General features: G+C 71.1%; 100 protein-coding genes and 3 pseudogenes (1 of these 103 only partly in view). 60 read left to right on the plus strand and 43 right to left on the minus strand.

The features are described from left to right. Positions 1-107: 107 nt before the first annotated feature. Complete coding sequence (gene serC, locus ACIREI_RS12190) at positions 108-1226, minus strand: phosphoserine transaminase (protein WP_403330940.1); 1119 nt, start codon at positions 1224-1226, stop codon at positions 108-110. A 182-nt stretch (positions 1227-1408) separates the two neighbouring features. Here serC and ACIREI_RS12195 point away from each other — a divergent pair, with 182 nt between their 5' ends. From ACIREI_RS12195 to ACIREI_RS12215, 5 genes are all read left to right on the plus strand, one after another. Then, positions 1409-4300, plus strand: coding sequence for an FAD-binding and (Fe-S)-binding domain-containing protein (locus ACIREI_RS12195; protein ID WP_403330943.1), 2892 nt, complete (start codon positions 1409-1411; stop codon positions 4298-4300). Between the two features lie 129 nt (positions 4301-4429). Continuing rightward, a complete protein-coding gene (locus ACIREI_RS12200; RefSeq protein ID WP_403330946.1) occupies positions 4430-5563 on the plus strand; it encodes a lipid II:glycine glycyltransferase FemX in 1134 nt (377 codons plus the stop codon). A gap of 170 nt (positions 5564-5733) precedes the next feature. Continuing rightward, on the plus strand, positions 5734-5859 hold the full coding sequence (locus ACIREI_RS12205) for a hypothetical protein (protein ID WP_403330949.1): 126 nt from the start codon (positions 5734-5736) through the stop codon (positions 5857-5859). A gap of 82 nt (positions 5860-5941) precedes the next feature. After that, entirely contained in the window at positions 5942-7948 is a 2007-nt protein-coding gene (locus ACIREI_RS12210) for an ABC transporter ATP-binding protein (RefSeq protein ID WP_403330951.1), read from the plus strand. Positions 7949-8068: 120 nt separating this feature from the next. Then, entirely contained in the window at positions 8069-9010 is a 942-nt protein-coding gene (locus ACIREI_RS12215) for an EamA family transporter (RefSeq protein WP_403330954.1), read from the plus strand. Between the two features lie 109 nt (positions 9011-9119). On the opposite strand, the gene ACIREI_RS12220 is transcribed toward ACIREI_RS12215, so the two are convergent. After that, positions 9120-9533 (minus strand): cytochrome P450, encoded by a 414-nt coding sequence (locus ACIREI_RS12220; RefSeq protein WP_403330956.1) that lies wholly within the window; start codon positions 9531-9533, stop codon positions 9120-9122. A 73-nt stretch (positions 9534-9606) separates the two neighbouring features. Next, positions 9607-10743, minus strand: a pseudogene (locus tag ACIREI_RS12225) (cytochrome P450); the annotation flags it as partial. Between the two features lie 69 nt (positions 10744-10812). Here ACIREI_RS12225 and ACIREI_RS12230 point away from each other — a divergent pair. The 8 genes from ACIREI_RS12230 to ACIREI_RS12265 are packed head-to-tail and all read left to right on the plus strand — an operon-like array spanning position 10813 to position 20868. Further along, entirely contained in the window at positions 10813-11607 is a 795-nt protein-coding gene (locus ACIREI_RS12230) for a TIGR03084 family metal-binding protein (protein WP_403330959.1), read from the plus strand. Further along, positions 11604-13289, plus strand: coding sequence for an acyclic terpene utilization AtuA family protein (locus ACIREI_RS12235; RefSeq protein ID WP_403330962.1), 1686 nt, complete (start codon positions 11604-11606; stop codon positions 13287-13289). The genes ACIREI_RS12230 and ACIREI_RS12235 overlap by 4 nt, the downstream gene beginning before the upstream one ends. Beyond that, positions 13286-14884, plus strand: coding sequence for an acyl-CoA carboxylase subunit beta (locus ACIREI_RS12240; protein ID WP_403330965.1), 1599 nt, complete (start codon positions 13286-13288; stop codon positions 14882-14884). Before ACIREI_RS12235 ends, ACIREI_RS12240 begins: the two co-directional genes overlap by 4 nt. A gap of 10 nt (positions 14885-14894) precedes the next feature. Beyond that, on the plus strand, positions 14895-16739 hold the full coding sequence (locus ACIREI_RS12245; protein ID WP_403330968.1) for a biotin carboxylase N-terminal domain-containing protein: 1845 nt from the start codon (positions 14895-14897) through the stop codon (positions 16737-16739). 5 nt (positions 16740-16744) lie between these two features. Beyond that, positions 16745-17896 carry an acyl-CoA dehydrogenase family protein gene (locus ACIREI_RS12250; protein WP_403331952.1) on the plus strand — a complete coding sequence of 384 codons (1152 nt, stop codon included), beginning with the start codon at positions 16745-16747 and terminating at the stop codon, positions 17894-17896. 37 nt (positions 17897-17933) lie between these two features. After that, entirely contained in the window at positions 17934-19526 is a 1593-nt protein-coding gene (locus ACIREI_RS12255; protein ID WP_403330971.1) for a 4-coumarate--CoA ligase family protein, read from the plus strand. After that, positions 19523-20257 (plus strand): enoyl-CoA hydratase family protein, encoded by a 735-nt coding sequence (locus ACIREI_RS12260; RefSeq protein WP_403330975.1) that lies wholly within the window; start codon positions 19523-19525, stop codon positions 20255-20257. Before ACIREI_RS12255 ends, ACIREI_RS12260 begins: the two co-directional genes overlap by 4 nt. Continuing rightward, positions 20245-20868: a TetR/AcrR family transcriptional regulator gene (locus ACIREI_RS12265; protein ID WP_403330978.1), complete on the plus strand. Its 624-nt coding sequence runs from the start codon at positions 20245-20247 to the stop codon at positions 20866-20868. Before ACIREI_RS12260 ends, ACIREI_RS12265 begins: the two co-directional genes overlap by 13 nt. 37 nt (positions 20869-20905) lie before the next feature. Here ACIREI_RS12265 and ACIREI_RS12270 read toward each other — a convergent pair whose 3' ends face one another. Further along, positions 20906-22189, minus strand: coding sequence for a serine/threonine-protein kinase (locus tag ACIREI_RS12270; protein ID WP_403331955.1), 1284 nt, complete (start codon positions 22187-22189; stop codon positions 20906-20908). Between the two features lie 290 nt (positions 22190-22479). Then, the gene (locus ACIREI_RS12275; protein ID WP_301999798.1) at positions 22480-23580 is read right to left on the minus strand and encodes a citrate synthase 2; all 1101 of its coding nucleotides are present in this window, start codon (positions 23578-23580) and stop codon (positions 22480-22482) included. Between the two features lie 306 nt (positions 23581-23886). Between ACIREI_RS12275 and pdxH the strand changes: the two genes are divergently transcribed. Further along, positions 23887-24576 carry a pyridoxamine 5'-phosphate oxidase gene (gene pdxH / locus ACIREI_RS12280; protein WP_403330981.1) on the plus strand — a complete coding sequence of 230 codons (690 nt, stop codon included), beginning with the start codon at positions 23887-23889 and terminating at the stop codon, positions 24574-24576. A 272-nt stretch (positions 24577-24848) separates the two neighbouring features. On the opposite strand, the gene ACIREI_RS12285 is transcribed toward pdxH, so the two are convergent. Both ACIREI_RS12285 and ACIREI_RS12290 read right to left on the minus strand, forming a co-directional pair. Further along, positions 24849-25370: a hypothetical protein gene (locus ACIREI_RS12285; protein WP_403332013.1), complete on the minus strand. Its 522-nt coding sequence runs from the start codon at positions 25368-25370 to the stop codon at positions 24849-24851. Between the two features lie 102 nt (positions 25371-25472). Next, positions 25473-25886: pseudogene (locus ACIREI_RS12290) on the minus strand (HNH endonuclease); the annotation flags it as partial. A 106-nt stretch (positions 25887-25992) separates the two neighbouring features. Between ACIREI_RS12290 and ACIREI_RS12295 the strand changes: the two are divergent. From ACIREI_RS12295 to ACIREI_RS12305, 3 genes are all read left to right on the plus strand, one after another. Continuing rightward, entirely contained in the window at positions 25993-26403 is a 411-nt protein-coding gene (locus ACIREI_RS12295; protein WP_403330984.1) for a RidA family protein, read from the plus strand. Positions 26404-26494: 91 nt separating this feature from the next. Further along, on the plus strand, positions 26495-26854 hold the full coding sequence (locus tag ACIREI_RS12300; RefSeq protein ID WP_403331958.1) for a GNAT family N-acetyltransferase: 360 nt from the start codon (positions 26495-26497) through the stop codon (positions 26852-26854). Positions 26855-26916: 62 nt separating this feature from the next. Further along, complete coding sequence (locus ACIREI_RS12305; protein ID WP_403330987.1) at positions 26917-28404, plus strand: PAS domain-containing protein; 1488 nt, start codon at positions 26917-26919, stop codon at positions 28402-28404. A 10-nt stretch (positions 28405-28414) separates the two neighbouring features. Here ACIREI_RS12305 and ACIREI_RS12310 read toward each other — a convergent pair whose 3' ends face one another. Beyond that, positions 28415-29170: an SIS domain-containing protein gene (locus tag ACIREI_RS12310; RefSeq protein WP_403330990.1), complete on the minus strand. Its 756-nt coding sequence runs from the start codon at positions 29168-29170 to the stop codon at positions 28415-28417. Between the two features lie 460 nt (positions 29171-29630). Here ACIREI_RS12310 and ACIREI_RS12315 point away from each other — a divergent pair, with 460 nt between their 5' ends. Both ACIREI_RS12315 and ACIREI_RS12320 read left to right on the plus strand, forming a co-directional pair. Then, positions 29631-30323, plus strand: a complete 693-nt coding sequence (locus tag ACIREI_RS12315; protein ID WP_062703554.1) for a metal-dependent transcriptional regulator — start codon at positions 29631-29633, stop codon at positions 30321-30323. A gap of 658 nt (positions 30324-30981) precedes the next feature. Then, positions 30982-31863 carry an alpha/beta fold hydrolase gene (locus tag ACIREI_RS12320; RefSeq protein ID WP_403330993.1) on the plus strand — a complete coding sequence of 294 codons (882 nt, stop codon included), beginning with the start codon at positions 30982-30984 and terminating at the stop codon, positions 31861-31863. Between the two features lie 128 nt (positions 31864-31991). Here ACIREI_RS12320 and ACIREI_RS12325 read toward each other — a convergent pair whose 3' ends face one another. From ACIREI_RS12325 to ACIREI_RS12335, 3 genes are all read right to left on the minus strand, one after another. Next, positions 31992-33584, minus strand: coding sequence for a transporter (locus tag ACIREI_RS12325; protein ID WP_403330995.1), 1593 nt, complete (start codon positions 33582-33584; stop codon positions 31992-31994). Then, positions 33581-34351, minus strand: a complete 771-nt coding sequence (locus ACIREI_RS12330) for an ABC transporter ATP-binding protein (protein WP_403330998.1) — start codon at positions 34349-34351, stop codon at positions 33581-33583. The genes ACIREI_RS12325 and ACIREI_RS12330 overlap by 4 nt, the downstream gene beginning before the upstream one ends. A 122-nt stretch (positions 34352-34473) precedes the next feature. After that, on the minus strand, positions 34474-35136 hold the full coding sequence (locus ACIREI_RS12335) for a bifunctional DNA primase/polymerase (RefSeq protein ID WP_403331001.1): 663 nt from the start codon (positions 35134-35136) through the stop codon (positions 34474-34476). A gap of 316 nt (positions 35137-35452) precedes the next feature. On the opposite strand from ACIREI_RS12335, the gene ACIREI_RS12340 reads away from it, so the two are divergent. Continuing rightward, complete coding sequence (locus ACIREI_RS12340) at positions 35453-36838, plus strand: transcriptional regulator (RefSeq protein ID WP_403331003.1); 1386 nt, start codon at positions 35453-35455, stop codon at positions 36836-36838. Between the two features lie 202 nt (positions 36839-37040). Continuing rightward, complete coding sequence (locus ACIREI_RS12345) at positions 37041-38987, plus strand: hypothetical protein (RefSeq protein WP_403331006.1); 1947 nt, start codon at positions 37041-37043, stop codon at positions 38985-38987. A gap of 14 nt (positions 38988-39001) precedes the next feature. On the opposite strand, the gene ACIREI_RS12350 is transcribed toward ACIREI_RS12345, so the two are convergent. Continuing rightward, positions 39002-40312, minus strand: a complete 1311-nt coding sequence (locus tag ACIREI_RS12350; protein ID WP_403331010.1) for an ABC transporter substrate-binding protein — start codon at positions 40310-40312, stop codon at positions 39002-39004. A 117-nt stretch (positions 40313-40429) separates the two neighbouring features. Between ACIREI_RS12350 and ACIREI_RS12355 the strand changes: the two genes are divergently transcribed. Continuing rightward, positions 40430-40930 (plus strand): hypothetical protein, encoded by a 501-nt coding sequence (locus tag ACIREI_RS12355; RefSeq protein ID WP_403331013.1) that lies wholly within the window; start codon positions 40430-40432, stop codon positions 40928-40930. Between the two features lie 60 nt (positions 40931-40990). After that, positions 40991-41872: a formyltetrahydrofolate deformylase gene (purU, locus tag ACIREI_RS12360; protein WP_403331015.1), complete on the plus strand. Its 882-nt coding sequence runs from the start codon at positions 40991-40993 to the stop codon at positions 41870-41872. A gap of 193 nt (positions 41873-42065) precedes the next feature. Here purU and ACIREI_RS12365 read toward each other — a convergent pair whose 3' ends face one another. Beyond that, entirely contained in the window at positions 42066-43343 is a 1278-nt protein-coding gene (locus tag ACIREI_RS12365; RefSeq protein WP_403331960.1) for a zf-HC2 domain-containing protein, read from the minus strand. 125 nt (positions 43344-43468) lie between these two features. Then, complete coding sequence (locus ACIREI_RS12370) at positions 43469-44053, minus strand: sigma-70 family RNA polymerase sigma factor (RefSeq protein ID WP_403331018.1); 585 nt, start codon at positions 44051-44053, stop codon at positions 43469-43471. Positions 44054-44409: 356 nt separating this feature from the next. Here ACIREI_RS12370 and ACIREI_RS12375 point away from each other — a divergent pair, with 356 nt between their 5' ends. Continuing rightward, positions 44410-44790 carry an STAS domain-containing protein gene (locus tag ACIREI_RS12375; protein ID WP_403331963.1) on the plus strand — a complete coding sequence of 127 codons (381 nt, stop codon included), beginning with the start codon at positions 44410-44412 and terminating at the stop codon, positions 44788-44790. 208 nt (positions 44791-44998) lie between these two features. Beyond that, positions 44999-45511 (plus strand): EF-hand domain-containing protein, encoded by a 513-nt coding sequence (locus ACIREI_RS12380; protein ID WP_301999813.1) that lies wholly within the window; start codon positions 44999-45001, stop codon positions 45509-45511. Positions 45512-45529: 18 nt separating this feature from the next. Here the strand turns inward: ACIREI_RS12380 and ACIREI_RS12385 are convergent, their stop codons facing one another. After that, positions 45530-47035 (minus strand): class I adenylate-forming enzyme family protein, encoded by a 1506-nt coding sequence (locus ACIREI_RS12385; RefSeq protein ID WP_403331021.1) that lies wholly within the window; start codon positions 47033-47035, stop codon positions 45530-45532. Between the two features lie 151 nt (positions 47036-47186). Between ACIREI_RS12385 and ACIREI_RS12390 the strand changes: the two genes are divergently transcribed. From ACIREI_RS12390 to ACIREI_RS12400, 3 genes are all read left to right on the plus strand, one after another. Further along, the gene (locus tag ACIREI_RS12390; protein ID WP_403331024.1) at positions 47187-48320 is read left to right on the plus strand and encodes an acyl-CoA dehydrogenase family protein; all 1134 of its coding nucleotides are present in this window, start codon (positions 47187-47189) and stop codon (positions 48318-48320) included. A gap of 3 nt (positions 48321-48323) precedes the next feature. Beyond that, on the plus strand, positions 48324-49202 hold the full coding sequence (locus ACIREI_RS12395; RefSeq protein WP_403331026.1) for an acyl-CoA dehydrogenase family protein: 879 nt from the start codon (positions 48324-48326) through the stop codon (positions 49200-49202). A 493-nt stretch (positions 49203-49695) separates the two neighbouring features. Then, a complete protein-coding gene (locus tag ACIREI_RS12400) occupies positions 49696-50172 on the plus strand; it encodes an ATP-binding protein (protein ID WP_403331029.1) in 477 nt (158 codons plus the stop codon). A gap of 367 nt (positions 50173-50539) precedes the next feature. Here the strand turns inward: ACIREI_RS12400 and ACIREI_RS12405 are convergent, their stop codons facing one another. Next, the gene (locus ACIREI_RS12405) at positions 50540-51466 is read right to left on the minus strand and encodes a cyclase family protein (protein WP_403331031.1); all 927 of its coding nucleotides are present in this window, start codon (positions 51464-51466) and stop codon (positions 50540-50542) included. Between the two features lie 95 nt (positions 51467-51561). On the opposite strand from ACIREI_RS12405, the gene ACIREI_RS12410 reads away from it, so the two are divergent. The 4 genes from ACIREI_RS12410 (at position 51562) to ACIREI_RS12425 (ending at position 56361) form a co-directional block, all read left to right on the plus strand. After that, a complete protein-coding gene (locus ACIREI_RS12410; RefSeq protein WP_403331034.1) occupies positions 51562-52473 on the plus strand; it encodes an SDR family oxidoreductase in 912 nt (303 codons plus the stop codon). Between the two features lie 117 nt (positions 52474-52590). Then, positions 52591-53742 (plus strand): acyl-CoA dehydrogenase family protein, encoded by a 1152-nt coding sequence (locus ACIREI_RS12415; RefSeq protein ID WP_403331037.1) that lies wholly within the window; start codon positions 52591-52593, stop codon positions 53740-53742. Continuing rightward, a complete protein-coding gene (locus ACIREI_RS12420) occupies positions 53742-54791 on the plus strand; it encodes an alcohol dehydrogenase catalytic domain-containing protein (protein ID WP_403331039.1) in 1050 nt (349 codons plus the stop codon). The genes ACIREI_RS12415 and ACIREI_RS12420 overlap by 1 nt, the downstream gene beginning before the upstream one ends. Before the next feature lie 316 nt (positions 54792-55107). After that, on the plus strand, positions 55108-56361 hold the full coding sequence (locus ACIREI_RS12425) for an MFS transporter (protein ID WP_403331042.1): 1254 nt from the start codon (positions 55108-55110) through the stop codon (positions 56359-56361). Here the strand turns inward: ACIREI_RS12425 and ACIREI_RS12430 are convergent. Next, entirely contained in the window at positions 56269-57447 is a 1179-nt protein-coding gene (locus ACIREI_RS12430; protein WP_403331044.1) for a GlxA family transcriptional regulator, read from the minus strand. The genes ACIREI_RS12425 and ACIREI_RS12430 overlap by 93 nt on opposite strands. A gap of 72 nt (positions 57448-57519) precedes the next feature. Between ACIREI_RS12430 and ACIREI_RS12435 the strand changes: the two genes are divergently transcribed. Continuing rightward, the gene (locus ACIREI_RS12435; RefSeq protein ID WP_403331047.1) at positions 57520-58836 is read left to right on the plus strand and encodes an MFS transporter; all 1317 of its coding nucleotides are present in this window, start codon (positions 57520-57522) and stop codon (positions 58834-58836) included. 9 nt (positions 58837-58845) lie between these two features. On the opposite strand, the pseudogene ACIREI_RS12440 reads toward ACIREI_RS12435, so the two are convergent. The 4 genes and pseudogenes from ACIREI_RS12440 to ACIREI_RS12455 form a co-directional block, all read right to left on the minus strand. Further along, positions 58846-59709 (minus strand): annotated as a pseudogene (locus ACIREI_RS12440) (IS5 family transposase). Positions 59710-60205: 496 nt separating this feature from the next. Then, positions 60206-60901: a hypothetical protein gene (locus ACIREI_RS12445; RefSeq protein ID WP_403331050.1), complete on the minus strand. Its 696-nt coding sequence runs from the start codon at positions 60899-60901 to the stop codon at positions 60206-60208. Positions 60902-60912: 11 nt separating this feature from the next. Beyond that, positions 60913-62946, minus strand: a complete 2034-nt coding sequence (locus ACIREI_RS12450) for an RNase A-like domain-containing protein (protein WP_403331053.1) — start codon at positions 62944-62946, stop codon at positions 60913-60915. 696 nt (positions 62947-63642) lie between these two features. Further along, positions 63643-64290, minus strand: a complete 648-nt coding sequence (locus ACIREI_RS12455) for a flavin reductase family protein (protein WP_403331966.1) — start codon at positions 64288-64290, stop codon at positions 63643-63645. 97 nt (positions 64291-64387) lie between these two features. On the opposite strand from ACIREI_RS12455, the gene ACIREI_RS12460 reads away from it, so the two are divergent. Continuing rightward, a complete protein-coding gene (locus ACIREI_RS12460; protein ID WP_403331055.1) occupies positions 64388-65320 on the plus strand; it encodes a hypothetical protein in 933 nt (310 codons plus the stop codon). A gap of 3 nt (positions 65321-65323) precedes the next feature. Here the strand turns inward: ACIREI_RS12460 and ACIREI_RS12465 are convergent, their stop codons facing one another. The 7 genes from ACIREI_RS12465 to ACIREI_RS12495 form a co-directional block, all read right to left on the minus strand. Continuing rightward, positions 65324-66166, minus strand: a complete 843-nt coding sequence (locus tag ACIREI_RS12465) for an enoyl-CoA hydratase/isomerase family protein (RefSeq protein WP_403331058.1) — start codon at positions 66164-66166, stop codon at positions 65324-65326. 16 nt (positions 66167-66182) lie between these two features. Further along, positions 66183-68429, minus strand: a complete 2247-nt coding sequence (locus ACIREI_RS12470) for an acetate--CoA ligase family protein (protein WP_403331060.1) — start codon at positions 68427-68429, stop codon at positions 66183-66185. Between the two features lie 143 nt (positions 68430-68572). Then, the gene (locus ACIREI_RS12475) at positions 68573-70090 is read right to left on the minus strand and encodes a flavin monoamine oxidase family protein (RefSeq protein WP_403331063.1); all 1518 of its coding nucleotides are present in this window, start codon (positions 70088-70090) and stop codon (positions 68573-68575) included. A gap of 185 nt (positions 70091-70275) precedes the next feature. Then, positions 70276-71490: a flavin-containing monooxygenase gene (locus ACIREI_RS12480; RefSeq protein ID WP_403331066.1), complete on the minus strand. Its 1215-nt coding sequence runs from the start codon at positions 71488-71490 to the stop codon at positions 70276-70278. 275 nt (positions 71491-71765) lie between these two features. Next, positions 71766-72584: an ABC transporter permease gene (locus ACIREI_RS12485; protein ID WP_403331069.1), complete on the minus strand. Its 819-nt coding sequence runs from the start codon at positions 72582-72584 to the stop codon at positions 71766-71768. Continuing rightward, positions 72581-73561 (minus strand): ATP-binding cassette domain-containing protein, encoded by a 981-nt coding sequence (locus ACIREI_RS12490; RefSeq protein ID WP_403331072.1) that lies wholly within the window; start codon positions 73559-73561, stop codon positions 72581-72583. The genes ACIREI_RS12485 and ACIREI_RS12490 overlap by 4 nt, the downstream gene beginning before the upstream one ends. A gap of 32 nt (positions 73562-73593) precedes the next feature. Further along, complete coding sequence (locus ACIREI_RS12495; protein ID WP_403331075.1) at positions 73594-74265, minus strand: DUF4097 family beta strand repeat-containing protein; 672 nt, start codon at positions 74263-74265, stop codon at positions 73594-73596. Positions 74266-74494: 229 nt separating this feature from the next. Here ACIREI_RS12495 and ACIREI_RS12500 point away from each other — a divergent pair, with 229 nt between their 5' ends. Beyond that, positions 74495-75229, plus strand: a complete 735-nt coding sequence (locus tag ACIREI_RS12500; RefSeq protein WP_403331077.1) for a helix-turn-helix domain-containing protein — start codon at positions 74495-74497, stop codon at positions 75227-75229. Between the two features lie 197 nt (positions 75230-75426). Here ACIREI_RS12500 and ACIREI_RS12505 read toward each other — a convergent pair whose 3' ends face one another. Further along, a complete protein-coding gene (locus tag ACIREI_RS12505; RefSeq protein ID WP_403331080.1) occupies positions 75427-75864 on the minus strand; it encodes a hypothetical protein in 438 nt (145 codons plus the stop codon). Positions 75865-76317: 453 nt separating this feature from the next. Between ACIREI_RS12505 and ACIREI_RS12510 the strand changes: the two genes are divergently transcribed. From ACIREI_RS12510 to ACIREI_RS12535, 6 genes are all read left to right on the plus strand, one after another. After that, complete coding sequence (locus tag ACIREI_RS12510; protein ID WP_403331083.1) at positions 76318-76764, plus strand: DoxX family protein; 447 nt, start codon at positions 76318-76320, stop codon at positions 76762-76764. 308 nt (positions 76765-77072) lie between these two features. Next, positions 77073-77450: a Zn-ribbon domain-containing OB-fold protein gene (locus ACIREI_RS12515; protein ID WP_403331969.1), complete on the plus strand. Its 378-nt coding sequence runs from the start codon at positions 77073-77075 to the stop codon at positions 77448-77450. A 23-nt stretch (positions 77451-77473) separates the two neighbouring features. Next, positions 77474-78112: a GNAT family N-acetyltransferase gene (locus tag ACIREI_RS12520; RefSeq protein WP_403331086.1), complete on the plus strand. Its 639-nt coding sequence runs from the start codon at positions 77474-77476 to the stop codon at positions 78110-78112. Positions 78113-78233: 121 nt separating this feature from the next. Further along, positions 78234-79106, plus strand: a complete 873-nt coding sequence (locus ACIREI_RS12525) for a GNAT family N-acetyltransferase (RefSeq protein WP_403331089.1) — start codon at positions 78234-78236, stop codon at positions 79104-79106. A gap of 216 nt (positions 79107-79322) precedes the next feature. Continuing rightward, entirely contained in the window at positions 79323-80915 is a 1593-nt protein-coding gene (locus ACIREI_RS12530) for an alpha/beta hydrolase (protein WP_403331092.1), read from the plus strand. 71 nt (positions 80916-80986) lie between these two features. Then, positions 80987-81196, plus strand: a complete 210-nt coding sequence (locus ACIREI_RS12535; RefSeq protein WP_403331095.1) for a hypothetical protein — start codon at positions 80987-80989, stop codon at positions 81194-81196. Between the two features lie 98 nt (positions 81197-81294). Here the strand turns inward: ACIREI_RS12535 and ACIREI_RS12540 are convergent, their stop codons facing one another. From ACIREI_RS12540 to ACIREI_RS12550, 3 genes are read right to left on the minus strand one after another with little or no spacing between them, the layout of a single operon-like run. Beyond that, positions 81295-81975, minus strand: coding sequence for a pyridoxal 5'-phosphate synthase (locus tag ACIREI_RS12540; protein ID WP_403331098.1), 681 nt, complete (start codon positions 81973-81975; stop codon positions 81295-81297). Between the two features lie 27 nt (positions 81976-82002). After that, positions 82003-82428, minus strand: coding sequence for a pyridoxamine 5'-phosphate oxidase family protein (locus ACIREI_RS12545; protein WP_403331099.1), 426 nt, complete (start codon positions 82426-82428; stop codon positions 82003-82005). A 32-nt stretch (positions 82429-82460) separates the two neighbouring features. Continuing rightward, the gene (locus tag ACIREI_RS12550; RefSeq protein WP_403331101.1) at positions 82461-83633 is read right to left on the minus strand and encodes a thiolase C-terminal domain-containing protein; all 1173 of its coding nucleotides are present in this window, start codon (positions 83631-83633) and stop codon (positions 82461-82463) included. 117 nt (positions 83634-83750) lie between these two features. On the opposite strand from ACIREI_RS12550, the gene ACIREI_RS12555 reads away from it, so the two are divergent. Together ACIREI_RS12555 and ACIREI_RS12560 are read left to right on the plus strand one after the other, a co-directional pair. Beyond that, entirely contained in the window at positions 83751-85034 is a 1284-nt protein-coding gene (locus ACIREI_RS12555; protein WP_403331103.1) for an acyl-CoA dehydrogenase family protein, read from the plus strand. Next, on the plus strand, positions 85031-85501 hold the full coding sequence (locus ACIREI_RS12560) for a nitroreductase/quinone reductase family protein (RefSeq protein ID WP_403331106.1): 471 nt from the start codon (positions 85031-85033) through the stop codon (positions 85499-85501). The genes ACIREI_RS12555 and ACIREI_RS12560 overlap by 4 nt, the downstream gene beginning before the upstream one ends. A 12-nt stretch (positions 85502-85513) precedes the next feature. Here the strand turns inward: ACIREI_RS12560 and ACIREI_RS12565 are convergent, their stop codons facing one another. Further along, positions 85514-86137: a LysE family translocator gene (locus ACIREI_RS12565; protein ID WP_403331108.1), complete on the minus strand. Its 624-nt coding sequence runs from the start codon at positions 86135-86137 to the stop codon at positions 85514-85516. An 82-nt stretch (positions 86138-86219) separates the two neighbouring features. Here ACIREI_RS12565 and ACIREI_RS12570 point away from each other — a divergent pair, with 82 nt between their 5' ends. Next, positions 86220-86672: an Lrp/AsnC family transcriptional regulator gene (locus ACIREI_RS12570; protein ID WP_403331111.1), complete on the plus strand. Its 453-nt coding sequence runs from the start codon at positions 86220-86222 to the stop codon at positions 86670-86672. A 107-nt stretch (positions 86673-86779) separates the two neighbouring features. On the opposite strand, the gene ACIREI_RS12575 is transcribed toward ACIREI_RS12570, so the two are convergent. After that, the gene (locus ACIREI_RS12575; protein ID WP_403331114.1) at positions 86780-87427 is read right to left on the minus strand and encodes a TetR family transcriptional regulator; all 648 of its coding nucleotides are present in this window, start codon (positions 87425-87427) and stop codon (positions 86780-86782) included. Positions 87428-87549: 122 nt separating this feature from the next. Between ACIREI_RS12575 and ACIREI_RS12580 the strand changes: the two genes are divergently transcribed. From ACIREI_RS12580 to ACIREI_RS12590, 3 genes are all read left to right on the plus strand, one after another. After that, on the plus strand, positions 87550-88320 hold the full coding sequence (locus tag ACIREI_RS12580) for a VOC family protein (protein WP_403331117.1): 771 nt from the start codon (positions 87550-87552) through the stop codon (positions 88318-88320). A gap of 253 nt (positions 88321-88573) precedes the next feature. Then, entirely contained in the window at positions 88574-90943 is a 2370-nt protein-coding gene (locus ACIREI_RS12585; RefSeq protein ID WP_403331120.1) for a PQQ-binding-like beta-propeller repeat protein, read from the plus strand. Between the two features lie 222 nt (positions 90944-91165). Continuing rightward, a complete protein-coding gene (locus ACIREI_RS12590) occupies positions 91166-91672 on the plus strand; it encodes a hypothetical protein (protein ID WP_403331122.1) in 507 nt (168 codons plus the stop codon). Between the two features lies 1 nt (position 91673). Here the strand turns inward: ACIREI_RS12590 and ACIREI_RS12595 are convergent, their stop codons facing one another. Genes ACIREI_RS12595 through ACIREI_RS12605 form a run of 3 tightly spaced genes read right to left on the minus strand, consistent with a single transcriptional unit; the run spans position 91674 to position 94021 of the window. After that, positions 91674-92444 (minus strand): enoyl-CoA hydratase/isomerase family protein, encoded by a 771-nt coding sequence (locus tag ACIREI_RS12595; protein WP_403331124.1) that lies wholly within the window; start codon positions 92442-92444, stop codon positions 91674-91676. After that, the gene (locus ACIREI_RS12600) at positions 92441-92857 is read right to left on the minus strand and encodes a Zn-ribbon domain-containing OB-fold protein (RefSeq protein WP_403331126.1); all 417 of its coding nucleotides are present in this window, start codon (positions 92855-92857) and stop codon (positions 92441-92443) included. Before ACIREI_RS12600 ends, ACIREI_RS12595 begins: the two co-directional genes overlap by 4 nt. 15 nt (positions 92858-92872) lie before the next feature. After that, the gene (locus tag ACIREI_RS12605; RefSeq protein ID WP_403331129.1) at positions 92873-94021 is read right to left on the minus strand and encodes a lipid-transfer protein; all 1149 of its coding nucleotides are present in this window, start codon (positions 94019-94021) and stop codon (positions 92873-92875) included. A 109-nt stretch (positions 94022-94130) separates the two neighbouring features. Here ACIREI_RS12605 and ACIREI_RS12610 point away from each other — a divergent pair, with 109 nt between their 5' ends. The 5 genes from ACIREI_RS12610 (at position 94131) to ACIREI_RS12630 (ending at position 97358) form a co-directional block, all read left to right on the plus strand. Then, positions 94131-95684 carry a FadD3 family acyl-CoA ligase gene (locus tag ACIREI_RS12610; RefSeq protein ID WP_403331132.1) on the plus strand — a complete coding sequence of 518 codons (1554 nt, stop codon included), beginning with the start codon at positions 94131-94133 and terminating at the stop codon, positions 95682-95684. 164 nt (positions 95685-95848) lie between these two features. Continuing rightward, positions 95849-96193, plus strand: a complete 345-nt coding sequence (locus tag ACIREI_RS12615; RefSeq protein ID WP_403331135.1) for a PadR family transcriptional regulator — start codon at positions 95849-95851, stop codon at positions 96191-96193. 114 nt (positions 96194-96307) lie between these two features. Further along, complete coding sequence (locus ACIREI_RS12620) at positions 96308-96517, plus strand: Rho termination factor N-terminal domain-containing protein (protein ID WP_403331138.1); 210 nt, start codon at positions 96308-96310, stop codon at positions 96515-96517. Further along, positions 96514-96981: a Rho termination factor N-terminal domain-containing protein gene (locus ACIREI_RS12625; protein WP_403331140.1), complete on the plus strand. Its 468-nt coding sequence runs from the start codon at positions 96514-96516 to the stop codon at positions 96979-96981. Before ACIREI_RS12620 ends, ACIREI_RS12625 begins: the two co-directional genes overlap by 4 nt. Next, positions 96978-97358 (plus strand): hypothetical protein, encoded by a 381-nt coding sequence (locus ACIREI_RS12630; RefSeq protein WP_403331143.1) that lies wholly within the window; start codon positions 96978-96980, stop codon positions 97356-97358. The genes ACIREI_RS12625 and ACIREI_RS12630 overlap by 4 nt, the downstream gene beginning before the upstream one ends. An 80-nt stretch (positions 97359-97438) precedes the next feature. Here the strand turns inward: ACIREI_RS12630 and ACIREI_RS12635 are convergent, their stop codons facing one another. The 3 genes from ACIREI_RS12635 to ACIREI_RS12645 form a co-directional block, all read right to left on the minus strand. Next, positions 97439-98152: an endonuclease domain-containing protein gene (locus ACIREI_RS12635; RefSeq protein WP_403331146.1), complete on the minus strand. Its 714-nt coding sequence runs from the start codon at positions 98150-98152 to the stop codon at positions 97439-97441. Between the two features lie 438 nt (positions 98153-98590). After that, positions 98591-98791 carry a hypothetical protein gene (locus tag ACIREI_RS12640; protein WP_403331149.1) on the minus strand — a complete coding sequence of 67 codons (201 nt, stop codon included), beginning with the start codon at positions 98789-98791 and terminating at the stop codon, positions 98591-98593. 225 nt (positions 98792-99016) lie between these two features. After that, positions 99017-101983 carry an AfsR/SARP family transcriptional regulator gene (locus ACIREI_RS12645; RefSeq protein ID WP_403331152.1) on the minus strand — a complete coding sequence of 989 codons (2967 nt, stop codon included), beginning with the start codon at positions 101981-101983 and terminating at the stop codon, positions 99017-99019. Between the two features lie 187 nt (positions 101984-102170). Between ACIREI_RS12645 and ACIREI_RS12650 the strand changes: the two genes are divergently transcribed. The 3 genes from ACIREI_RS12650 (at position 102171) to ACIREI_RS12660 (ending at position 105094) form a co-directional block, all read left to right on the plus strand. After that, a complete protein-coding gene (locus tag ACIREI_RS12650; protein ID WP_403331155.1) occupies positions 102171-103412 on the plus strand; it encodes an amidohydrolase family protein in 1242 nt (413 codons plus the stop codon). Beyond that, on the plus strand, positions 103409-104329 hold the full coding sequence (locus ACIREI_RS12655) for a TIGR03619 family F420-dependent LLM class oxidoreductase (protein ID WP_403331158.1): 921 nt from the start codon (positions 103409-103411) through the stop codon (positions 104327-104329). The genes ACIREI_RS12650 and ACIREI_RS12655 overlap by 4 nt, the downstream gene beginning before the upstream one ends. A 117-nt stretch (positions 104330-104446) precedes the next feature. Continuing rightward, on the plus strand, positions 104447-105094 hold the full coding sequence (locus tag ACIREI_RS12660; RefSeq protein ID WP_403331160.1) for a LuxR C-terminal-related transcriptional regulator: 648 nt from the start codon (positions 104447-104449) through the stop codon (positions 105092-105094). A gap of 13 nt (positions 105095-105107) precedes the next feature. Here the strand turns inward: ACIREI_RS12660 and ACIREI_RS12665 are convergent, their stop codons facing one another. Both ACIREI_RS12665 and ACIREI_RS12670 read right to left on the minus strand, forming a co-directional pair. Continuing rightward, a complete protein-coding gene (locus tag ACIREI_RS12665) occupies positions 105108-105917 on the minus strand; it encodes a hypothetical protein (RefSeq protein ID WP_403331163.1) in 810 nt (269 codons plus the stop codon). Positions 105918-105944: 27 nt separating this feature from the next. Further along, positions 105945-106688 carry a hypothetical protein gene (locus tag ACIREI_RS12670; RefSeq protein WP_403331165.1) on the minus strand — a complete coding sequence of 248 codons (744 nt, stop codon included), beginning with the start codon at positions 106686-106688 and terminating at the stop codon, positions 105945-105947. Positions 106689-106866: 178 nt separating this feature from the next. Here ACIREI_RS12670 and ACIREI_RS12675 point away from each other — a divergent pair, with 178 nt between their 5' ends. The 4 genes from ACIREI_RS12675 to ACIREI_RS12690 all read left to right on the plus strand — a co-directional run bounded on the left by ACIREI_RS12675 (position 106867) and on the right by ACIREI_RS12690 (position 112195). After that, positions 106867-107637 (plus strand): SDR family NAD(P)-dependent oxidoreductase, encoded by a 771-nt coding sequence (locus tag ACIREI_RS12675; RefSeq protein ID WP_403331168.1) that lies wholly within the window; start codon positions 106867-106869, stop codon positions 107635-107637. Between the two features lie 124 nt (positions 107638-107761). After that, positions 107762-108880 carry an LLM class flavin-dependent oxidoreductase gene (locus ACIREI_RS12680; protein ID WP_403331170.1) on the plus strand — a complete coding sequence of 373 codons (1119 nt, stop codon included), beginning with the start codon at positions 107762-107764 and terminating at the stop codon, positions 108878-108880. A gap of 94 nt (positions 108881-108974) precedes the next feature. Beyond that, entirely contained in the window at positions 108975-110705 is a 1731-nt protein-coding gene (locus ACIREI_RS12685) for an amidohydrolase family protein (protein ID WP_403331173.1), read from the plus strand. After that, positions 110702-112195 (plus strand): aldehyde dehydrogenase family protein, encoded by a 1494-nt coding sequence (locus ACIREI_RS12690; RefSeq protein ID WP_403331176.1) that lies wholly within the window; start codon positions 110702-110704, stop codon positions 112193-112195. Before ACIREI_RS12685 ends, ACIREI_RS12690 begins: the two co-directional genes overlap by 4 nt. Positions 112196-112228: 33 nt before the next feature. On the opposite strand, the gene ACIREI_RS12695 is transcribed toward ACIREI_RS12690, so the two are convergent. Next, positions 112229-112624, minus strand: a complete 396-nt coding sequence (locus tag ACIREI_RS12695; protein ID WP_403331179.1) for a nitroreductase family deazaflavin-dependent oxidoreductase — start codon at positions 112622-112624, stop codon at positions 112229-112231. Between the two features lie 102 nt (positions 112625-112726). On the opposite strand from ACIREI_RS12695, the gene ACIREI_RS12700 reads away from it, so the two are divergent. After that, positions 112727-113424, plus strand: partial view of an endonuclease/exonuclease/phosphatase family protein gene (locus ACIREI_RS12700; RefSeq protein ID WP_403331182.1) — the 5' portion only. Its footprint extends 130 nt past the window's final position; the window shows 698 of its 828 coding nt (coding positions 1-698); the start codon lies at positions 112727-112729; its stop codon lies off the right edge, out of view.

Raw genomic sequence — 113424 nt, forward strand, 5'->3', positions numbered from 1 at the left:
CCTGACACGCTCGCCGAGTACCTGCGCGGCGAACTGCTCGGCTCCGGGGCGGCACGGGAAGGGACTTCGGGCCCGACGGCGGCCGGAGCGGCGTATGACCGTCGAGGTCAGAGCCTCTCGATCACGTAGTCGACGCACTTCGTCAGCGCCTCGACGTCCGCCGGGTCGATCGCCGGGAACATCGCGACGCGCAGCTGGTTGCGGCCGAGCTTGCGGTAGGGCTCGGTGTCGACGATGCCGTTGGCGCGCAGGACCTTGGCGACGGCGGCGGCGTCGATCTCGTCCGTGAAGTCGATCGTGCCGATGACCTGGGACCGCTTGGCCGGGTCGGTGACGAACGGGGTCGCGTGCTTGGACTCCTCCGCCCAGCTGTACAGACGGGTCGAGGAGTCCTTCGTACGGGCCGCCGACCACGCGAGACCGCCCTGGCCGTTGATCCACTCCAGCTGCTGGTTCAGCAGGAACAGGGTGGCGAGGGCCGGGGTGTTGTACGTCTGGTTCTTGCGGGAGTTGTCGATCGCCGTGGGCAGCGAGAAGAACTCCGGGATGTGGCGGCCGGACGCGTGGACGCGCTCGGCGCGCTCGATCGCGGCCGGGGAGAAGACGCCGATCCACAGGCCGCCGTCGGAGGCGAAGGACTTCTGCGGGGCGAAGTAGTACACGTCGGTCTCGGAGACGTCGACGGGCAGGCCGCCGGCGCCGGAGGTGGCGTCGACCAGGACCAGGGCGCCTTCGTCGGCACCGGCCACGCGCTTGATCGGCATGGCGACGCCGGTGGAGGTCTCGTTGTGCGTGAAGGCGTAGACGTCGACGCCCGCCTGGGCGACCGGCTCGGGGTGCGTGCCCGGGTCGGTGGAGATGACGTCCGGGTCGGCGAGCCACGGGGCGAGCTTGGCGGCCTTGGCGAACTTCGAGCTGAACTCACCGAACGTGAGGTGCTGCGACTTGTTCTCGATCAGACCGTGCGTCGCGATGTCCCAGAAGGCCGTCGAGCCGCCGTTGCCGAGGACGACCTCGTAGCCCTCGGGGAGCTGGAACAGCTCGCTGATGCCCTCGCGCACCTGGCCGACCAGGTTCTTGACCGGGGCCTGGCGGTGGGAGGTACCGAGGAGGGAGGTTCCGGTGGCGGCCAGCGCGTCCAGCGCTTCCGTCCGCACCTTGGAGGGGCCCGCGCCGAAACGTCCGTCGGCGGGCTTGATGTCAGCGGGAATCTGGATCTCAGCCACGGGGGGAGCGTAGCTGTTTCGGGAAACCTGGGTGAAACCTCGTCCGTCGGGTGAGACGGCGTTTCGGCGGGCGTCGGACCTGGGGGCTGCCGCCCCCAGACCCCCGCTTCGGCCCTTGAGGGGCCTCGTCCTCAAACGCCGGACGGGCTGGAAGGGCGGACGTCGGCTGGTTTGCTGGAGGGATGACGGATCTCGAAGCTGCGCTGCGTACCGTCGTCCGGGGTGAGGTGGGCTTCGACGTCACCTCCCGGGCGCTCACCACCATGGACGCCTCCAACTACCGGCGTGTCCCACTCGGTGTGGTCGCACCACATGATGCCGAGGACGTCGCAGCCGTACTGGAGGTGTGCCGGGACCACATGGTGCCGGTCGTGGCCCGTGGCGGAGGTACCTCGATCGCGGGACAGGCCACCGGCACCGGCATCGTGCTGGATTTCACCCGGCACATGAACCGGATCGTGTCCCTGGACCCGCAGACCCGCACCGCCGTCGTCCAGCCCGGTCTCGTCCTCGACCGTCTCCAGGACGCCGCGGCCCCGCACGGGCTGCGCTTCGGCCCCGACCCGTCCACCCACAGCCGGTGCACGCTCGGCGGAATGATCGGCAACAACTCGTGCGGCTCGCACTCGGTGGCATGGGGGACGACCGCCGACAGCGTGCGGGAGCTGGACGTGATCACCGCGCGGGGGGAGCGGTCGCGGCTCGGGCGGGAGTGGGCCGGTGCGCCGCAGGGGCTGCGGGACCTGGTGGAGGGGGACCTGGCGCGGCTGCGCACCGGCTTCCCCGAACTGCCCCGCCGCATCTCCGGATACGCGCTCGACGCCCTGCTGCCCGAGAAGGGCGCCGATGTCGCCCGTTCCTTCTGCGGCAGCGAGGGCACTCTCGGGATCCTCACCGAGGCGGTCGTACGGCTGGTGGAAGCGCCACGCGCGCGTGCGCTCGCCGTGCTGGCGTACGCCGACGAGAGCGCGGCGGCGGAGGCGGCCGCCGGGCTGCTGCCGTACGGGCCGTTGACGGTGGAGGGCATGGCGGCCGACCTGGTGCCCTCGTCGACCTCGCTGCCGGCGGGCGGCGCCTGGCTGTTCGTCGAGACGGGCGGGGAGTCCGAGGGTGAGGCACGCGCGCGTGCGGAGGCGGTCGTGCGGGCGGCCGACGTCGTCGACGCGCTGGTCGTGACCGATCCGGCCGGGCAGCGGGCGCTGTGGCGCATCCGGGAGGACGCGAGCGGGACGGCGACGCGGATGCCGGACGGCAGCGAGGCCTGGCCCGGCTGGGAGGACTGCGCGGTGCCGCCGCAGCGGCTGGGGGCCTACCTGCGGGACTTCCGCGCGCTGTTGACCGCCCACGGGCTGCGCGGCACGCCGTACGGGCATTTCGGCGACGGCTGCATCCACGTCCGCATCGACTTCGACCTGATGACCGAGGCGGGCATCGGCCGCTTCCGGCGGTTCTCGGAGGAACTCGCCGAGGTCGTCGTCGCGCACGGCGGTTCGCTGTCCGGGGAGCACGGGGACGGGCAGGCGCGCGCCGAGCTGCTGCCGAAGATGTACGGCACGGAGATGGTGGAGCTGTTCGAGCGGGCCAAGGGCGTCTGGGACCCCGACGACCTGCTCAACCCGGGGATGCTGGTGCGCCCGGCCCCCCTCGACTCGAACCTCCGCTTCTCCGTCCTGCCCCGCGAGCCGGTGGACGTCGCCTTCGGCTACCCGGCCGACGGCGGCGACTTCTCGGCGGCCGTACGGCGGTGCGTCGGGGTCGCCAAGTGCCGTACGACGTCGGTGGCGGGCTCCGCCGTCATGTGTCCGTCGTTCCGCGCGACCGGCGAGGAGGAGCACTCCACGCGCGGGCGTGCCCGGCTGCTGCACGAGATGCTGGCCGGGGAGCTGGTGACCGACGGATGGCGCTCGACGGAAGTGCGGGACGCGCTGGACCTGTGTCTGTCCTGCAAGGGGTGCCGGTCCGACTGCCCGGTCGAGGTCGACATGGCCACGTACAAGGCGGAGTTCCTGCACCACCACTACGAGGACCGCCGGCGCCCGGCCGCGCACTACAGCATGGGGCGACTGCCCCAGTGGCTGCGCGCGGTGACACGCACGCGTACGGCGTCCCTGGCCAATGCCCTGGCCGCCGTACGGCCGTTGGCGCGGGCGGCGAAACGGCTCGGCGGGATCGCGCCGGAGCGGGACATTCCGCGGCTGGCGACGCGGACGTTCAGCGGGTGGTGGGAGCGGCGGCGCGAGGAGGCGGCCGTCGGAGGGGACAGTGGGGGGAGTGGGGGCGGCGGCGATCTGGTCATCCTGTGGCCGGACACGTTCACCGAGCACCTCTCACCGTCCGTGGGGCAGGCGGCCGTACGGGTGCTGGAGGCGGCCGGGCTGCGGGTGGCGCTGCCGCCGACGGTGCGGCTGAAGAGGCCGCCGGAGGGCGACGGTACGACGGTGCCGCTGGACCCGGTGTCCCTCCTGCGGGGCCGGGGGCGGGTCTGCTGCGGGTTGACGTACATCTCGACGGGGCAGCTGGACCGCGCCCGTGCGGTGCTGCGGCGCACCCTCGATCTCATGGAGCCGGTGCTGGAGACGGCCGCCCCGGTGGCCGTCCTGGAGCCGAGCTGCGCGGCGGCCCTCCGCGCGGACCTGCCGGAGCTGCTGCACGACGACCCGCGCGCCCGCCTCCTGGCCGACCGCGTCCTGACCTTCGCGGAGACACTGCAGCGCCTGGCGCCCGACTGGAGGCCGCCCCGCGTGGACCGGCCGGTGGTCGGTCAGACCCACTGCCATCAGCACGCGGTACTGGGGGACACGGCCGACCGCGCACTGCGGGAGGCCGCGGGGCTCACCGGGGAGCTGAGCGGCGGGTGTTGCGGTCTCGCGGGCAACTTCGGTTTCGAGCGGGGGCACTTCGAGGTGTCGGTGGCATGCGCGGAGGAGCAGTTGCTGCCGGCGGTGCGGGGAGCGGGGGAGGGGGCTGTGGTGCTGGCGGACGGGTTCTCCTGCCGGACGCAGCTGGAGCAGCTGGCGGGGGTGAGGGGGCGGCATCTCGCGGAGGTGCTGGCGGAAGGGCTGGCGCGTCCCTGACGTCCTTACCGCGTGCCTCCCGCACGGCCACCGGGGTGAGGCACCGGAACCGGCACATCTCGGTCCACTTCAGACAGAAGGTGGCTTCGTAGGCTGGCCTCACCCGGCCACATACAAGGAGCCCCGCCCGTGTCCCAGCCGCCCCTCCGCCTCCAGCCCCTCACCCGTGACCAGCACCTCGCCTTCGTCGCGGCCCGCCCTTCCGCCAGCCATATGCAGCTCCCCTCCTGGGGCGATGTGAAGCCGGACTGGACCGCGGAGAGCGTGGGCTGGTTCGACGCGGAGGGGCGGACGGTCGGGGCGGGGCTCGTGCTGTACCGCCCGTTGCCGAAGCTGAGGAAGTACCTGGCGTATCTGCCCGAGGGGCCGCTGATCGACTGGCACGCCCCCGACCTCGCCGAGCGGTGGCTGGCGCCGATGCTCGCGTACCTCAGGGGCAAGGGCGCCTTCTCCGTGAAGATGGGCCCGCCCGTCGTCGCCCGCCGCTGGAGCCCGGAGGCGGTGAAGGCGGCCATCGCCGATCCGGCGGCCAGGCGACTGCGGGACGCGGAGCCGACGTCCTCGGAGCGGGCCGCGTCCGACATCGCCGAGCGGCTGCGGCGGTCCGGCTGGCGGCAGGCCGAGCCCGGCGGCGAGGAGGGCTTCGCCGCGGGGCAGCCGCGGTATGTCTGCCAAGTCCCCTTCGCCGGACGGTCGTTGGAAGACATCCAGCGCGGCCTCAACCAGCAGTGGCGGCGCAACATCAAGAAGGCCGAGAAGGCCGGCGTGAAGGTCGTGCGGGGCGGCTACGAGGACCTGCCCGCCTTCTACGACCTCTACGCCGAGACCGCCGAGCGGGACCGTTTCATCCCGCGCCCCCTGCCCTACTTCCAGCGCATGTGGACCGCGCTGACCGCCGAACACCCCGACCGCATGCGGCTCTACCTCGCCCACCACGACGGCGACACCCTCGCCGCCGCCACCATGATCACCGTAGGCGACCACGTCTGGTACTCCTACGGCGCCTCCACCGGCCGCAAGCGCGAGGTCCAGCCGAACAACGCCATGCAGTGGCGCATGATGTGCGACGCTCATGAACTCGGCGCCGCCGTCTACGACTTCCGTGGCATCACCGACACCCTGGAGGAGTCCAACCACCTCCTCGGCCTGCTGCGGTTCAAGGTGGGCGCCGGCGGGGAGGCCGTCGAGTACCTCGGGGAGTGGGACTTCCCGCTCAACCGGCTGCTGCACAAGGCCCTCGACCTCTACATGTCCCGCCGGTAGGCGTCGTCTTACCTATCCAACTCTCAGTCTTACCAAGGCTATTCACAGCGCCCCTTTGCCTTTCGTGGCGCTTCTCTTGGTGGGGGCCGTGTAAGTTCTTCGACACCGGGTTCCGGACGCGGAATTCGGCGAATTCAGGAATAGTGCACCCCCCCTCCCAAGGAGTCGGAATGAGCTTCAAGAAGCTTGCCCCGCTGCCCCCCAAGCCCAAGTCGAAGCAGCTTCCTCCCCCGCCGAAGCCGAAGCCGAAGCGCAAGCCGCTCCCGAAGCCGATCCCCGGCGGCCGGGACTGCTGATCCGGCACTGAAACAAAAAGGGGCCGACGGCGTACCGTCGGCCCCTTTTCCATGTAATTCGGGGAAGGGGTGGAGTGGTGCCATGAGCGTGACCGAGGAAACCGACGAGTACACGGAATCCGATGAACGCGAACGCGAATACGACGACGAACGAAACGACGAACGAAACGACGAACGCGATGACGAACACGAACACGAAACCCCCACCATTCCCGCCCGTGTCGCCTTCCGCCGTTTCTGGCCGCTGACCCGGGGCCTGCGCCGTTGGCTGGCTGTCGTCTGGCTGTGCACGGTGCTCGCCGCGCTCGCCGAGACCGAGGCCATCCTCCTGTTCGGCGACCTGACCGACCACGCCCTGCGGCAGGGCTCACTGGCCGCGTTCTGGGAACCGGCCGTGAAGTGGCTTGCCGTCGCGGCGGTCGGCGCGGTCGTGGCCTACGCCGGCAACTCCCTTGCCGCATGGACCACTGAACGCTTCGTGATGCGGCTGCGCGAGCATGTCTTCGACCACGTGCAGAAGTTGCCGCCGCACTTCTTCCAACGCCACCGCCAGGGCGACCTGTTGTCCCGCCTGACCAGTGACGTCGAGGCGATCGAGACCATGGTCGTGTCGGGGCTCGTCGGGGCGGCCTCCGCCGCCTTCAGCGCCGTCTTCTACGCGGCCGCCGCGTTCTGGCTGCGCTGGGACCTCGCCACCGCCACCTTCGTGCTGGCCCCGCTGTTCTGGCTGGCCGCCAGACGGTTCTCCGGCTCCATCAAGGACGTCGCCCGCGACGGCCGTGTCGCCGACGGCGCGATCACCTCCGTCGTCGAGGAGTCCCTCGGCAACATCGTGCTCACGCAGGCCTACGGCCGCCGGGACGCCGAACGCCGGCGGCTGAACGAGGAGGCGAACGCCTGGTTCCGCGCCTCCGTCCGCTCCACCCGCCTGAACGAGGCGTACGAGCAGCTCGTCACCGTCATCGAGACGGTCTGCGTCCTCGCCGTGATCGGGATCGGCGCCTGGGAGATCTCCACCGGCCGCATGACCCTCGGCCGGCTCCTCGCCTTCGCCGCGTTCCTCGGCTACCTGTATCCGCCCGTCCGCGGCCTCGCCCAACTCGGCCTCACCGTCACCGCGGCCACCGCGGGCGCCGAGCGGCTGATCGAGATCCTGGACGTGCGGCCCGCGGTCGCCGACCCCCGGCGCGCCACGGACACCGGCCGCCCCGACGGCACCGTCGAGGTCAGGAACGTCAGCTTCCGCTACCCCGAGGCCGACCAGCCGGCCCTCCAGGGGCTCTCCTTCGCGGTCCACCCCGGCGAGCTCGTGATCATCACCGGACCCAGCGGCGCCGGCAAGTCCACGGTGTCGAAGATGCTGCTCCGCTTCTACGACCCCGACGAGGGCGCCGTCCTCCTGGACGGCGTCCCCTTGCGCGACTTCCCGCTCGCCCGTCTGCGCGAGTACGTCACCCTCCTGCCCCAGGAGACGCTCGTCCTGCACGACACCGTGCGCGCCAACATCGCCTGCGGCCGGCCGGGCGCCAGCGACCACGCCCTGGAGGAGGCGGCGCGGGCGGCCGACGCGCACGAGTTCATCATGCGGCTCCCCGAGGGTTACGACACCAAGGTCGACCCCAACTCGGCCCGCCTGTCCGGCGGCCAGCTCCAGCGGCTCGCCATCGCCCGCGCGATCCTGCGCGACTCACCGGTCCTGGTCCTGGACGAGCCGACGACCGGACTCGACGCCCTGGCCGCCCGCCGGGTGGTGAAGCCCCTCAGGCGCCTGATGGCGGGCCGTACGACCATCATGATCACCCACGACCTCAACCTCGCTCCCGACGCCGACCGCATCCTCGTCGTCGACCGCGGCCGGATCGTGGAGGTGGGACGGCACGAGGAACTGCTGGCCTGGGACGGGGCGTACGCGCGACTGCACCGCTCGCAGAACAGTGCGGTGATGGACACGGGGGAGCTGCGACTGCCGTTGTTCGCCGATCAGCCGGCGGCCGGGAGTCACGCGGGGGCGGCCTGGAGCCACCCCGCCGCCTACCTCGAAGGAGGCCGGCCCCTCTTCCGGGACGAGGTGCGCCGACGCGGCCACTGAGCCCGGCGTCCGCCATGTGGGACAGCTGCATAATCGGTTCACACCCCTGTCTAAGTCCACTACCCTGGACCGGACAGTCCATCACGTTGGACGAACCCCGAGCTGCTCCCTGGAAGCCCCGTGACGACGCCCAGCTCCACCGCCCGCTCCACCTCCGGACCGGTCGCTCCCGCGGCGGCCGGCTCTCGGCGCGGCTCCCTCGGGCCCGTCGGCCTGGTCCTCGCCGGCGGTGTCTCCGTGCAGTTCGGCGGCGCGCTGGCCGTGACCCTGATGCCGAGGGCGGGCGCGCTCGGTGTCGTCACCCTGCGCCTCCTCGCGGCCGCCCTCGTCCTGATGCTGGTCTGCCGGCCCCGGCTGCGCGGCCACTCCCGCACCGACTGGGGCACGGTGGTCGTCTTCGGCATCACCATGGCGGCGATGAACGGCCTCTTCTACCAGTCGGTCGCCCGCATCCCGCTGGGCCCCGCGGTCACCCTCGAGGTGCTCGGCCCGCTCGCCCTGTCCGTCCTGTCCTCGCGGCGCGCGGTCAACGTCCTGTGGGCCGGACTCGCACTGGCAGGCGTCTTCCTCCTCGGCGGCGGAGACTTCGGCAGCCTCGACCCCATAGGTGTCGCTTTTGCCCTGGGGGCCGGCGCCATGTGGGCGGCCTACATCATCTTCAGTGCCCGTACGGGGCGGCGCTTCCCGCAGGCCGACGGGCTGGCCCTCGCGATGGCGGTGGGCGCCGTGCTCTTCCTCCCCCTGGGCATCGCCGAATCGGGCATGAAGCTCACCGACCCCGTGACCCTCGGCCTGGGCGCCGCCGTGGCCCTCCTCTCCTCGGTCCTCCCCTACACCCTGGAACTCCTCGCCCTGCGCCGCCTGCCCGCGGCGACCTTCGCCGTCCTGATGAGCCTCGAGCCGGCCCTCGCCGCCGCCGCAGGCTTCCTGATCCTCGACCAGGCCCTGTCCGCCGTACAGGCTCTGGCGATCGCCCTGGTCATCGCCGCGAGCATGGGCGCGGTGCGGACACAGGTGGGGCGGGGGAAGACAAAGGCCGTCCTGCAGCCCGGAGAGAGCTGAGGGCCGCAGCCCGGGCGAGGGCTGAGGGCCGCAGTTCGGGGCTTGGGGCCGCAGACCGGCGAGGGCTGAGGGCCGACCGGCTTCCGGTGGGCGGCCCCTCCGGCCCGGCTCAGTCCGCGCGCCGCTCGAGGACCAGTCGCACCCCCTGTGGCCGCATGGTCATACGCAGCTGCGGCTCGACTTTGCCGCCGGGCACCGCCCGTACCCGCCACCGGCGAAGCAGCACCGCGAGCGCGATCTGTGCCTCGGCGAGCCCGAACGCGTCGCCGATGCATCTGCGGGCGCCCGCGCCGAAGGGCATGAACGCCTCCCGCTGGCGGCGCCCGACCCGTTCGTCGAGCCAACGGTCGGGATCGAACCGCTCGGGCTCGGTGAACACCTCGGGGTCCCGGTGGAGGGCGTAGGGGCTGAACAGCACACCCGCGCCGGCAGGCAGAGGGTGACCGCCCAGTTCGGTGTCGACGAGGGCGGCGCGGCTGAGCAGCCATACGGGAGGGTGCAGCCGCAGCGACTCGTTGATCACCCGCTTCATAATGGGTCAGCCGGGGCAGATCCTGGTGGGTGACGGGGCGGTCGCCCAGCACCTCGGACAGTTCGGCCTCCAGCCGCTCGTACTCGCTCGGGTGGCGCGTCAGCAGGTGCATGGTCCAGGACAGCAGCCCCGCCATGGTCTCCGTGCCGCCGATGAAGAACGTGAGGACCTGGTCGAACACCTCCTGTTCGGTGTGGGCCACCGGCTTGTCGGGGGGTACCAGTGCCGACATCAGGTCGTGGTGGTCGGTGTGGTCGCTCATACGCCGCCGGATCATCGCGCCGACCGCCTCCCGGGTGGTCCGGGTGGCCCGTACGTAGCGCAGGTTCTCCAGGGTCGGCAGCCGGTTGCTGCCCGGCACCATCATGTGGGTCGTCAGGGCGGAGAGCATCAGCGGCACATTGCGCTGGACGGCCTCGACGGCCTGCCGGTCCTCGGGGGCGAGGAAGAGGGTCCGGGCCAGGACGGTGACCGCGAAACGCTTCATCTCCGTATACGCGTCGATGACCTGACCGGACTGCCAGGTCGAGGACACCTTCAGGGCGCAGTCGCGGAACCGCTCGGTGTGGTGGGGCAGTTGCTGACGGGCGAAGACCGGCCGCAGCAAGGCGCGCATCGGGCGGTGCGGCCCGGCGAGCGACGTGGACAGACCGTCGCCCACCAGCCGGGCGGCCTGGTCGAAGAACGGGCCGCCCTTGTCGAACTCCACTCCGTTGCCGGCCACCAGCATCCGCTGGACGAGTTCGGGAGCGCTGACCACGTGGACCGGGGTGCGCCCCAGCCGGATCAGCACGACCGGCCCCAGTGAGCGCAGGTCTTCGAGGAAGCCCAACCGGTCGCGGGCCAGTCGGCCCGCGTGGCCGATGAGGGGGAGCGCTCCAGGAGCGGCGGGCGTGGTGCCGGTCTTGATCACCGAGGACCTCTCGCAGTGCTGTAGCGGATCATTGATCGCGACCATCCCCACGGGTAGGCGGCTCAAGCAAGCGCTTGCGGGGGCACTTGAGGCATACGCGTGACAGTGGGTCACGCAGGAGTGAAGACGAGGCACTTCGCGCCCACATGCGCGCATCGCCCGGTTGGCGGTGTCGGCCCGCGCGCCTTCGCACCTCGACACGCGGTACGCGGCCCAAACCGCTCCGGCCACGCCGCCGCCCCGCCAATTAATGCAAGCACGCTTGCTTGTTTTCGTCCGCGCTGCCATGCTCCTCACCACGCCGCACGACCACGCCGCACCACCCCGCACACCGCCGTGCCCCGAGGGGAGCGCACCGTGTCCGATCCGACGCCCGTGTTCGACGATCTGCGCGAGGAGAGCGAGGAACTCGACCGGCTCGTCGCCGAGTTGAGCCCCGAGCAGTGGGCGCTCGCGACTCCCGCCCCCGGCTGGAGCGTCGCCCACCAGATCGCACACCTCGCCTGGACGGACCACTCGGCGCTGCTGGCGGTGACCGACGTGGAGGCCTTCCACGCGCTGGTGGAGAAGGCGCTGGTGACACCGAGGTCGTTCGTCGACGAGGGGGCGGAGCAGGGGGCCGGCCTCCCGCCCGCCGAACTGCTGGCGCGGTGGCGGGAAGGGCGCCTCGCCCTCGATGCGGCCCTGCGCGAGGCCCCACACGGAGTCCGCTTCCCCTGGTACGGCCCACCCATGTCCGCCGCCTCCATGGCCACGGCCCGGCTTATGGAGACCTGGGCCCATGGTCTGGATGTCGCCGACGCACTAGGTGTGGTGCGCACACCTACCGACCGGCTCAGGCATGTGGTGTGGATCGGGGTGCGGACCCGGGACTTCGCCTTCGGCGTGCACGGACTCCCCGCGCCGCTCGACGCCTTCCGGATCGAACTGGTCTCGCCCTCGGGCGAGTTGTGGACCTACGGCCCCGAAGACGCCCCGCAGCGCGTGACCGGCCCCGCCCTCGACTTCTGCCTGCTGGTCACCCAGCGGGCCCACCGCGGTGACCTCGCCCTGCGCGCCGAGGGCCCGGACGCCGACCGCTGGTTCGACATCGCCCAGGTCTTCGCGGGCCCACCCGGCAAGGGCCGCGCGCCGAAGGGGGCCGCACGGTGACAGCAGCGCCCCGTCCGCTGCGGATCGGCAACGCCTCCGGCTTCTACGGCGACCGCTTCGACGCCATGCGCGAGATGCTCACCGGTGGCGGACTCGACGTCCTCACCGGTGACTACCTCGCCGAGCTGACCATGCTGATCCTCGGCCGGGACCGGCTGAAGGACCCCGGCGCCGGATACGCCCGTACCTTCCTGCGGCAACTGGAGGAGTGCCTCGGGCTCGCGCACGAGCGGGGGGTCCGTGTCGTCACCAACGCCGGTGGGCTCAACCCGGCCGGACTCGCCGACGCCGTACGGAAGCTGGCGGACCGGCTCGGCATCCCCGTACGCGTCGCCCATGTGGAGGGCGACGACCTCAAGGCCCGGTATCCGGACAGCCTCGCCGCCCATGCCTACCTCGGCGGTTTCGGCATCGCGGCCTGTCTGCGCGAGGGCGCCGACGTGGTGGTGACCGGCCGGGTGACCGACGCAGCCCTGGTCACGGGGCCCGCCGCCGCACACTTCGGGTGGGGGCCGGGGGAGTACGACCGGCTCGCGGGCGCTGTCGTCGCCGGACATGTGCTGGAGTGCGGGGCGCAGGCGACCGGCGGCAACTACGCGTTCTTCGACGAGGCCGCCCTCCGCCCCGGCTTCCCGCTCGCCGAGCTCCACGAGGACGGCACCTGCGTCATCACCAAGCACCCCGGCACCGGCGGCCTGGTCGACGTCGGCACGGTGACGGCCCAGCTGCTGTACGAGACGGCGGGTGCCCGATACGCGGGACCGGATGTCACCGCCCGCCTGGACACCGTACGGCTCACCCAGGACGGCCCCGACCGGGTGCGGATCGACGGCGTACGGGGCGAGGCCCCGCCTCCGGCCCTCAAGGTCGGTGTGAACCGCCTCGGCGGCTTCCGGAGCGAGGTCGTCTTCGTCCTGACCGGGCTGGAGATCGAGTCCAAGGCGGCTCTCGTGCGGCGGCAGATGAGCGATGCCTTCGCCAAGTCCGGGCCCGCCGAGGTGCGTTGGGACCTGGTCCGCACCGACCGGCCCGACGCCTCGACCGAGGAGACCGCGAGCGCGCTGCTCAGACTGGTCGTGAAGGACCCCGTCCAGGAGAACGTCGGACGGGCGCTGAGCGAGGCGGCGGTGGAACTGGCGCTCGCCAGCTACCCCGGCTTCCATGTGCTCGCCCCACCCGGAAAAGGCACGCCCTATGGGGTCTTCGAGGGTGTGTACGTCCCCCATGGCGCCGTAGACCATGTGGCCGTCCTCCACGACGGACGCCGGATCACTGTGCCCCCGGCCCACGACACCGCCGTACTCGACGACCTTCCAGAGCCGCCGCTTCCGGAGCCCCTCCCGGCCGGACCCACCAAACGCGCCCCCCTCGGCCTCGTCGCCGGAGCCCGCAGCGGGGACAAGGGCGGGAACGCCAACGTCGGTGTGTGGGCGCGCACGGACGAGTCCTGGCGCTGGCTCGCGCACGAGCTGACGGTCGGCAGATTCCAGCAGCTGATCCCCGAGAGCCGCGAGCTGGACGTCACCCGGCACGTCCTGCCCCACCTGCGCGCCCTCAACTTCGTCGTCGAAGGCATCCTCGGCGAGGGCGTCGCCGCGCAGCACCGTTTCGACCCGCAGGCCAAGGCGCTCGGTGAATGGCTGCGCTCCCGCCACCTGGACATCCCGGAGGCCCTGCTGTGACCGTCCTGCCCTCCACCCTGGACACCACCGGCCCCGACCACCGGGCCAACCGCGACGCCATGCTCGCCAAGCTCGCCGAACTCGACGCCGAGCACGCCAAGGCCCTCGCGGGCGGCGGGGAGAAGTACGTCGAACGGCACCGAAAGCGCGGCAAGCTCCTCGCCCGCGAGCGCATCGAGCTGCTCCTCGACCCCGACACGCCCTTCCTGGAGCTGTCCCCGCTGGCCGGCTGGGGCAGCGACTACACCGTCGGCGCGTCCCTCGTCACCGGCATCGGGGTCGTCGCGGGCGTGGAGTGCCTGATCACCGCCAACGACCCGACCGTGCGCGGCGGCGCGAGCAACCCCTGGTCGCTGAAGAAGGCCCTGCGCGCGAACGACATCGCCCTCGCCAACCGGCTGCCCGTCGTCAACCTCGTCGAGTCGGGCGGCGCCGACCTCCCGTCCCAGAAGGAGATCTTCATCCCCGGCGGCGCCATCTTCCGCGACCTGACGCGGCTGTCGGCGGCCGGGATCCCCACCGTCGCCGTCGTCTTCGGCAACTCCACGGCCGGCGGCGCCTACGTCCCCGGCATGTCCGACCACGTGATCATGGTCAAGGAGCGCGCCAAGGTGTTCCTCGGCGGCCCGCCCCTGGTCAAGATGGCCACCGGCGAGGAGAGCGACGACGAGTCGCTCGGCGGCGCGGAGATGCACGCGCGCGTGTCGGGTCTCGCGGACTACTTCGCGGTGGACGAACCGGACGCCCTGCGCCAGGCACGCCGCGTGGTCGCCCGCCTCAACCACCGCAAGGCATACGGCGATCCGGGCCCCGCCGAACCCCCCAAGTACCCCGCCGACGAACTCCTCGGCATCGTCCCCGGCGACCTGAAGACCCCCTTCGACCCGCGCGAGGTCATCGCCCGGATCGTGGACGCCTCCGACTTCGACGAGTTCAAGCCGATGTACGGCACGAGCCTCACGACCGGCTGGGCGGCCCTGCACGGCTACCCGATCGGCGTGCTGGCGAACGCCCAAGGGGTCCTGTTCAGCGAGGAGTCCCAGAAGGCGGCCCAGTTCATCCAGCTGGCGAACCAGCGGGACATCCCCCTCCTCTTCCTGCACAACACCACCGGCTACATGGTCGGCAGCCAGTACGAGCAGGGCGGCATCATCAAGCACGGCGCCATGATGATCAACGCGGTCAGCAACAGCCGCGTGCCCCACCTGTCCGTCCTCATGGGCGCGTCCTACGGCGCCGGCCACTACGGCATGTGCGGCCGCGCCTACGACCCCCGCTTCCTGTTCGCCTGGCCCAGCGCCAAGTCGGCCGTCATGGGCCCCCAGCAACTCGCCGGCGTGCTCTCGATCGTCGCCCGGCAGTCGGCGGCCGCGAAGGGACAGCCGTACGACGAGGAGGCCGATGCCGCGCTGCGCGCGATGGTGGAGCAGCAGATCGAGTCGGAGTCACTGCCCATGTTCCTGTCCGGGCGGCTGTACGACGACGGCGTCATAGATCCGCGCGACACCCGAACCGTCCTCGGTATGTGCCTGTCCGCCATCCACACCGCGCCGTACGAGGGTGCGCGCGGTGGCTTCGGCGTCTTCCGGATGTGAGGGGTCACTGGTGATCACTTCTGTGCTCGTGGCGAACCGGGGCGAGATCGCCTGCCGCATCTTCCGCACCTGTGGTGAGTTGGGGATCCGGACGGTCGCCGTGCACTCGGACGCCGACGCGAACGCCCTCCACGCGCGCGTGGCCGACACGGCGGTACGGCTGCCGGGAGCGGCGCCCGCCGACACCTACCTGGACGCCGACCTGCTCGTGAAGGCGGCCGTCGCGTCCGGCGCGGACGCCGTCCACCCGGGCTACGGCTTCCTCTCCGAGAACGCCGGCTTCGCACGCGCCGTCCTCGACGCGGGACTCGTCTGGATCGGCCCGCCCCCGGACGCCATCGAGGCGATGGCGTCCAAGACGCGCGCCAAGCAGCTGATGGGGCTGGCACCCCTGGGCGAGGTGACCGAGGCCGACCTGCCCGTGCTGGTGAAGGCGGCCGCGGGCGGCGGCGGGCGCGGCATGCGTGTCGTGCGCCGCCTGGAGGAGCTGGGCGCCGCCCTGGAGAGCGCGCGCACCGAGGCCGCGAGCGCCTTCGGCGACGGCGAGGTGTTCGTCGAGCCGTACGTCGAGAACGGCCGCCACGTCGAGGTGCAGATCCTCGCCGACACGCACGGCACGGTCTGGGCCCTCGGCACCCGCGACTGCTCCCTGCAGCGCCGCCACCAGAAGGTCATCGAGGAAGCCCCGGCGCCCGGACTGTCCGCGGAGCTCGCACAGGAGCTGTGCGCGCTGTCCGTACGCGCCGCGCGCGCCGTGGACTACGTGGGCGCCGGCACGGTCGAGTTCCTGGTCGCCGGGGGCGAACCCCACTTCCTGGAGATGAACACCCGGCTCCAGGTCGAACACCCCGTGACCGAAGCCGTGCACGGCATCGACCTGGTCGCTCTCCAGATCCAGGTGGCCGAGGGCCACGCCCTCGAAACCGAGCCCCCACACGCGCGTGGCCACGCCATCGAGGCCCGCCTCTACGCCGAGGACCCGGCCCACGACTGGGCCCCCCAGACCGGCACCCTGCACCGTCTCGCCGTACCCGAGGGCATACGCCTGGACACCGGCTTCACCGACGGCGACGAGATCGGCGTCCACTACGACCCCATGCTCGCCAAGCTCGTCGCGCACGCCCCCACGCGCGCGGGCGCCGTCCGCAAGCTCGCGGGCGCCCTGGAACGGGCGACGCTCCACGGCCCGGTCACCAACCGCGACCTCCTCGTCCGCTCCCTGCGCCACGAGGAGTTCACGTCCGCCCGGATGGACACCGGCTTCTACGACCGTCACCTCACCGACCTGACCGAGCCGGCCCCGGACCCGCACGCCCCCCTGGCCGCCGCCCTCGCCGACGCCCACGGCCGCTCCCGCTTCGGCGGCTGGCGCAACGTACCGTCCCAGCCGCAGGTCAAGCGCTACGCGCGGGCGGGCGAGGAGATCGAGGTCCGCTACCGGCACACGCGGGAGGGCCTGGAGGCCGACGGCGTCCGGGTCGTACACGCGGACGCGCGTCTCGTCGTACTCGAAGTGGACAGCGTACGAAGGAAGTTCGAGGTCGCGAGGTACGGCGACGAGATACACGTCGACGCGACCCGCCTCACCGCGCTGCCCCGCTTCCCGGACCCGACGGCTCAGCACGCCCCGGGCTCCCTGCTCGCGCCGATGCCGGGGACCGTCGTACGGGTCGCCGAGGGCTTGACCCCAGGAGCCGCCGTACGGGCCGGAGAGCCCCTGCTGTGGCTGGAGGCGATGAAGATGCAGCACAAGATCTCGGCGCCGGTCACGGGGACGCTGAGCGCCTTGCATGCCGTGCCAGGTCAGCAGGTCGAGGTCGGCGCACTGCTGGCCGTCGTGGAGGAGGACCAGTGAGCGCCATGATCGAAACGGACGAGCACAAAGCCCTGCGTGCCGCCGTCGCCCAGCTCGGCAAGCGGTATGGACGCGACTACGTCACCAGGATCGTCAGCGAGGGCCACCACCCCGGGGAACTCTGGTCCGAAGCCGCGAAACTCGGCTACCTGGGCGTCAACCTCCCCGAGGAGTACGGAGGCGGAGGCGGAGGCATCGCGGAACTCTCCATCGTTCTCGAAGAACTGGGCGCAACAGGCTGCCCCCTCCTCATGATGATCGTCTCCCCGGCGATCTGCGGCACCGTGATCGCCCGCTTCGGCACGGAAGCCCAGAAACGCCAGTGGCTCCCCGCCCTGGCGGACGGCACCCGCACGATGGCCTTCGGCATCACCGAACCCGACGCCGGCTCCAACAGCCACCGCATCTCCACCACGGCCCGCCGCGACGGCGCCGACTGGCTCCTCAACGGCCGCAAAGTCTTCGTCTCCGGCGTCGACACCGCGGACGCGACCCTCATAGTCGGCCGCACCGAAGACGCCCGGACGGGCCGCCTCAAGCCCTGCCTGTTCATCGTCCCCCGCGACGCCGAAGGATTCTCCCGGCGCAAGATCGACATGGAACTGAACGCCCCGGAGAAGCAGTTCGAGCTCACCCTCGACGACGTACGCCTCCCCGCCGACGCCCTCGTCGGCGACGAGGACGCAGGCCTCCTCCAGCTCTTCGCCGGCCTCAACCCCGAACGCATCATGACGGCCGCCTTCGCGATCGGCATGGGCCGGTACGCCCTCGCCCGTGCCGTCGGGTACGCGCGCGAGCGGACCGTGTGGAACGCCCCCATCGGCGCCCACCAGGCCATCGCCCACCCCCTCGCCCAGGCGCACATCGACCTCGAACTGGCCCGCCTGATGATGCAGAAGGCGGCGCACCTGTACGACAGCGGAGACGACGTGGGCGCCGGCGAGGCCGCCAACATGGCGAAGTACGCGGCCGGGGAGGCCTGCGTGAAGGCGGTCGACCAGGCCGTGCACACCCTCGGCGGAAACGGCCTCACCCGCGAATTCGGACTCGCCTCGTTGATAACCGCCGCGCGCGTGTCTCGTATTGCTCCGGTGAGCCGGGAGATGATTCTCAACTACGTCTCCCACCAGACCCTTGGCCTGCCCAAGTCGTACTGACCGGCACCCGTCCGGCGCCGTGTCGCGAGGAGGAACCGTGTTCCGCAGCGAGTACGCAGACGTCCCGGCCGTAGAACTCCCCATCCACGAGGCCGTACTGGGCCGGGCCGCCGCATTCGGCGACGCGCCCGCGCTCATCGACGGCACGGACGGCACCACCCTCACCTACGAACAGCTCGACCGCTTCCACCGGCGCGTCGCCGCCGCCCTCGCCGAGGCGGGCGTCCGCAAGGGAGACGTCCTCGCCCTGCACAGCCCCAACACCGTCGCCTTCCCGACCGCCTTCTACGCGGCCACGCGCGCGGGTGCCTGCGTCACGACCGTGCACCCGCTCGCCACGCCCGAGGAGTTCGCCAAGCAGCTGAAGGACTCGGCGGCCCGCTGGATCGTCACCGTCTCGCCGCTGCTCCAGGCGGCACGCCGGGCCGCCGAACTCGCCGGCGGGGTCCGGGAGATCTTCGTCTGCGACAGCGCACCAGGCCACCGCTCACTCATCGACATGCTGGCGTCCGCGGCCCCCGAACCGCAGCCCGACATCGACCCCGTGACGGACGTCGCGGCCCTGCCGTACTCGTCGGGCACCACCGGCATACCCAAGGGCGTGATGCTCACCCACCGGCAGATCGCCACCAACCTCGCCCAGCTCGAACCCGCCATGCCGACCGGCCCCGGCGACCGCATCCTCGCCGTCCTGCCCTTCTTCCACATCTACGGCCTCACAGCCCTGATGAACGCGCCCCTGAGGCTGGGCGCCACGGTCGTCGTCCTGCCCCGCTTCGACCTGGAGACCTTCCTCGCGGCGATCCAGAACCACCGCATCACCGGCCTCTACGTGGCCCCGCCGATCGTCCTCGCCCTCGCCAAGCACCCGCTGGTCGCGCAGTACGACCTGTCGTCCCTGAAGTACATCGTCAGCGCCGCCGCGCCCCTGGACGCCAAGCTCGCCGCCGCCTGCTCACAGCGCCTGGGCCTGCCACCGGTCGGCCAGGCGTACGGCATGACGGAACTGTCCCCCGGCACCCACGTCGTCCCCCTCGGCGCCATGCACGACGCGCCCGCCGGAACCGTGGGCAGGCTCATCGCCGGCACCGAGATGCGCATCGTCTCCCTCGACGACCCCGACAAGGACCTCGGCGTCGGCGAGTCCGGCGAGATCCTCATCCGTGGCCCCCAGATCATGAAGGGCTACCTCGGCCGCCCCGACGCCACCGCCGCCATGATCGACCCCGACGGCTGGCTGCACACCGGCGACGTCGGCCATGTCGACGCCGACGGCTGGCTGTTCGTCGTCGACCGTGTCAAGGAACTCATCAAGTACAAGGGCTTCCAGGTGGCCCCCGCCGAACTGGAGGCACTCCTGCTCTCCCACCCCGGCATCGCCGACGCTGCGGTGATCGGCGTCTACAACGACGACGGCAACGAAGTCCCGCACGCGTACGTGGTCCGCCAGCCGACCGCCACCGACCTCTCCGAAGGAGAGGTCATGATGTACGTCGCCGAACGCGTCGCCCCCTACAAGCGCGTCCGCCAGGTCACCTTCATCGACGGCGTCCCGCGCGCCGCCTCCGGCAAGATCCTGCGCCGCGAACTGCGGGCACTCAAGGACAGCACGTCCAAGGAGGGCACATGACGCTGATCGGCCGCACACGCGCGCGTGCCGTGGAGACCCTCACCCTCGACTCCCCGGACAACCGCAACGCCCTCTCGGCGGCCCTGGTGCGCGAACTCGCCGACATGCTGACGGACTGCGCCAAGGACGCCGAGGTACGCGCGGTCGTCCTCACCCACACCGGCAACACCTTCTGCGCGGGCGCCGACCTGCGTGATCCGCCGCCCCCGGACGACCTGGTGGCGCTGCTGCGGCAGATCGTGGAACTGCCCAAACCGGTCGTCGCCCGCGTCACCGGCCACGTACGCGCGGGCGGCCTCGGCCTGCTCACGGCCTGCGACATCGCGGCGGCGTCGCGCGAGGCCACCTTCGCCTTCACGGAGATCCGTATCGGGGTGGCCCCGGCAGTGATCTCCCTCCCGATCCTCCCGCGCACCGACCCCCGCGCCCTCGCCCGCTACTACCTCACCGGCGAACGCTTCACCGCCCCCGAGGCGGCCCGCATCGGGCTGCTCACGGCGGAGGGCGAGGACGTGGACGCCGTACTCGAACCCGTCCTGGACGGCCTGCGCAGGGCCGCCCCCCGAGCCCTCGCCGAGACGAAGAAGCTGCTCACGGCTAAGGTGCTGGAGACCTTCGACCGGGACGCGGCCGACCTGACCGCGCTCTCGGCCCGGCTGTTCTCCTCCGCGCAGGCCCGCGAGGGAATGACGGCCTTCCTCGAACGACGGGATCCGCAATGGGCGGTGTGAGCACGGTCGGCGACCGCGTGGACCGAGCGGACCGCGTGCCCAAACAGGACCGTAGCCGCGCCACCCGGCAACGGCTCCTGGAGGCCGCCGTGGCCTGCCTCGCCGAGCACGGCTGGGCGGGCTCCACCGTCTCCGTCGTCGCCGAACGCGCCGGAGTCTCCCGCGGCGCCGCCCAGCACCACTTCCCGACCCGCGAGGACCTCTTCACCGCGGCGGTCGAGTACGTCGCCGAGGAACGCTCCCTCGCCCTGCGCGCCCTGTTCCCGCAAGGCGCCGCAGGCGACCGGCGCGCGGTCGTGTCCGCCCTCGTCGACCTCTACACGGGCCCGCTGTTCCGCGCCGCCCTGCACCTGTGGGTCGCCGCCTCGAACGAGGAGCAACTGCGCCCCAGGGTCACCGAACTGGAGGCCCGCGTGGGCCGCGAGACCCACCACATCGCGGTGGACCTCCTCGGCGCGGACGAGTCCCGCCCCGGCGTACGCGAGACGGTCCAGGGCCTGCTCGACATGGCCCGCGGCCTCGGCCTGGCGAACCTGCTCACGGACGACGCGGGGCGCCGGGAGAGGGTGGTGGCGCAGTGGGCGGGGGTGCTGGAGGAGGCGTTGGGCTGACCACCTCCCCACGGGCACGGAGGCCGGAGCCCGACCGTCAGTCGTCCTCGCCGCTGTCGTCGCCGTCGTCGTCCTGTTGCGCCTCGCGCTGCTTCTTCGGCTCCCTCGTCTCCTGATCGCGCGTTTTCTGTTCCCGCTGCGCCTCGTCCTGTCCTTCCTGACCGGCGCTCGTCTGCGCCACCGGGCTCGGGGAGGTGGTCGGCGACGGGCTCGACCCCACGGGAGATGCGGACGCGGAGGGGCTCGTGCCGGACGGCGTTTCGGACTTCGTGCCCTCCGCTGCGGTGTTGTCCGGAGAGAACCACAGCATGCCCAGAAGCATCGCGGCCACGAAGAGCACCGCTCCGGCGGCCATGGCGATCACGCGCCGTGTCCCGGCGCGGGACCTGGACCGGGCCCGGGGCCGGGAGCGACCGGCCGATGCCGCCCCCTGGGCGGAGGGCAGCATGTAAGTCGTCGGGTTGCTGGTCCCGCCCACCTGCTGGGCCCCCGGCGGGGACGCGGGGGGAGCAGTCGGCCGCCGGGACGGCGAGGCCGCGTCGGGCAGCGGCTCGGGGCGGCCCCGCCAGGCGCCCCCGGCGAACCAGTCGGCGGCCTGCTGGGCCGCCGGCCGGTGCTCGGGGTCCTTGGCGAGCAGGCCGAGGAGATAGTTCTCGAAAGCGGGCGGGAGGCCGGGGACGCCCAGCTCGCGGGGCGGTACGGGGGCGGCGTCGAGGTGCTGGTGCAGGATGGCGACGGCGGTGTCCGCGTGGAACGGCGGGCGGCCGGTGAGGAGCTGGTAGAGCACACAGCCCAGCGCGTACACGTCGGAGGCCGGGCCCGCCGGCTTCCCCAGGGCCCGCTCGGGGGCGAGGTAGAGGCTGGTGCCGACGATCTGCCCGGTGGCGGTCAGCGCGGCGCCGGGGTCGTCCACAAAGCGGGCGATGCCGAAGTCACCGATCTTGAGGGTGCCGTCGGCGTCCAGGAGCAGGTTGCCGGGCTTGATGTCCCGGTGGACGATGCCCTCCCGGTGCGCGGCGGCCAGACCCGCGGCGGCCTGGGCGGCGATACGGGCCACGCGCTCGGCGGGCAGCGCGCCGAACTGCGACACGACCCGGGCGAGGCTGTCGCCCTCGACCAGCTCCATCACCAGGAAGAGCCGGTTGTCGTGCTCGCCGAAGTCCCGGACGCCGACCACGTTCGGATGGTCGATCCGCGCCGCGGTCTGCGCCTCCAGCCGGAACCGGGAGGTGGCGGTGGGGTCGGAGTCCTGGGGCAGCAGGAGCTTGACGGCCACCGCGCGGGCGAGCGTCTCGTCGTACGCCCGCCAGACCTCCCCCATCCCACCGCGCCCGATCGACTCGCTCAGCCGGTAGCGGCCCGCTATCAGCACCTGTTCTCATCCTCATGCCGTGGGACGTCTCAGTGCCGCAGGCCGTAACTCGCCCCGTGGGGGCGGGTGATGGTGGGGGGCGCCGCAGCCGACCCAGCATACTGGCGCAATGGATCAGTCACGTTCCGTATGGCCTCTTCGCCGGCACGGGCCGGTCGCCGAGCGGTGTCACGCGGAGCTGGTCCGCCCCACGTGACACCGGCTCGTCGGAGGGGTCAGGGGTCCCGGAGCGCCCGGGATCAGTGCGCGATGTCCGCGTAGCCCTCGACATCGCGCGGGTCGCGCGGGCCCGGGCCGATGTAGCGCGCGGAGGGGCGCACGAGACGGCCGGTGCGCTTCTGCTCCAGGATGTGCGCCGACCAGCCCGCCGTACGGGCGCACGTGAACATCGACGTGAACATGTGCGCCGGAACCTCCGCGAAGTCCAGCATGATGGCGGCCCAGAACTCGACGTTCGTGGCCAGGACCCGGTCCGGGCGCCGATTGTGCAGCTCTTCCAGGGCCGCCTTCTCCAGGGCCTCGGCGACCTCGAAACGGGGGGCGCCCAGCTCCCGGGCGGTGCGGCGCAGGACGCGGGCGCGGGGGTCCTCGGCGCGGTAGACGCGGTGGCCGAAGCCCATGAGGCGCTCGCCCTTGTCGAGGGTCCGCTTCACATACGCCTCGGCGTCGCCGGTGCGCTCGATCTCCTCGATCATGTGCAGGACACGGGAGGGCGCGCCGCCGTGCAGCGGACCGGACATGGCTCCTACGGCACCGGAGAGCGCCGCGGCCACATCCGCGCCGGTGGAGGCGATGACGCGGGCCGTGAAGGTGGACGCGTTCATGCCGTGCTCGGCGGCGGACGTCCAGTACGCGTCGACGGCGGCCACGTGCTTGGGATCGGGCTCGCCCCGCCAGCGGATCATGAAGCGCTCGACGACGGACTGGGCCTTGTCGATCTCGCGCTGCGGAACCATCGGCAGGCCCTGACCACGCGCGGACTGGGCGACGTACGACAGGGCCATGACGGCGGCTCGCGCCAAGTCCTCCCGGGCCTGCTCCTCGCCGATGTCCAGAAGCGGTTTGAGGCCCCACACGGGCGCCAGCATGGCCAGCGCGGACTGGACGTCCACGCGGATGTCGCCGGAGTGCACGGGGATCGGGAAGGGCTCCGCGGGCGGCAGACCGGGCCGGAACGCGCCGTCGACGAGCAGCCCCCAGACGTTGCCGAACGAGACATGGCCGACCAGATCCTCGATGTCGACGCCCCGGTACCGAAGAGCGCCGCCCTCCTTATCCGGTTCGGCGATCTCCGTCTCGAACGCGACGACTCCCTCGAGTCCGGGTACGAAGTCGGACATCAGGCGGCTCCTCGTGATGTGTGCGACGGATGGGTTGGACGGGTGTGTTGTGGGTGGGACGACCACATGTCGGTCTGCAGAGATCGGGACGTACGCCCGGTGGATCCACGGTCACTCGTCAGACTCGCGGTCCGGCGTACGCGTATCCCTGTGATGCCCCGTGCGGCCGGCAGTCATCCAACCGCGACGACATCAGAACGATATCCCCGAGTGCCACCTTTGGGGAGGCCTTGCGGCACTCAGTGCCACGCGGTGAGGAACGACACCGTCCCGGACGCCGCCCGCCGCATACGGCAAGATGACCGCGTGACCGACCGAGACGCCGTCCCCCTCGATCCCGCCGAACCCGTCCCCGACCCCGCCGCCATGCGCAAGCATTACCGGGCCGAGGGCCTCGCCGAGACCGACCTGGCCGCCACCCCGGTGGAACAGTTCGCCCGCTGGTTCAAGCAGGCCGCGGCCGAGGCCCACCTCTTCGAGCCGAACGCGATGATCGTCTCCACCGCGGACGCCGAGGGACGGCCCAGCTCCCGCACGGTGCTGCTGAAGCAGTTCGACGAGCAGGGTTTCGTCTTCTACACCAACTACGACTCCCGCAAGGCCCGCGACCTCGCCGAGAACCCGTACGTCTCCCTCCTCTTCCCCTGGCACTCGATGGCCCGGCAGGTCATCGTGTCGGGCGTGGCGCGACGCACCGGCCGCGACGAGACGGCCGCCTACTTCCGCACCCGCCCGCACGGCTCCCAACTCGGCGCCTGGGCCAGCGCCCAGTCCTCGCTCATCGCCACCCGCGCCGACCTCGACGCCTCGTACGCCGAGCTGGCCGCGCGCTATCCCGAGGGCGAGCAGGTGCCGGTGCCGCCGAACTGGGGCGGCTTCCGGGTGGCGGCGCAGGCGGTGGAGTTCTGGCAGGGGCGGGAGAACCGGCTGCACGATCGGCTGCGGTATGTGGCGGAGCAGGACGGGAGCTGGCGGGTGGAGCGGCTGAGTCCGTGAGCGGCGGGCCGGTAGGGGCCCGCGAGAGCAGACGACCCGCGAGCCTGGTCCTCCATTGGAGGAGCCGGTCGGACGTACCGGCGGCCCGCGGGTCGGGTGACTGCGTTGGAATGGGCCGACTGCACGCGTCTCTCACGTGCTGGTCCGGCACCGCACTGCGTGTGGTGGCGAGCCGCTAGCCCGCAGCCACCTCGCTCGTCCGGGATTCATACATGTACCGGATCACCTCCTCTCGTGCGTGGGTCACACATTAGGAACCGCTCGGTCAGGGATCAACGGGTTTTTCGAGATGTTGACTGTGACGATTCCGATCGCGTGCTGTAGCCGTAGCCATCGCCCCGTTGCAGAAGCTGCAGGTTCCAGTGGGAGACATTGAACCTGCCCATCGGCGTTGTGAGGCTGTGCTGTCCTCTGGCTCGAACCGAGATGCGGCCGGTCCATCTCCCCGCCCACTTGCCGGTGGGCATCAGCGCACGTACAAGATCGCCGGTGACATATCCGAAGTGCTGCTTGGTACGGGCGCGCCGGAGGCGCGGGAATCCGTTGCGGTCTGGGGTGGTGCGGGCGTAGGAGCCGCGTCCAGTGGCCTTGGCGACGAGGACATGCTTGGGGAACCGTACGATCGCGTCGCCGCCCTCGTGATGCAGAGGTCCGACGCACAGAGCGTCCAGGGTATGCGTCTTGGTCAGCCCCATGGCGTTGCGGTTCTCCTTGGTGCCTACAGCTGTCCAGGGGTGCACCGGTCTGCGGAGGGTGCCCAGTGCCTCGATGAGCTGCCAACGGGTCGCGTTCATGGCGGCGGCGTCACGGAGGGGTGCCTTGACCTGCTGAAGGATTTTCGCGAGGCGGTCGGGTCTGTGGGCTAGGAAGATTTCGACGGGTTGGCTGCCCTTGGCCCGATTGCAGGGGGCGCAGGCGAGGACGAGGTTGGAGATACGGTTCGAGCCTCCTCGGCTGCGGGGCGTGTGGCGGCGCGCTTGGCGTGACGCCGACGGGTTCCGGTGCCGTGCCCGTCGGTCTCCCCTCGCCCATGTTCCCTGTCGGTGGCCCGCGTGGCGGCGGGGTGTCCGTGAGCCGTTTCGTGCCTGCTCCCGGGGGTGTCTGCTCTCACGGATTCCAGAGCAGGCTGCTGAGGAAGCACAGCCTGGTGGGTCTGCTCGCCTGCAGGAAACGTAGTCATCGGGGCACCTCCCTGATCCGGATGGATCGTGATGACTGAGGCTGGTCACTCGACGGCCTTGCGGTCGGGGAGCGCGTGACCTCCCTTCTCGCGTGTACGCAGCTGACGCTAGCGGCCAAGATCCGCGCACTTGGTTGCAGTTCTCAGAAGTGGCCCATTCGTGCGAATCAGTCGAATTCCCGAACGGGTGGTCGATCTACCTGCTAAATGCATACGCGTCACCTAGCGTTCCGTACATGACAGAGCAGCAGACGGTCCGCCAGGCGATACTCAGCGGCTCCCTCTTCGAGGAGCAGATCGGCTACGCGCGTGCCGTGGTCGACGGGGACTGGGTGCATGTGTCGGGGACGACCGGGTTCGACTACGCGGCGATGACCATTTCCGAGGACGTGGTGGAGCAGGCCGAGCAGTGTCTGCGGAATGTGGGGGCCGCGTTGGAGGAGGCGGGCTGTTCGTTCGCCGATGTGGTGCGGGTGCGGTATCTGCTGCCGGAGCGGGCGGACTTCGAGCCGTGCTGGCCGGTGCTGCGGCGGTACTTCGGGGAGGTGCGGCCGGCGGCGACGATGATGATGTGCGGGCTCGCCGACCCTCGTATGAAGATCGAGATCGAGGTCTACGCCCGGCGGGGGAGCGGCGCCCGTGTGTGACGTTCCCGGGCTTCGTGTCGTGCCGGTCGACGGCGAGGCCATGCTTCAGGAGTGGCGGCATGTCCACAATGTGATCGTTCCGCCCGCGGCCATGGGCCTCGCCCTCCGGCGGGCGCACGGTCGAACAGCCCACGAGGACGCGGTGGCGACAGTCATCGCGCGCGTGCTGCCCGGGTACCGGCGGCGCGGGTATGGCACGCGGTTGTACGAGGACGGGCTCGCCCACGCGCGCGTGCTGGGTGCCCAGGTGATCGAGACGTGTGTGCTGGCGGTCAACGAGGATGGGCTGCGGTTTGCGGAGGGGCGTGGGTTCGTCGAGATCGATCGGTTGTGCCGGACGGTGAGACGGACCTGTGGGTGGACCTGCGGTTGGAGTAGGTCCGCAGCGGTTCGTACAACGATTCTTTCAATCTTGGGGAACACGGTGTGTGCTGCGTCACGTTCGAGTTAGATGATTGCAAGTGAGCGAACCGACGCGTCGTACGTGCGGACGCAGCTTGGCAGGGGGTCCAGGTGAGTGCTTCCCGGCGTAGTGGGACCACCGACGAGCTGGGGCCGGACGAACCCGAGCGGGACGGTCCGGACGGTTCGGCAGGTGGTTCGGAGGGTTCCGCAGGCGGCTCGGATCTGCTGGCCGCGCTGCTGGACGGCATGGACGCGGCCTTGTGCGCCTTCGACGCGGACGGGGTCGTCACCCATTGGAACCGTGAGGCGGAGCGGATCCTCGGGTGGAGTGCGGCCGAGGCCGTGGGGCGGCACGGGTTCGCCGGGTGGGCCGTGCGTGAGGCCGATGCCCAGGACGTCGAGGGGCGGCTGATGGCCGCCATGCAGGCTCCCGGGCGGCAGGTGCATGAGTTCGCCCTGCTGACCAAGGACGGCGGTCGGGTCCTCGTACGGACGCAGTCGGCGGCCGTGCGGGGGCCGGACGGGAAGCCCGCGGGGCTGTACTGCGCCTTCAGCGAGGTGCATGTGCAGATCGATCTGGAGCGGTCGATCGCGTTGAGCGAGGCGCTGTTCGAGGACGCGTCGTGGGGCGTGGTGCTCGTCGACGCGGATCTGCGGCCGGCGGTGGTGAACGCTCATGCGGCTCGCGCGCTGGGTATCGGGCGTACGTCCGTGCTCGGGCGGCCGCTCGGGGAGTTGCTCGCCCAGGGGGTCGAGGAGCTGGAGAGCGCGCTCACGCATGTGCTGGCGGAGGGAGCGCCGCCCGCGCCGGCCGAGATCTGGGTGAGCGTGCGGACGCCGGAGGGCGAGCGGCGGCGGTGCTGGCGGTGTGGCTTCGTACGGCTGGCCTCGCCGCTCGCGGAGGAACCGGTGCCGTTGGGGGTGGGCTGGCTCTTCCAGGACATGACCGAGGCCAAGCAGGCGGAGCAGGAGGCGGCGCAGCTGCGGTTCCGGGCCAATCAGCTGCATCGGGCGGCTCGGGCCGCCGCGGAGTGCGAGGACCCCGCGGAGGCGGCGACCGTCCATCTGGACTTCGCGCTGGCCGGGTTCGCCGATCACGCGCTGATCGACCGGGTCGCGGGTGGGGCGGTCCTGGACGCGGACACGGCGGGGCCGGTGCGGCTGGTTCGGATCGCGGTGACGCCCTCCGGTGCGCCGGGGGCGAGTCTGCTCGGCGGGGAGGCCGGGTTGCCGGTGCGGTACGGCGAGGGTCATCCGGCGTTGCGGTGTGTGGCGCGGGCGGGGTCCGTGCGGGCCGATGCGGGTGATGTGCCGGCGGAGCAGGCGCGTGCGTGGGCAGTGGGCCGGCAGTGGCCGGCGGATACGGTGCACGCGCTGTGTGCGGTGTTGCGGAGCCGGGGGCGCACGCTCGGGGTCGTGACGTTTCTGCGGGGCGGCGGGCGGAGTGCGTTCGAGCGGAGTGATGCGGTGTACGCGGAGGGGGTGGCGGTGCGGATCGCTGCCGCGTTGGATTTGGCGGGGGTCCTGGGCTCGGGCTCGGAGGGGTCGAGCGGTTCGGAGGGGGCGGGGGCGAGCGGTTCGGAGGGCTTTGCGTAGCTCTGTCGGGTCAGTGCCGGTAGAAGATCCGGTCGCCGTACTTCTCGAACACCCGGCGGTTCCAGTCGTGGCCGCCGTCCACGTTGCCGGAGCGCAGGAGTGGGGGCTCGGTGCCGCGGGCGGCCAGGGTGGCGGCTGTGGTGGCCATGACGGCCTGGAGGAGTGCGCTGGTGACGACCGTGGAGGCGGGGGCGAAGGGGGCCGGGATCGTGTCGAGGGTGAGCTCGGCGTCACCGATCGCGATCTTCGAGTCGAGGACGATGTCGCAGTGGTCCTTGAGGTAGGTGCCCGACGCGTGGCGGGACTCCGTCTCCGTGGCGTACGCCACTGATGTCACGCCGATGACCCTGACGCCGAGGGCGCGTGCGCTCATGGCCATCTCCACGGGGAGGGCGTTGCGGCCCGAGAGGGAGATGATCACGAGGGCGTCGCCGTCGCGGAGGGGGGAGCTGTCCAGGACGGCGCTCGCGAGGCCGTCCACGCGTTCCAGGGCTGAGCCGAGGGTGGCGGGCATGACGTCGACGCCTACGACGCCGGGGACCGTGAGCAGGTTCATCAGGGCGAGGCCGCCGGCGCGGTAGACGATGTCCTGGGCGGCGAGGGAGGAGTGGCCGGCGCCGAAGGCGAAGAGGCGGCCGCCGCTTTCGACGGTGTCGGCGAGCAGGGTGCCGGCTGCCTCGATGGTCTCGGCCTCCTCGGCTCGGACTCGCTGGAGCAGGCCGATCGCGGCGTCGATGAACTGGTCGGCCGGCTTGCTGTCGCTCATGCGGGCTCCTCCGGGGTGTGTTGCGGATCACCGTGCGGTCTGGACCAGTGTGGTGTCAATACGGCGTGGATGCGTCGTGCCTCCGGCGGTTGGGCGGGGGTGCCTGCGGCGGCCTGTTGGTGTTCGGTGGGGGTTCGCGTTGCGCCTGCGGGTGGGGGGTGGGTCGGGGACGGGCCGGGGGGTGTCCGTCCTCGGTCGGGCGGTGGGCGTTGGGCTGGAGGTGCTGTTTCTTGACGCCCGACTCTGCGGGCGGACACCTCCCGGCCCGTCCCCTTGCCGCCGTACGCGGGTGCAGGTGCGTGGGGGTACGCGCCCAGGCGCACTCAGAAAGCCGCTCGTTTCGGCGGCGCGGCACGGTTGTCAGTGGTATCCGGCAGAATTGAGTGCAGGGCCAGCGCACGCGCCGTGGAGCTGTCTCGCTTCCGGCTGAGCTAATCGCAGAGCTAATCGAGGGGCACGTATGTCCGGACTGATCGACACCACGGAGATGTATCTCCGCACCATCCTCGAGCTGGAGGAGGAAGGTGTGGTCCCCATGCGCGCCCGGATCGCCGAGCGGCTGGACCAGAGCGGGCCGACCGTCAGCCAGACGGTGGCGCGGATGGAGCGTGACGGACTGGTGTCCGTGGCGACCGACCGGCACCTGGAGCTCACGGACGAGGGGCGGCGGCTCGCCACCCGTGTCATGCGCAAGCATCGGCTGGCCGAGTGTCTGCTCGTCGACGTGATCGGGCTGGAGTGGGAGCAGGTGCACGCCGAGGCGTGTCGCTGGGAGCACGTGATGAGTGAGGCCGTGGAGCGGCGGGTGCTGGAGCTGCTGCGGCACCCGACCGAGTCGCCGTACGGCAACCCCATCCCCGGCCTGGAGGAGCTCGGCGAGAAGGACGGTGCCGATCCGTTCCTGGACGAGGGCATGGTCTCGCTGGCCGATCTGGACCCGGGCGTCGAGGGCAAGACGGTCGTCGTGCGCCGTATCGGTGAGCCGATCCAGACCGACGCGCAGCTGATGTACACGTTGCGCCGGGCGGGCGTGCAGCCGGGGTCGGTGGTGAGTGTGACCGAGTCCGCGGGTGGTGTGCTCGTGGGCAGCGGTGGTGAGGCGGCCGAGCTGGAGGCGGACGTCGCCTCCCATGTCTTCGTCGCGAAGCGCTGATCCGGCGGTAGCGGTCGGGTTCGGGTTTCTGCTGTGTAATTCCCGGTGCTGGAGCGGGAGTTGTGGCGATCCGTCGATCTCGTCGATTCCAAGATTCAGTGCGCTGAATCGGAGCGCTCGGGCGTTTCGCGTGCCAGGCTGTCGTGAGGCGATGCATCCGGCCGGGGAGGGGGCGGGAGGATGTGCCGTGAGTGTGGAGAGGGCCCCGACGCCGTGCGGCGCCGGGGCCTGTCCTCCCCTGTGCTGACCCGGAGCCCCGAGCTCCCAGGGTCATTCCCCTCGGACCGTTTTCCCCGAGCGGTCCGCCTCCCGGTGAAGATCTCCCCTCGGCGATGCCGATCAATCCTGGAGAGGGGTCACTCGAATGAGGGGTGTTGCCCGCAGAGACCGCATTTTCGAATAGGGGTTCGATAGTCTGCGGGTGACGGGTCATGCGGAACGTGCGCTTCATGAATGTGCGCATAAGATCACGTCAGACACACAGGACATGCACATCGCGTGCGAAGGCATCTACGCTGCGTGCGACGCGGGTGGCACGCGGTGCTCGCGTGAGCGACGGCAGATACGGCAGGCGCAGCAGGCAGGACGCGGTTCACAGGATCGGCCGACTCGAGCGGGAGCGAGCGGTCCGAGCGGAGCTAGGGGGGTGCCAGGATCAATGGCGCGGCGCATCGACGTGACCGGTACAGGCGGCGTACGTCTCGCGGCCTGGGAGTTCGGCGACCCACCCAAGACCGATCCCGCCAAGGAGCACGACCGTATGCCCGGCGTGCTGTTACTGCACGGCCTGATGGGCCGCGCCTCGCACTGGGCCTCCACCGCCCGCTGGCTCTCCGAGCGGCACCGCGCTGTCGCCCTGGACCAGCGCGGCCACGGGCGTAGCGCCCAGCCCGCGCAGGCCGCCTTCACGCGCGAGGCGTACGTCGACGACGTGGAGGCCGCCCTCGAACAGCTCGACCTCGCCCCGGCCGTCGTCATCGGCCACGCCATGGGCGCGCTGACCGCCTGGCAGCTCGCCGCCAAGCGACCCGATCTGGTGCGCGGCGTGATCATCTGCGACATGCGGGCCTCCGCGCTGGGCTCGGCCTCGCAGCGGGAGTGGGCGGACTGGTTCAAGGCCTGGCCCGTTCCCTTCGCCACGCTCGCCGATGTGCGCAAGTGGTTCGGCGAGGACGACCCGTGGGTCGAGCGGCCCAATCCCGCGCGCGGGGAGTTCTACGCCGAGGTGATGCGGGAGTACGAGGACGGGTGGCGGCCGGTGTTCGAGCCGGACCAGATGCTCGCGTCCCGGGAGACATGGGTGTACGACGCGCACTGGGAGGAACTGGCGCAGGTGCAGTGCCCGGCGCTCGTTGTTCGTGGGTTGGACGGGGAGTTGGGGCGGGCCGAGGCGCAGGAGATGGTGCGGGTGTTGCCTCGGGGGGAGTACGCGGAGGTGGCTGACGCCGGGCATCTGGTGCATTACGACCAGCCCGAGGGCTGGCGCGCCGCTATCGAGCCGTTTCTCGAAGCGGTGCGGAGTGATGCCGGGCGCCTATGAGCTCGGGTCTCCTGTGTGACGGTGGCGGCTGCGGGTTGTTCGTGGTTGATCGCACCCGCGCGGGGGAGCCGCGTATCGAAACAGCTCCGCGCCTCTTGGGGGGCGGCGCCGTGCGCCACGAGAACCCGTCACCCTTTGCTCACTGCCGTCAAGATCTCCGGCAGACGCGCCGCCGTGCGAGGTGCGGCCAGCCGCAGCCCCAGCCACGTGACCGTCGCCCCGTAGGCCGCGCCCACCGGCAGCAGCAGCCGGCTCCACGCGTCCCCGCCCTCACTGACGTTCAGCCAGATCGTCACCGCGATGACCGGCGCGCACAGCAGGGCCGCCGCGATCATGCCGCCGAAGACGGAGATCCAGGCCAGGCCCGTCTGCCCGGGAGCGACGTTCTTGTGGCCCTCCTGCGGGATGGAGTACGGGAAACGGGCCGAGGTCCAGGCGCCCGTCGCCAGCATCGCGCCGAGGAGGGCGAAGGACAGGCCGAGGACCTCGGGGAGCTTGGCCCAGTCGCCGAGGAGTGCTGTCGTCAGGACGGTGACGAGGGTGGCGTACGGCACGGTGATCAGCAGGAGGGCCAGGGCTCGGCCGCGCAGCTCGACATAGGCGTCCCGGGGGGAGGAGATGGTCAGCGCGACCATCCAGAACGCGGACGTGTCCTGCCCGAACTGGTTGTACATCTGGATGCCGAGCATCCCGGCGGCGAAGCAGGCGAAGTAGATCGAGCCGGTGTCCTGAAGGGCGTTGAACAGCGGCACGATCAGGCCGATGGCGAGCGAGGTCACCCAGGCCGCCTTGGTCTTCGGGTCGCGCCAGACGTAGCGCAGACTGCGCTGCATGACGGTGCCGGTGCGGCCGGCCGGCAGCAGGCGGGCGAGTCCGGTCGAGGTCCGTTCCCGTACGGCGGCCTCGGTGACAGCCTGGAGCGTGGAGCCGTCGGGGGAGGTCATCAGCCGGGTGAGGTGCCGTGACCATACGGCGATCAGCGCCACCAACGCGCATGCGGTCAGGGTGAGTTGGAGGACGCCGACGCCGTAGGACCCCTCGCTCACCGACTCCACCGCCGCGATCGCGGACGCCGGCGGCACCCAGCGCAACACGTCCGCCACCGGATCGAGCCGGCCGAGCCCCGACGAACCCAGCTGCTGCGCCCCGAAGTTCACGACCTGCGCCCCGACCGCGATGACCAGCCCGCTCAGCACCGCCAGATCGCGCCCCTTACGGCTGGTCAGCAGCCGGGTGTTGGCCGCGGCGACGGCCCGTGCGAGCGCCACGCACACCAGCAGAGCCAGCACGACGCCGACAACCCCGACGACGTACGCCACCCCGCCCCGCGCGACCGCGATCACCGAACCGGTGAAGAGGCACAGCGTGAACAGCGGACCTATGCCGACCAGTGAGGCCGCGAGCAGCGCCCGCACCAGTGGCCGCGGTCGCAGCGGCAGCATGACGAGCCGCGTCGGGTCCAGGGTCTCGTCGCCACCGGGGAAGAACAGCGGCATCACGGCCCAGCCGAGCGCGAGCACCGCGACGAGCAGGACGGCCACGGAGCCCGCGTGCGCGTTGCCGCGCAGCATGATCAGGCCGAGGAGTTGCAGCGCGGCGAAGAGGAGAACGAGGACGGCCGAGGCGACGTAGGCCGCCCGGCGCCCACCGGACTGCCGCAGCCCGTTCCTGAGCAGCGACAGCTTCAGCCGTACGACGACCCCCGTCACGTCGGTGCTCATCGCGCCCCGCCGCCCAGCCAGTCGAGGTCGGATCCGGCGTCGCGGCCGTTCGCGCCGACGAGTTCGAGGAACGCCTGCTGCAGCGAGGCCGCCTCTCCGCGCACCTCGGCGAGGGGGCCGTGGGCGCGGATGCGTCCGGCTGCCATGACGGCGACCCAGTCGCACAGCGACTCGACGAGCTCCATGACATGGGAGGAGAAGACGACGGTCGCGCCGGAGGCGGTGTAGCGCTCCAGGACGCCCCGGATGGTCTGGGCGGAGACGGGGTCGACGCCCTCGAACGGCTCGTCCAGGAACAGCACTTCGGGATTGTGCAGCAGCGCGGCCGCCAGCCCGATCTTCTTGCGCATGCCGGTCGAGTAGTCGACGACCAGCTTGTGCTGGGCCCCCGCCAGATCGAGTACGTCGAGCAACTGGGTGGCCCGCTTGTCGACCTCGGCCCCGGGAAGCCCGCGCAACCGCCCCGAGTACGCGAGCAGTTCCCGTCCGGAGAGCCGCTCGAAGAGCCGAAGCCCTTCCGGCAGCACCCCGATTCGCGCCTTCACCTCGACGGGGTCGCGCCACACGTCGTGCCCGACGACTTCAACGGACCCCTGATCGGGCCGCAGCAGTCCGGTCACCATGGAGAGGGTGGTGGTCTTCCCGGCTCCGTTCGGGCCGACAAGCCCGATGAACTTGCCTGCAGGCAACTCCAGATCGATCCCAGCAACAGCAACCTGCTGCCCGAACCGCTTCCAAACCCCGCGCACAACTACGGCCGACGTCATGGATGCCAACCCTAAGGGGCGCGGGGCTGTATCCAATATGCGGCTCCGCCGCGTGGGCGCGACCAGCCACGAACAAGCCCGCAGCCGCCGATCAACCGAACCCGGCAGACGAGAAGGCGCCCTTAACGATCCCTGCCGCAGGCATACGCGAGCGGCGAGATCAACTCCTCCGCATCCGGCAACCACCGATTGGCCGGCGTAGGCCGACAGGCCCACTGCACAGCCCCCCGCGACCCGAACCGCGTAGGAGGCCCGGCGACATACGCCCCCTCCCCGAGCGCGACCATGTCCAGCGACCCGATCGACCAGCCCAGCTTGCGCACCAGCTCGGGAACCTTCACCGACGCACCCGGCAACACGAAGAAGTGCATCCGCCGGTCCGGCGTCAACGTCACCGGCCCCAGCGTCAGTTCCATCCGCTCCATACGGGCCAGCGCGAGAAACCCGGCCGTCTCCGGGACGGAAATCGCATCGAAGGTCCGCCCCGTCGGCAGCAGGATCGACGCGTTCGGCTGCTTCTGCCACATCCGTCGCGCTACCGTCGCGCTTCCCGTCGCCTGTGTCGCCCAGTCGGGGCGTGCGGCGTGCGCGCCGGGCGCGGGGCACGCGCTGTCGCCACAGGAGCACAGCTGCACACCCTCGACGGCTTCCAGCCAGGTCCCCGGGAACACGTCCCAGTGGCGCTCCTCGGCGTAGCGAACGGCGGTCTCCAGCAGCGTTTCGCCGCGCTGCTTGGGAATCTGTGCGGCTTCGGTGGCCGGGATCGTCTCTTCCACGCTGAACACAACTCCCGCGCCCACCTCGGGTTACGGCCGGAGCGCGCGCGGGGGAGGAGCATCGATTCCTCATCTGGGGCGCATGGGTGCACGTGTGGGGGCGCGTGGGAGGAACGGTGGTCCGAGCTGGGTAACCACCTGTGGGGTCGGCTTCCGCCTTTACCCCGGCAATCCTCGCAAGCCTCGCATTTTCGGTATGCCGACGGGGCATTGATCTTCACGGCCGGAACCGTGCGGTGCACATCCAGTGAACCGGGCCGGATCCGGCGGTGGAAGAACGTCAACTCGGTGCGTGGGCAGGCACCGCAGCCACAGGGGGTACGCCATGGCCGCAAGGCCTCTCGTAGCGCGACAGCCGAACGAACGGCTGCAGGCACTCATTCAGGAAGCGGGCTGCTCGAACGCAGGGCTGGCCCGCCGGGTCAACATGTGCGGCGCCGAACACGGCCTCGATCTGCGCTACGACAAGACGTCCGTGGCGCGTTGGCTACGCGGACAGCAGCCGCGGGGGCGGGCGCCGGCGATCATCGCGGAGGCGCTCGGCCGCAAGCTGGGCCGTACGGTCACGATCGACGAGATCGGCATGGCCAACGGCAAGAATCTCGCGTCCGGCGTCGGTCTCCAGTTCTCGCCGACTGTACTGGGGGCCATCGAGCAGGTCTGCGAGCTGTGGCGCAGCGACGTCGGGCGGCGGGACTTCCTGTCCGGCTCGTCCGTCGCCGCGTCCGCGCTGGTCGAGCCCAGCCGCGACTGGCTGATCTCGTCGCCCGACTCGCAGGTGGCGCGCTCGGCGGGGCCGCGGGTGGGGCAGTCCGACGTGGCGGCCGTGCGCGCGATGACGCAGGCGCTCGTAGACCTTGATCACCAGTACGGCAGCGGGCATGTGCGCCCGGTCGTCGTGCACTACCTGAACAGTGTCGTCTCCGGGCTGCTGGCCGGGTCGTACCGGGAGGCGGTCGGGCGGGAACTCTTCGCGGCCGTCGCGCGGTTGACCGAGCTCGCCGGGTACATGGCGATCGACACCGGGCAGCCGGGGCTCGCGCAGCGGTACTACATCCAGGCGCTGCGGCTCGCGCAGGCGGCGGGAGACCGGGGCTACGGCGGGTATGTGCTGGCCGCCTCCATGAGCCACCTCGCCGCGCAGCTCGGGAACCCGCGGGAGATCGCGCAGTTGGCCCGGGCGGCGCAGGAGGGGGCGCGTGGGCGCGTGACCCCGCGCGCGGAGTCGATGTTCTACGCGGCCGAGGCGCGCGGGCACGCGTTGATGGGCGACGCGCGGGCCGCGCAGGTGGCGTCGGGGCGGGCCGTGACCGCGCTGGAGACGGCGGATCCGGAGTCCGGGGACGACCCGGCGTGGATCGCGCACTTCGACGAGGCCTATCTGGCCGACGAGTTGGCGCACTGCCACCGCGACCTCGGCCAGGCCGAGGCGGCGGCGCGGCGGGCGGAGGAGTCGCTCGCCGGGCTCCCCGAGACGAAGGCGCGACGCCGGGCGATCGGTTATGTGCTGCTCGCCACAGCGCAGGTGCAGCAGCGTGAGATCGAACAGGCCTGCCACACCGGGCTGAAGGCCGTGGAACTCCTGGAGACCCTGCGTTCCAACCGGGGCGCCGAGTATCTGGAGGACTTCCAGCAGCGGCTGGAGCCGTACCGGGAGGAGCCGGTGGTAAGGGACTTCGGGGCGCGGCTGGACCTGCAGGCGGCGGCGTGAAACCACGGGGTACGAGGGCGTGAACGACAGGGAAATGAAGGCGCCGGTGGGCCAAGGAGGGCGTATATAGCGGATGGGGGACCGGGACTGTTACGGCGGTCACAGGGACGCAGGTCACGTCCCGGGCTGCGTAGCACGGGGATCGGCGGAGCCGGTAGCGTGAGCCGACGATTCACAAGGTCCCCCATTAGTAGGAGTCCCGGTGACGCAGAGTGGACAGGGCGAGGAGCCCTCGGCGCGGCCCGCGCGCGAAGGCATCGTGCTGCCCTCCGACGGTGGTGAGCCGCTGCTGCCGGGCATGACGGGCGGGCAGGGCGGCCGGCCGACCTCGGTACCGGCCACGCCGCCGACCCAGCCCGCGCCCTCGGCACCGCCGGGCGGCCAGGCCTGGGGCACCCCCTGGGGGCCCGACCAGAACCAGTACCAGCCCCCGACCCCGCCGCCGGCCGCGCCGGGCCAGCCCTGGGGGACGCCGCCCGGCCAGTCCTGGGGCGGGCAGGAACAGCCCCACCAGTCGCCGTCGGCCCAGTGGGGCGCGGCACCGGACGCCGCCGCGGGCGCGCCGTCCCAGCCGCTGCCGCCGGCGGGCGAGTCGTACGGCGGGGGCACGCACCCCGCGCCGGGCACTCCGTCGTACGGCCATGGCGCGCCGGCCGGTTCACCGATGCCCGCGCCGCAGCCGCCGTACGGGCAGGGCGGTCAGCCGTCGACGCCGCTGCCGCCGGCCGGTGGGCAGACGTACGGCACGTCTGGCCCGGGTGGCGCCTTGCCGCCCGCCGGTGGGGCGTACGGCGCTCCTGGCGCCGATGGTGCGGTGCCGTCCGCCGGTCAGGGGGGCCCGGGGGCGCCGCTGCCGCCCGCCCGCGCCGAGGAGTACGGTGCCCCGGGCGCCGGCGCGCCCTTGCCGCCCGCCGCGCCCCACGCACCCGGCGCGCCCCTCCCGCACGCGGGTGCCGGTGGCTTCGGTGCCCCGCTGCCTCCGGCCGACGAGGGCGCCACTCAGTACATGCCGCCGGTCGGCGGCGCCCCCGCGGGCGCGGACGACCAGGCGACCCGTTACATACCGCCCGTCGCCGCACCCCCCGCTCCCGCGGCCGCCGAGGGGGCGACGCAGTACCTCCCACCGGTGGGGCCGGGGGCCTTGCCGCCCGAGGTGGCCGGTGAGAACACACAGTTTTTGGGGCGCGTCCGGCAGACAGGCGCCGCCGCTCCTCAGAGCGGTGCCGGACCGCGGCCGCCGGCTTCCGGGGCCGACGCCGAGGCCACGCAGTACATCCCGCCCGTGCCCGGCCGGCCGGGCGGCCCGTCGCCCGACGGGGCGGAGCGGCAGCCGCTCTCCGACTTCGACAGTCTCTTCCGCAGTGAGCCGGGCGGCGGTGAGCCCCCGGCCGCGGCCACCCAGCAGCTGCCCCGCTTCCAGCAGCCGCAACCGCAGGGCCGGCCCGAGACGGCGTACTTCCCGCCCGGCCCGGGCGGCGACGACGGCGGCCGCGGAGGCCGCGGTGGCGGTCGTACGGGCTCTCGGCTGCCGCTCATCGCCGCCGTCGGCGTCGGTATCGCCGTGCTCGGCATCGGTGCGGGCGCGCTGCTCGCCGGTGGCGGCAAGGACGACGACAGCGGCGAGGACAACACTCCCGTCTCCGCCACGGCACCGGCGACCGAGGGTTCTCCCTCCCCGTCGGCCGATCCGGCCGAGGAGCAGGCGATCGCCCTGGACAAGCTGCTGGCCGACAGCGGGGACAGCCGTACCGCCGTGATCAACGCGGTGGCCGACGTGAAGTCCTGCGGCAACCTCGCCCAGGCCGCCACGGACCTGCGCGGCGCGGCCAAGCAGCGCAACCAGCTGGTCACCGACCTGTCCAAGCTCACTGTCGACCAGCTCCCGAACCACACCGCCCTGACCACCGCGCTGACCAAGGCGTGGCAGGCGTCGGCGTCCGCCGACAACCACTACGCGGCGTGGGCGGACCAGGTGGCGGCCAAGAAGGGGCAGCTCTGCAAGAAGGGCCAGGCCCGCTCCACCGGCCAGACCCAGGCCGGTAACCGTGCCAGCGGCACCGCCAGCGCGCAGAAGAAGACGGCCGCGCAGCTGTGGAACACCATCGCCAAGAAGTACGGCCTGACGGAACGCCAGCCGACCCAGCTGTAGTCCGGGCCGGGCGGTCAGTTCACGTCGACGCTCTGCAGCGTCCTCGTCACGTTGGTGAAGCCCTTGCGGGCCGCCACCAGCCGCCCGTCCCGTACGACCTGGAGGGTCACCTCGCGGTTGACCAGCCGGGGGAAGCCGACGGCGGCCAGGACGTCCTGGAACTTCCACTGGAGGGTCGGCGTGAGGCCGCCCGTGGAGACCTTCAGGCCGTCGTCCAGAGCCTCCCGCACGGAAGCGGCGGTCACCTCGTCGTCGCCCAGCGACTCGACGACCTTCTTGAACACCGTGTACGCGATCCAGGTCGTCTGCACTCCGGCGTCCGCGGGGTCGATGCGGTTGTCGCCGAAGGCCTGCTCGCTGATCACCTTCTTCATCGAGTCCCAGCGCGGATCGCTCGCGACCGGATACCAGCCGGTGATGTACGACCCCTCGTAGGGTCCCGACGCCCCGCCGCCCGCGTTGATCACGGTCTGGTCGACGCTGCCGAGGACGGTGGCGGTGCGCACGTCGGGATAGTCCTCGCGGGAGCGCCGGAAGGAGTCCATGAAGGTGGTGGTGCGGTCGCCGAGCGCAGGCACTACGCAGCCGGTATCCGTCGGGTCGTCGGTGGCGTACTCGAGCGCCCGCGTCGACTGGCTGCCGTACTCCGTGGCGTCCTCCTCGGCCAGCTGGTCGCCCGCGGCCCGGTGCCCGCCCGCCTTCAGGCCCGAGTCGAGCAGGGGCGGCAGCTCGTCGCCCGCGATGTTGTCGGGGCGCACCAGCGCGACGGGGCCGCAGGTGCGGGCCAGTTCCTTGCCGAGGCCCGCCAGGAGGGTGGGCTGGCCGCCGTTGACGGGGTAGGAGAGCGGGCTGGTGAACTCGGCGTTGGTGATGCCGTAGCCGCCGATGTAGGGGATGCCGGCGCCCTCCAGTGAGGGCAGGAAGGTGTCGCCGTACTGGCTGTAGGAGCCGATGACCGCGACGACGTTCTCCTCGACGGCGCGGTCGGCGCACTTCGCCGCGGACACGCTGTCGTTGTGGTCGTTGCAGGTGAGGACCTTCAGCTCGCGGCCGCCGAGGCCGCCGTGGGCGTTGACCCAGCGGGCGTACGCCTGTGCGAAGGCCGGCATGCCGGGCTTGTTGGTCGCCTTGGTGTTCTCCGGCGCCCAGGTCATGACGGTGATCGAGTCGTCCCCGGAACCCCCCGCGGTACCGGGGACGACCCCGCATCCGACGGCGAGCGACGCACACGCCACCACTGCCGCCGCCGAACGAGCGGTTGCTTTGCCGAACGGCTTGGTGGTCATGGGGAGGACGGTGCTGGGGGTGCGTCGCCTGCCGGTCATGGTTCCGCACGATTCCGCCACACAACAAACCGTGGCGCGCCCCTTGGTTATCACACGGTGACGAGAAGGTGAATTGCGGGGGTTGGCGGGGTGTGTGTGACCGGGAACGTACGATCGATGACCGTGCAAGGTTCGGAGAACTCTTCCCGTCGCGGCCGTCGCTCCTCCACCATGGGCGGCATGCCACTGAACGACATGCCGTGGTGGCGCTGGCGCAGCAATGTGCGCTCCGCGCTGCACATGCTCTCCGACCAGACGTTCCAGCGGGACGTCTGGCTCGCCGGTGTCGACGGATACGGCGACGTCACCGACGCCGTGTACCGCCTCGTCGAGGACACCTGGCTGGACAACTGGTCCGCCGAGAAGTACGTCGGCACGATATTCCGGGACTCGCAGGAGGCGGCTCTCGTCGACACCGCCGTGCTGCGGGTGCTGCGGATCATGCACCAGGTCGGCCCGGACGCGCCGGTCTCCGCGTACATGGAGCACCAGGGCTGGCCGGAGGCGGTGCGGGCGGCGCGGGACGCGCACGTCCGGATGGCCATGGCCGACGGCGAGGACCCGGACGCCGCGCCCCGCACGCTCGAGGTGCTGCGGATCATGACGCGGTCCGCGTAAGCGGTCCGGGTAACGGGACGACCGTCCACGGCGGGCCCCGGATATGGGACCCTGTGCTGCATGAACGAGCAGTCCACCCGAGCCGCGGTCCCCGCCGAGCAGTACGTCCTCATCCTGTCCTGCCCCGACAAGCAGGGCATCGTGCACGCCGTGTCGAGCTACCTCTTCATGACCGGCTGCAACATCGAGGACAGCCAGCAGTTCGGTGACCACGACACGGGACTGTTCTTCATGCGCGTCCACTTCTCGGCGGAGGCGCCGGTGACGGTGGACAAGCTGCGGGCGAGCTTCGCGGCGATCGGGGACTCCTTCCAGATGGACTGGCAGATCCATCGGGCCGAGGAGAAGATGCGGGTCGTGCTGATGGTCAGCAAGTTCGGGCACTGCCTGAACGACCTGTTGTTCCGCGCCAGGATCGGGGCGCTTCCCGTGGAGATCGCCGCCGTGGTGTCCAACCACACCGACTTCGCCGAGCTTGTGGGGTCGTACGACATCCCCTTCCACCACATTCCGGTGACCAGGGACAACAAGCCCGAGGCGGAGGCCCAGCTGCTGGAGATCGTCCGGGAGCAGGGCGTGGAGCTGGTCGTTCTCGCGCGGTACATGCAGGTGCTCTCCGACGATCTGTGCAAGGCGCTCAGCGGGCGGATCATCAACATCCACCACTCGTTCCTACCGAGCTTCAAGGGTGCGAAGCCGTATCACCAGGCGCATACGCGCGGTGTGAAGCTGATCGGGGCGACGGCGCACTATGTGACGGCGGACCTGGACGAGGGGCCGATCATCGAGCAGGAGGTCGAGCGGGTCGGGCATGACGTCACGCCGGACCAGCTGGTCGCGATCGGACGCGATGTGGAGTGCCAGGCGCTGGCTCGCGCGGTGAAGTGGCATGCAGAGCGGCGGATTCTGCTGAACGGGCGGCGGACGGTCGTGTTCGCCTAGCAGCTCGGGTCCATCTGTTTGAGGGCGGCTGCGGCGGCTGGCTCGTGGTCGCTCGCGCCCACGCGGCGGAGCCGCAAATCGATACAGTCCCGCGCCCCTGAAGGTGCGTCCGGCGCACGTACTCAAGGGGCGCGGGGAACTGCGCGAACGGCCCCCACCCACCCGCAGCCGCCCGCGAACCCTCAACCCGCCCCTACATCCGGCTCAAGCTCGCCGCAGCGAACAGCACATCCCTGATCGCCTCCCGGTCACCCACCTGCCCCGCCGCGGCCTCCGCAGGAGACACGTGGCCCGCGGCCAGCCGGCAGAACTCCGCGCCGTCCAGGGCGACATGGGCCACCTCATGCTCGGCGGAGCCCATGGCCGCCGGGGAGTCGAGGGGAATCAGCCACTCCCCACCGCCCGAGCCCTCGATCTCCAGGCGCAGGCTGCGCCCCGGCTCGCCGGCAGGCACAAGACGGCGGTGCGGGCCGGGAGGCGGCGGCGCCGCCAGGCCGGCGCGGCGACGGGCCGCCAGGACCGTGGGGAGCATGCGGGCCGCCAGGTCGACCATGGGGTGCAGATCACGGCCGGACGGCGGCTCGTACGGGTAGTCCACCGCCTCGGCGATGTCCTCGGCGTGCACCCAGCACTCGAAGGCGCGGTCCAGCATCGCGTCGCGCAGCGCCAGCTCGAAGTCGCCGTACGGGACGGACAGCCGACCCGTGCCGCCGCCCGTGAAGGACACCGTGCGGACCAGGTCGTGGGTCTGTTCCCGCCAGGGGGCCCGCACGGCCCGCGTCGGCGGGAAGTGCGAGGCGCGCCAGTACGCCTCGGTGCGCGCGGACGGGGTCGGCCGGTCCGCGGCCACGTCGCCCAGCGGGTCCTGAAGGCCCAGCGCCACCGCCACCAGCCCGTCGACCGTCAGCAGGTGGGCGATGACCCCGGCGACGGTCGTACGACGGCTCGTCGGCTCGTCCTTGCGGAACCACCGCAGCCGCACGGGCGCGTGCCACTCGGCGTCCCCGAAGTCCTGCAGCAGGGCGTCGAGGCGGGCCGTCTCGGCGTCGTACGGCGTCGCCCACTCGGGCACCGGGATGCGCGGCGGGCGCCGCTCCAGGCAGCCCTCGATGACGCGGGCGCGCAGGGAGGGGTCCGGGTCGAGGGACTCGGCGGGGTGCAGCAGGCCCACGGCCTCGCGCAGCCGCCGCGCCTCGTCCGCGCAGGAGCCGCAGTCGCCGAGGTGCTCCTCGACGGCCGCCGTCTCCTCCGCCGAGCAGGCGGCCAGCGCCCACGCTCCGAGGAGCGACTTCAGGACACGGTGTTCGAGGACGAGCGGGGCCGGGCGCGGTGCCAGGTCGCCGAGGGCCTCCAGGGCGGGCAGGGGGCGTCCGGTGTCCTCGACGGAGGCGCGGGGGAGCGGTATGCGGGGCGGCTGGTCCGGGCTCGGCTCGGGGGTGGGGTGCTGGTCGTCGCCGTTGCCGCTGTTCATGCCGCCGGCCGCGCGGGTGGTGTCCGCGGAGCCGCTCTCCTCCTTGTTCCGGGCGTGCTCGTCCTGGGCCTGGGCCGGGTCGTGATCCTGGTCATGGTCCTCGTGGGGGTACCGCTCCGCCTCGTTCACACCGCACCCCCGTAGCCGGGCGGTGCCCCCGGGGCGGCTCCCGCGTCGTGGGCCGTGGACAGCAGCTGCAGGCCCAGGCGGAGGCGGCGGCGGGCCTCGTCCTCGGTGACGCCGAGGTCGGCGGCGGTCTGGCGGTAGTCACGGCGCTGGAAGTAGGCCAGCTCCAGTGCGGCGCGCAGCGGGACGGGCATGGACTGGACGATGTAGTCGGCGCGGGCGGCGACCGAGGCGTGGCGCACCTTGCGCTCCAGCTCGGCGGTGCAGCCCTGGCCGGCCCGGACGAGGGCGGCGGTCTCGGTGTCGCGCAGCCGCTGCACGGCGAGGCGGTGGGTCAGCGTGGCGACCCAGGAACGCAGCGGCTCCTGCTTGGGGTCGTAGGTGTCCGAGTGCTCCCAGACGTGCGCGAAGACGTCGCGGGTGACGCGGTCGGCAGCGCGCTCGTCGCCCAGCACGGTGTGGGCGAGGCCGTGCACGAGCGAGGCGAACCGGTCGTAGAGCTCGCCGAGGGCGGCCGCCTCGCCACGGGCGAGCCGCTGCTGCATCTTGCGGTCCCAGCGGGGCGGTGCGTCCTTCTTCGCCATGCGGCCCCCCTCACCGGTCCGTCCGTCCCTGTCCAGCGTGCGTCCACCTTCTCCCCGAATGTAGTCGGCACGTCTGACAGCGCACGCCCCTTTGTCGCATTGTGCGCCCCTCGGCGAGCAGTGGGTGGTAGTGGACGTTGTTCTGTCTGTTCTGTCCGTCCCGTCCGGTCGGCCTTGCAGTCGCTCGGTTACCCGGCCATCGTGCGATCGGAACCGATCGAACAGGATCGAATGCGATTGAAACAAGCCTCTTCTGATCGGTGACCGTTTTCGGGAGGGTGTTTCAGGGAACAGCCGCTGGGCAGCCGCGCTGCAAGGAAGCGTAGGTGTCGCTTCCGTTTCGGCCGGCGAGGGGCGTGGTGGTGACGTTGAAAGTGACCGGTGGCGAGCGAGGCGACTGGGCTGTGCTCCAGGTGTCCGGCGAGCTGGATCTGGTGACCTCGCCGGTGATGCGCCAGCACATCCATGACGTGGTGGCCGAGGGGCGCCACAGCCTCGTGCTCGACCTCTCCGAGGTCATGTTCTGCGACTCCAGCGGCGTCGGCGTCCTCATCGCCGCCCGCCGCCTGATCCGCTCCTGCCAGGGCAGCCTGCGGCTGATACTGCCGGCGCAGGGCGCGGCGGACGGGTCGCACGTCAACCGGGTCCTGGGCGCACTGGGCGTGCGCAGGCTCTTCGAGGTCTACCCGGACGTCACGGCGGCGGTCGCGGACGACGCCCGGCCGCTGTCGGCCTGACGGTTCCGGTCCGGCCGTTCGGCCTGACGGCTCCCGATCCCGACCGCGGCGACACCACACGCGAAGTGCCCCACCGAAGTGCCACACCGTTGTCCCGAAATTCCCCCGGTCTTGGCACAACCGCCGCTTTCGGGCGCCCGGACGCCCCCCGGCGTCGTACGCTCCGTGCGAGATGCACCCCACGTGACGTAAGGCGGCCCGATAAGACATGGTCAGCAGCGAGTACGAGCGCAGGATCGCCGCCCGGTTCGCCACCTTCGACCAGGACGGCAACGGCTACATCGACCGGGAGGACTTCAGCGCGGCGGCCAAGGCGCTGCTCGCGGAGTTCGGCACCACGGCCCGCTCCGACAAGGGCCAGGCCCTGTACATCGGCGCGGAGGCGTTCTGGCAGGGCATGGCCGGGATCGCGGACCGGGACGGCGACCAGCGCATCACCCGCGAGGAGTTCGTGAACGGCGCGGTCAAGCGGCTGCGTGACAACCCGGACCGGTTCGCCGAGATCGCCCGCCCCTTCCTGCACGCCGCCCTCGCCGTGGCCGACCCCGACGGCGACGGATCCGCCACCGTCGCCGACACCGCGCGCGTGCTCGTCTGCCTCGGCGTACAGCGGGACGTCGCCCAGGCGGCCGCCGGCACGCTCGACGCGGACAGCGACGGCAAGGTGGCCGAGAGCGAGATCGTCACCGCGTTCGCCCGCTACTTCACCGTGCCCGAGTGAGACCGGCACCCCGGCCCCCTACGCCCCCGAGAAGCGCTCCCTGAGCTTGTACTTGAGCACCTTCCGCAGGGTGTCGTTGCGCGGAAGGGCGTCCACCACCTCCAGCTGCTCGGGCAGCTTGTGCGTCGACAGCCCTTCCCCGCGCAGATACGACGTCAGCGCCGCCAGGGTCGGCTCCTCCGCGCCCGCCGGCAGTTCCACGACCGCGCAGACCCGCTCCCCGCGCTCCGCGTCCGGCAGCCCGATCACCGCCACGTCGCCGACCGCGGGATGCCGGTGCAGCAGGTCCTCGATCTCCTTCGCCGAGATGTTCTCGCCCTTGCGGATGATCACGTCCTTCAGGCGGCCGGTCAGCACCAGATGCCCGCTGTCCGTCAGATGGCCGAGGTCACCGGTCCGCAGGAACCCGTCCTCGTCGAAGGCCCGCGCCGTCTGCGCCGGATCCAGATAGCCCCGGCACACCGCCTCCCCGCGCAGCCGCACCTCCCCGTCCACGATCCGGATCTCCATCTCCTCGGGCGGCCGTCCCTCGGTCGTCGCCAGGTTCTCCGCTGTGTCGTCCGGCGCCCCCATCGTGATCATCGGCACCTCGGTCATGCCGTATCCGTGGGTGAGCTGCACCCCCATCTCGCGGACCACGGCGTGATACAGCTCCGGCGGCTTCGGAGCCCCGCCCCCCGCCAGCAGCCGCAGCGAGGGGACGACCTTCCCGCCGCCCGGCTCCTTGCGCTGCTCGGCCAGGAACATCGAGTAGAAGGCCGTCGACCCGCCGGCGATCGTCACCCCGTGCTCGCGGTACGCCGCCAGCGCGTCCGGCAGCGCGAACTGCTCGAACATCACCGCCGGGAAGCCGTACAGCAGCAGCATCACCATGTAGTCCGGGCCGCCTATGTGGGCGTAGGGGAAGGCGATCGACCCCACGTCGTCGGCGGTCGGGCGCAGCGCATGTGCCAGGCAGGAGCCGCCCGCGATCAGTGAGCGGTCGGTGTGCAGGACGCCCTTGGGGTCGGACGTCGTCCCCGAGGTCCAGTAGATCCAGCGCACCGAGGTGCCCTCGGAGGGCGGTGGGGGCAGGACCGACGGATCGCCGTCGGGCAGGCTGTCGTACGCCTCGAAGACCCCCTTCGCACCCAGTCGCCGCGCCATCTCCGCGTGGTCGAAGCCCCGCCACTCGCCCGGCACCGCGAAGTACTCCGCCTTCGACTCGCGCAGCGCGAAGCCGACTTCGCGGTCCCGGTAGAACGGGATGACCGGCGACTGCACGGCGCCCAGGCGGGCCAGCGCGAAGGACAGCAGGGCTGTCTCGATGCGGGTGGGCAGCTGCCAGGCGACGACCGTCCCGGGGCGTACGCCCATGTCGTACAGGCCGGCCGCCACGCGCTCGGCACGCGCGCGTAGGTCGCCGAAGGACAGGGAGCGCTCGTTCTGGAGGAGGACGGGACGGTCGGGGGTCCGGTCGGCCCGGCCGGCGACCAGGTCCCAGAGGGTGCGCGCGGAACTCAGGGCGTGAGCGGTGTCGTTCATGACGGCCCCCTGCCACCGAAGAGACATAGCTGACGGTCTGTCAGATCGTGGGCAGAGCGTAGGCCTCGCCGCCTTGTCGGTCCAGGGGTGCGGGACTTAGCCTTCCCGCAGAGCGGTATCTGACGGCACATCAGATATGGAGTGGCCGCACATGGACCTCGCCCACACACCGGAAGAGGACGAGTTCCGCGCCCGGCTGAGGAAGTGGCTGGCCGAGGTGCTGCCCACGCTCCCGCCGAAGCCCTCCCCGGACGACTGGCCGGGGCGCCGCGCCTACGACCTCGGCTGGCAGCGCAGGCTGTACGACGCCGGGTACGCCGACGTCCACTGGGACGCCTCCCCGACCATGCGGCTGATCTTCCTGGAGGAGACCGAGAAAGCGGGCGCGCCCTATGTGGGCGCGGGCTTCGTCGGACTGCTCCACGCGGGGCCGACCATCGCAGCCGAGGGAAGCGCCGAGCAGCGGGCGCGCTGGCTGCCGCCGATCCTGCGCGGGGAGGAGGTCTGGTGCCAGGGCTTCAGCGAACCGGACGCCGGATCCGACCTCGCGGCACTGCGCACGCGCGCGCGTAGGGACGGCGACGACTATGTGGTGAGCGGGTCCAAGATCTGGACCTCCCATGCCGAAGTGGCCGACTGGTGCGAGCTGTTGGTGCGGACGGATCCGGCGGCGGCGAAACACCGGGGCATCACCTGGCTCGCGATGCCCATGGACGCGCCGGGCATCACCGTACGGCCGCTGAAGACCCTTGCCGGGTCCGCCGAGTTCGCCGAGGTGTTCCTCGACGAGGTGCGGGTGCCGGTCGCCAACCGGGTCGGGGACGAGAACGACGGTTGGCGCGTGACGATGGTGACCCTGTCCTTCGAGCGCGGTACGGCCTTCGTGGGCGAGGTCGTCGCCTGCCGGCGCGTGCTGCGCGAACTCGCCGCTGCGGCGCGCGAGAACGGGCGCTGGGACGATCCGGTGCTGCGGCGACGGCTGGGACGGCTGAACGCCGAGTTCCGGGCGCTGTGGCGGCTGACGCAGTGGAACGTGAGCGAGGCGGAGCGGTCGGGCGGGGTGCCGGGGGTCGGGGGTTCGGTTTTCAAACTGAGGTATTCGCACGCCCGCCAGGAGCTCTACGACGCCGCAGCCGACGTACTGGGGCCGGCGGCGCTGGACCTGGACCGGCCGTGGGTGCTCGACCGGCTGTCCTCGCTGTCGTACACCATCGCGGCCGGCACCTCGCAGATCCAGCGGAACATCGTGGCCGAGCGGATCCTCGGGCTGCCGAAGGGGCGGTGACGGATGCGTTTCCAACTGACCGAGGACCAGCGGGCGTTGCGGGACGGAGTGCGGAAGCTGCTGGCGCGGCGCTTCGGCCGGGACGCCCTGCGGGCAGCCGTCGACGAGCCCGGCCGCCTGGACCGGGCGCTGTGGCGGGAGCTCGGCACGGCAGGGTTCTTCGCGCTACGGCTGCCGGAGGCGCAGGGTGGGGTCGGACTCGGGCTGCCCGAGGCGGTGTTGGCCTTCGAGGAGGCGGGGCGCGTGCTGCTGCCCGGGCCCTTGGTGGCCACCCATCTCGCGGCGGGGGAGGTGCCGGGCGCGGCCACCGGGGAGGCGGTCGTGGCGGACGTCGGCGGATACGGCCTGGTGGAGTGGCTCACCGAGGCGGACGTCGTACGGGGGGACGCGGCGGCGGCCGTACCGCTGCGGTCGGTCGATCCGCTGACGCCCCTCCATCGGGTTCCCGCGGCCCGTGACGTGGACCCCGTGGCCGTACTCCTGACCGCCGCCGAGCAACTCGGCAGCGCCACGCGCGCGTGCGAGCTGGCCGTGCAACACGCCCGGGCCCGCGAGCAGTTCGGGCAGCCGATCGGCGGTTTCCAGGCGGTGAAACATCTGTGCGCGGACATGCTGGTGCGGACCGAGACGGCCCGCGCCGCCGTCTACGCCGCGGCCGTCACCGCCGGTCAGGCCGACATCGACACCGCCCGGCTGCTCGCCGACGAGGCCGCCGTGCGGGGCGCCCGCGACTGTCTTCAGGTGCACGGCGGCATGGGATTCACCTGGGAGTTCGAGGTTCATCTGCATCTCAAGCGCGCATGGGTGCGGACGTACCGTGCGGGTGGCGCTACGGAGAGTGAGGAGTGTCTGGCCGCCGAGCTGCTCGCACAGTCGAGCTAAGACGGCCTGGTCTGCGGCATCGCCGAGGGTGCCGGTATGGATGTCGCGGATTGTGGCATACCGGAATTACGGAGCGTTGATATCGGGTTGTGTCCTACGCGTGACTCGTCACGGCCTGGAGTCGACTGCCCGCTCCGGTACCTTGTGTGAGATGCGAGTGGTTCCGAGCACGAGCCATGCCGGAGTTGCCCTTGAGGCGGCGCCGGATCCGGCGGTGCGCGCCAGTGCTCGCAGGGCGGGAGGGCTCTCCGCCCCCGCCTGTTCGACTCCCCGCAACAAGCGTCGCACAGTATGCCGCAGGGGTACTCCTTCGCGCTGGAATATGCCCGAAGCGCTTGTTGGGGTGACTGTACGTCAACCATGCTGTCAGCTAAGGGATTCACGTTCCGTGACCCTGGCTTTGGCCATTGTTCTGGCCATGAAAAGAATGGCTAGGATCGTGGCCCTCGTGAGGCGCGGGGTCAAGTGTCCGCCGGTTCGGATGGTGTGAGCGGTGCAGGTGCTTCAAGTGCAGCTGGAGATCCGGCCCGACCCCGCTGAAGTGGGGCGGGCCCGGCGGTGGGCCCGCTCGCGGCTTGCCGGGTCGGGGATAGAGGCCGACGAACCGCTCGCCGAGACGCTGATCCTGCTCGTCTCCGAACTGGTCACCAACGCCGTGGTGCACACCGGTTGCCCGGCCGTGCTGCGTCTGTCCCTGCCGGGCGTGGCCCAGGAGTCCGCCACCGTACGGCTGGAGGTGGCCGACCGCAGCGACCGCGCGCCCGTGCCCCGGTGCGCCGACGGCGACGCGACCGGGGGGCGGGGCCTCGCGCTCGTCGACGGTCTCGCGGACCGGTGGGGCTGGAGCTGTGAGGGCGCCGGCAAGCGGATCTGGTGTGAACTGGACCGCGAAGCGGAGTCCAGGGGTCCCTCTTCCGCCTACGGGAGCGGGGCGTCGGCGTATGAGGGGCTCGCGTACGAAGCGGTGTGACGGGCGCACGCCCTGCCAACTGCGCGGGGTTCGGTGCATGGTTGCAGAAAGCGCTGTCGCCCCTGTCCTCGTGGGTGTTGGTGCGCCCGGGCGTGCTTCCGTGCGCGGCTTCTGTAAATGGGGCGTAAGTAACAAATCCCCGAGTGGGTGTTGACGCCGAGTGTCCGGTTGATCACGCTTGTGGTCAGCGATTCGCCGCGAGGGGACGACGAGGGTTTCGGTGACGGAGGCCCTCGCCGAGTGTGGGTCGTGATTCGGCGTCGGTTCTCTCAGGGCCCGGAGAGCTGGGGCGGGTACGCCGGAGTCGGATGGCGGCGCGCGGTGCCGTGCTCGGGGCGATCACTGCCGCGCCGCCAGCCGACCTCGTTCAGAGCACGGCCACGGGTGCCACGGGAGTTCCCGTAGCGCCGACGAAGGGCTCGGGCATCGCCGACAGCAGGAACGTGTAGCGACCCTCTTGTCCACAGGCTGTGGACAACTCTTCGAGATTCCAGTTCTGGCCCTGGAGCATCCCCATCTCCACCAGGTGGAGCGCGTGCACGGGCAGCCACAGGTCCTCGACCTCGGGCGGAAAGATCTCAAATGTGAGGGTGTCGTTCGCGACGGCCGCCACATCGCGCGCGTGGAACCACTCCGGCGTACGGATCGACAGACCCGGCGAGGGATAGCCGTACCCGTGCTTGTCGCCGGCGAGACAGACCTGCATCTGCCCCGTCCGTACGAGCACGATGTCGCCGGCACGCACGCGTGTGCCCGCGAGTTCCTCCGCCGCCTCCAGGTCCTCCGGGGTGACCGCGTGCCCGCCGTCGAGCCGGGCCACGCCACGCGCGCGTGCCACGTCCAGCAGCACGCCCCGCGAGACGATGTGCCGCGCCTTGTCGATGCCGCTGAACTCGGCGCCGCCGTGCGGGGTGATGGTGCCGGCGGGGCGGCCGTTGTAGATCCGGCCCGAGTGGGAGACATGGATGAGCGCGTCCCAGTGGGTCGCGGCCTGCAGCCCCATGGTCACGGCGTCGTCGCTGCACGCGACGGTTCCCGGGCCGAAGATCTCCTGGTTGATCTGCACCATGGCGTGCAGCGGGTTGACGCGGCCCGGGATCATGCCGGTCTGTATGCCGTCCTGTCGCAGGGGAAGGGCGAGGGGGATCCGGCGGCCGGTGCGGACGCAGGCGGCCGCCTCGCGGACCACCTCGTCGGTGATGAGGTTGAGGGTGCCGATCTCGTCGTCGGCTCCCCAACGCCCCCAGTTGTTCACGCGCTTGGCGATCTCGTGGAACTCCTCCGGCAGTGACATGAGTCCTCCCCGGGGCTTGTCTCCGCGTATCTGACGGGTCGTAGAATCGAGTCGAATCTAACGGACCGTCAGAAACTGCGGGAAGGGGCCGGGGCATGGGGAACTTCTTGGCAGGCAAGGTCGTCGCCGTGACGGGCGCTGGGCGGGGCATCGGGCGGGCGGTGGCCCTGGCGGCCGCGGCCGAGGGAGCGCGGGTGGTCGTCAACGACTACGGGGTGTCCGTGGACGGGGTCTCGCCCACGAGTGAGGTCGCCGAAGGTGTCGTCAAGGAGATCGAGGCGGCGGGCGGGGAGGCCGTTGCCGTGGCCGACGACGTGTCCACCATGGCCGGTGGACAGCGGGTCGTGGACACGGCGATGTCGGCCTACGGGCGGCTCGACGGGGCCGTGTGCGTCGCCGGGATCCTGCGCGAGCGGATGCTGTTCAACATGACCGAGGAGGAGTGGGACCCGGTCGTCGCCACGCATCTGAAGGGAACCTTCACGGTGTTCCGGGCCGCGTCGGCGGTGATGCGCGAGCAGCGGGCGGGGACCTTGATCGGGTTCACCAGCGGCAATCACCAGGGGTCGGTGTCGCAGGCGAACTACAGCGCGGCGAAGGGCGGGGTCATCTCGCTGGTGCGCAGCGCCGCGCTGGGCCTGCACCGGTACGGGGTGACCGCCAACGCGGTGGCGCCCGTCGCCCGTACGCGGATGTCGGCGGGGGTTCCCACGGAGTTGGCGGAGATGGGGGAGCCGGAGGACGTCGCCGCCTTGGTGGTCTACCTGCTGTCGGATCCCGCTCGGGAGCAGGGGGTCACGGGGCAGGTGTACACGGTCGCGGGGGCGAGGATCGCGGTGTGGGCGCAGCCGCGGGAGCTGCGCTCGGCGTACGCCTCCGGCGGGTGGACGCCGGAGCGGATCGCGGAGGTGCTGCCGGGGTCGGTGGGGGTGGATCCGATGCCGATGCTGGAGCGGGTGGAGGCGATGCGGAGGGCTGCCGCCGAGAGGGCGCGGCCTAACGCCTAAGAGCTCGGGGGCGGGGATTGGCTGGCGGCTGCGGGTTGTCTGTGGCTGGTCCCGCAGTTCCTCGCGCCCCTTGAAAACAGGGCGTTGTCCATGCTCGGAGATTATGAGGAGATCCGTATGGACTTCGGGTTTGCGCCTGAGGACGAGGCGTTTCGTGTGGAAGCTCGGGCGTGGCTTGATGGGCATGCCAAGGACGCGCAGGATCGGCGCACGTGGGAACGCACCCTTGGCAAGGCCGGGTGGATCGGGCTTGGTTGGGGTGAGCCCGGTTACGGCAATCGGACCGCCACGCTCACCCAGCAGGTCGCCTGGGCCGAGGAGTACGCCCGGTCGGCCGCGCCTGCGCGATCGGGGCACATCGGGGAGAACCTTCTGGCGCCTACCCTCATCGCCCACGGCACCGAGGAGCAGAAGAGCCGGTTCCTTCCGCCGATCGCCGCTGGGGACGAGCTCTGGTGCCAGGGGTACAGCGAACCCGGTGCGGGGTCCGACCTCGCAGGGGTTCGTACCAGAGCCGAACGCGCCCCGGACGGGACGTACCGCGTCACCGGGCAGAAGATCTGGACCTCTCTCGCCCACGAGGCCGACTGGTGCTTCGTGCTGGCCCGTACCGAGCCGGACTCCCGGCGCCATCACGGCCTCAGCCTTCTGCTCGTCCCCATGGACCAGCCGGGTCGCGTCGAAGTCCGGCCCATCCGTCAGATGACCGGCACGAGCGACTTCAACGAGGTCTTCTTCGACGGTGCGCACGCGCGCGTGGAGCACGTCGTCGGAGGTGAGGGCGCGGGATGGAAGGTGGCGATGAGCCTGCTCGGGTTCGAGCGGGGCGTGTCGACGCTCGCCCAGCAGGTCGGGTTCGCCGCTGAGCTGGGGCGGGTGGTGCGGGCGGCCGTCGAGTCGGGGGCGGTCGGGGATCCCGTCGTGCGGGAGCGGCTGGTGCGGCAGTGGGCCGAGCTGCGGGTGATGCGCTGGAACGCGTTGCGCACGCTCGGCAGGGCCGGGGACGCGGGGGCGCCCAGTGTGGCCAAATTGCTCTGGGGCGGTTGGCATCAGCGGCTCGGGGAGCTGGCGATGCAGGTGCGGGGGGCGGCGGCGGGAGTCGGGCCCGGGGCATGGTCGCCTTCGACGCCGTACGAACTCGACGAGGCGCAGCATCTGTTCCTGTTCTCCCGCGCCGACACCATCTACGGCGGGTCGGACGAGGTCCAGCGCACGATCATCGCCGAGCGGGTGCTCGGGCTGCCAAGGGAACCCAAGGGGGTTGCGTGATGCGCGGCGTGGTGTTCGACGGCAAGCGGGTCGAGGTCTTGTACGACCTCGAGGTGCGGGACCCGGGGCCGGGCGAGGTGCTGGTCGCGGTCTCGGCCGCGGGGCTGTGCCACAGCGATCTGTCCGTGGTGGACGGGACCATACCTTTTCCCGTTCCTGTGGTGCTGGGCCATGAAGGGGCCGGCGTGGTGGAAGCGGTGGGTGTGGGGGTCACCCATGTCGTGCCGGGAGACCATGTGGCCCTGTCCACACTCGCCAACTGCGGGACGTGCGCCGAGTGCGACCGAGGCCGGCCGACCATGTGCCGGCACGCCATAGGGCGGCCCGGCCGGCCGTTCGAGCGCGGAGGGCGGCCCCTCTTCCAGTTCGCGTCCAACTCCGCCTTCGCGGAACGGACCGTGGTGAAGGCCGTGCAGGCGGTGCGCATTCCGAAGGACATTCCCCTGACCTCGGCCGCGCTCATCGGGTGCGGGGTGCTGACCGGGGTGGGCGCCGTGCTCAACCGGGCGAAGGTGGACCGTGGGGACAGCGTGGTCGTGATCGGTGCCGGCGGTATCGGTCTCAACGTCGTTCAGGGGGCCCGGATCGCGGGGGCGCTGCGGATCGTCGCCGTGGACGCGAACCCGGCGAAGGAGGCGGTGGCGCGGCAGTTCGGGGCGACCGACTTCCTGACGTCGGTGGAGGGGGTGCGGGAACTGTTGCCCGCGGGGGCGGACCACGCCTTCGAGTGCGTGGGGCGGGTGGAGTTGATCCGGGCGGCCGTGGATCTGCTCGACCGGCATGGGCAGGCGGTTCTGCTGGGGGTTCCGCCGGCCGGTGCCGAGGCCTCGTTCGTCGTGTCCTCCATGTACCTGGACAAGTCGATCCTGGGGTGCCGGTACGGGTCGTCGAGGCCACAGCGGGACATCGCGCTGTACGCCGAGTTGTATCGGGGCGGGCGGCTGCTGCTGGACGAGCTGGTGACGCAGACGTATCCGGTCGAGGAGTTCGAGAGGGCGGCGGCGGACGCGGAGGCGGGGAAGGTGGCTCGGGCGGTGCTCACCTTTTGAGGGCGCCCTTGGGTTGCGCGGGCTTTGGCGGCAGCGGTGGCTCGGCTTCTGCGGGGTTTTGGCGGTAGCGGTGGCTCGGCTTCTGCGGGGTTTTGGCGGTAGAGGTAGCTCGGCTTCTGCGGGTTCTCGGCCTCAGAGATCCCTCGGCTTCGTGGGGGTCCTCGGCTTCCGAGGTTTCTCGGCCTTTGAGGCTCCGCGGCATTTGAGACTCCGCGGACGCTGAGGCTCCGCGGGCTCCGAGGCTCCTCCTGGCCGTTTTCCACAGGCCCGGAAATGTGCTGCCGTGGTGTCAGTGGCGGCGCCTACCGTCGTCTCCATGACCTATCGAGACGTCGCCTCCAGGCAGGTCCTGATCTGGGCCTGCACCGCCGTCGCCTCTCGTATGCCGGTCGCCATGGCGCCGTTGGCCCTGGTGTTCCTGGTGCGGGAGCGGCCCGGTGGCTACACCCTGGGTGCGACGCTCGCGGCGGCCTATGTGCTGGGCGAGATCATCGCCGCCCCGGTCCTCGGGATGCGGCTGGACCCGGCGCGCGGCCGGCGTCATCTGGCCGTCGGGCTCGTGGGCGGGACGGTGGGGTTCGCGGGACTCGGGGTGCTGGCCGGGGCGCACCCCGTGGTGCTGGGGGCGTTCGCCTTCCTGGCCGGTGGGGCGCCGGCCGCGGCCGCCGGCGGTCAGCGGGCGTTGCTGACCTCGCTGGTCCCGGAGCGTGCCGTGGCGCAGGCGCTGTCCGCCGAGTCGATGCTGATGTCGGGCGTGTGGGCCGTCTCGCCGGTCGCGGTCGCGGGCCTCGCCCTCGGGGTGGCGCCACGGGTGCCGTTGCTCCTCGCGGCCGCCCTGATGGCGTCGTCGATCGCGGGCCACTGGCTGCTGCCCGCCGGCTGGGGCAAGGGGGACCAGGACGGGGAGGCGGGCCGGGCGAGGATCCGCGTGCTGATACACGCCTGGCCGGTGTACGTCACGGGCGCTGCCAGCCTCACCCTGCTCGGCCTCGCCGAACTCACCCTGCCCGCCCTGCTCGAGCAGCGCGGCATCGGCGTGGGCTGGTCCGGCCCGATGCTGGCGGGCATGGCGACGGGGGCTGGGCTCGGGGCGTTCCTGTACGGCCTCCGGTCGTGGCCGGGGCGGCTCCGCGCGCGCAGTGTGGTGCTGATGTGCGGCATGTCGGCGTTCGTGACCCTCGCCGCGCTGATACCGGGGGCGGCCGGGATCGCGGGCACGCTCGTCCTGGCGGGCACGCTGCAGGCGGGCGCGCTGATCACCCGCAACCTCTCCCTGCGCGAGGCCCTGCCGCCGGGAGCCCTGGCCGCCGGTTACTCCGTGATGTACGCCGCCGCGGGGGCGGGCTACGCGGCGACGGGTTCCCTCGCGGGCGGCCTGCTCCAGGTGGTCGCGCCGTCCACGGCGATCCTGGCCGGCGTGGCGGTGACCTTGCTGCTGACGGCGCTCGGCTGGTGGGGAGAGGCTCGCCGGGACGTCTCAAGTGCCGTTGAAGACAGCGGCGTTGGGGCTGCCGCCCGCACGGAAGGTGCGCCGATAGCTGGTGGGTGTGACGCCCAGCGCGGCCTGTAGGTGCTGTCGCATCGACTGGGCGGTGCCGAAGCCGGCGTCCCGGGCGACCTGGTCGACGGACAGGTCGGTGGACTCCAGCAGGTGCCGGGCGCGTTCGACGCGCTGCTGGGTGAGCCACTGGCCGGGGCTGACGCCGACCTCCTCGCGGAAGCGGCGCGTGAAGGTCCGCACGGACATGGCCTCCTGCTCGGCCATGTCCCGCAACTGGATCGGCTCGTGGAGCCGGCCCAGGGCCCACGCGCGGGCCGACGTCGTGGACGCCTGCTGGGGGTCGGGGACCGGGCGGTGGATGTACTGGGCCTGGCCGCCGTCCCGGTGGGGCGGTACGACCGTGCGGCGGGCCACCTCGTTGGCGATCGCCGTCCCGTGGTCGCGGCGGACCATGTGCAGGCACAGGTCGATCCCGGCCGCGACCCCGGCCGAGGTCAGTATGTCGCCGTCGTCGATGAACAGGACGTCCGCGTCGACCTTGGTCCTCGGGAACAGCCGTTGGAAGCGCTCGGCGTCCGCCCAGTGAGTGGTGGCCGGGCGGCCGTCGAGGAGGCCGGCGGCGGCCAGGACGTATACGCCGGTGCAGATCGAGGCGAGCCGGGTCCCGGGGCGGATGTGGGCGAGTGCGGCGGCCAGTTGGTCGGTGAGGACGCCCTCCTCGAAGACCGGGCCGAGTTCGTACGACGCCGGGATGATCACGGTGTCGGCGGTGGCGAGGGCCTCCGGCCCGTGTTCGACCTGGATGGCGAAGTCGGCGTCGGTCTGCACGGGGCCCGGCGGCCGGATGGAACAGGTGATGACCTCGTACAGATGCCGTCCCTGGGCATCCTTGGGCCGGCCGAAGATGCGGTGCGGGATGCCCAGCTCGAAGGGGAGGGCGCCGTCGAGGGCGAGGACGACCGTGCGGTGCGGCCGGAAGTGGCGGTCCTTGGCCGCCGTGCCCTCGGTCTGCGTGTCCGGGGCCGCCGTGCCCTGTGTCGGCGTGTCCTGCGTCGGCGTGTCCGTAGCCGCCGGGCCTTGCGCCCGTGTGTTCGGGTTCGCCGCGTGCCCCGTCTTCGTGGCCGGGGCTTCCGTGTACTCGGTCTCCGCCTCCATGGCCCGATCCTAACGAATACTGTCCTTCGGGCCACTCGTTTCGGGCCGATCACAGGCCCGAAGCTCTATGTCGTGACCCAGACAACGAAGGCGGCAGCCACCGCAGAGGACATCCGGCCGATCAAGGGCTCCCGCATCCATCGGGCGTGGTTCGTCGCCGCCGTAGCCTTCGTGACGATCATCGGCGCCGCCGCGTTCCGTTCCGTGCCGGGGTTGCTCATCGACCCGCTGCACCAGGAGTTCGGCTGGTCCCGCGGCACCATCGGTGCCGCTGTCTCGATCAATCTGGCGCTGTACGGGCTCACCGCCCCCTTCGCCGCCGCCCTGATGGACCGCTTCGGCATCCGGCGCGTGGTCGCGGTCGCGCTCGTCATGATCGCGCTCGGCTCGGGCCTGACGGTGTGGATGACGGCGGCCTGGCAACTGCTGCTGTGCTGGGGCCTGTTGGTGGGCCTCGGCACCGGATCGATGGCGCTGGCCTTCGCCGCGACGGTCACCAACCGCTGGTTCACCGAGCGGCGTGGTCTGGTCACCGGCATCCTCACCGCCGCCTCGGCCTCCGGCCAGCTGATCTTCCTGCCCGTACTGGCCCTGATGGTCGATGCGGGCAACTGGCGCCCGGCCGCCGTCACGGTCGCCCTCGCGGCCCTCGTGGTGGTCCCGTTCGTCTGGCTGCTGCTGCGCGACCACCCGGCCGACGTGGGTGTGGCGCCGTACGGTGCGAAGGAGTTCGTGCCGAAGCCCGCCCCCATGCCGGGCGCCGCGCGCCGGGCGGTGACGGTGCTCTTCTCGGCGGCTCGCACCGGCCCCTTCTGGCTGCTGGCCGGCACCTTCGCGATCTGCGGTGCCTCCACCAACGGCCTCATCCAGACCCACTTCGTGCCCGCCGCCCACGACCACGGCATGCCCGTCCCGGCCGCCGCCTCACTGCTCGCGGTCATCGGCGTGTTCGACGTGATCGGCACGATCGCCTCCGGCTGGCTCACCGACCGCTTCGAGCCGCGCCGCCTGCTCGCGGTCTACTACGCCCTGCGCGGTGTCTCGCTGCTGTTCCTGCCGATGTTGCTCGTGACGGCGGGCGGGCAGTCGTTCCACCCGCCGATGATCTTCTTCATCGTCTTCTACGGCCTCGACTGGGTCGCCACCGTCCCGCCCACCGTCGCCCTGTGCCGGGAGCAGTACGGCGACGACAGCGCGATCGTCTTCGGCTGGGTCCTCGCCTCCCACCAGGTCGGCGCCGCGCTGGTGGCCTTCCTCGGCGGGGTCGTGCGGGACGTCTTCGGTGAGTACGACATGGTCTGGTACGCGTCGGGGGCCCTGTGCGCGGCGGCGGCGCTGATGGCACTGGTGATCCGGCGGCGGACGGCTCCTGTCGCGATGGCGTCCTAGGGTCCGTCTTCAAGCGGATCTTGCCCAGAGCAGGAACGACGCGAGTGTGACCGCCGCTTCGTAGGAGGTAGCGGTCTTTTCGTATCTGGTGGCGATGCCGCGAAAGGCTTTGAGCCGGTTGAAGCAGCGCTCGATGATGTTGCGCCGGCGGTAGGTATCCCGGTCGAATCCTGGTGGCCTGCCGCCGCGGCGGCCGCGGCCCAGCCGGTGCCGACGCTGGTCGATCTTCTCGGGGATGATGTGTGCGATGCCGCGTTTTCGCAGGTAGGCGCGGAAGCCCCGTGAGCTCTAGGCCTTGTCCGCGATGACTTGATCAGGCGTGCAGCGTGGTCGGCCCGGGCCGGTGCGAGGGACGCGGATCCGTTCCAGAAGAGGGCCTGCGCAGACGCTGTCGTGGCGTTGGCCGGGCGTCACGAGGATCGCAAGCGGGCCGCCCTTGCCGTCGCAGGCGAGGTGAATCTTGGTGGTCAGGCCTCCTCGGGATCGGCCGAGGGCGTGATCGTCCGGTTCGTCCTGCCGCTGCTGCCCCCTTTTTCTGCCGGTGCTTGCGGCGTGCTGGTGGGCGCGGACGATGGTGGAGTCGATCTGGACCAGCCAGTCGATGTCACCGGCCGCGTCAGCCTGGGCTTGGATCTGTTGCAAGGCTCGAGTGAACACGCCATCCAGCGCATACCGACGGAAGCGGGTGTAAACCGTCTTCCACGGGCCGTAGCGATCCGGCAGGTCACGCCAGGAGATGCCGGTCCGGATCTTGTAGACCATCCCATTGATGACCTGCCGGTCTTCCACACGAGGCCGGCCTGTCGCGGCCCGCGGTATCAGCGGAGCGAGTAACTCCCACTCCTGGTCAGTGAGTTCATGACGACGTCCCACCCCGCCGTGATCCACCACTCGGTGATCTTTGAAGACCGACCCTAGTGCAGCGCGCGGACCAAGCTGTTGTCTGGTTTCGCTCTCCTGATCTGCAGCATTCTCATCGTCATACTGTGCGCAATACTGGACGAGTACGAATGCAACCAGACGACCGCCGACTCCCACTGAGCTCACTGGGCCGACAGCCCCTCGGTCGCACCGCACCAGCAACCTCGAACGGCTCAACTACCGGCTCATCGCCTGACATCAGGAATGGCGCAGCAGTGTCGCTATAGGGGCCAGAGCCATGCCGGGACGGCTTGCAGACAGTCACTTGGCGGGGACCGTGGGGCTTTGCGGGACGACGAGCTGCAACCAGTCAGGGGTGAGGGCCCCGACCGGTGAGTGATCGGGGCCCTCGGATTGCCTCTCCTATCGACTGCTTCAGCTGCTCCAAGCGACCACCTCGGTCTCCAGGACCATCGGTCAGGTCCTGGAGACCCGCGTCATGCACGTCTCATTCGACGAGGTTGGCGATCTCGTCGACGACGTGGGGGCCGTAGCCGAAGGCGCTGCCAAGGGTTTCGAGGCGGGTGTAGATCTGTGGGGTCAGGGGCATCCGATAGCGCTGCATGGCGCGGAGCAGGAAGCGGAATGCCAGTTCGGAGCAGACGGTCTCGGCGCAGCGAACCAGGGCCGCTCGCATGTCGGGCAGGGGGATGGGGTCGTTGCCCTGCTGGTTGAGCAGGGCAACGAGGTCCACCACCTCTGCGGTGCGCTGCCGGTGTTCGGCTGCTGCTGGGCTGGTGCCGTCCGGTACGCACGCCGGGTAGGTGGCGCAGGAGGCGGGCGAGGCGCCGAGTGTCTGCGCGAACGGGACGACTACTGAGAGCAGCTCGTCCAGCCACGCCCGCTCCCGGCCGCGGATCTCCGGGGAGCCGCCGAGCGGCTGGTCCGTGGCACGCCACAGCACGTTGAGTTCCTCGCCTTGGAGGTGAGATTCCCGCAGCCGCAGGACGTCCTCGATGAGCAGCAGGAGGCCAGTAGGGTCACCCTCCGAGTCAGCCAGGTCACCGTCCAGGCCGTACCACCGGACGACGTGGTCCAGTTCGTTCTCGGCGTCGAGCATCCAGTCGCCGTGGTACGACGCTCCCAGAGCGGTGGCTCCGAAGTCGAAGGTCATGTCCTCGTGCTGTGCTGCGGGATCGTGCATGGTTCGGCTCCTTACTCCGGGTAGGCGGTCAGGACGTAGAAACCGCCGGGCTTGTGGCCCTTCTTCGCGACAAGGGTCACCTTGAAGCCATTACTCGTGGTCGAGCTGTAGTTGCCGAGGTGATCGACGCTGTCGCCGAGCGATCCGGTGCCGTATGTTCCTTTGAGGGTGAGTTGCTGCGGCTTGCCTGGCTTGCCCGCGTCCTGCACGAACTTCTGGATGCGGTCCTTGTTCTGGTCGACGAGCTGGTTCACGGCCTTTTGCGCGAGGTCCTGACTCGCCCACCGAGAGTTGGGGGTGGGTCGGCCGATCTTCCGCGTCTTCTCGATGGCCAGGTTGTGCATTTGCTGCCGGGTGACGTTGACGTGCTCGTCCAGGGTGTGGGCAACGCCCGGGAACATCCGCTCGGCGCGCGCCAGGTCGGTGCAGTTGTGGACCAGGACGTCCTGGTTGCCTGCGCGCACGTAGTAGCTGTCGATGCCACTGACGTCGAGGTCGTAGGTGTCCTGCCGGCCATGCGAGCGGCTGATGCCGCTGACCGTGGTCTCGGTGCCCTCGGAGGTGCGCAGCCGGTCGCCCACACGTATCTCGCCGGCCGGGACCCATGCCTGCCGTGCGGGCAGCCAGTACCGGTGGTTGTCGGTCGAGGTGACCGCGCTGTCGTGGCCATCCAATGTCAGGCGGACGAAGGTCTTGTCGGTGTACTGGGACGTGTACGGCGTGGACACCACCGGCCGGGGCAGCGTCAGTTCTGCGTCGCCCCCTGGATCGGTGGCCAGCACCTGATCACCGGCCCGCATTCCTTCGATCGGCTTGTACGAGCCGTCAGCGAGCAGCACCCGCGTGCCGGCCGGGAAGCTGTTGCACTGGAAGATGTCGTCGGTCTTGCGCGCTGCCAGGATGTCGTCCGGGAGGAGCTTGCCGCCGAGCTTGAGCCAGCGCATGACGGCCAGGGAGCCCAGCGCCCGGTCGAAGCCGCCGACGTGCTCACCGGTGGCCACGTCCTTACCCGTGACGGCCTCGACGATGCCCTTGCCGTCGCCGATGCCCGGCAGCAGGCCGAGCAGGATCGACATCCGGCGCTGCTGCTCGTCGGTGTCCAGGCCGGAGGAGCCGTCGCTCCAGGTCTTGCCGAGGTCGGAGAAGTCGAACTCGAAGGCAGGCACCTCGCGGAGTTTCTGCGCGGCCTTCTTGATATCGGGCACGGCCTTGTTCATGGCGTCCATGCCCTTGTTCGCGTCGCCGATGCCCGCATTCAGCGTGTCCATCCCCTGGTTGGCCTTGCTGATGCCGTGGTTCATTTCGCCCAGGGCCTGGTTGATGTCGTCCACCGCGGAGTTCATCTCGGCCAGTCCGCGATTCATCTGGGCGAAACCGGCGTTGATGTCGTCCAGTGCCTTGCCGATGTCGTCGAGGTCCTTGCGCAGCCCGCCGAACGCCTTCTTGAACTCCGGATCACCCACGAGCTGCGCGAGCCCGACCGTCAGCTTGATCAGGATCAGCGCGAACTCGATCATGACGAGGATGGTCTCGATGGTCTCGAGGACATCCTTGATCAGCTTGTCGATGTCGGTCTTGGCTCCGGTGGCCGCCGCGCGGATCTGCTGCTCGACCTTCTTGCGGTACTCCGGATCCGTGATCTTGGACGGATCCTCCTTGAAAGCGTCCGTGAGCTTCTTGAGCCCCGCGGCTTGCTTCTTCACCGTGCCGAAGTGCTCGACGGTGTCCTTATGCAGGTAGTGGATGCCATACGCGAACAGGCCGATACCCGCCCCGACCTTGAGCGCCTTGGTCGCGAACTCGCGGTAGCAGGCGGGCTTCTCCAGCAGCGGCTTCTTGTCGCAGCCGGACAGTGCGGCGGTTCCCTCGATGATGCCGGCGAGCCGGTCGGCATCGAGCCTGGCCTCGGCGGCACCGAGCTGTGTCTCGGCCCGGGCGAGCTGGACGCTCTGCGCAGCGAGCGCGCTGTCCTCACCCAGGCCCAGCGTGAAGGAAACGCTGAGGAGGGTGAGCAGAGTGACTATTTTCAATTTAAAGCGGTTCATAAACGCCCTGTGCCGGAGGGCACACATCCGCCGGTGGTCAGCCGACGGGCACCGCATGCCCCAATCCCCTATATTACCGATCGGTAGCATACGGGATGGGTTGAGTTTGAATCGCCACACGGGAGTGCTGACGAACCAGATGCTCAGGAATAGGGAGTTGCGGGCGGTGACCCGGCTGACCGAGGCGCTTGGAACCCGTTGCCGAGTTGCAGGCCGTTAGCCTGTCGCTAAGTCAGAGCGTGCCATGCCCGGTCGCACGGACGGCCTCATCACACTGGGTGCCACGGACGCTCTGTGGGTCGATCTGACGGCCGACAGCGCTGTGCCGACGGCTTCTGGGGCATTCACCCGCCCTCCTGCCCATGCCTGGGCGGGGTACGTCCTGCTCGGCGGCCAAGTGATGGCGACAGTGAAGACGAGCGGCAATCAGTGGAGTGTTGCGGAGGCCCGGGTGCGTCGGGGCGGCCGCGGAACTGAACGCGGTGGGGATGGATCGGCAGGACCTGGTCCGCATCGGTCCGTTCCGTGGGGCGCCGAGGCCGGAGTGCAGCGCACGAATCCGGTCAGGGTCGGCGCCCTCGGCGCCGCTCTGCCGCAAGGTCTGCACCGCCTACGAAGCGGCGGTCACACTCGCGCCGTTCCTGCTCTGGGCAAGATCCGTTTGAAGACGGACCCTAGTTGAGGTCCCGAGGACGCTTAGAGGAACCGCCCCTTGTGGAACAGCAGCGGCGCCTCGTCCCCCTCGCTCGCGCCCAGGGCTTCCACCCGGCCGACCACGATCAGATGGTCGCCCCCCGTGTGTACCGCGTGGATCGTGCAGTCGATCCACGCCAGCGTCCCCGCGAGGCGTGGGGAGCCGGTCACCGGGGCCGGGTCGTACGTGACCCCCGCGAACTTGTCCGCGCCGCTCACCGCGAAGGCGCGGCACAACTCGCCCTGGCCGGCGCTCAGGACGTTCACGCAGAAGACGCCCGCGCGGGCGATGCGCGGCCACGTCGTCGACGTACGGCCGACCATGAAGGCGACCAGGGGCGGGTCGAGGGAGAGGGAGGAGAAGGACTGGCAGGCGAAGCCGGCGGGTGCGGGGCCGGGGTCGGATGCAGGAGCGGGAGAGGGGCTGTGGGCTGGCGCTGGGGTTGGGGAGGGGGCCTGTGGCGCGTCGGTGGTGCCTGGTGACGTGACAACGGCCACGCCCGTCGCGAAGTTCCCCAGCACCCGACGGAACTCGGCCTGTCCGACCGGCGCCCGCTCGTCCTCGCCGACGCATCGCAGCGCCGGGCGCGGCAGCGCCTCCACGGGCGGTGCGTCGGCCGACCTGAGGTAGCGGACGGCGGCTGCCGCCATCCCTGCGTGTCCCATCACACCGACCATTGAAGCTGACGCTGTGTCAGATTGGAAGGGGTGTGCGGGCACGCGGAAAAGCCCTGCGTACGCTCCGCCCATGGGGTGGGGAGACATACAGCGGGAACACGGACCGGTCGGCTCGACCACGGGGTCCGCCCAGCTGATCACGGCTGCCGCGATCGCCGCCGCGCAGATGCCGGCGGCGTGGCTGTGCTGGTGGGTGATCGAGGTCACCGGCAATGACGACTACGACATCGGTTACGGCGGCGCCTTCGGCTTGGTCTGCATGCTCCTCTTCATGCCGCTGATCCTGCCGGTGCTCGGCATCCTCCACGCGGCCGCGCACATCGGACCGGCCGACGCCCTCGCCCGCCTGGCGGCCAACCGCCTTCGCGGGCCCCGCTGGGCCTGGCACCTGCTGGGCACGACGGCTGTCGGCGCGGTGTGGGCTGCACTGACCACAGCGCTGTGGAATTGGCCGTTCAGCCACACGGCCGCCGCACTGGCGGCCCTGGGCGTGCTGCCCGTACTCGGTCTCGGATACGTACGCGCACGCGCGCGTGCCACGGGCCGGCCGTGGCGGACGTGGGACGTGTGGCTCCGCTCGGCGCTGCTCTCCGTCGCGCTGTTCATGCTGGTGATCGCGGTCGCCGTACCGGCCACGGTCGCGGGACTGATCGAGGAGTACGAGCCCCCGAAGCTGTCCGCCGAGCAGATCGCCGGAGTCTGGCGTGGCGAGGACGGGGCTGTGCTCCGATTGGACACGGGCGGACGGGTCCGGGCGAGCAGACTGCCCGCCCAATCGAAGTCCGGCGACTGGTATCCGGATGCGAGTGACGTGTGCGACGGCACCGGTAGCTGGTCACCCGGTGAGCAGAGCGGTCGCCGTGCCGTGGTCGTACGACTCGACGGCGAATGCGGGCGGGACACGTACTGGACGATCGGCGGCACGGAAGACGAGCCCGAGCTCTTCGTCCTGTTCGGCGACCCGGACGCGGGTGACCTGCGGATCCTGACGCGGACCTCCTGACGGTCACCGCCCCTTGTACGCGGCCCCCCGGCGCTCCACGAAACTCGCCACCCCCTCCCGCGCGTCCTCCGTCGTCATGTTGATCTCCTGCGCGGCCGCCTCCGCCGCGAAGGCGGTGGTGCGGTCGGTGTCGAGGGAGGCGTTGACGAGCTGCTTGGTGAGGGCGAGGGCGCGGGTCGGGCCGGTGGCGAGGCGTTCGGCCCACTCGCGGGCCGTCTTGTCCAACTCCCCGTCCGGCAGGACGCGGTTGACGAGGCCCAGCCGCTCCGCGTCCGCGGCGGTGAGCGCGTCGCCGAAGAACATCAGCTCCTTCGTCCGCTGAAGGCCGATGAGGCGGGGCAGGAGATAGGCGCCGCCGCCGTCGGGGACGAGGCCGCGGCGGACGAACACCTCGATGAACTTCGCCGATTCGGCGGCCAGTACGAGGTCGCAGGCGAACGCGAGATGCGCGCCGAGACCGGCCGCGGTGCCGTTGACCGCGGCGATCACCGGCTTCTCGCAGTCCAGGACGGCGGCGATCAGCCGCTGGGCCCCGAGCCGGAGCGTGCGGGCGACGTCACCGGCGACGCGCTCCGCTCCGGCCGCCGCCCCCCGCAGGTCCGCGCCCGCGCAGAAGCCACGGCCCGTGCCGGTCAGCACGACGGCCCGCACGCCGGGGTCCGCGGAGGCGTCGGCGAGCAGGTGGATGATGCGTTCGCGCTGGTCAGGGGTGATGGCGTTGAGGGCATCGGGTCGGTTGAGGGTGATGCGGCAGACCCGATTGTCAGTGGCGTGCTGTACCAATGACTCAGCGGGAAATTCCGGCTCGGTTTCTGGTTCGACGGACTTTTCGGGGGAGGAAGTCATGGGGGTACTCCGCTTCTTACGACGGCTGTTCAGGGGCCGGCCGGCAGATGGCCAAGGCGTCCAGCGCCACGGCCCCCTGCCCCTGCGGCAGCACCATCAGCGGGTTGATGTCGAGCTCCGCGAGGTCGTCCTCCAGTTCCAGGGCCATGCGCTGCACCCGCAGGACGACTTCCACGAGCGCTTCGAGGTCCGCCGGGGGGCGCCCCCTGACCCCGTCGAGCAGGGCCCGCCCGCGCAGTTCGGCGAGCATGTCCCGCGCCTGCTCCTCACCGAAGGGCGGCACGCGTACGGCGGTGTCGCCCAGCACCTCCACGAGCACTCCGCCGAGTCCGACCGTAACGGTCGGGCCGAACAGCTCGTCGTGCGTGGCACCCACCACCATCTCGACGCCCCGCTCGACCATCTGGCAGACCAGGACGCCGTCCAGGGAGACGTCCTCGTAGCGGGCGATCTCCGTCAACTCGCGGTAGGTGTCACGTACTTGGCTGGCAGAGGTGAGCCCGATCCGCACCAGGCCCAGCTCGGTCTTGTGGGCGATCCGCGCGCCGGACGCCTTCATCACCACGGGGTAGCCCACCAGGCCCGCGGCCCGTACGGCGGCCGCCGCGCTGGTCACCAACTGCTCGCGCGGGACGCGGATCCCGTACGCCCGCAGCAACTGCTTCGCCGCGTGCTCGCTCAACTGCTGGCCGGGGCGCATCAGCGCCTGCGCCTTGCGGAAGGACGGCGAGGGGGTGCGGGGGGCCTCGTCGAAGGGGGAGCAGTAGCCGGCGACGAAGCGGTGGTGGTCGAGGTAGGCGCGGACGGCGGTGATGCAGTTCGCCACCGTGCGGAAGGTGGCCACGCGCGAGGACCCGAGCAGCACCTCGCGGTACGCCGGCTCGGTGCCGACCGGCGACCCCCACACCACGCACACCAGCTTGTCCGTCCGCTCGGCCGCGTCCACCAGGTCCTGGACGAGCCGGTCGCTGAGCGGTGGGAAGGGGCCGGTGACCGGGCAGATCAGCACCCCGACCGCGGGGTCGTCGAGGATCGCGTCGATGATCTTCCGGCCGCGCCAGTCGCCGACGGGATGGCCGCCGTTGTCGACCGGGTTGGCCACGCTCAGGTACTCGGGTATCCACTGGTGCAGCTCGGCCTGCTTGTCGGCAGAGAGGGCCGGCAGCCTCAGCCCCGCCTCGGCGGCCAGGTCGGCGAAGTGCGCGCCCGTGCCGCCCGAGATCGAATAGACGACGACGCCGTCGGCGCGGGGCGGCCGCGCGCGGGCCAACAGGGCCGCGGTGTCCTGGAGTTCGTCCAGGCCATCGACCCGGATCACCCCGTACTGCCGCATCGCCGCGTCCACCACCGCGTCGGCGCCGGTCAGCTTGCCGGTGTGTGAGGCGGCCGTGCGCGCGCCGGTCTCGGTACGGCCCACCTTGACGGCGACGACCGGCACCTTGCGGCGGGCCGCCCGGTCGGCGGCGAGCAGGAAGGACCGGCCGTCCTTGAGGCCCTCGACGTAGCAGGCGATGGCTCCGACCTCGGGCTGTTCGGCGAAGTAGGAGAGGAAGTCGGCGGTCTCCAGATCGGCCTCGTTGCCGGTGGGCGCCCAGTGGCTCAGCCGGATGCCGAGCTCCTGGAGGGCGAAGACGGGGCGGCCCTGATGGCCGGACTGGGTGATCAGGGCGATCGCGGGGCCCTCCAGGTCGTCGCGGAAGCGTTCGAAGGCGTTGAGGTTGGTGTTGGGGCCCAGCAGCCGCAAACCGGACCGCTGGACGGCGGCGGTGAGCCGGTCCTGCGCGGCGGCGCCCTCCTCGCCGGTCTCCGCGAACCCGGAGGCGAAGACGACGGCGAACTTCACCTTGGCCTCGGCCAGTTCCTCGATCACCGGAAGGGGGTCGGCGACCAGCAGTACGGCTAGATCGACCTGCTCGGGCAGGTCGGCGACGGAAGGAGAGCAAGGGATGCCGAAGACGGACGGGCGGTTCGGATGCACCGGATGGAGCCGGGCGCCGACGCGCTCGGACCAGGCGATCAGCTGGCGGGTGACACCGGTGTTCGGCCGGCCCTCGGCGTCCGAGGCGCCGATCACCGCGACCGACTCCGGCCGGAAGAAGCGGTCCAGATCGGGCACGTCGGAGTGGAGCGGACGGCCGGTGACGTCGAGATCGTCGACCTCGGCCGGGCGGCCGTGGACGGCGGGCCCGGGCTGCTCGCCACAGGCGATGACCCGGGCTCGGCGGGAGTCGGTGGTGAGGGTGCCGTGGGTTGATCCAAGCATCGGTCCGCCCGCTCCTGTGTGACAGCGATTAACTGACGCAGTGTCAGATTAAATGAACTGACACTCCGTCAGGAATGGCTGTGCACGCAAAGTTGGGCGAGCCGACGCAGGAGCCCTTGCGGCGGCACCGCGCCGGGCACGGCTCAGAGTGCCTCCAGGGCCTCCAGCACCTCCTTCGCCACCCGCTCCCCGGACCGCACCGCCCCGTCCATGAAGCCCATCCAGTAGGTGGAGGTCTCCGTCCCGGCCCAGTGGATCCCGCCGACGGGCCGGCGCAGGGCGGGGCCGTACTGGGTCAGGACGCCGGGCGCGGCGATGGAGACGGGGCCGCCGCGGGTGTAGGCCTCGTTGTTCCAGCGTTGCAGGACGAAGGAGGTGGGGGAGGCCGCTTTCTCGCCGAAGTAGGTGACGTAGTCCTTCAGCACGGCCGCCCGGACCTCCGCCTCGCTCGCGGCGTCCAGCTTGCGGGCCTCGTCGGCCTCGATGAAGCCCATCAGGGCGCCGTAGGAGGCGTCGGGCGGGGAGTTGTCGAAGGTGGAGCTGATCACGCCGGTGTCGCTGACGACCTGGCCGTTGAGGCCGTCGGCGCGCCAGAAAGGGGTGTCGTAGATCGCGATGGCCTTGCCGACCGAGGCCATCGGCAGGCGCTGGGTGAGCTGGTCGCGGGCGGCCGGGAGGAGGGGGTCGTAGGAGATGCGGGCGGCGATCGGCGGGGGTACGGCGACGACGACCTTCTTGGCGGTCACGGTGATGCCGTCGGCCGTCACGACGTGGTCGCCGCCGGAGCGGGCGATCGTGCGCACCGGGGCGTTCAGCACCACCCGGTCGCCGAGCGTGGCGGCGAGTTTGACCGGCACCAGCTGGGAGCCGCCGACGAAGCGCAGTTCCTGGGCGCCGTTCGCGGTCTCGGTGAGGCGTTCCAGGGTGCCGGGGTGGGAGGCGTCGCCGGCGGCGGCGATGTAGAAGAGGACGAACAGGAAGGAGAGTTCACGGGGTTCGGCCGAGAAGATCGACGTACAGGCCACGTCGAAGAGGAACTTGGCGGACGGGACGACGGCGTTGGCGCGCAGCCAGGTCTCGAAGGTCTGCCGGTCCCATTCGTCGGCCTTCGCGGCGGTCCAGGGCGCGGCGACCGGGATCTGCTTGGCGAGGTCGTCGAGCGTGGCCTGCACGATCGCGGCGTTGGCGAGTCCGGCCGCGTCGATGGGCGGGACCGCGCCGAGGATGCCGTCGGTGGTGTAGGGGGTCTTCTTGCCGTCCTTGTAGAGGAGGTTGTTGCCGGTGTTGTAGGTGGCGAAGGTCTGTACGCCGAGGGAGTCGGCGAGGGCCTTGATGCGGTCCTGGGTGGGGCCGATGAACTCGCCGCCGCCCTCGGTGACGCCGCCGTTCGCCAGGTTCAGACCCACCACCCGGCCGCCCACGCGGTCGCGGGCCTCCAGGACGGCGACCGACCTGCCGGCCGCGACCAGGTCGCGGGCCGCGGTGAGGCCGGCCAGGCCGGCGCCGACGATCGCGACGTCGACCGTGCGGGTCGACGCGGCCGAGGCGGTACCGGCGCCGGTGGCGGTGAGGGTCGCGGCGCCGGCCGCGGCGGCCGCGCCACCGAGAAGTGAGCGGCGGGAGAGCTGGGGGAGCCGGGGGAGCTGTCTTTCGCGTGCCACGTGCGTCCTCCGTCGTAGCGAGAGGGGGTGGAGCCGGAAAGTTGAACAGTGCTCACATTCTGGCTCCGTGCGGTGGCGCGGTACAGCTCTCGTACGCAACTTCTGACCCGCAAGTAACAACGGATTGACGGAAGGGAGTTAAGGGTGGCCAGGGCGAAAGGGAGGCCGGGTGGGCCGGGCGGGCGTCAGCCGGGCAGTCGGGAGACCTGTCGGCCGCGGTCGCCGGCGATGGCCTTCGCGATCTTCTGGGCGTCGATCGCCATCTCGCGGAGGTTGCCGCTGATGGGGTTGGTGTACCCGGTGAAGTACAGGCCGGGGGCCTTCGCGGGGGTGCGGGCGCCCTGGGCCACCGGCTTGCCGTGCGTGTCCAGTACGTCGAGATGGCCGACGAGGCCTTCGAGCCCACGGACGTATCCGGTGGCCGCGATGACGGCGTCCGGCGAGAGGCGGCTGCCGTCGGCGAGGATGACTTTCCCTTCCTCGAAACCGTCGACGGCGGCCACGATCTCGACCCGGCCCTTGCGTACGGCGTCGACGAGGCCGACGTCGAGAACCGGTATCGCGCCTTCCCTGACCCGGCTGTACAGACCGGTGTCGGGGCGAGGCAGGCCCTGGGCCGACAGGTCGGGCACGCTGAGCTTCGCCACGGGCCTGGCCAGCCGGTCGACGAGCCCGACCGGCAGCCGCCGTACGAGGATGCTCGTGAACTGGGCTGCCCACCCGGCGGTCGAGCGGCGCACGATGTGCGGAACCGTCCGCACCGCGAGCCGTACCCGCGCCGCCCCGCCCTCCACCAGGTCCACGGCGATCTCCGCACCGGTGTTGCCGACGCCGACGACCAGGACGTCGCGGCCGGCGTAGGGGGCCGGGTTGCGGTACTCGCCGGCATGCAGGAAATCGCCGCCGTAGGCGTCCCGGCCGGGCCAGTGCGGGAGGCGCGGTGTGTGGTTGTGGCCGGTGGCCACGACGACCGCGGCGCCGGTCAGTTCACGGCCGCCGGTGGCGTGCAGCAGCCAGCCGGAGCCGTCGGGCGAGGGCTCGACGCGGGAGACCTCGACGCCGGTGACGATCTCCAGGTCGTGGTGCTCGGCGTACTTCTCCAGGTAGCGCACCACGTCGTCCCGGGACACCCAGCGCCCGAAGCGGCGCGGCATCGGCAGCCCGGGCAGGCCCGACAGCCGTCGGGTGGTGTGCAGATGGAGCCGGTCGTAGTGGCGTCGCCAGGAGGCGCCGACCCGGTCCGACTTCTCCAGCACCACGGCGCGCAGTCCCCGGGCGCGCAGCGCGTACGCGACGGAGAGTCCGCCGGGGCCGCCGCCGATGACGTAGACGGGGCGGTCCGTAGGGGTCGGAGGTCCCGGTTCCGCGGGGGTGTTTGGGGACGCTGTGGAGTCGGCCATGGTCGGGAGCGTAATCACGCAGCCGGTTGATGGGTCTCGGTCAAGACCGGAATTGGTTGCGGATCGATCACGGCTGTAGGAGGGGTGGGTGGGGTCTGTGGCGTAGATCGCCTGGTTGTGGGCCTGGCCCTGCTGTTGTGGGGGTGGGGTGGGTATGGAGCGGTCCGGACATCGCCGTGCGCACACGAACGAGGCGGCGCACTCCGACGGGGTGTCGGTGTACGCCGCCCTCGGGTGGACGGGGTGCGGGAGGTGGCCCGCGTCGTCATTGGCGGTCACTTCGGGTCGTCGTTGAACCTCGCGGTCGACCAGAAGTAGCCGAGCACCGCGAGGCCGAGGCACCAGGCGACGGCGAGCCATCCGTTGTGGCCGATCCCGGTGCCCAGGAGCAGTCCGCGCAGGGTCTCGATGGCCGGGGTGAACGGCTGGTACTCGGCGATCGGCTGGAACCAGCCCGGCATCGCGTCGACCGGGACGAAGGTGCTGGAGATGAGCGGGAGGAAGATCAGGGGCATGGCGTTGTTGCTCGCGGCCTCGGCGTTGGGGCTGACCAGGCCCATGCCGACGGCGATCCAGGTGAGCGCGGTGGCGAACAGCACGAGCAGTCCGAACGCCGCCAGCCACTCCAGGGCGGTGGCGTCGGTGGAGCGGAAGCCGATGGCCACGCCGACGGCACCGACGAGGACGACGCTGACGATCGACTGCAGCACACTGCCGACGACATGCCCGACGAGCACCGAACCGCGGTGGATCGCCATCGTCCGGAAGCGGGCGATGATGCCCTCGCTCATGTCCATGGAGACGGAGACCGCGGTGCCGATCGTGGTGCTGCCGATGGTCATCAGCAACAGGCCCGGGACGAGATAGGCGACGTACTCCGAGCGATCGGCGCCACCGCCGCCGATGCCCGCGCTCATGGTGTCGCCGAAGATGTAGACGAAGAGCAGCAGCAGCATGATCGGGGTGAGCAGAAGGTTCAGCGTGAGGGACGGGTAGCGCCGGGCGTGCAGGAGGTTGCGGCGCAGCATCGTGGAGGAGTCGCGTACGGCGAGGGAGAGCCGGGTCGGGCGGGCGGGGGCCGGAGGGGTGCTCATCGGGCGGTCTCCTTGGGCTGGTTGGGGACGTTGGGCTGGTTGGGAATGGCGGTTCCGCCGGTCAGGGCGAAGAAGACGTCGTCGAGGTCGGGGGTGTGCACGGTCAGCTCGTCGGCCTCGATGCCGGCCGAGTCCAGCTGGTCGAGGAGTACGCGCAGTTCGCGCTGACTGCCGCCGCTGGGGAGCTGCAGGGTGAGCGACTCGTCGTCGCGGGTGACCTCGCGCAGGGCGGAGACCGCGGACTGGTACGCGCCGGGGTCGGTGAAGCGGAGGCGGACGTGTCCGCCGGGGACGAGCCGCTTGAGCTCCTCGGCGGTGCCCTCGGCGGCGATCTTGCCGTCGTTGAGCACGGCGATGCGGTCGGCGAGTTCGTCGGCCTCCTCCAGGTACTGGGTGGTGAGGAAGACGGTGACGCCGTCGGAGACCAGCTCCCTGATGATCTGCCACATGTTGTGCCGGGAGCGGGGGTCGAGGCCGGTGGTCGGCTCGTCGAGGAAGATGATCCGCGGGTTGCCGACCAGGGTCATGGCGATGTCGAGGCGGCGCTTCATGCCGCCGGAGTAGGTGGAGGCGGGCTTCTTCGCCGCTTCCACCAGGTCGAAGCGCTCCAGGAGTTCGGCGGTGACCTGCTGCCCCTCGCGCTTGGAGAGGTGGTGCAGGTCCGCCATGAGAAGCATGTTCTCCTCGCCGGTGATCAGGCCGTCGACGGCGGAGAACTGCCCGGTGACACCGATCGAGGCGCGTACCGCCTGGGGGTCGGCGGCCAGGTCGTGGCCGCCGACGTGGATGCCGCCGGTGCCCGGGTCGGCGGAGATCAGGGTGGAGAGGATCTTGACGGCGGTGGTCTTGCCGGCGCCGTTCGGGCCGAGCAGGGAGAAGACCGTTCCTTCCGGGACGGTCAGGTCGACGCCGTCGAGGACGGTCTTGTCGCCGTAGGACTTGCGCAGCCCGTGCGCCGCGATGGCCAAGGTGGTCATGAGGGGTGCTCCTAGGGAAAGGCTGCGGTTTCTCACAGGCTGCGGGCGGTGATGTCGCCGTGGGAGGTGGTCGCGCGGATGGTGAGGCCGGCGTCGGCGCCGTCGGCGTTCTTGAGCGAGTTGTTGATCCGGCCGTAGCCGGTGCCGGCGTCCAGGGAGGCGGACACGCCCTGGGCGGCGCCGATGGACACGTCTCCCATCTGGGTGGTCAGCACGACCGTGCCGCGCAGGGCCTCGGCGATGTGGATGTCGCCCCTTTGCGTGCTGATCTCCGCGGAGCCACCCAGGCGCCCGACCGAGACGTCACTGTCGGCGGCGGTGAGGCGAACGCTCGCGGCCTCGTCGATCTTGACCGCGCCGTGCGCGCCCTCGAAGTCGATGTCGCCGAGCCGTCCGACGCCACGCAGTTCGGCGGCGGCGGTCTTCGCCTCGACGCGGGAGCCGGCCGGCAGCTGGACCGTGACCTCGACGGATCCGAAAGAGCCGAGGATCCGGTTCTTCGCCGCCGGGGCCTCGATCCGCAGGACGCCGTCGCCGTAGGCGACCTCGATCTGCTCCGCCGCCTTGACGTCGCGGCTCTTGGAGGCGTCCGCGGGCCGGACCTCGACCGTGGTGTCGGTCCGGTCGGCGGCGATCAACTGGATGCGGCCCGCGGGGATGTCGAGGACGGCGGAGACCGGGGCGGGGGTGTCGAACTTCTGCATGGTGCTCTCCTGTGTTCGGCGTTGTTTCCGACGTTGGAAAAGCTACGTTGCGTTTCGATAGCTGGCAACAGCGTCGTTGCGTCTGACTTTAGTTGTGCCAGGTCAAGGCCGAGATTTTGTTGCAATGGTCTTCGAGAGTAATGCAACGCACCGAGTTGACTCGTTGCAATGAATTGACGCTGAACGCTATAGTCGAGGCAGAGCGCTACGCACCACGAAGGGGAACGCGATGCCGGGAGGCAGACTCACGCAGCAGGAACGCCAGCAGATCGCGCTGGGGCTGGCCGACGGCCTCGCCTACGCGGAGATCGCCAGACGTCTCGACCGGCCGACCTCGACCGTCACGCGCGAGGTCATGCGCAACGGCGGCCCGACCGCCTATCGCGCCGACCTCGCCCACCGGGCCACCGAACGCCGCGCTCACCGTCGCAGGCAGGCCGCACCCCGAGGGGCGGAGGCGCCGCCGCAGGCTTACGGGCGTGACGCCGAGGCCGTGCGCGAGTACGAGGAGACGTTGACCACCGTCTTCATGCAATCGGGCATGACCAAGATGACGGCCCGGGTGATGGCCTGTCTCACCATCAGTGACGGGGGGAGCCTCACCGCGTCCGAACTCGTCCAGCGCCTTCAGGTCAGCCCGGCGTCCATCTCCAAAGCGGTCGCGTTCCTCGAAAGCCAGGAGTTCGTCCGCCGGGAACGCGACGAACGCCGCCGCGAGCGCTACGTCCTCGACGACGACATCATGTACGACTCGATGATGGCCAGCGTCCGGTCCACCGCCCAGGTCGCCGAGACCGCACGGAAGGGCGTCGGCATCCTCGGCTCCGGCACCCCGGCAGGGGTCCGCCTCGAAAACACCGCCCGCTTCCTCGACTTCGTCTCCGAGAGCATGGCCCGCGCCGCGGACCAGGCCCGCGAGATCCTCTACGCGAATCCCGGGACGGACCAGAGCGCAGGGCGTTGAGGCAAAGGCACGACGCCGGGCCCGACATTGGTCGGGCCCGGCGTCGTGTGGGCGGTGGCCGGAGTTATGACGGGAAACCGGCACCGCGGCTTGAGGGACTGCTCCTCACATGGGGCCACTCGACCCCTCGGGTTGCGCGACCCGGTCTGCGCGGTCCGCCGGTCTACGCGGTCCTTCGGACTATGCGGTCCATCGGGCTACTTGGCCCGCTTGCCCTTGTAGCCGCTGATCTTGGCGATCCACTTGATGAAGTCGCCCGGGTCCGAGTGGGCGCCGTGGCCCTCGTCCCAGTAGTAGAGGTGGCTGACCTCGTCGCCGAGGCCGTTCGCGGCGGCGGCCAGGTTGGCGGAGACCGTGTGGGAGGTGTCGGAGTCGTTGGTGCCGAGGCGGATCCACCAGTGCTTGGTGCGCTGCGGGTTGGCCTTCTCGACGAGGAAGTGCATCGGGTTCATCAGCCGCAGCGTGGCGGGGAGGTCGCTCGCCACCCGCTTGCTGCTCAGGCCCGTGGAGTCGTTCTTGGCACTGTAGGCCGTGAAGTGACGGGCCTGGGTGGTGCCGAGGCCGAACAGGTTGTTCTCGCCCGTCGACAGGTCGAAGGCGTCGAAGGCCGGCGTGGTCTTCTTGCGGGCGCCCACGAAGGTGTTCTTGGCCAGGTACGAGGTCCTGGTACTCCACCTCGTGGTCGGTGCCGTCGGCGTAGGTGATGGTCGTCGTCAGGGTCGAGAAGGCGTCCTTGTCGAAGACCAGGGTGTCCGACGACGAGGACCCTGTCCCGCTCGTGTCGCTCGAGGCCTGCGCGGTCAGGGCGATGCCTCCGATCGCCGCGACTCCGGCGGTCGCCCCGATCCCCATGACAACGCTCCTGCGCTTGACTGCCCTGTGCTTCACGACTCGTCTCCTCGGCGTCCGTGGCTCTTGCGTTTGTGAACGTAGCCGAGTCGCCGACAAAATTGCCAACAATCTTGCCGCTTCATGGGGGACGCACAGTTTCATGGCGGGCGCACAGGTATCCCCTCATGGAACGTGAGGGATTCCCTGTGGGTCGTGGAGGCTTCCCGGGCCGCCAGATCTGACGTACCGTCAGATTCATGGACGCGATCTGGCTCACAGGTGCGGAATGGCTGGCCGTGCTCCGCATAGGCCTCGGGCTGTGGTGGCTGGAGAGCTGGCGGCACAAGGACAAGAAGAGCTGGTTCGAGGGGTCCGGGATCGCCTGGGCGGCGGACGTGGCGGCCAAGCACCGCTGGAACGCCGTACGTTCTGGCTTCGCGGCCGTCGTCACGCCACGGCCGCGCACGATGGCGTACGTCGTCCTGTACGCGGAACTGGCCCTCGGACTCGGGCTCGTTCTCGGGTTCCTGACCCCGATCGCCCTCGTCGCCGGGCTGCTGCTCAACGGCCTCTACTTCGCCCTGATGATCCACGACTGGGCCGAGCAGGGGCAGAACTCGATGATGGCGCTGATCTCGCTGGTCGCGCTGTTCGGGATGTCTTGGCAGTCGTGGTCGTTGGACAGTGCGTTGGGGTTGTTCTGATGGACGGCTCGCGCTCGGATGGCCCGCGCACCGACGGCGTGCGCTCGGATGGTTCGCGTTCCGACGGCTCGCGCCTCGACGCCTTCGCGCGCTCCGACGGCTCGCGCGACGATGCCTCGCGCTCGGATGGTCCGCGCTCCGACGGCCCGCCCTCCGGTCGCCCCCGCTCCGACAGTCCGCCCTCCGCCGGCGCGCGCCCCGACGGCCCGCGCCCCACCGGCCCGCCCTCCGGTCGCCCCCGCTCCGACAGTCCGCCCTCCGCTGGCGCGCGCTCGCACGGCCCGCGCCCCACCGCCCCGCGCCACGACATCCCGGAACCCGACGCCTTCACACGCACCTACTGGGACGCGGCGGCCGAAGGGCGGCTGTTGGTCCGTCGCTGTCGGGCCTGTGGGCGTGCTCACCACTACCCCCGTGAGTTCTGCCCGCACTGCTGGAGCGAGGACGTGACGTGGGAGTCCGCGAGCGGCCGGGCCGTCCTCTACACCTGGTCCGTCGTCCACCGCAACGACCTGCCGCCCTTCGGGGAGCGGACGCCGTACGTCGCCGCCGTCGTCGACCTCGCCGAGGGACCGCGGATGATGACCGAGGTCGTGGAGTGCGCGGACGCCGGGCGGCTGCGGGCCGGCATGGAACTGGAGGTCGTATTCCGCGACGGGAAGCCGGTGTTCCGTCCTGAGGGGTGATCGAGGCGCGTTTCAATGACCGCATGGATCGAACAGACCACGGGGAACGGACGCCCCACACCGACCTACGCCCCCTCGCCCACCCTCACCCCCACTCCGGCCCGCACGGCCACGGTCTGCGTCTGCGCCCCTGGGACGCGGAGTCCGAGGCCGACGTCGAGGTCTGGTTCCGGGGGCGCATCGACCCGGAACTCCGGCGCTGGAACACCCCGCTGAAGATCACCACGGACCTCGACAGCGCGCGGGAATCCCTGCGCGCCACGGTACGGAACAACGCGGAGGGCACGGCGGCGTCGTACTGCGTCACCGACGCGGCGACCGGCGCACCCCTCGGACACATCGGCGTCAACGTCATCGACCGGGTCATGAGCTCCGCCCGCGTCGGCTACTGGGTCCTGCCCGAGGCCCGCGGCCGCCGCGTCGCCACCCGCGCGCTCGCCCTCACCGCCCGCTGGGCCCTCGGCGAGCGGGGCCTGGGCCTGCACCGCCTCGAACTCGGCCACGCCGTCGGCCACGACTCCTCCTGTCACATCGCCGAGCGGTGCGGTTTCCGGCTTGAGGGGACCCTGCGGGACGCGATGTGGGAGGCGGAGCGGCACGACGCGTACCGGGACATGCATCTGCACGCGCGGCTCGCGACCGATCCGGACGTCAACCCGTAGGCCACGAACCGCGTGAACGCGGCGCCCCTCAACCCCCGCCTGGGAGTGGGGTCTTGTGTCGGCTTCGTGTCCACGGCGGAAAAGGGTGCACAACCACCGCCGGGGCGCGAGATCATAGGGTATGCGCCCGGACGACTGGTACTGCACCCAGGACCTCACCGGTTTCCTCTCCCACGCCGGTGGCTTCCTGCGCTCACGCCCCGACCTGCACACCGTCGCCCTGACGGTGACCGAGACGCTGCGCAGGAGCGGGGCGCACGCGTACGGCGACGAGGCACCCGTCTTCGGCGTACTGGAACTGGGCGGGCAGGTGCGGGCCGCCTACTTCCGCACCCCGCCCTTCCGGCTGAACGTCACCCCCCTCAGCCCCGAGGAGGCAGAGGCCCTCGCCGCCCACCTGCTGGCCCTCGGCCACCCGGTCCCCGGCGTCGTCGCGGCCCACGACACCGCCGAGGCCTTCGTCGCCGCCTGGCGTCGGCAGGCGGGCGCCAGGAGCGCCGTCAGCCAGCGCCAACGCCTGTACCGGCTCGGCAACCTGACCGTCCCGCAGCCCCTCCCGGCGGGCCGTGCGCGGGTCGCGGGCAAGGCGGACCGGGAGCAACTGGTGCGCTGGCACGGCGAGTTCATCGAGGCCGTGGGCGACCACGCCGCCCGTGACGCCACCGCATGGGCCGACTCACGGATCTCCTACGGAGGCGTCACCCTCTGGGAGAGCGAGGACGGCACCCCCCTCGCCATGGCCGGCGTGACCCCGGTGGTCGCCGGCCAGGTCCGGGTCGCCCCCGTCTACACCCCGGCCCACCTGCGCGGACGCGGCTACGCGGGCGCGGTCACCGCACAGGTCAGCCGGGCCGTGCTCGCCTCCGGGGTCCGTGAGGTGCTGCTCTTCACGGACCTGGCCAACCGGACGAGCAACAGCCTCTACCAGCGCATCGGGTACCGGCCGGTGGCGGACTTCACGGCGTACGACTTCCGGGGCACTCGGGGCTACTAGCGCGGCGCTGCACAAGGCGGCCGTCCGACCCCGGTCGAAGACCTTTTGAGCAAGACGTCGGGGAGCCGATTCCGGTTGTGCGACTCCGGCACCATCTGCCGGCCTCGGTGTCCATCCACGGTCGGATCGATCCTGCCTTCTCGGTGGATTCGCTCAACTCCAGTACACGAAAGGGTTGGTGCGTCTCATACGCGATAACTCGAGGACCTCCCCCACGTGCGCAGCAGTCGAATAGCTTGTTTCCTGGCGGTCAGTGCCGTCGCCACCCTGGTTCCCGCGCTTGCACCGGCTACGGCATCTGCCGCACAGGACCCCTTGCGTAAGTACGCCCAGCAGAAGCCCGCATGGCACCGCTGTGACCGAGCGACGCCGGTGGCCTTCCAGTGCGCCACGATCAAGGTGCCGCTCGACTACAGCCGCCCCGACGGCAAGAAGCTCGATCTCGCGATCTCCAGGTTGAGGACGAGCACCAAGAGCGAGCGTCGCGGTGTGCTCCTGCTCAATCCGGGTGGCCCGGGCGGTCCGGGCGTCGACCTGCCGCAGCAGCTGGCGAGCGAACTGCCGAAGTCCGTGAAGCGCACGTACGACCTCATCGGCTTCGACCCACGAGGCATCGGTCGGAGCTCTCCCGTCGGCTGCGGCCTGACGGCCGAGCAACAGAACTTCGAGCGGGCGTACAAGGCCGAGACCTTCACCGAGGACGTGAAGTGGGCACGGACCGTCGCCGAGAAGTGCGCCACCAAGCAGGGCGACAAGCTGCGCCACATCACGACCCGCAACACCGCCCGGGACATGGACGTGATCCGCGCCGTGCTCGGCGAGAAGAAGATCTCCTACCTGGGGTACTCGTACGGCACCTACCTCGGCGCGGTCTATGCGCAGATGTTCCCCAAGCGCTCCGACCGTTTCGTGCTGGACAGCGCTGTCGACCCTGCTCGCATCTGGCGCGGCATGATCCAGGTCTGGGCGGAGGGCACCGAGCCCGCTTTCACCAGGTGGACCGAGTGGACCGCCGAACGCAACTCCACGTACCAGCTGGGCGGGACTCCCCAGGCGGTCCGCAAGACCTTCTACGACCTGGTCGCCCAGGCCGACCGCGAGCCGATCGACCTCGACGGGACCGCGCTGACCGGGGATGACATCCGCGCCGGCAGCCGCGCCATGTTCTTCAGTGTGCGCGACGCCGCGGAGTCGGTCGTCGAGCTGAGGAAGGCCGCCGCGGGCAGGCCCGCGTCCGGTGACCGGGAGACCAGGACGCCCGCGCCGCTTCCGCCGTCGTTCGGCCGCGCCGTTCCCTCGGACAACGCCACCGCCGGCTTCTGGACCGTCGTCTGTGCCGACACCCGCAACTGGCCGCGCGACCCCGAGCAGTACCGCAGCGACGCGGTCCGGGACAAGGCCAAGTACCCGCTGTACGGCGACTTCGCGTCCAACATCATGCCGTGCGCGTTCTGGAAGAGGAACGGCGGTGAGCACGCCACCAAGATCGACAACAAGGTCGGCGCGCTGATCCTGCAGAACGAGTGGGATTCCCAGACGCCGTTGACCAGTGGCCAGGGTCTGCGCCGTGTCATGAAGGGCGCGAAGATGGTCACGGTGGCCGGAGGTGTCGGACACGGCATCTACGGCACCGAATCGTGCGCGGACAAGACAGCCACGGCCTACCTGACCACCGGCAGGCTGCCGGTGCGGGATGCGACCTGCCAGGCCGCTCCGGCGGCACGTGAGCGCAGTGGCGCCAACCCGCTGCCGCTGCCGACGCCTCGGGGTGTCCCGGGCTGGTCAGCAGTTTCTGAAGCCGGACGCTGACGCCGTCATAGGTGTGGGCGATGAGCAGAGCAGACGGCCGGTTCGGTCGGAGACCGAGAGGAATGGGGCATGTGGTGCGTCGGCTGACCGGCCTGATGATGGTGATCGCGGGGATGGCTCTCGCGTTCTGGTTGGCTCTCGGACCTTCAGCGGAGTGGGAAGGCGCCGTGCGGTTCGCGCGCTTCGCTCTGGTGTTGAGCTGCTTCGTGGTGATCGGCGGCGGCGTGCGGCTGATCTTCCCCGACAGCTCAACGGACGAGTCGACCGAGTCCGCCGAGTGATCACATGAGGACGGGGCCTCCTGAACAGCTCGTGGGTGTCGAATCCATGGAGCGTCAGGAGGCCCCGTCTCTGTGGGGCATCGAGGTGACCCGGCATGCTAGGGCCACAGCAGCTCCCTGGCCCAACCCGTCTCCGTGCGCCGGTAGCTGAGCCGTACATGCCGTCGCCGGGCGTCCCCCTGGAAGAACTCCACCTGTTGCGGGCGCAGGTGGTACAGAGTCCAGGTGGGCACCGGAGCGTCGGGCTCGCGCCGGGCGCGCTCCCAGGCCGTCTCCGACGTGTGCGCCAACTCCTCCAGTGAGCCGAGGACCTGGCTCTGGCGGCCGGTGAGGGCGGCCGCCAGGGCGCCGGTCGAGCGGGCGTGCAGGTCGGCTTGGGACTCGGCGGACGGAGCGTTCGTCACCGGGCCCCGCAGCCGCACCTGGCGGCCCTGTGCCGGCCAGTAGAAGCCGAGGGCCGCGTAGGGGCGGACGGCGAGCTGGCGGCCCTTGCGGCTGTCGCTGTGCGTCGCGAAGGACCAGCCGGAGACGTCGGCGCCGTGCAGCATCACCGTCCGTACATCCGGCAGGCCCTCCTCGTCGGCCGTCGCGAGGGACATCGTGTGGGGCTCCACCTGCCCCGCCGCGACCGCCTGCGCGAACCAGGCCGTGAAGAGGGCGAGTGGTTCCGCGGGGGCCGTGGCGGGGTCGAAGGCGGGCAGGTCGACGTCCCACACCCGAAGCGACCTCAGCAGCTCATGAAGATCCTGGCCTTGGTGATCCAGCTCGCGATGATCCATGCCGCGATTGTCGCGTGCGGCGCGGACTCAGACCTGTCCGAGGTCGGACGACACCCACCGTTCGGGCCGCATGTGGACGACGACCTGCTCGCCGTGGTTCTTCCAGGCGAAGTCGACATAGCCGTCGACCTTCTCGGCCGGGAGGTAGCGGGCGGAGATCTCGCGGAGCTGTTCGAGGGTGGCGGGCGTCGTCCTGACGACCGGCCCCTCGACGGACGCGTACCTGATGGTGGGTTCGAGCCGGTCGATCATGAGGGAGAAGCGGCCCGCCGCCTGGATCAACTGGTTCTTGCGGGAATCCAGCCCGGTCATGATCCATACGTCGCCGCCGGGCTCGTACTGGTACCAGATCGGCACGGTCAGCGGAGCGCGCCCCGCGCCCGCGTCCACCGCCAGCGCGGCGACATGGGGTTCGGCCAGGAACTGTTCACGCTCTTCACGGGTCAGGGCCATGCCTGTTTCCTCCTGATGTGCTCTCGACAGTCTCACTCCCTGCCCAGCACCAACGTTCCCGACGAGCAGAACCATCCCCCGGTCGCCGAAGCCACCCCCAGCCGGGGCAACTCACCCCCGCGCACCCGCACTTGACGCTCGCCACCCTCCCCCCGCAACTGCCGCACCGCCTCCACCAGAAGGAACAGGCCCCGCATCCCGGGATGTTGGGCCGACAGCCCGCCCCCGTCCGTGTTGACCGGCAGCTCCCCGCCCCGCACCAGCAGCCGCCCCTTCTCCACGAACGCCCCGCCCTCGCCCTTCCCGCAGAAGCCGAGGTCCTCCAGGGTCACCAGGGTCATGTAGGTGAAGGCGTCGTAGATCTCCGCGAAGTCGATCTCCTGCGGCCGCACCCCGGCCCGCTCGAAGGCGAGCCGCCCGCTGACCGCCGCCGGGCCCGTCGTGAAGTCCGGCCACTCGGACATGGCGGAGTGCGAGACGTGCTCACCCGCCCCGAGCACCCACACCGGTGCCGTACGGCAGTCCCGTACGAACTCCTCCGCGGCCAGCAGCACCGCCGCCCCGCCGTCGGAGCGGATGCAGCAGTGCAGCTTGGTGAAGGGGTCCGCGATCATCGGGCCGGACAGCACGTCGTCGACCGTGATCGGGTCACGGAACATGGCCTCGGGGTTCAGGGCCGCGTTGGCCCGTGCCTGGACCGCGACGGACGCCAACTGCTCGATCGTCGTGCCGTGTTCGATCATGTGGCGGCGGGCGGCCATGGCGTACTTGGCGATGAGCGTGTGGCCGTACGGGACCTCGAACTGAAGGGGGCCTCGGGAGCCGAAGGAGAGGTTCCCTGTGCGCCGCCCCGCCTTGATGTCCGCGCGGGCCGTGGAGCCGTAGACCAGGAGTACGGCGTTCGCGTGCCCCCTCGCTATCGCGTCCGCCGCGTGGGCCGCCATGACCTCCCAGGCCGAGCCGCCGACGGAGGTCGAGTCGACCCAGGTGGGGCGCAGGCCCAGGTACTCGGCCACCTCGACGGGGGCGAGGGTGCCGAGCCCGGCGGACGCGAGGCCGTCCACCACCTCCCGGCCCAGCCCCGCGTCGGCCAGGGCGCGGCGGGCCGCCTGGGCGTGCAGGGCGTACGGGGTCGCGTCGTCCACCCGACCGCAGTCGGAGAGAGCCACGCCGACCACGGCGACTTTCCGGTTCCCGGCAGTCATGAGAGGCCTCCACCCCTGTGCGTCCAACCCCTGTGTCCAACCTCTGTGCATCTCGTTGCGACCCTCCTAATATGACGGACCGTCAGATCTGGCGGGAAGAGCCGGAGGGAAGAGCCCATGGACGCCAGCCTCACCCCCGAGCAGGACGAGATCCGCCGCACCCTGCGCGAACTGCTCCGCAGCCGCGGCGGCCCCCGGGAGCTGCGCGCGGCCCTCGACACCCCCGCCGGTCACGACCCCGCCCTGTGGACGGCCCTCGCCGAACAGCTCGGCCTGCCCGGGCTCGCCCTGCCCGAGGCGTACGGCGGGGTCGGCTGCTCGGCGACCGAACTCGCCCTCGCCTGCGAGGAGACAGGGCGGACGCTCTCCCCCTCCCCGCTGCTGGCCACCGCCGTCCTCGCCGCACCGCTGATCACCGCCCTCGGCACGGAGACCCAGCGCGCCGAACTGCTGCCCCGCATCGCCGCCGGCACCCTCACCGCCGCCCTCGCCGTCCCCGGCACCGCCCTCGCCACCGCCCTCGCCCTCACCGGCACGGGAGGCGGCGACTGGGCCGGCGGCGGGCGCGCCGGGGGCGTGCAGGCGCGGCGGGCGGAGGGCGGCTGGCGGCTGTACGGGCAGGTCGACCAGGTGCTGGACGGGCACAGCGCGGGCCTCCTGGTGGTCGCCGCGCACGCCGGGGGGTTCGCCCGGTCACGGACGCTGCTGTTCCTGGTGGCGGGGGACGCGGCCGGGGTCGTACGGGTACGGCAGACCGCGCTGGACGCGACGCGGCCGCAGGGGCGGGTGCAACTGCGGGATGTGGAGGCCGAGTTGCTGGGGGAGGACGGCGCGGATGTGCCGGGTGCCCTCGCCGGGGTGGGGGATACGGTCGCCGCCGTCCTCGCCTGCGAGGCCGTGGGGGCCGCCGACCGGGCGTTGGAGGCGACCGTGGAGTACGTCAGGCAGCGGGAGCAGTTCGGGCGCCCGATCGGCTCCTTCCAGGCAGTGAAGCACCGGCTGGCGGATGTGTACGTGGCGGTGCAGGCGGCACGCTCGGCGGCGTACTACGCGGCCTGGGCTGCAACGCCCCTCAGGGGCGCGGGCCGTGTCGATATGCGGCTCCGCCGCGTGGGCGCGACCAGCCACGACGGCGCTGCAGACGCCCACCGGCGTATCGCGGCACCCCCCGCGGCGCACCTCGCCCTCGCACAAGCCCTGGAAGCACTCCGAACCGCCTCCGCCGAAGGCATCCAGCTGCACGGCGGCATCGGTTTCACCTGGGAGCACGAGGCTCACCTGTACTTCAAACGCGCCGCCGGCGACGAACTCCTCTTCGGCCCCGTCCACCGCCTACGGGCGCACGCCGCCGACACGGCCCGGCTCTTCGAGACGTCCGCGGAGCGGGAGGTGACGGTGTGATCGCCGCACGCATGGTGCAGAAGGTGTCCTCGACGCGGGGCTTCGCCAAGGTCGCCCCCCACGTCATCCCCGCGCTCGACCGGGCCGTCCACCGGCTCACCCGCGGAAAAGTGCTGCTCAGCGCCCAGATGCTCCCCGGCGTGATCCTGACCTCGACCGGCGCGCGCAGCGGGCTGCCCCGCCGTACGCCGCTCGCCTGCATGCCCGAGGAGGACGGCCGCAGCTGGATCCTCGTCGGCTCCAACTTCGGCCGCACCGGCCACCCCGCCTGGACCGCGAACCTGCTGGCCCACCCGGACGCCGAGGTCAGCTGGAAGGGCCGGGACATCCCCGTCACGGCCCGGCTGCTGGAGGGGGAGGAGCGGGCGGCCGTATGGCGGGCGGTGCTGGCCTTCTGGCCGCCGTATGCGACGTATCAGGCCCGGGTGGAGCGGGAGATCCGGCTCTTCAGGATCGTGGGCAGGTAAGGGCGGCGCCGGTCACAGCGTCGCCAGGCGCTGTACGAGGAGGAACGCGCCGATGCCCAGCATGGCCGCCCCGGACGTGCGGGTGACCGCCCGTGCCGCCGCCGGGCGGGCGCCGAGGACCGCGCGGGCCGCGAGGCCCACCGTCAGATAGACGGCGGCGCAGCACGCCATGTGGAGCAGGCCGAGTACGGCGGTCTGGGCGGGGACCGGCAGGTGGTCGCCCTTGGTCACCAGGAACTGCGGCAGCACGGACAGGTAGAGCAGCAGGCCCTTGGGGTTCAGGCCGCTGATCGTGGCGCCGCGCAGGAAGACCCGGGCCGGGCCGGCGGCCACGGTCTCCTCGGCCGCCCCCGGCGTGCCCGGTCGCCGCAGCACGCTCCAGCCCAGCCACACCAGGTACGCGGCACCGGCCACCGTCAGCGCGGTCAGCAGCCCCGGCTCGCCCGCCACCAGCACCGCCAGACCCGCCACCGCGAGCACCGTGTGCAGCGCGTACCCGCTGACCAGGCCCGCCACCGCCATCACCGGCGAGCGGTCGCGCAGCCCGGCGGAGATCGCGTACGCCCAGTCGGCGCCCGGCACGCAGACGAGCAGTAGGTCGATGGCGAGGAAGGAAATGAGCAGTCCGGAATCCATGGTGGCGAGATTAGGCGGGGATGGCCCGAAAGTGTTGTCGAAGTTTTCCCGTAACCAGCGGTTATGAGGGAAGATCTGCCTCATGGACGACGTGGACAGAAAGATTCTTGCCGAGCTCCAGCAGGACGGGCGGCTGACCGTGACGGAGCTGGCGGCGCGGGTGCGGCTCAGCGTCTCGCCGTGCCACCGGCGGCTGCGGGAGCTGGAGCGGGCCGGCGCCATCAGCGGCTACCGGGCCGTCGTGGACCCGGCCGCCGTCGGGCTGACCTTCGAGGCGCTGGTCTTCGTCTCCATGCGCCAGGAGGACCGGGACACCGTCGCCGGGTTCGAACGGGCCGTCGGCGAGGTGGAGGAGGTGCTGGAGGCGCAGCGGCTGTTCGGGGAGCCGGACTATCTGCTGCGCGTCGTCGCCGCCGACCTCGCCGCCTACCAGCGGCTGTACGACGAGCGGCTGGCGACGCTGCCGGGTGTGCAGCGGCTGACGTCGACGCTGGTGATGAAGCACGTCGTGCGGGACCGGCCGCTGCCCGCCTGAACACCGGGCGCGCCGGAAAGCGCAGCAGGCGGTGGTCCACGGGTGTGTGAACCACCGCCTGCGAGACAGGACTTGAGGTGGGGAAAAGGAGCGTCGGCCGTCCGGCGTTACTTGGTCGGCTTCTTGCCGGTCACGCCCAGGTGGACCAACAACGCAAGGTTCGGCTTGAGTTCAGCCTGCTTGACGCCCCAGGTCTGGAAGCCCTTCTGGTGCGAGGCCACCGCCGCGAGCATCGCGACGAGCGAACCCGCGACCGCGGCCGGGTTGACGTCCTTGTCGATCCTGCCCTTGGCCTGCAGCTGAGTCACCGCCTCCGCCAGGGAGTTGTTGACGGAGTTCAGGATCTTCATGCGGATCTTGTAGAAGCGTTTGTCGCCCTCGGACGCGCCGAGGTCGACGACGCGGAGGATCGCGTCGTTCTTGCGCCAGAACTCCAGGAACCCGTCGACGAGTTCCTGGGCGGTCTGCCAGCCGGCCTTGCCGACCCAGCTGCGGCCCTCCACGAGCTCGGTCAACGCCGCGCCCTCGGTGGCCATTTGCTCGGCGATCTCCAGGACGGCGCCCTCGACGTCCGGGAAGTACTGGTAGAAGGTCGCGGGTGAAGTCCCCGCCTTCCGGGCGACATCGATGACTTTGACGTCCCGGTAGGGGGAGGAGCTGAGCATCTCGCTGAGGCAGTCGAGCAGCTTCTGCCGGGTCGCCTGCCCACGCCGACCGGCCACGCGGCCGTCGACGGTACGCACTTGTCCTGTCATGTCGTCAGCTTACCGAGGCGTGATCGGGGCGCGATTCGGCCGACTGCAAATGGGGTGCACGGGGATGCGGAGGCTGGTGTGCCTGGTCTGCGCGGTGCGTAAGACGCCGTTACTTTGGCCGCATGGCCGAAAACAGGGCATCCGCAGACGGAACGGAATACTCCGAGGGCGTTCCGTGCTGGGTGGACGCGCAGCTTCCTGATGTGGAGGCGGGCAAGCGGTTCTACGGTGAGCTCTTCGGGTGGGACTTCGAGGAGGCCTTCGACTCCACCGTGCTCGCCCGGCTGGACGGCGAGCCCGTCGCCTCGCTCTCGCGCAAGACGGACGGGCGGATGCCCACCGTGTGGACGGTGTACTTCGCGACCCCGGACGCCCAGGCGCTGGCCCGCCGGGTCCGCGCGGCCGGGGGGCAGGTCATCACCGCGCCCGTGGAGGTGGGGGAGGGGCTCGGGACGGTCGCGCTGGTCACCGACCCCGAGGGCGCCGTCTTCGGGCTGTGGCAGGCGGGCGAGCACACGGGCTTCGGGCGCCGGCACGAGGTCGGCAGCTTCGCCTGGGCCGAGCTGTACGCCCGGGACACCGAGATCGCCAACGACTTCTACGGAGGGCTCTTCGCCGACGCCCTGTTCGGACCGAATGCCGAGCCGGACTTCGGGCGGGCGGCCGTCGAGGAGGTCTTCCCGGCGATGATGCCGCCCCACTTCGTCGTCCACTTCCGGGTGGAGAACTGCGAGGCCGTCCTCGCCGAGGTGACCGGGCTCGGCGGGCGGGTGCAGATTCCACCCTTCGAGACGTCGTACGGGACGGCCGCCGTGGTCACCGACAATCAGGGGGCGTCCTTCGCGCTGCTGGAACGCGCGCCGCTGCAGCGCCGAGGAGCGCCGGAAGCCTGACCACCTGATTTCCGGGCTCGTTTCTGACCTCACTCTTACCTCCGGCGTCCCAATATGCGAACCGGCGCTTTCCGTCAGGTGCCGGAGTGTGGTTTTGTCCCAAGACACCCCGTTCCGCCCTTGGGTTCGCAACCACGCCCCAGGACAGGAAGAATCAGGGTGCGTGCCGCCAAGGCGGTGCGGTGGTGAGACGCTGCACGGGGTCGCGTAAACATGTCGGTGGCGCGGCTCGTACGGGGAGGTGGCAGGCAGAGTGGTGGATCAGCTGACGCAGCACGATCCGCGCAGGATCGGGCCGTTCGAGGTGCTCGGACGGCTGGGCGCCGGCGGCATGGGGCTGGTCTATCTCGCGCGCTCGGCGTCCGGCCGGCGCGTGGCGATCAAGACGGTCCGGACCGAGCTCGCCGAGGACCAGCTGTTCCGCGTCCGCTTCACCCGTGAGGTGGAGGCGGCCCGGGCGGTCTCCGGCTTCTACACGGCCGCGGTCGTCGACGCCGACCCGCGCGCCGCCGTGCCGTGGCTGGCCACCGCGTACGTCCCCGCGCCCTCCCTCGAAGAGATAGTGAACGAGTGCGGGCCGCTCCCGGCCCAGGCGGTGCGCTGGCTGGCGGCGGGTGTGGCGGAAGCCCTGCAGTCCATCCACGGCGCCGGTCTCGTCCACCGCGACCTCAAGCCCTCCAACGTGCTCGTCGTCGAGGACGGTCCCCGGGTCATCGACTTCGGTATCGCGTCCGGCGTCTCGAACACACGTTTGACGATGACGAACGTCGCGGTCGGCACGCCCGCCTACATGTCGCCCGAACAGGCGAAGGACTCCCGCAGCGTGACCGGCGCGAGCGACGTCTTCTCGCTCGGCTCGATGCTCGTCTTCGCCGCCACCGGACACCCCCCCTTCCACGGCGCCAACCCGGTCGAGACCGTCTTCATGCTGCTCCGCGAGGGCCCCGACCTCGAAGGCCTCCCGGACGAGCTGCGCCCGCTGATCGAGTCCTGCATGCAGATGGAGGCCACGGCCCGGCCCAACCCGGCCGACCTCCAGGCCCAGCTGGCCCCCCACCTCTTCGGCTCCGGCTCCGACGACAGCGGTACGGCGTCGGCCTGGCTGCCCGAGCGGGCGGTGAGCCTGATCGAGTCGCGGCGCGGTGGCCGCCCGGCGGCGAAGCCCTCCTCGCCCTCCGGCCGCGGCGCCGGACGTCCCGCCCCCGCGCCCGTCCCGCCCCCGCCCTCGCACGACCCGGTGGTCCCGGGCCCGCAGCCCGCGCCCGTCCCGGTCGGCGCCCCCGACACCGGCCCCGTACGCCTGGCCGGCGCCGCGGTGCCCATCGGCCCCGGCCCCCGCGTCGCCGACGCCCGCGCCGCCGCCGTCAAGGCGCCCCCTCCGGAGGCCGGCCTCGTCGCCTCCTGGGCCCGGCCCCACCCCGGCGTCAACGGCACGGACCCCGCCGTGGGCCCTGCCGTACCGGCATCGCCGCCCGTGCCCCCGGAGCCGGCGGCCGGCTGGCGCCCCTGGCGTTTCCGCATGTCGAACGATGTCTGGGGCACCCCCTCCGTCGCCGACGACCTCGTCTACGTCACCTCCTTCGAGGTGCACGCCCTCGACGTGGCCACCGGCCGCCGCCGCTTCAAGACGCGGGACGTGGCCTGGTCGATGGCGGTCGCCGACGGCCGTATCCACGCCTCCGACGGCCCCACCCTGTTCGCCCTGGAATGCCGCGAGGGCGCGGACCTGTGGCGTCTGCAGACGGACGCGTGGGTCTACTCGCTCAAGGCCGAGCGGGGCACGGTCGTCACCGGCACCCGGGGCGGCGGAGTCCAGGCCTGGGAGGCCTCCAACGGCCAGAAGCTGTGGGAGATCACCGGCGCCCAGACCGACTTCGAGTCCCCGGAGGCGGGCCCCGCGCTGTACGACGGCACGGTGTACGTCTGGAAGGACGCCCGCCTGCGGGCCTTGGACGCCCGCACCGGCGACGAGCGCTGGTCGTACCCCATCGGCGACGCCGCCTCCTGCGGCGGAGTGCCGGTACGGGTGGCGCAGGCCCAGGACGGCCATGTGTACGTGTCGGCCGGCACCCGCGTGCTCGCCATCGACGCGGCGAGCGGTCACGTCCGCTGGCACTTCGAGGCCCCGGCGGTGTTCCTGTGCCCGCCGGCCTTCGTGCCGGGCCCGGCGGTGACCGGCGGCGGCGTCTACCTGGCCGACTACCTCGGCACGGTCTACGCCCTCGACGCCACCGACGGCCGCGACCGCTGGCGCATCGCCACCGAGGCCCGCTCCTCGATCGAACCGGTCCTGGTGGCCGCCGGCCATGTCCACGTCGGCAGCGGCAAGGGCCTGTACACGCTGGACGCGGTCACCGGGACGCCGAAGTGGCGCTTCCAGGCGGGCGGCGACATCGTGGGCGCACCGGCGGTCGCGGAGGGCCGTATCCACTTCGGCTCCACCGACCACCTGCTCTACACCCTCAAGGCCGACGACGGCCGCCTGAGATGGAAGCTCGCCACCGGCGGCGAGATCACCGGCTCGCCCGTCGTGAAGGACGGCGTCGTGTACGCGTGCAGCAAGGACCGGTGCGTGTACGCGCTGGACGCGGAGAAGGGCACGGGGACGGCGCGCACGGCGTAGGCGGGGCGGGCAGGTGTGACACGCGGGCGTGTGCGGTGACGGCCGTCGTGCCGGCGCACGGAAGGGGTCCGGACGGCGGCCGTCCCGTTGGGAGCGGTCATCTTCACTGCTCTTACACGAGACGCTACGCCGGGTGAGCGCTTACCGCCATGTGACCGCTGCTAACGTGACGTGCTCACGATCAACACCACGGGGTTGCAAGACATACGGGGGTCGCACCACATGAAGCTTCGCCATGTCCGCGCTGTCGCCGTCGCCGTCGGCGTGGTGGTCGCACTGACGGGCGCAAAGCGCTCCAGCGGCGGCGGCTGCGACGACAGCTCGAGCTCCAGCAGTTCGTCGAGCAGTTCGGGCGGCACGCACTACGACGACGATGACGACGACTACGCGTCCTCGGGCGGCGTCTCCGGCGGCAGCAGCGCGACCGCCACCGCCGAGGCCACCCGGGACGTGCGGATCCGCAGCTGCGTGTACGACGCGACCCGGGGCATCGTCGCCCGGGTCGAGGCCACCAACACCAGCGGCATCACGACGTACACCTACGAGTTCGGCGTCACCTTCAAGGACCCGAGCGGCACGCCCGTACGCACCAGCGCGTCCACCATCCCGTACGTCTCGCCCGACTCCACGGAGACCCTGGACGTGACCGCCACGTACGTGCCAGGTGCCGGTGACAGCACGAGCGGCGTGACCTGCGCGCTGGGCGACGTGACCCGTACGGCGGAGTAGCTCACCGCACCCGATGGTCGCGGCGCCGCGCCCTGAACAGCTCCTCCTGCCGCTCACCCGGCAGGTTCCCCAGCGCGATCAGGTGCGGCGCCTGCGCGAAGGCGTGGGCGAGCGCGGCCTCCCTGGCCGCCCACAACGCCCGCACGGTCCCCTGCACACCCTCCGCCGGATGTCCGGCGATGACGGTGGCGCAGTCGACGGCGGCCGCCAACGCCTCGCCGGGCTCGGTGAGTTCCGAGACCAGCCCGATCTCATGGGCCCGCCGGGCCGACAGCCTCTCCGCGCTTCCCATGAGCATCATCCGCGAGACCTCGCCGTACGGCATCCGCAGCGCCATGAGGGCGGACTCGTAGGCGCTGACCATGCCGTACGTCGTGTGCGGGTCGAAGAAGGTGGCGGTCGGGTCGGCGACGACGAAGTCCGCCTCGCCGAGGAGATAGAAGGCACCCCCGCAGGCCATGCCCCGCACGGCGGCGACGACCGGCTTCCACAGATCGTTGGACTTCGGCCCGATCCGCAGCAGCGGATCGTCCGTCATGAACGGCGAGTCCGGCTGCGGTACCCCGACCTCCCGGTCCAGCCCCGTGCAGAACGCCCGCTCCCCGGCACCGGCGAGTACGACGGCCCGTACGGTGTCGTCGAACCGCAACGCCCGCCACGCGGCGACCAGTCGGTCCCTCAGGTCGAGGTCGATGGCGTTGAGGCGCTCGGGCCGGTCGAGGGTGACGACGGCGACGCCGGTGTCCTTGTCGGTCGTGACGGTGAGGCTCACGGTCGCTCCAGGACCCACTGGGGCAGACCGCTGCCGCTGAACACGGCATGGACCTTGGCGCCGATGCGGATCCGGTCCGGGGCAAGGGAGTCGAGGGGCGCGTCGGGGCCGGTGACGAGGTTGCCGACGAGGCGTATGCGGGGGAGGTCGGTGAGTTCGACGACGACCACGTTGTACGGCGCCTGCTCGGCGTAGTCGGGCAGGAGGGGTGGGTGCGGGACGACGTACGACCAGATACGGCCGTGTCCGCCGGCCTGCCGCCACTCGCTCGCGAAGGACTGGCAGTGCGGGCAGCACGGGCGGGGCGGGAACCGTGGCTCACCGCAGTCGGCGCAGGCCTGGACGCGCAGCTCGCCCTGGGCGGCGTACCGCCAGAAGGGGGCGCCGTCGGGGTCGGTGACGGGGGAGAGCATCCTGGGATCAACTCCTCAGTTCCGTAGGAGCAGCGCGGAGGTGGGGACGCCTTCGCCGGCGGTGACGAGACAGGTGGCGGCGCCCGGGACTTGGGCGGTGCTGGTGCCGCGGAGCTGTTTGACGCCTTCGTTGATGAGGTTGAACCCGTGGACGTACGCCTCACTCAGTCCCCCGCCACCGGTGTTGAGGGGCAGCCGCCCGCCGATCTCCAGGGCCCCCTGCTCGGTGAACGCCCCTCCCTCACCCCGCCCGCAGAACCCGTACCCCTCCAGCGACAGCGGTATGAGGGCGGTGAACGCGTCGTAGATCTGGGCGACGTCCACATCCTGTGGAGTGAAGTCGGCGTGCTTCCACAGATGCCGGGCGGCGGTCCAGGCGGGCCCGGTGAGCGGGTCGTCGTTCCAGTAGTTGACCATGCCGTGGTGCTGGGCGGGCAGGCCCTGGGCGGCGGAGTGGACGTAGACGGGCGTGTGCCGGCAGTCGCGGGCCCGCTCCCGGCTGACGACGACGCACGCCAACGCCCCGTCCGTCTCCAGGCAGTTGTCGAAGAGGCAGAGGGGCTCGCTGATCCACCGGGATGTCATGTACATCTCGCGGGTCAGAGGTCGTTCGTACATGACGGCCGCCGGATTCTGATTGGCCCGGTTCCGGCAGGCGAGGGCGACATTGAAGAGATGATCCCGCGTCGCGCCGTACTCGTGCATGTAGCGGCGGGCGAGCATGGCTATTTCATCGACCGGCCGCAGAAGGCCGTACGGCCGGGTCCACTGGGCGGGTGTGGGCAGTTGGGCGGCGGTGTTCCGCCACGGCCGGGGCCCGCTGCCCCGCTTCCGGGACCGCCAGGCGACGCCGACCGTCGCCTGCCCGGTGGCGATGGCACCGGCGAGATGCGCGACGGTGGCACACGAACCGCCGCCCCCGTACCCCACCTTGCTGAAGAAGGTGAGGTCACCGAACCCGACGGCCTTCGCCAGCTCGACCTCGTCCGTCTCCTCCATGGTGTAACTGGCGAGCGCGTCGACCTCGCCCGGGGCGATGCCGGCGTCGTCGAGGGCGGCGAGGACGGCCCGGCAGGCGAGGGTTCTCTCGTCCTCCGGGAGGTGTTTGGCGAAGGGCGTCTGCCCGATGCCGACGACGGCGGTCGCGTCCTTGAGTCCGGCCATGTGCACACCTCCGCGCTACGGACGGGCTGCTGACAGGGCGTCAGGTTACAGCTAATCTGACGGGCAGTCAGCTACTGGATCCGCGGTTCGGAGTTCGGGGAGGCCCATCGTGGAGTGGCAGAGCATCCCGGAGCTGGTCCGCCGAGCGGCCGAGCGGTACGCGGACGTCGAGGCGGTGGTCGAGGGCCGCACCCGGATCTCGTACGGCGAACTCGGCGCCCGCGTCGAACGGTCGACCGCGGCCTGCATCGCGAACGGCATCACGCCGGGCGACCGCGTCGCCATCTGGGCCCCGAACACCCTGGACTGGATCGTGGCGGCGCTGGGCGCGGTGTCGGCCGGGGCGGTGCTGGTGCCGGTGAACACCCGCTTCAAGGGCACGGAGGCCGCGGACGTACTGCGCCGCAGCGGAGCCCGGCTGCTCTTCGTGACCGGCACCTTCCTGGGCACCTCGTACGTGGCGTCGCTGCGCCGGGCGGTCGCGCAGGGGCCGGGGCTGCCGGAGCTGGAGCAGGTGGTCGTGCTGTCGGACGACGCCCCGGCGGACTACCGCACCTGGAAGGACTTCCTGGCGAGCGGCGACGGGGTGGACGAGGCGCGGGTACGGGCACGCGCGGCGGCCGTGGACGGCTCCTGGCCGTCGGACATCGTCTACACGTCCGGCACGACGGGCCGCCCGAAGGGCGCGGTGATCACCCACGCCCAGACGCTGCGGGCGTATGAGGTGTGGAGCGACTTGGCCGGCCTCCGGCAGGGCGACCGCTACCTGATCGTGAACCCCTTCTTCCACACCTTCGGCTACAAGGCCGGCGTGATCGCCTGCCTGATGCGCGGCGCGACGATGATCCCCCAGCCCGTCTTCAACGTCGGTACGGCCCTGGCGAACATCGCGGCGGAACGGGTCTCGGTCCTCCCGGGCCCACCCACCCTCCACCAGTCGTTGCTGGACCACCCGGCGAGGGACGCGCACGACCTCTCCGCGCTCCGGCTGGTGGTGACCGGCGCGGCGGTGGTGCCGTTGCGCCTGGTGGAACGCCTGCGCGGGGAACTGGGCGTGGAGACGGTCCTGACGGCGTACGGCCTCTCGGAGGCCAGCGGCATCGTGACGATGTGCCGGCGCGGCGACGACCCGACGGTCATCGCGTCGACGTCCGGACGGGCGATACCGGGCACGGAGCTCCGCGTCGAGGCCCCGCCCGGCGAGCCCGGCGAGGTCCTGGTGCGGGGCTTCAACGTCATGCGGGGCTACTACGACGACGAGGCGGCCACGGCGGAGGTACTGACGCCGGACGGCTGGCTGCGGACGGGCGACCTGGGCGTCCTGGACGAAGCGGGCAACCTGCGCATCACCGACCGGCTCAAGGACATGTTCATCGTCGGCGGCTTCAACGCCTACCCCGCGGAGATCGAGCAGCTGCTGGGCCTCCACCCCGAGGTCGCGGACGTCGCGGTGATCGGCGTACCGGACGCCCGGCTGGGGGAGGTCGGCAAGGCGTACGTGGTGCGCCGACCGGCCTCGGTACTCACCGGCGACGACCTGATCGCATGGGCACGGCGGGAGATGGCGAACTACAAGGTGCCGCGGTGGGTGGAGTTCGTGGGGGACCTCCCGCGAAACGCGAGCGGCAAGATCCTCAAGGGCGAGCTCCGGGCCAGGGGTTGACGTAGCGGAGGAAAGGGCTGGCAGGTCTGGGTCATGGGCGGCACTCAAATGCCCAGGTCACGGTTGCCGCGCCGTGCCCGAACCTGCCACTCACCTTCCCCTGCGCCGCCAAGTCGCCGTGGTTTGGGGTGGGTTGCTGGTCGGGGCCATACTAGAGTTCTTGTATGGCTAAGTCGCCTCGCATGACGCTGCAGACCCAATTAGTCCTACGTACGCTTCTGGAAACTCCGGCCAAGGCCCGTTACGGCCTCGAACTCTCCCATGCCGCGGGGTTGCCCACGGGGACCATCCACCCCATCCTGGCCCGGCTCGAAGCCGCCGGGTGGCTCGAGTCGTTCTGGGAGGACCAGAGCCAGATCGAGAAGACCGACCCGCCGCGGCCACGGCGGCGCTACTACCGCTTCACCACCAGCGGCGCCGAATCCGCCCGCCTGGCACTCGCGGCCGCCTACAGGGGAGGCGCCACGTCCGCGCTACTCGGCCCTGTCGCGGACGGGTTGGGGAGCTGAAGCCGCGAGATGCACGAGACCGAATACGGCTGTCCAGGCGGCGACACTCCCTCGCCCTCTCCCGCTCCCTCTCCCCGTCGTGCTCGGCGGCGCCGAGGAACTGGGCTTGAGGGCATGGTCGTGGCCGAGCTCCAGCAGATCGCTGCCGCCCTCGGAATCAAGGGCGCTGCACGCATGCGTAAAGCGCAGTTGATCGAGCTGATTCGCGACGCCCAGGACGGCGCGCCGCCCCCAGGCCACGCGGGCTCCCCACTTCCCCCGCTTCACCCACCGTCCCCACGTCCCCCGCTCCTGGCACTCCTGCCTGGCGCCAAGAGATCATGAAGATGGCGGAGGATCCGTCGACCCGGTGGGTCAAGCCGCTCGGCAGCATGACGCTGGCCGAGCTCCAAAAGCTCGCCTCGGATCTCGGGATCAAGGGCGCCGCACGCATGCCCAAGGGCCAGTTGATCGAGGTCATCCGAGAGGCCCAGGCTGGGGCGGGCAGCGTCGCCGCCGGGGCACCGGACGAGGAACCAGCGGCGCCGGCCGTGGCCGAGGGACGAACCAAACCGCGCTTTGCCAGGCGTGTTCGCCTGAACTCCTTCGGCGTTCAGGCGATCGCCTTCGGAACGCAGCTGCTGCCCGCCGGCGCCCGTGAGCGATGGCAGGAGGAGTGGAGGGCGGAGTGGACCGACCTCACGGAGCTGTCGCGCCGTAAACGCCTGCTGTATCTCCTCCGCCTCACCCTGCACGCCGCTCCCCGGCTCGCGTGGAGTCTGCGCCGTGCTCAGCGGGAGATCGCATGAGCACGCTCGAAGCCGCCGCCGCACAGCGGCGGATCCAGTACCCGCCGCCTCCATCCCGGCCTAGGAACCGTGGAAGCGGCGGGCGCCACCAGATCGGAGATCATCTGATGTCGTTCCAGGATCCCACGCCAGCCCCGCAACCGGACCCCGTACCACCGGCGTTGTCGTCGCCGCCGTCGCCGGGCCGGTCCCTGACCATCCCCCTGCGCTATATCCCAGGAACCGGTTTCGCCCTCGCCACCGCCATCACCGCGGGCATCACATGGGATTACGTCCCGCAGGACGGCACATGGCCCCTCGCCTTGCTGGGCGCCACCGCCATGCTCTGCGACGCGATCGTCATGGCGAGCCGGAACGCCGGGCGCAGGCCCACCTGAGCGAACGGGGACCACGGGTCTGGCACGCTCGCGTGCCAGACCCGTGGTCCCTCGTGGTCCCTCGTGGTCCCCCGCGTTCCCTAGGTCGCTGTGGCTGCCAGGGTCGTGCGGATCTCCGTGATCATCCGGTCCGGCCGGTGGAAGACGTCCTCGGCGCTGTAGCGCAGGAGGGTTCGGACCTCGGGGCACTGGAGGATCTGGTTGAAGCGGGTGACATCGCGTCGGTGGGCATCGCGGCTGCCGTGATAGGCGTAGCCCTCGATCTCGACCGCGAGCCCTTCCTTCCGGAAGAGGAAGTCGAGGACGAACCGGCGACCGTACGGCGTGTGCAGTTCGACCTGGCTCTCGGGCCTGAGGCCGGCGTCGTACATGCGCAGGCGGGCGATGGTCTCAGCCGGCGAACCGGACTGCGGGTCGGACAGTCGCAGCCAGGTGCGGGCCCTGGCCGTGCCCTGTGCGTTGGTCTTCAGAGCGGCGGCGAGTGACCTGGTGTCGGTGAGCGGAGGGCGGCGGTTGCCCATGACCCTGCGGTAGGTGAGGGCCGAGTCCACCGCGACGAGCGCCTCGTCTCTCGGCCCGGCACGGAGCAGATCGGCGAGGGTGCGGCGCACGCCCGTGACCCGGAGCCCCTGCCACACCACGGCGTCCCCTTGGGCGAGGGGCATGCGGTGGACGCGTAGGTCCTTGCTCTCGTGGCGGAGGGTGAGGTGGGGGTCGATGAACTCGAGGGGCTCCTTGGCGGCAGGGGTGAGCGTTTCGATCCGCCAGAGGCCGGCCGCCGAACGGTGGCTCACAACGAGCCGCGGTTTGAGGAGCTGAACGGCCCGAACCCGCACCGCGAGATCGGCCCCCAACCCAGGCTCGGCCCAGGCCCCCGCCCTGACCCGCGTCCACCCTTCACCCCGCAGAGCCCGCGTAAGACTCCGCCCGGGCCACCCGCCCCGGAGCGCACGGGAGGTGAGAAGGACACCCCCCGAAGCCAACTCCCTCAACTCTCTTCTCTCCACACCCCCAAGATCCCACCCCCCACCCCCCAACGGGCGGCCTGTGGATAACTCGCCGTGGTCGGCTGGGGATTGGCAGGTCCGGGCCGGAGGAGGCGCGCGTGAGCTGGGGTTTTGCGGTGGGTGAGTGGCCTGGATCTGCCAATCCATCCTCCCGCCGGGGGCATGCGGCGGCCGCGGCGGCTCCCCTCCGCGCCGCCGCGGCCTATCCCCGTGTGGGAAGGAGGGCTAGCTGGGGTCGGACGTTACGTGTGTGTTGTCCGTGGTGAGGTCGGTGCCGGCCTCGGTGGTGGTGACGTGGGTGTTCAGCGGCTTGATCGGGCTGCTGGTGACGTGCGTGTTGAGCGGCTTGATCTCTTCGCCGGTGGGCTCGTCGGTGACGTGCGTGTTGTCCGGCGTGGCGACCGTGGTCTTCTCGGTGTCGCTCATGTGCTGCCTCCCCTGGTTGGAGCAAGTCATTACGGGTCCGCCCGGTCACTCCCCCGAGGGCGACCGGGCGGACGCTCAGGACGCCCACCCTAGAACGTGGGCGCGGCGGCCTGACCTGCGGTCCGTCTGCCCCCCGACGCGACGGATCGACAACGAAGAGAGTGCCGGGCGGCGATAAACGAACGATGAACGCCCTTCGCTGCCCGGCGCGGTCACCGGTGGGCCCTACGCAGCGGCCACCGGCGCGAGGAGCGACTGCACCTCCGTGGCCTCGGGGGAGTCCAACTTCTCGTAGATCTCGAGAGCCTCGCGCCAGCACACCTGGGCCCTTCCGGAGTGCCCGATGCCGTTCAACGCCTTGCCGAGCACGGTGAGGACGTGGCCGCGGCGCCACTCGCCTCCGATGCCCCGCAGCACCGTGAGCGCCATCTCGGCGTTGCCGGCGGCTCGCCCCGGCTTACGGGCGTCCAGGTCGACCTCCGCGAGGCGGAAGAGCGTCATCCCTTCCCACAGGCGCTGGCGACTGTCACGGAAGACGCGCAGTGCCTCTTCCAGCTGCTGGGTGGCGTCCGCGTGCTGCCCGGTCTTGGCCAGCGCCATGCCGAGGGCGTAGCGCCCGTTCGCTCCGCGGAGCGTGTGGCCCAACGTCTGGTAGATGTCGGTGCCCTGACGGGCGAGCGCCACGGCGGTGTCCGCGCGTCCGGTCGCCAGATGGAGACGCGACAGGTTGCACAGCGGGCTCGCGGATCCGGCGAGGTCGCCGCAGCTACGGAACTTCTCGATGGCCTGGCTGAAGTAGTCCTCGGCGTCCGCGTGCCGGTTCTGGTAGAACGCGATGCTCCCGAGGATGTTCGCGGCCCAGCAGGAGGGCAGCGGATCGTCGGCGGCCTCGGCGAGCTGGAAGGCCTCCCGCGCCTCGCGGTAGGCCCGGTCGAACACCCCGGAGAACAGCCGCGCGTTGCTCAGCACGACCGAGGACCGGCCTTCGGCGCGTACGTCGCCGACGGCGTGAGCGGCCTCGCGCAGCACCGTGGCCGCCGCCTCGTACTCCCTCGAGTTGGCGCCGGACTCGGCCAGGTCGACCGAGGCCCACAGGAGGTCGATGGCGCGCCGGAGCGTCCTTTCGCCGGCGGCCGACTGCCGTACGCAGGCGAGGAGCGGTGCGGCCTCGGAGTAGAGCCAGTCCCATGCGGCCTGACGGTTCGTGAACGTCAGACCGACGGCACCGGTCGGCTCCAGATGGTCCACCAGCCGGTCTCCCGGCCGCTCGATCGCGTACACGCCCGCTGCCGTGGCCAGATAGAAGTCCAGCAACCGCGACAGCGCCGCGTCCCGCTCGCTGGGCGGCCACTCGTCCCGCTCGGCGCACGCACGCGCGTAGAGCCGTACCAGGTCGTGGTACCGGTAGCGGCCGGGCGCCGCCGACTCCAGCAGGGACGTGTCGACGAGGGACTCCAGCAGGTCCTCCGTGTCCTCCGGCGGCAGATCCAGTACGGCCGCGGCCGCCGCCAGGGAGATGTCCGGGCCGTCGGCCAGGCCGAGGAGGCGGAACGCGCGGGCCTGGGCCGCGTCCAGGGCGCCGTAGCCCAGTTCGAAGGTGGCCTTCACGGCCAGGTCGCCGGCCTGGAGTTCGTCCAGGCGGCGCCGTTCGTCGGCGAGCTTGGCCGCCAGGACCGAGACCGTCCAGGTGCGGCGGGCGGCCAGGCGGGACGCCGCGATGCGGATCGCCAGCGGCAGGAAGCCGCAGGCCGCGACCACGTCGAGGGCGGCCTCGCGCTCGGACGCCACCCGTTCCTCGCCCACGATCTTCGTGAACAGCTGCAACGCCTCGTCCGGGGACATCACGTCCAGGTCGACCAGGTGGGCCCCCGCCAGGTCGACCATGCGGACCCGGGACGTCACCAGCGCCGCGCAGCCCTCCATGCCCGGCAGCAGCGGCCGGACCTGGGCGGCGTCCCGCGCGTTGTCCAGCAGGACCAGGACCCGGCGGCCGTCCAGCACGGACCGGTACAGCGCCGCCCGCTCCTCCAGCGAGTCCGGTATCGCCGAGTCGGGCGTGCCCAGGGCGCGCAGGAAGGAGCCGAGTACCGTCTCCGGCTCGGCCGCCCGCGCCCCCGCGCCCTGGAGGTCGACGTACAGCTGCCCGTCGGGAAAGGCGCCGCGCGCCTGGTGGGCCACGTGGACCGCCAGCGTCGTCTTGCCGACACCGCCGATGCCCGCGACCGCCGACACCGCCATCACCCGGCCCTCGGCCGAGGCGAGGACGTCGCTCAGCTCCGAGACGAAGGCGGCCCGGCCCGTGAAGTCGGGCACGGTGGCCGGGAGCTGGGCGGGGCGCACCGGGGCCGTCGGCGGCTCGGTGACCGGTGCCGAGGGCTCCGCGAGGCCGGGGTCGGCCCGGAGGATGCGCTGCTGGAGCTCCTTCAGGCCGGGGCGCGGGTCGACGCCCAGTTCGTCCGCCAGCAGGCGCCGCGTGTCCGCGTACACCGCCAGCGCCTCCGCCTGGCGGCCGCTGCGGTACAGCGCGAGCATCAGCAGCTCCCGCAGGCGCTCCCGCAGGGGGTGCGCCGCGGTCAGCGCCGTCAGCTCCGACACCGCCTCCGCGTGGCAGCCCTGCTCCAGGTCCATGTCCAGGCGGGATTCGAGGAGCTGGAGGCGCCACTCCTCCAGGCGGACCCGCTGGGCCTCCGCGTAGGGCCCGGGGACGCCCGCGAGCACCTCCCCGTCCCACAGGGCCAGCGCCCGCCCGAGCATCTTGCGCGCCTGACACAGATCCCCGGCGTTCCTGGCCTTCTCCCCTTCGGTGGCCAGGTCCTGCGCCGCCGCCAGGTCCAGCGCGCCCTCGGCCAGGCCCCGCACCGCGTAGCCACCCGACTCGCTCACCAGGACCCCGGGATCCAGCACCTTGCGCAGCCGGGAGGCGTACGTCCGCAGCGCCGCCAGCGCCTGCGAGGGCGGCTCCTCGCCCCACAGGGCGTCGATCAGCTCCGCCGCGGTCGCCGTACGGCCCTCGCGCAGCAGCAGGGCCGCGAGCAGGGCCCGTTGCTGGGGGGAACCGGTGGGGAGCTGCTCCTCGCCGTGCCAGGCGCGTACGGGGCCGAGCACGCTGAAGCGCAGCGCCGGCGCAGGCTCCGCCGCATCTGTCGAGGAGCCGGGACGCCTCTGCTCCGGCACTCGCGGTACCCCGTCCATCGCAGTCCCCCTAGGACCCGTTTACATCCCCGCCAGTTTGCCTTGTTCATGGCAGATGCGTCAGCTGTGGGGAGGGTGATCACAGGCAGGCGCGCGGGATATCACAAGGCCCTCACGTGGTCTTCGCACGACGGTGGCCGCTCCCACGTAGCTGACGGACCGTCAGATCGGCGCTACCGTGGCGGACATGGACACCGAGACCGCGTTTCCGCTGATCATCTCCGTCGACGACCACACGGTCGAGCCGCCCACCGTCTGGCAGGACCGGCTTCCGAAGAAGTACCTCGACACCGGGCCGCGCATCGTCCGCGCGCCACTGAAGGAAATGACGTTCCTCGGCGGCCGGTTCAAGCCCGTCATGGGCCGGCCGGGCGACGACGGGCCCATCGGCGACTGGTGGGTGTACGAGGACCTGCACCGGCCGATCACCCGCCTCGACACCGCCGTCGGCTACAGCAGGGACGAGATCAAGCTGGAGGTCATCACCTACGAGCAGATGCGGGCGGGGTCGTACGACGTCCCCGCCCGCCTCGCCGACATGGACGTCAACCACGTCCAGTCCGCCCTCTGCTTCCCGACCTTCCCCCGCTTCTGCGGCCAGACCTTCACCGAGGCGTCCGACCACGAGCTGGGCCTGCTGTGCGTCCAGGCCTACAACGACTGGATGGTGGAGGAGTGGTGCGGGCCGGACGCGCGGGGGCGGCTCATACCTCTCACCCTCATCCCGCTCTGGGACGCCGAGCTGGCCGCCGCCGAGGTCCGCCGCAACGCGGCGCGGGGCGTGCGCGCCGTCGCCTTCTCCGAGATACCCCCGCACCTCGGGCTCCCCTCCGTGCACACCGACGCCTGGGACCCCTTCCTCGCCGCCTGCGACGAGACCGGCACCGTGGTCGCCATGCACATCGGCTCCTCCAGCCGTATGCCCTCCACCTCCGCCGACGCGCCGCCCGCCGTCGGCTCCACCATCACCTTCGCCAACTGCTGCTTCTCGATGGTCGACTGGCTGATGAGCGGCAAGTTCGAGCGCTTCCCCAACCTCAAGGTCATGTACGCGGAGGGCCAGATCGGCTGGATCCCGTACATCCTGGAGCGCGCGGACGTGGTGTGGGAGGAGAACCGGGGCTGGGGCGGCGTCGCCGACAAGGTGCACCGGCCGCCGTCGGAGCTGTTCGCCGACCACGTCTACGGCTGCTTCTTCGACGACGCCTTCGGACTCAGGAACCTGGAGGCGATCGGCGTCGGCAACGTCCTGTACGAGACCGACTACCCGCACTCCGACTCCACCTGGCCCAAGTCCCGCGAGGTCGGCGAGGCGCAGATGGGGCACCTGGACGCGGACGTAGTCGAGCGGATCGTGCGGCGCAACGCCATCGAGCTGCTGGGACTGACGGACGACGGGCTGTGGCCGGGCGGCGGCGGTGCCCGGTGAGTCTCCCGTACGGCATCCAGCTCCCCGTCCAGTCGCAGAGCGCGATCTACGCCGAGTCGTGGGAGGCCGACGCCGGGCCCGAGGACCTGCTCGCCGTCGCCCGCACCGCCGACCGCGCCGGCTTCGCCTACCTCGCGAGCTGCGACCACGTCGGCATCCCGCGCCGCCTCGCCTCCGCGATGAGCACCGTCTGGTACGACCCCGTCGCCACCCTCGCCTTCCTCGCGGCGGCCACCGAGCGCATACGGCTGCTCAGCCATGTCGCGGTCGTGGGCCTGCGGCATCCCCTCCTGACCGCCAAGCAGTTCGCGACCCTCGATCACCTCAGCGGGGGGCGCCTGATCCTCGGGGTGGGCGCCGGGCATGTGCGGGAGGAGTTCGAGGCGCTGGGCGTCGACTTCGAGCGGCGCGGGTCCGTGCTGGACGAGTCGATCGACGCGCTGCGAGCCGCTCTCGGACCGGACGAGTTCCCCGAACACCACGGCAAGCTCTACGACTTCGAGGGGCTCGGGCAACGGCCGCGCCCCGCCCAGGAGCGCGTCCCGGTGTGGGTCGGCGGGTCGTCCCCGGCCGCCGTACGCCGGGCCGCCCTCAAGGGGGACGGGTGGCTGCCGCAGGGGGACCCCCGGGACCGGCTGCCCGCACAGATCGCCCGGATACGGCGGCTGCGGGAAGAGGCGGCCATCGAGGGGCCGTTCGTCGTCGGGGCCATCACCGAGCCCCTGTACGTCGGAAAGCCCGGCTGGGACGTCGGACGCCGGACCGTCGCCGGGGCCGCCGAGGAGCTGGCCGAGTCGCTGCGCGCCTACCGGGCCATGGGTGTGCACCAGATCCAGGTGCGGTTCCGGTGCCGGAGCCGATCCGAACTCACCGACCAGATCGAGGCGTTCGGGGCGGAGGTGGCGCCGCTGCTGTAGCCGGGTCGATACGGTGCGCTTCTTGAAAGCTTGAACATGTTCACGCCGACCGTCGTATGTACCGACGTACGGACGTACTGACCTTGACGTACGGCTTCGGCGGAAGGACACAACGACGTGCGCGCTTCCCGGAAACTCACCGTCGCCCTCGCCTGCCATGGGGGTGCCTGGCCGCATCCCGACTGGCCGGCCCCGGACGACCCGTACGTCGGCCGGGTGGTGCGGCTGGCCGCCCCGTCCGAAGCGCCGGAGGCGGACGCGGACGTCGTGATCCTGCGCTGCGAGGCCCCCTCGGCGGCCCTGCGGGAGAGGTGGGCCGCGGACGTCCCCGTGATCGTCATCAGTCCGCGCCGGGACACCGAGACCATCGTCGAGGCGTTCCGCGGCGGCGCGGGCTATCTGGTCGAGGGCGACTACTGCACCTGCATGCTCTCCTCGGCCGTCGTGGGCGCCACCGTCGGCCACACCTATCTCTCCCCGGCCGCCTGTGCCGCCCTGCGGGAAGGCGCCCGGCGGCTGCCCACCGGCGGGGAGGCGATGGAGCGGTTGCGCGAACTGCTCTCGCCGCGTGAGCGGCAGATCATGGAGCTGCTGTCGACCGGCCTGGGCGCGCAGGAGATCGGGTTGCGATTACGGCTGAGCGAGAAGACCGTCCGCAACAACCTCAGCAACATCTACGCCAAACTGGACGCGCGCGGCAGCACGGACGCGGTCCTGCGGTGGCTGGGCGCCGCGCCCGTGCTTCGCATCCGAGAATGCGGCTGATCCGAGAGCGCGGTTATGGCGCCACGGCCGCCGGAATCTCCGACAGCGGGATCTCGATGTCGGTGACGTTCTCGCCGCCCGCACCGAATCCGGGTTCCGACCGCAGGGCGCGGGTCGAATTCTGGATGCCGGCGGCTTCAGGGGTTCCGCACTTCACATTGCGCAGCCAGAGGCGGCCGTCGGGGGTGCCGTTCTTCAGGATCTGCGGATAGAAGACGTGGACGCCCGTGGCGCCCTCGCTCGGCGAGAAGAACACCTTCTGGCCGTCCTGCGCTTCCTTGTACGTGGCCTTCAGGAATCCGCTCACGTCGGTGCGCTTGGCGGACCACATGAAGAAGCCGAGGCTGTCCGCCTGCACGGTGTCCGTCCTGCTGAACGCCAGTGTCGTCGTCTTGTCGTCACGCGTGATGTTGATTTCCGAGGTGTTGAACTTCAGGCCGATCTCGAAGAAGGAGTTGCCGAGCTTCGTGTCGGCGGCGGCCGTGAATCCGTCCTCCAGCTGGATGGTCCGGGTCACCGACGCGCTCACGTTGAAGGTCTTCGAGGCGGTGCCCGTCGCGCCGCAGTTGTCGCTCACCGTGGAAACACGTTGGTTGGGCCCGAGGTTGTCCCTCTTGAACTGGACGTCGACGAACTCGCAGTTCTCCAGCCGGTCCGAGTCCGCCGAGCAGTCGGCGCTCACCTCGGAGGGGGTGGCGGCGCCGGCCTGGTTCATCAGCGGGACGGCCACCGCGACGGCCACCAGCGGGGACAGGGCGAGGGTGAGGCGCTTCTTCCTGCTCCGGTGACTTCTGGGGCGGGGAGTGCGGGTGTGGCGGGTCATGGCTTCTCCTGTGGGGGGTGTGCGAGGTCAGCAGTCGGTCAGTACGGGCTTGGACGAGCCGTCCACGACGCCGGGGGCGCCGGCGGCACCCGGCAGGATCACCGGTCCCTCGACGACGTCCGGGGCCACGAAGTTCTTCTCGGGGGAAGGGTTCGTGGCGAAGCCGCCGGGGTCGGCGTCGATCCGCACCCGCCATTCGCCGGTCATGCGCTGCATCTTCGGCGTGAACTCCATGTGCAGCACCTTGCCGACCGGCACCTCCCGCTGTTCCGTGTCGCCCGCCGTGGCCGACTTCACGGTCATGTCGAGGGTTCCCTTGTGCTTGAGCCAGGATCCGGTCAGTGCCCCGAAGAGCCCGCCCCCGCCGCCCTGTTGGGTGACGGTGTACTTTCCCTGTCCCTGCGCCGCCGTCGCCGACCAGGTGATCGACACCTTCGCCGGTTCGGTGGCGTTCGGTTCGCAGTTCGGGAAGTCGATCGAGGCCTTTTCGGCCGGTCCGTCGAAGGTCTCGAACTTCGTCTCGACGAAATCGCAGTTGTCGGACGCGAAACTCGGACCGGCGATCGGATGGCCGCCGAAATCGAAAATGGACTGCTGCTTGCCGTTGAGCACCTTGGCCCGCTGGCACAAGGTCATGATCTGCTCGGGGGTCTTCTCCTCGGCGGCGTTCGCCGACGGCAGCAGTACGGTGGCGAGGGCGCCGCCGGTCACCAGGGCCGATCCGATCGCCACGGCCCTGATCTTCTTGTTCTTCAGTCTCCGCTTGGACATGGCGAAGATTTTGGATTCCCTTGACGGGCGCCGACAGGGTCAAACATCCCTACTTGTGGGTCACGTGAGATTCGCCTCAGCAACGCCCGGACGGCTCCCGCCACTTGCATCTGACGCTCCGTCAGGTATGGCGCTACGATGCGGAGTCCACCGTGACCACCGTGTTGAGGGGGCCGTAATGGGAAAGCTCGACGGACGGGTCGTCATCGTCACCGGGGCGGCGCGCGGGCAGGGCGAGCAGGAGGCGCGGCTGTTCGCGGCGGAGGGCGCGAGAGTCGTGGTCGCCGACGTGCTCGACGACCAGGGCGAGGCCCTCGCCGAGGAGATGGGCGCGCTGTACGTCCACCTCGACGTGGGCCGGGAAGCCGACTGGCAGGCCGCCGTCGCCGCCGCGCGCAGGGCCTACGGCCACATCGACGGGCTGGTCAACAACGCCGGCATCCTGCGCTTCAACTCCCTCGTCGACACGCCCCTCGACGAGTTCATGCAGGTCGTACGGGTCAACCAGGTCGGCTGCTTCCTCGGCATCAAGACCGTCGCGCCGGAGATGGCCGACGGCGGCACGATCGTCAACACGGCCTCGTACACCGCGGTGACCGGCATGGCGGCCGTGGGGACGTACTCCGCCACCAAGCACGCCATCCTCGGCCTCACCCGGGTCGCCGCCCTGGAGCTGGCGCCCCGCGGCATCCGGGTCAACGCCATGTGCCCCGGCGCCATCGACACCGCGATGTCCAACCCGTCGCTGCTGGATCCGGAGGCGGACGCGGAGGAGACGTCGAGGGCGCTCGACGGGCTCTACCGCAAGCTCGTGCCGCTCGGCCGGATCGGGAAGCCGGAGGAGGTGGCGCGCCTCGCGCTGTTCCTGACCTCGGAGGACTCCTCGTACATCACCGGGCAGCCGTTCGTGATCGACGGGGGATGGCTGGCGGGCGTCTCGGTCCTCTGACCCTGGCGCGACCCGGTAGCTGACTGGCCGTCAGCTATTGACCATCCGTGCGCCCGGTGCCACAGTCGGCGGCATACCGCCGATCTGACGAATCGTCAGAAACTACTGGGGACGGTGAACCTCCTTGGAATTCGGGCTCTTTGTACAGGGATACGTGGGCAAGCGCGCCGAGACCGACCCGCTCGCCGAGCACAAGGCACTGATGGAGGAGACCGAGTACGTCATCCAGGCGGACCGGTCCGGCTTCAAGTACGCCTGGGCGTCCGAGCACCACTTCCTGGAGGAGTACTCGCACCTCTCCGCGAACGACGTCTACCTCGGGTACCTGGCCCACGCGACGGAGCGGATCCACCTGGGCTCCGGGATCTTCAACCCCCTGGCCCAGGTCAACCACCCCGTGAAGGTCGCCGAGAAGGTGGCCATGCTCGACCATCTCACCGAGAACCGCTTCGAGTTCGGCAGCGGGCGCGGGGCGGGGTCGCACGAGATCCTCGGGTTCCTCCCCGGCATCACCGACATGAACTACACGAAGGGGATCTGGGAGGAGACCATCGCCGAGTTCCCCAAGATGTGGCTCCAGGACGAGTACGAGGGGTTCCAGGGCAAGCACTGGCAGCTCCCGCCGCGCAAGGTGCTCCCCAAGCCGTACGGGAAGTCCCACCCCGCCATGTGGTACGCCGCAGGGTCGCCGCCGTCGTACGCCATGGCGGCGAAGAAGGGGCTCGGGGTGCTCGGCTTCAGCGTGCAGAAGGTCGCCGACATGGAGTGGGTGCTGGAGCAGTACAAGACGGCCGTCGTGAACGCCGAGCCCATCGGCGACTTCGTCAACGACAACGTGATGGTGACGACGACGGCGATCTGTGCGCCCACGCACGCCGAGGCGATCGAGATCGCGGTGCGGGGTGAGTTGCACTATCTGCCGTCTTTGGTGTTCCGGTACCACGACACCTTCCCGCGGCCTGAGGGGTTCCCGGTGTGGCCGGAGACGTTGCCGGAGTACACCGCCGAGTTCGTGGAGCTTCTCATCGAGGAGGAGCTGCTGATCTGTGGCGATCCGGACGAGGTGTTCCGGCAGTGCAAGCGGTGGGAGCAGGCGGGGGCCGATCAGTTGAGCTTCGGATTGCCGGTGGGGGTGCCGAAGGAGGAGACGTTGCAGACGATTCGGCTGATCGGGGAGCACGTGATTCCGAAGATCGACACGGATCCCGTTCATCGGACGTCCCGGTTCCGGGGTGCCGCGTAATCGCCGTTGCGGGGTGCGGGTGCGATGTGGCTGGTCGCGCAGTTCCCCGCGCCCCTAGGTGGGTCGTCACACCGCAAACCAGGAGGTGAGCCCCATGCTCGATCACGTCATCAAGCGGGCGACCGTCGTTGACGGGACCGGCGCGCCCGCGTACACCGCCGACGTCGGTATACGGGACGGCCGTATAGCGGCGATCGGGATCATCACCGAGGGGGCGAGGTCGGTCGAGGACGCCACCGGCCTCGTCCTCGCCCCCGGATTCGTCGACCCCCACACCCACTACGACGCCCAGCTCTTCTGGGACCCGTACGCCACCCCCTCCCTCAACCACGGCGTCACCACCGTCGCCGCCGGCAACTGCGGATTCACGCTCGCGCCCCTGAACCCGGCCCGCCCCGACGACGCCGACTACACGCGCCGCATGATGTCCAAGGTCGAGGGCATGTCGCTGGTCGCGCTGGAGGAGGGGGCGCCCTGGAGCTGGCGGACGTTCGGGGAGTATCTGGACGCCCTTGAGGGGCGGATCGCCGTCAACGCGGGGTTCATGGTGGGGCACTGTGCGCTGCGGCGGCATGTGATGGGGCCGGACGCGGTGGGCGGGCAGCCCAGTGCGGAGCAACTGGCGGAGATCGTGCGGCTGTTGCACGACGCCATGGACGCCGGTGCCTGGGGCTTCTCCACCACCCAGTCGTCGAGCCACTCCGACGGGGACGGCAAGCCGGTGGCCTCCCGGCACGCGAGGCCGGTCGAGCTGCTGGCGATGTCACGAGCGGTCGGCGAGCACGAGGGAACGCAGATCGAGGCGATCGTCGCGGGGTGCCTGGACCAGTTCAGCGACGCCGAGATCGACCTGTTCGTGGAGATGAGCGCCGCCGCCGGACGGCCGCTCAACTGGAACGTGCTGACCATCGACTCGGCCGTTCCGGAGCGGGTGCCCCGGCAGTTGCTCGCGAGTGAGCAGGCCCGGAAGGCGGGCGGCCGGGTGGTGGCCCTCACCATGCCGATCCTCACGCCGATGAACATGTCCCTGGGCACCTTCTGCGCCCTCAACCTCATCCCCGGATGGGGGCCCGTCCTCGGGCTGCCCGTGCCCGAGCGGATCGCCAGGCTGCGCGAGGCGGACGTACAGGCCGAGTTGCTCAGGCACGCCACCTCAAAGGAAGCCGGTGTCTTCCGACGGCTGACGAACTTCGCGCGGTATGTCATCGGCGACACGTACAGCGAGGCGAACGCCGGGCTGACGGGCCGGATCGTGGAGGACATCGCCCGCGAGCGCGGCCAGGAACCCTTCCAGTGCCTGGTCGAGATCTGCGCCGCCGACGATCTGCGTACGGTCCTGTGGCCCATGCCCACCGACAACGACCCCGCGTCCTGGTCCCTGCGTGCCGAGACCTGGCAGCACGAGGACGTGCTGCTGGGCGGCTCGGACGCCGGGGCGCATCTGGACCGGATGTGCGGGGCGCCGTACACGACCCGGTTCCTCGGGGACTGTCTGCGGGGGCGGAAGCTGGTGGGCCTGGAGCAGGCGGTGAAGATGCTGACCGATGATCCGGCGCGGCTGTTCGGGCTGCGTGAGCGGGGCCGGGTGGAGGAGGGCTTCCATGCGGATCTGGTGCTCTTCGACCCGGAGCGGATCGACGCCGGTACGGCCACCCTGGTGCACGACCTGCCGGGTGACAGTCCGCGGCTGGACTCCAAGGCGATCGGGGTGCGGGCCGTGTGGGTCAACGGGGTCGAGGCGATCCGGGACGACGTGGTGACCGGGGCCGTGCCGGGGCGCGTGCTGCGCTCGGGGCGGGACACGAGGACGGTGGCCACCAGGTGAGCGTCCGAGGGCCTGCTGGTTCTGCTGGTCCTGCTGCTGGTCCTGAGCGGCAGCGGTTGTTCGTCGGCGGGGCGTGGGTCGAGCCGGACGGGGGCTGTTACGCCGTGATCGACCCGGCGTCCGAGGAGACCATCGGGTGGGCTCCGGAGGCCTCGCGGGATCAGGTGTACGCGGCCTGTGCCGCGGCCCGCGAGGCCTTCGGGCCGTGGTCCCGTACGGCGCCGGAGGAGCGGGCGGCCGTGCTGGGGCGGGCCGCGGACATCATCCGCGGCCATCTCGTGCCGTACGCCGAACTGGCCCAGGCCGAGACCGGTGCGACCACGGGGACGGCCCGGGCCATGCAGGTCGGTGTCGGGGCGGCCCGCTTCCGGAGGTACGCGCGCGTGGAGCCCGCCGAGTGGGCGATTCCGCCGCAGATCAACGAGGCCGGGCCGATGGGGAAGGCCGGCGTGATGGGTGCGCTGGCCGTCCGTCAGCCCGTCGGTGTCGTCACCTGCGTCACCTCGTACAACAACCCGTGGGCCAACCCGGCCGGCAAGGTCGCCCCCGCCCTCGCCATGGGCAACACGGTGGTGGTGAAACCGGCCCCGCAGGATCCGCTCTCCGTCTACCGGATGGCGGAGGCGCTGGAGGCGGCCGGGGCGCCGGCGGGTGTCGTGAACGTCGTCTCCGGGCGCGCCGTCGAGGTCGGTGAGGCGGCCGTGTCGTCCCCGGACGTCGACATGGTGAGCTTCACCGGCTCCACGGCGGTCGGGCAGCGCATCGCCGAGGTGTGCGGGCGGGACATGAAACGCCAGTTGATGGAGCTCGGCGGGAAGGGCGCGGCGCTCGTCTTCGACGACTCGGACCTCGCCTCGGCGGTGGCCGGGATCGGGACGACGTTCTCCTTCTACAGCGGGCAGATCTGCACGGCGCCGACGCGGGTGCTGGCCCAGCGGGGCGTGTACGACCGGCTGGTCGAGCAACTGGCCGCGTACGCCGCCCGGTTGAAGGTCGGAGATCCGCGTGTGGCGTCCACGATCGTCGGACCGGTGATTTCGGCGGAGCACCGGGACCGGGTGGAGGCGTACGTGGAGACGGGCCGGAAGGAAGGCGCGGTGGTGGTGGCGGGCGGTGAACGGCCGCCGTACGACCGGGGCTTCTACGTCGCACCCACCCTCCTCGCGGACTGCGCGAACGACATGCGCGTCGCCCGGGAGGAGATCTTCGGGCCGGTCGTCTCCGTGATCCCCTTCGAGGAGGAGGAAGAGGGCATCGCCCTCGCCAACGACACCGACTACGGCCTGATCGACTACGTCTGGTCCGGCGACGTGGCCCGCGCCTTCCGGGTCGCGCGGCGGTTGCGGGCCGGGGGAGTGGGCGTGAACACCGTCGGGCGCAACATGGAGGCGCCGTTCGGGGGGTTCAAGAAGAGCGGGGTGGGGCGGGACGTCGGGTCGTACGCCCTGCACGCGTACAGCGAGGTGCAGGCGATCGTGTGGCCGGGCTGACCTCGGCGGGCGTCCGCGGTGAGCCGTCGCCGCTCACCCGTCCAGATCCACCCGCACCGTCAACAACCCCGTCCCCATCACCCGCACCGCCACGCTGTTCAGCCGAGGCAGGCTCCGCAGCCGTGCCACCGGGTCGTCGTCCGGGAGGAGCCGGGCCGTCCCCTCGTACCACCGTCCCCGGATCCGCACCCGCACCCGTGGATCGGCCTTGATGTTCCGGATGTACTGGGACCGCTCCCCGAACTCCGAGACCAGCCAGAACGCATCACCGACCCGGCGTCCGCCCACGGGCGTCCGGCGGGGCAGGCCGGAGACACGGCCCGTGGTCTCCAGCAGCGTCTGGAAGGGCAGACGGCGCAGCACCGGATTGCCGAGGCGGCGCTGAAAAGTGGTGGCGGTGTGGAATCTCAGGTCGGCGAGGCGGGACATTGCGTGAGAGTCTCCTGTCTCGTTGCCGGGTGTCACGACGCGGCGGTCGAACTGTTGCTTCAATGGTCCCCGACGCGGCAGGACGAGAGCGGGTGGCTGCGGATGCGGGTCGTGACCTGGAACCTGTGGTGGCGCTTCGGGCCCTGGGAGGACCGGCAGAAGGCGATCCTCGCCGAGCTGCGCGAACTGCGTCCCGATGTGGTCGGCCTGCAGGAGGTGTGGGCCGCTGAGGGCGAGAACCAGGCCGAGTGGCTGGCCGGCGAACTCGGCATGCACTGGGCCTGGTCCCCCTCACCCGCCCCCGACCGCTGGCGCCGGCGGATCGGGGACCCCACGGTGGACATCGGGAACGCCGTACTGAGCCGTTGGCCGGTGGCGGACCGGCGCACCCTGCGCCTCCCCGCCCCCTCCGAGGTCGACGACGGCCGCCTCGCCCTGTTCACTCGCCTGGTCACCCCCTCCTACGACATCCCCTTCTTCACCACCCACCTCACCTCCGCCCTGCACGCCTCGGCCGTACGCTGCCGCCAGGTCACCGCGCTCGCCGAGTTCATCGCCGAGAACCGGGTCGACACGCCCTTTCCGGCCGTCGTCACCGGCGACTTCAACGCCTGGCCGGACTCCGACGAGATCCGCCTCTTCGGCGGCTACCGGACCGCGCCGGTCGTGCCCGGCCAGGTCTTCTTCGACGCCTGGCAGTACGCCGACCCGGCCGCCCCCTGCGTCACTTGGGACCGCGAGAACCCGTACGTCGCGGCGGGCCTGGAGCCGAGCGTGCGCATCGACTACATCCACGTGGG

The organism is Streptomyces sp. NPDC093591 (assembly GCF_044764885.1).
In the GTDB taxonomy this organism is placed as follows: domain Bacteria; phylum Actinomycetota; class Actinomycetes; order Streptomycetales; family Streptomycetaceae; genus Streptomyces.

Bases quoted from the DNA above. Each gene is read 5' to 3' on its own strand.
- ACIREI_RS12370 (WP_403331018.1), bottom strand. From the start codon at position 44,053: ATGGCGAAGAAGGACGCACCGCCCCGCTGGGACCGCAAGATGCAGCAG.
- ACIREI_RS12550 (WP_403331101.1), bottom strand. From the start codon at position 83,633: ATGACTGCCGGGAACCGGAAAGTCGCCGTGGTCGGCGTGGCTCTCTCC.
- ACIREI_RS12285 (WP_403332013.1), bottom strand. From the start codon at position 25,370: ATGAACGCGACCCGTTGGCAGCTCATCGAGGCACTGGGCACCCTCCGC.
- ACIREI_RS12395 (WP_403331026.1), top strand. From the start codon at position 48,324: ATGCGTTTCCAACTGACCGAGGACCAGCGGGCGTTGCGGGACGGAGTG.
- ACIREI_RS12520 (WP_403331086.1), top strand. From the start codon at position 77,474: ATGGATCGAACAGACCACGGGGAACGGACGCCCCACACCGACCTACGC.
- ACIREI_RS12420 (WP_403331039.1), top strand. From the start codon at position 53,742: ATGCGCGGCGTGGTGTTCGACGGCAAGCGGGTCGAGGTCTTGTACGAC.
- ACIREI_RS12340 (WP_403331003.1), top strand. From the start codon at position 35,453: ATGGCCGCAAGGCCTCTCGTAGCGCGACAGCCGAACGAACGGCTGCAG.
- ACIREI_RS12320 (WP_403330993.1), top strand. From the start codon at position 30,982: ATGGCGCGGCGCATCGACGTGACCGGTACAGGCGGCGTACGTCTCGCG.
- ACIREI_RS12445 (WP_403331050.1), bottom strand. From the start codon at position 60,901: ATGCACGATCCCGCAGCACAGCACGAGGACATGACCTTCGACTTCGGA.
- ACIREI_RS12490 (WP_403331072.1), bottom strand. From the start codon at position 73,561: ATGACCACCTTGGCCATCGCGGCGCACGGGCTGCGCAAGTCCTACGGC.
- ACIREI_RS12500 (WP_403331077.1), top strand. From the start codon at position 74,495: ATGCCGGGAGGCAGACTCACGCAGCAGGAACGCCAGCAGATCGCGCTG.
- ACIREI_RS12300 (WP_403331958.1), top strand. From the start codon at position 26,495: ATGGGCCTCGCCCTCCGGCGGGCGCACGGTCGAACAGCCCACGAGGAC.
- ACIREI_RS12670 (WP_403331165.1), bottom strand. From the start codon at position 106,688: ATGTCCAAGCGGAGACTGAAGAACAAGAAGATCAGGGCCGTGGCGATC.
- ACIREI_RS12645 (WP_403331152.1), bottom strand. From the start codon at position 101,983: ATGGACGGGGTACCGCGAGTGCCGGAGCAGAGGCGTCCCGGCTCCTCG.
- ACIREI_RS12385 (WP_403331021.1), bottom strand. From the start codon at position 47,035: ATGAACGACACCGCTCACGCCCTGAGTTCCGCGCGCACCCTCTGGGAC.
- ACIREI_RS12545 (WP_403331099.1), bottom strand. From the start codon at position 82,428: ATGGCCCTGACCCGTGAAGAGCGTGAACAGTTCCTGGCCGAACCCCAT.
- ACIREI_RS12685 (WP_403331173.1), top strand. From the start codon at position 108,975: ATGCTCGATCACGTCATCAAGCGGGCGACCGTCGTTGACGGGACCGGC.
- ACIREI_RS12580 (WP_403331117.1), top strand. From the start codon at position 87,550: ATGGCCGAAAACAGGGCATCCGCAGACGGAACGGAATACTCCGAGGGC.
- ACIREI_RS12210 (WP_403330951.1), top strand. From the start codon at position 5,942: ATGAGCGTGACCGAGGAAACCGACGAGTACACGGAATCCGATGAACGC.
- ACIREI_RS12565 (WP_403331108.1), bottom strand. From the start codon at position 86,137: ATGGATTCCGGACTGCTCATTTCCTTCCTCGCCATCGACCTACTGCTC.
- ACIREI_RS12270 (WP_403331955.1), bottom strand. From the start codon at position 22,189: ATGGGGGAGGTCTGGCGGGCGTACGACGAGACGCTCGCCCGCGCGGTG.
- ACIREI_RS12350 (WP_403331010.1), bottom strand. From the start codon at position 40,312: ATGACCGGCAGGCGACGCACCCCCAGCACCGTCCTCCCCATGACCACC.
- ACIREI_RS12195 (WP_403330943.1), top strand. From the start codon at position 1,409: ATGACGGATCTCGAAGCTGCGCTGCGTACCGTCGTCCGGGGTGAGGTG.
- purU (WP_403331015.1), top strand. From the start codon at position 40,991: ATGAACGAGCAGTCCACCCGAGCCGCGGTCCCCGCCGAGCAGTACGTC.
- ACIREI_RS12380 (WP_301999813.1), top strand. From the start codon at position 44,999: ATGGTCAGCAGCGAGTACGAGCGCAGGATCGCCGCCCGGTTCGCCACC.
- ACIREI_RS12625 (WP_403331140.1), top strand. From the start codon at position 96,514: ATGAAGATGGCGGAGGATCCGTCGACCCGGTGGGTCAAGCCGCTCGGC.
- ACIREI_RS12390 (WP_403331024.1), top strand. From the start codon at position 47,187: ATGGACCTCGCCCACACACCGGAAGAGGACGAGTTCCGCGCCCGGCTG.
- ACIREI_RS12590 (WP_403331122.1), top strand. From the start codon at position 91,166: ATGAAGCTTCGCCATGTCCGCGCTGTCGCCGTCGCCGTCGGCGTGGTG.
- ACIREI_RS12315 (WP_062703554.1), top strand. From the start codon at position 29,631: ATGTCCGGACTGATCGACACCACGGAGATGTATCTCCGCACCATCCTC.
- ACIREI_RS12570 (WP_403331111.1), top strand. From the start codon at position 86,220: ATGGACGACGTGGACAGAAAGATTCTTGCCGAGCTCCAGCAGGACGGG.
- ACIREI_RS12310 (WP_403330990.1), bottom strand. From the start codon at position 29,170: ATGAGCGACAGCAAGCCGGCCGACCAGTTCATCGACGCCGCGATCGGC.
- ACIREI_RS12605 (WP_403331129.1), bottom strand. From the start codon at position 94,021: ATGGCCGGACTCAAGGACGCGACCGCCGTCGTCGGCATCGGGCAGACG.
- ACIREI_RS12495 (WP_403331075.1), bottom strand. From the start codon at position 74,265: ATGCAGAAGTTCGACACCCCCGCCCCGGTCTCCGCCGTCCTCGACATC.
- ACIREI_RS12615 (WP_403331135.1), top strand. From the start codon at position 95,849: ATGGCTAAGTCGCCTCGCATGACGCTGCAGACCCAATTAGTCCTACGT.
- ACIREI_RS12455 (WP_403331966.1), bottom strand. From the start codon at position 64,290: ATGGCGGCAGCCGCCGTCCGCTACCTCAGGTCGGCCGACGCACCGCCC.
- ACIREI_RS12275 (WP_301999798.1), bottom strand. From the start codon at position 23,580: ATGTCCGACTTCGTACCCGGACTCGAGGGAGTCGTCGCGTTCGAGACG.
- ACIREI_RS12365 (WP_403331960.1), bottom strand. From the start codon at position 43,343: ATGAACAGCGGCAACGGCGACGACCAGCACCCCACCCCCGAGCCGAGC.
- ACIREI_RS12525 (WP_403331089.1), top strand. From the start codon at position 78,234: ATGCGCCCGGACGACTGGTACTGCACCCAGGACCTCACCGGTTTCCTC.
- ACIREI_RS12425 (WP_403331042.1), top strand. From the start codon at position 55,108: ATGACCTATCGAGACGTCGCCTCCAGGCAGGTCCTGATCTGGGCCTGC.
- ACIREI_RS12430 (WP_403331044.1), bottom strand. From the start codon at position 57,447: ATGGAGGCGGAGACCGAGTACACGGAAGCCCCGGCCACGAAGACGGGG.
- ACIREI_RS12555 (WP_403331103.1), top strand. From the start codon at position 83,751: ATGGACGCCAGCCTCACCCCCGAGCAGGACGAGATCCGCCGCACCCTG.
- ACIREI_RS12415 (WP_403331037.1), top strand. From the start codon at position 52,591: ATGGACTTCGGGTTTGCGCCTGAGGACGAGGCGTTTCGTGTGGAAGCT.
- ACIREI_RS12265 (WP_403330978.1), top strand. From the start codon at position 20,245: ATGGGCGGTGTGAGCACGGTCGGCGACCGCGTGGACCGAGCGGACCGC.
- ACIREI_RS12295 (WP_403330984.1), top strand. From the start codon at position 25,993: ATGACAGAGCAGCAGACGGTCCGCCAGGCGATACTCAGCGGCTCCCTC.
- ACIREI_RS12325 (WP_403330995.1), bottom strand. From the start codon at position 33,584: ATGAGCACCGACGTGACGGGGGTCGTCGTACGGCTGAAGCTGTCGCTG.
- ACIREI_RS12695 (WP_403331179.1), bottom strand. From the start codon at position 112,624: ATGTCCCGCCTCGCCGACCTGAGATTCCACACCGCCACCACTTTTCAG.
- ACIREI_RS12465 (WP_403331058.1), bottom strand. From the start codon at position 66,166: ATGACTTCCTCCCCCGAAAAGTCCGTCGAACCAGAAACCGAGCCGGAA.
- ACIREI_RS12675 (WP_403331168.1), top strand. From the start codon at position 106,867: ATGGGAAAGCTCGACGGACGGGTCGTCATCGTCACCGGGGCGGCGCGC.
- ACIREI_RS12250 (WP_403331952.1), top strand. From the start codon at position 16,745: ATGATCGAAACGGACGAGCACAAAGCCCTGCGTGCCGCCGTCGCCCAG.
- ACIREI_RS12665 (WP_403331163.1), bottom strand. From the start codon at position 105,917: ATGACCCGCCACACCCGCACTCCCCGCCCCAGAAGTCACCGGAGCAGG.
- ACIREI_RS12205 (WP_403330949.1), top strand. From the start codon at position 5,734: ATGAGCTTCAAGAAGCTTGCCCCGCTGCCCCCCAAGCCCAAGTCGAAG.
- ACIREI_RS12470 (WP_403331060.1), bottom strand. From the start codon at position 68,429: ATGCTTGGATCAACCCACGGCACCCTCACCACCGACTCCCGCCGAGCC.
- ACIREI_RS12630 (WP_403331143.1), top strand. From the start codon at position 96,978: ATGAGCACGCTCGAAGCCGCCGCCGCACAGCGGCGGATCCAGTACCCG.
- ACIREI_RS12330 (WP_403330998.1), bottom strand. From the start codon at position 34,351: ATGACGTCGGCCGTAGTTGTGCGCGGGGTTTGGAAGCGGTTCGGGCAG.
- ACIREI_RS12640 (WP_403331149.1), bottom strand. From the start codon at position 98,791: ATGAGCGACACCGAGAAGACCACGGTCGCCACGCCGGACAACACGCAC.
- ACIREI_RS12410 (WP_403331034.1), top strand. From the start codon at position 51,562: ATGGGGAACTTCTTGGCAGGCAAGGTCGTCGCCGTGACGGGCGCTGGG.
- ACIREI_RS12450 (WP_403331053.1), bottom strand. From the start codon at position 62,946: ATGAACCGCTTTAAATTGAAAATAGTCACTCTGCTCACCCTCCTCAGC.
- ACIREI_RS12485 (WP_403331069.1), bottom strand. From the start codon at position 72,584: ATGAGCACCCCTCCGGCCCCCGCCCGCCCGACCCGGCTCTCCCTCGCC.
- ACIREI_RS12405 (WP_403331031.1), bottom strand. From the start codon at position 51,466: ATGTCACTGCCGGAGGAGTTCCACGAGATCGCCAAGCGCGTGAACAAC.
- ACIREI_RS12650 (WP_403331155.1), top strand. From the start codon at position 102,171: ATGGACACCGAGACCGCGTTTCCGCTGATCATCTCCGTCGACGACCAC.
- ACIREI_RS12260 (WP_403330975.1), top strand. From the start codon at position 19,523: ATGACGCTGATCGGCCGCACACGCGCGCGTGCCGTGGAGACCCTCACC.
- ACIREI_RS12480 (WP_403331066.1), bottom strand. From the start codon at position 71,490: ATGGCCGACTCCACAGCGTCCCCAAACACCCCCGCGGAACCGGGACCT.
- ACIREI_RS12355 (WP_403331013.1), top strand. From the start codon at position 40,430: ATGACCGTGCAAGGTTCGGAGAACTCTTCCCGTCGCGGCCGTCGCTCC.
- ACIREI_RS12510 (WP_403331083.1), top strand. From the start codon at position 76,318: ATGGACGCGATCTGGCTCACAGGTGCGGAATGGCTGGCCGTGCTCCGC.
- ACIREI_RS12460 (WP_403331055.1), top strand. From the start codon at position 64,388: ATGGGGTGGGGAGACATACAGCGGGAACACGGACCGGTCGGCTCGACC.
- ACIREI_RS12600 (WP_403331126.1), bottom strand. From the start codon at position 92,857: ATGCTCTCCCCCGTCACCGACCCCGACGGCGCCCCCTTCTGGCGGTAC.
- ACIREI_RS12575 (WP_403331114.1), bottom strand. From the start codon at position 87,427: ATGACAGGACAAGTGCGTACCGTCGACGGCCGCGTGGCCGGTCGGCGT.
- ACIREI_RS12620 (WP_403331138.1), top strand. From the start codon at position 96,308: ATGGTCGTGGCCGAGCTCCAGCAGATCGCTGCCGCCCTCGGAATCAAG.
- ACIREI_RS12540 (WP_403331098.1), bottom strand. From the start codon at position 81,975: ATGGATCATCGCGAGCTGGATCACCAAGGCCAGGATCTTCATGAGCTG.